113 protein-coding genes, 2 pseudogenes and 2 riboswitches (1 of these 117 running past the window's edge) are annotated in these 112,195 nt (G+C 40.6%); of the genes and pseudogenes, 84 read left to right on the forward strand and 31 right to left on the reverse strand.

The genetic code is table 11. From position 1 onward, the window contains the following. The 5 genes from C509_RS0112145 to C509_RS0112165 form a co-directional block, all read left to right on the forward strand. Positions 1-931 carry the 3' portion of a type III polyketide synthase gene (locus C509_RS0112145; RefSeq protein ID WP_018707206.1) on the forward strand. It extends 152 nt beyond the left edge of the window, so 931 of the gene's 1,083 nt are visible here — the last part of the coding sequence; the start codon falls outside the window, past its left edge; it ends in the stop codon at positions 929-931. Then, positions 931-1,452, forward strand: a complete 522-nt coding sequence (locus tag C509_RS0112150; RefSeq protein ID WP_018707207.1) for an isoprenylcysteine carboxyl methyltransferase family protein — start codon at positions 931-933, stop codon at positions 1,450-1,452. Before C509_RS0112145 ends, C509_RS0112150 begins: the two co-directional genes overlap by 1 nt. Positions 1,453-1,538: 86 nt before the next feature. After that, positions 1,539-5,156, forward strand: a complete 3,618-nt coding sequence (locus tag C509_RS0112155) for a dynamin family protein (RefSeq protein ID WP_018707208.1) — start codon at positions 1,539-1,541, stop codon at positions 5,154-5,156. A 23-nt stretch (positions 5,157-5,179) separates the two neighbouring features. Then, complete coding sequence (locus C509_RS0112160) at positions 5,180-6,010, forward strand: sulfurtransferase (RefSeq protein WP_018707209.1); 831 nt, start codon at positions 5,180-5,182, stop codon at positions 6,008-6,010. Positions 6,011-6,087: 77 nt separating this feature from the next. Further along, a complete protein-coding gene (locus tag C509_RS0112165; protein WP_211214271.1) occupies positions 6,088-7,008 on the forward strand; it encodes a 5'-3' exonuclease in 921 nt (306 codons plus the stop codon). A gap of 34 nt (positions 7,009-7,042) precedes the next feature. Here the strand turns inward: C509_RS0112165 and C509_RS0112170 are convergent, their stop codons facing one another. Beyond that, a complete protein-coding gene (locus C509_RS0112170; RefSeq protein WP_018707211.1) occupies positions 7,043-7,441 on the reverse strand; it encodes a reverse transcriptase-like protein in 399 nt (132 codons plus the stop codon). 124 nt (positions 7,442-7,565) lie between these two features. Here C509_RS0112170 and C509_RS0112175 point away from each other — a divergent pair, with 124 nt between their 5' ends. Continuing rightward, complete coding sequence (locus tag C509_RS0112175; protein ID WP_018707212.1) at positions 7,566-8,225, forward strand: reverse transcriptase-like protein; 660 nt, start codon at positions 7,566-7,568, stop codon at positions 8,223-8,225. A 61-nt stretch (positions 8,226-8,286) separates the two neighbouring features. Beyond that, positions 8,287-8,478, forward strand: coding sequence for a zinc-finger domain-containing protein (locus tag C509_RS0112180; protein ID WP_018707213.1), 192 nt, complete (start codon positions 8,287-8,289; stop codon positions 8,476-8,478). A gap of 24 nt (positions 8,479-8,502) precedes the next feature. On the opposite strand, the gene cspD is transcribed toward C509_RS0112180, so the two are convergent. Then, positions 8,503-8,712 (reverse strand): cold-shock protein CspD, encoded by a 210-nt coding sequence (cspD, locus tag C509_RS0112185; protein WP_018707214.1) that lies wholly within the window; start codon positions 8,710-8,712, stop codon positions 8,503-8,505. Between the two features lie 276 nt (positions 8,713-8,988). On the opposite strand from cspD, the gene mntR reads away from it, so the two are divergent. The 15 genes from mntR (at position 8,989) to C509_RS25580 (ending at position 19,688) form a co-directional block, all read left to right on the forward strand. Continuing rightward, on the forward strand, positions 8,989-9,423 hold the full coding sequence (gene mntR / locus C509_RS0112190) for a transcriptional regulator MntR (RefSeq protein WP_018707215.1): 435 nt from the start codon (positions 8,989-8,991) through the stop codon (positions 9,421-9,423). A gap of 123 nt (positions 9,424-9,546) precedes the next feature. Further along, positions 9,547-11,238 carry a formate--tetrahydrofolate ligase gene (locus C509_RS0112195; protein WP_026319830.1) on the forward strand — a complete coding sequence of 564 codons (1,692 nt, stop codon included), beginning with the start codon at positions 9,547-9,549 and terminating at the stop codon, positions 11,236-11,238. Positions 11,239-11,417: 179 nt separating this feature from the next. After that, positions 11,418-12,554: a conserved virulence factor C family protein gene (locus tag C509_RS0112200; RefSeq protein ID WP_018707217.1), complete on the forward strand. Its 1,137-nt coding sequence runs from the start codon at positions 11,418-11,420 to the stop codon at positions 12,552-12,554. A gap of 19 nt (positions 12,555-12,573) precedes the next feature. Next, positions 12,574-13,011, forward strand: coding sequence for a BrxA/BrxB family bacilliredoxin (locus tag C509_RS0112205; RefSeq protein ID WP_018707218.1), 438 nt, complete (start codon positions 12,574-12,576; stop codon positions 13,009-13,011). 349 nt (positions 13,012-13,360) lie between these two features. Beyond that, positions 13,361-14,050, forward strand: a complete 690-nt coding sequence (locus C509_RS0112210; RefSeq protein WP_018707219.1) for an anthrax toxin lethal factor-related metalloendopeptidase — start codon at positions 13,361-13,363, stop codon at positions 14,048-14,050. Positions 14,051-14,066: 16 nt separating this feature from the next. Next, the gene (locus tag C509_RS0112215; protein WP_018707220.1) at positions 14,067-14,861 is read left to right on the forward strand and encodes a thymidylate synthase; all 795 of its coding nucleotides are present in this window, start codon (positions 14,067-14,069) and stop codon (positions 14,859-14,861) included. Next, the gene (locus C509_RS0112220) at positions 14,858-15,343 is read left to right on the forward strand and encodes a dihydrofolate reductase (protein ID WP_018707221.1); all 486 of its coding nucleotides are present in this window, start codon (positions 14,858-14,860) and stop codon (positions 15,341-15,343) included. The genes C509_RS0112215 and C509_RS0112220 overlap by 4 nt, the downstream gene beginning before the upstream one ends. A 77-nt stretch (positions 15,344-15,420) precedes the next feature. Beyond that, positions 15,421-16,257, forward strand: a complete 837-nt coding sequence (locus tag C509_RS0112225) for a DegV family protein (protein ID WP_018707222.1) — start codon at positions 15,421-15,423, stop codon at positions 16,255-16,257. A gap of 139 nt (positions 16,258-16,396) precedes the next feature. Then, positions 16,397-17,170 (forward strand): GDSL-type esterase/lipase family protein, encoded by a 774-nt coding sequence (locus C509_RS0112230; RefSeq protein ID WP_018707223.1) that lies wholly within the window; start codon positions 16,397-16,399, stop codon positions 17,168-17,170. Between the two features lie 31 nt (positions 17,171-17,201). Continuing rightward, the gene (locus C509_RS0112235) at positions 17,202-17,786 is read left to right on the forward strand and encodes a YpmS family protein (RefSeq protein WP_018707224.1); all 585 of its coding nucleotides are present in this window, start codon (positions 17,202-17,204) and stop codon (positions 17,784-17,786) included. A gap of 26 nt (positions 17,787-17,812) precedes the next feature. Then, on the forward strand, positions 17,813-18,364 hold the full coding sequence (gene msrA / locus C509_RS0112240) for a peptide-methionine (S)-S-oxide reductase MsrA (RefSeq protein WP_018707225.1): 552 nt from the start codon (positions 17,813-17,815) through the stop codon (positions 18,362-18,364). Then, positions 18,351-18,776: a peptide-methionine (R)-S-oxide reductase MsrB gene (msrB, locus tag C509_RS0112245; protein ID WP_018707226.1), complete on the forward strand. Its 426-nt coding sequence runs from the start codon at positions 18,351-18,353 to the stop codon at positions 18,774-18,776. The genes msrA and msrB overlap by 14 nt, the downstream gene beginning before the upstream one ends. A 131-nt stretch (positions 18,777-18,907) precedes the next feature. Then, positions 18,908-19,066: a YjcZ family sporulation protein gene (locus C509_RS25575; protein WP_018707227.1), complete on the forward strand. Its 159-nt coding sequence runs from the start codon at positions 18,908-18,910 to the stop codon at positions 19,064-19,066. 195 nt (positions 19,067-19,261) lie between these two features. Then, positions 19,262-19,489: a YozE family protein gene (locus C509_RS0112255; protein WP_018707228.1), complete on the forward strand. Its 228-nt coding sequence runs from the start codon at positions 19,262-19,264 to the stop codon at positions 19,487-19,489. A 28-nt stretch (positions 19,490-19,517) separates the two neighbouring features. Then, positions 19,518-19,688: a YozD family protein gene (locus C509_RS25580; RefSeq protein WP_018707229.1), complete on the forward strand. Its 171-nt coding sequence runs from the start codon at positions 19,518-19,520 to the stop codon at positions 19,686-19,688. A gap of 69 nt (positions 19,689-19,757) precedes the next feature. Here the strand turns inward: C509_RS25580 and C509_RS0112265 are convergent, their stop codons facing one another. After that, positions 19,758-21,134: an amidase gene (locus C509_RS0112265; protein ID WP_018707230.1), complete on the reverse strand. Its 1,377-nt coding sequence runs from the start codon at positions 21,132-21,134 to the stop codon at positions 19,758-19,760. 153 nt (positions 21,135-21,287) lie between these two features. On the opposite strand from C509_RS0112265, the gene C509_RS0112270 reads away from it, so the two are divergent. Further along, positions 21,288-21,761, forward strand: coding sequence for a PaaI family thioesterase (locus tag C509_RS0112270; protein ID WP_018707231.1), 474 nt, complete (start codon positions 21,288-21,290; stop codon positions 21,759-21,761). Here the strand turns inward: C509_RS0112270 and C509_RS0112275 are convergent. The 5 genes from C509_RS0112275 to C509_RS0112295 form a co-directional block, all read right to left on the reverse strand. Next, positions 21,751-22,488, reverse strand: coding sequence for an ABC transporter ATP-binding protein (locus C509_RS0112275; RefSeq protein ID WP_018707232.1), 738 nt, complete (start codon positions 22,486-22,488; stop codon positions 21,751-21,753). The two genes, C509_RS0112270 and C509_RS0112275, sit on opposite strands and share 11 nt — an antisense overlap. After that, on the reverse strand, positions 22,489-23,268 hold the full coding sequence (locus C509_RS0112280; protein ID WP_026319831.1) for an ABC transporter ATP-binding protein: 780 nt from the start codon (positions 23,266-23,268) through the stop codon (positions 22,489-22,491). It lies immediately after the preceding gene. Then, positions 23,268-24,314 (reverse strand): branched-chain amino acid ABC transporter permease, encoded by a 1,047-nt coding sequence (locus C509_RS0112285; RefSeq protein WP_018707234.1) that lies wholly within the window; start codon positions 24,312-24,314, stop codon positions 23,268-23,270. The genes C509_RS0112280 and C509_RS0112285 overlap by 1 nt, the downstream gene beginning before the upstream one ends. Before the next feature lie 3 nt (positions 24,315-24,317). After that, positions 24,318-25,199, reverse strand: a complete 882-nt coding sequence (locus tag C509_RS0112290) for a branched-chain amino acid ABC transporter permease (RefSeq protein ID WP_018707235.1) — start codon at positions 25,197-25,199, stop codon at positions 24,318-24,320. A gap of 83 nt (positions 25,200-25,282) precedes the next feature. Then, positions 25,283-26,473, reverse strand: coding sequence for an ABC transporter substrate-binding protein (locus C509_RS0112295; RefSeq protein ID WP_026319832.1), 1,191 nt, complete (start codon positions 26,471-26,473; stop codon positions 25,283-25,285). Between the two features lie 472 nt (positions 26,474-26,945). Here C509_RS0112295 and C509_RS0112300 point away from each other — a divergent pair, with 472 nt between their 5' ends. The 10 genes from C509_RS0112300 (at position 26,946) to paaX (ending at position 35,520) form a co-directional block, all read left to right on the forward strand. Further along, on the forward strand, positions 26,946-28,280 hold the full coding sequence (locus tag C509_RS0112300) for a phenylacetate--CoA ligase family protein (protein ID WP_018707237.1): 1,335 nt from the start codon (positions 26,946-26,948) through the stop codon (positions 28,278-28,280). A 36-nt stretch (positions 28,281-28,316) separates the two neighbouring features. Continuing rightward, entirely contained in the window at positions 28,317-29,321 is a 1,005-nt protein-coding gene (locus C509_RS0112305; RefSeq protein WP_018707238.1) for an NAD(P)/FAD-dependent oxidoreductase, read from the forward strand. 19 nt (positions 29,322-29,340) lie between these two features. Beyond that, positions 29,341-29,589, forward strand: a complete 249-nt coding sequence (locus tag C509_RS0112310; protein WP_018707239.1) for a ferredoxin — start codon at positions 29,341-29,343, stop codon at positions 29,587-29,589. Between the two features lie 108 nt (positions 29,590-29,697). Beyond that, positions 29,698-30,657, forward strand: a complete 960-nt coding sequence (gene paaA / locus C509_RS0112315; protein WP_018707240.1) for a 1,2-phenylacetyl-CoA epoxidase subunit PaaA — start codon at positions 29,698-29,700, stop codon at positions 30,655-30,657. A gap of 11 nt (positions 30,658-30,668) precedes the next feature. After that, positions 30,669-31,019, forward strand: coding sequence for a 1,2-phenylacetyl-CoA epoxidase subunit PaaB (gene paaB / locus C509_RS0112320; RefSeq protein ID WP_018707241.1), 351 nt, complete (start codon positions 30,669-30,671; stop codon positions 31,017-31,019). Then, a complete protein-coding gene (paaC, locus tag C509_RS0112325) occupies positions 31,016-31,822 on the forward strand; it encodes a 1,2-phenylacetyl-CoA epoxidase subunit PaaC (protein ID WP_018707242.1) in 807 nt (268 codons plus the stop codon). Before paaB ends, paaC begins: the two co-directional genes overlap by 4 nt. A gap of 22 nt (positions 31,823-31,844) precedes the next feature. Beyond that, positions 31,845-32,342 (forward strand): 1,2-phenylacetyl-CoA epoxidase subunit PaaD, encoded by a 498-nt coding sequence (gene paaD, locus C509_RS0112330; protein WP_018707243.1) that lies wholly within the window; start codon positions 31,845-31,847, stop codon positions 32,340-32,342. A gap of 71 nt (positions 32,343-32,413) precedes the next feature. Next, on the forward strand, positions 32,414-33,289 hold the full coding sequence (locus C509_RS0112335; protein ID WP_018707244.1) for a 3-hydroxyacyl-CoA dehydrogenase: 876 nt from the start codon (positions 32,414-32,416) through the stop codon (positions 33,287-33,289). Beyond that, complete coding sequence (locus C509_RS0112340; RefSeq protein ID WP_018707245.1) at positions 33,286-34,488, forward strand: thiolase family protein; 1,203 nt, start codon at positions 33,286-33,288, stop codon at positions 34,486-34,488. The genes C509_RS0112335 and C509_RS0112340 overlap by 4 nt, the downstream gene beginning before the upstream one ends. A 150-nt stretch (positions 34,489-34,638) precedes the next feature. Beyond that, positions 34,639-35,520 (forward strand): phenylacetic acid degradation operon negative regulatory protein PaaX, encoded by an 882-nt coding sequence (gene paaX, locus C509_RS0112345; protein WP_018707246.1) that lies wholly within the window; start codon positions 34,639-34,641, stop codon positions 35,518-35,520. Positions 35,521-35,569: 49 nt separating this feature from the next. Here the strand turns inward: paaX and C509_RS0112350 are convergent, their stop codons facing one another. Next, complete coding sequence (locus C509_RS0112350) at positions 35,570-36,088, reverse strand: gamma carbonic anhydrase family protein (protein WP_018707247.1); 519 nt, start codon at positions 36,086-36,088, stop codon at positions 35,570-35,572. 79 nt (positions 36,089-36,167) lie between these two features. On the opposite strand from C509_RS0112350, the gene C509_RS0112355 reads away from it, so the two are divergent. The 4 genes from C509_RS0112355 to C509_RS0112375 all read left to right on the forward strand — a co-directional run bounded on the left by C509_RS0112355 (position 36,168) and on the right by C509_RS0112375 (position 42,646). Then, entirely contained in the window at positions 36,168-37,130 is a 963-nt protein-coding gene (locus C509_RS0112355; protein WP_018707248.1) for an NAD(P)H-dependent flavin oxidoreductase, read from the forward strand. A 107-nt stretch (positions 37,131-37,237) separates the two neighbouring features. Beyond that, entirely contained in the window at positions 37,238-37,939 is a 702-nt protein-coding gene (gene deoD, locus C509_RS0112360) for a purine-nucleoside phosphorylase (protein WP_018707249.1), read from the forward strand. Positions 37,940-40,037: 2,098 nt separating this feature from the next. Further along, positions 40,038-40,853: a D-Ala-D-Ala carboxypeptidase VanY gene (locus C509_RS0112370; protein WP_018707251.1), complete on the forward strand. Its 816-nt coding sequence runs from the start codon at positions 40,038-40,040 to the stop codon at positions 40,851-40,853. Between the two features lie 329 nt (positions 40,854-41,182). Then, on the forward strand, positions 41,183-42,646 hold the full coding sequence (locus tag C509_RS0112375; RefSeq protein WP_018707252.1) for a lmo1851 family serine protease: 1,464 nt from the start codon (positions 41,183-41,185) through the stop codon (positions 42,644-42,646). A gap of 352 nt (positions 42,647-42,998) precedes the next feature. Here C509_RS0112375 and C509_RS0112380 read toward each other — a convergent pair whose 3' ends face one another. Next, a complete protein-coding gene (locus C509_RS0112380) occupies positions 42,999-43,241 on the reverse strand; it encodes a hypothetical protein (RefSeq protein WP_018707253.1) in 243 nt (80 codons plus the stop codon). Between the two features lie 356 nt (positions 43,242-43,597). Between C509_RS0112380 and C509_RS0112385 the strand changes: the two genes are divergently transcribed. Then, positions 43,598-44,329 (forward strand): CAP domain-containing protein, encoded by a 732-nt coding sequence (locus tag C509_RS0112385; RefSeq protein ID WP_018707254.1) that lies wholly within the window; start codon positions 43,598-43,600, stop codon positions 44,327-44,329. A gap of 80 nt (positions 44,330-44,409) precedes the next feature. Here C509_RS0112385 and C509_RS0112390 read toward each other — a convergent pair whose 3' ends face one another. Beyond that, complete coding sequence (locus tag C509_RS0112390; RefSeq protein ID WP_018707255.1) at positions 44,410-45,798, reverse strand: MATE family efflux transporter; 1,389 nt, start codon at positions 45,796-45,798, stop codon at positions 44,410-44,412. Positions 45,799-45,914: 116 nt separating this feature from the next. Here C509_RS0112390 and C509_RS25585 point away from each other — a divergent pair, with 116 nt between their 5' ends. Further along, positions 45,915-46,097 (forward strand): DUF2639 domain-containing protein, encoded by a 183-nt coding sequence (locus tag C509_RS25585; protein WP_245542473.1) that lies wholly within the window; start codon positions 45,915-45,917, stop codon positions 46,095-46,097. 64 nt (positions 46,098-46,161) lie between these two features. Here C509_RS25585 and C509_RS0112400 read toward each other — a convergent pair whose 3' ends face one another. Further along, the gene (locus C509_RS0112400) at positions 46,162-46,725 is read right to left on the reverse strand and encodes a GNAT family N-acetyltransferase (protein WP_018707257.1); all 564 of its coding nucleotides are present in this window, start codon (positions 46,723-46,725) and stop codon (positions 46,162-46,164) included. A 241-nt stretch (positions 46,726-46,966) separates the two neighbouring features. Then, entirely contained in the window at positions 46,967-47,578 is a 612-nt protein-coding gene (gene uptA, locus C509_RS0112405) for an undecaprenyl phosphate transporter UptA (protein ID WP_018707258.1), read from the reverse strand. A 139-nt stretch (positions 47,579-47,717) separates the two neighbouring features. Between uptA and C509_RS0112410 the strand changes: the two genes are divergently transcribed. Next, positions 47,718-48,047, forward strand: coding sequence for a DUF4870 domain-containing protein (locus C509_RS0112410; protein ID WP_018707259.1), 330 nt, complete (start codon positions 47,718-47,720; stop codon positions 48,045-48,047). 129 nt (positions 48,048-48,176) lie between these two features. After that, positions 48,177-48,917 (forward strand): hypothetical protein, encoded by a 741-nt coding sequence (locus C509_RS0112415; RefSeq protein ID WP_018707260.1) that lies wholly within the window; start codon positions 48,177-48,179, stop codon positions 48,915-48,917. Here the strand turns inward: C509_RS0112415 and C509_RS0112420 are convergent. Then, on the reverse strand, positions 48,914-50,746 hold the full coding sequence (locus C509_RS0112420; RefSeq protein ID WP_026319834.1) for a DNA ligase D: 1,833 nt from the start codon (positions 50,744-50,746) through the stop codon (positions 48,914-48,916). The two genes, C509_RS0112415 and C509_RS0112420, sit on opposite strands and share 4 nt — an antisense overlap. A 134-nt stretch (positions 50,747-50,880) precedes the next feature. On the opposite strand from C509_RS0112420, the gene ku reads away from it, so the two are divergent. Next, entirely contained in the window at positions 50,881-51,720 is an 840-nt protein-coding gene (ku, locus tag C509_RS0112425) for a non-homologous end joining protein Ku (protein ID WP_018707262.1), read from the forward strand. Between the two features lie 290 nt (positions 51,721-52,010). Further along, entirely contained in the window at positions 52,011-52,211 is a 201-nt protein-coding gene (locus tag C509_RS0112430) for a cold-shock protein (RefSeq protein ID WP_018707263.1), read from the forward strand. Between the two features lie 56 nt (positions 52,212-52,267). Here C509_RS0112430 and C509_RS0112435 read toward each other — a convergent pair whose 3' ends face one another. The 3 genes from C509_RS0112435 to C509_RS0112445 are packed head-to-tail and all read right to left on the reverse strand — an operon-like array spanning position 52,268 to position 55,994. After that, complete coding sequence (locus C509_RS0112435) at positions 52,268-53,308, reverse strand: ribonucleotide-diphosphate reductase subunit beta (RefSeq protein WP_018707264.1); 1,041 nt, start codon at positions 53,306-53,308, stop codon at positions 52,268-52,270. Further along, positions 53,284-53,727 (reverse strand): flavodoxin, encoded by a 444-nt coding sequence (locus tag C509_RS0112440; protein WP_018707265.1) that lies wholly within the window; start codon positions 53,725-53,727, stop codon positions 53,284-53,286. Before C509_RS0112440 ends, C509_RS0112435 begins: the two co-directional genes overlap by 25 nt. Continuing rightward, on the reverse strand, positions 53,712-55,994 hold the full coding sequence (locus C509_RS0112445) for a ribonucleoside-diphosphate reductase subunit alpha (protein WP_018707266.1): 2,283 nt from the start codon (positions 55,992-55,994) through the stop codon (positions 53,712-53,714). The genes C509_RS0112440 and C509_RS0112445 overlap by 16 nt, the downstream gene beginning before the upstream one ends. A 123-nt stretch (positions 55,995-56,117) precedes the next feature. Beyond that, a riboswitch (cobalamin riboswitch) is annotated at positions 56,118-56,296 on the reverse strand. A gap of 185 nt (positions 56,297-56,481) precedes the next feature. Between C509_RS0112445 and C509_RS0112450 the strand changes: the two genes are divergently transcribed. Continuing rightward, positions 56,482-57,297 carry an undecaprenyl-diphosphate phosphatase gene (locus C509_RS0112450; RefSeq protein ID WP_018707267.1) on the forward strand — a complete coding sequence of 272 codons (816 nt, stop codon included), beginning with the start codon at positions 56,482-56,484 and terminating at the stop codon, positions 57,295-57,297. 91 nt (positions 57,298-57,388) lie between these two features. Beyond that, positions 57,389-57,745 carry a hypothetical protein gene (locus C509_RS0112455; protein ID WP_018707268.1) on the forward strand — a complete coding sequence of 119 codons (357 nt, stop codon included), beginning with the start codon at positions 57,389-57,391 and terminating at the stop codon, positions 57,743-57,745. Positions 57,746-57,963: 218 nt separating this feature from the next. Here the strand turns inward: C509_RS0112455 and C509_RS0112460 are convergent, their stop codons facing one another. The 6 genes and pseudogenes from C509_RS0112460 to C509_RS0112480 all read right to left on the reverse strand — a co-directional run bounded on the left by C509_RS0112460 (position 57,964) and on the right by C509_RS0112480 (position 62,733). After that, positions 57,964-58,452, reverse strand: coding sequence for a (2Fe-2S)-binding protein (locus C509_RS0112460; RefSeq protein ID WP_018707269.1), 489 nt, complete (start codon positions 58,450-58,452; stop codon positions 57,964-57,966). Beyond that, the gene (locus tag C509_RS0112465; RefSeq protein ID WP_018707270.1) at positions 58,449-59,264 is read right to left on the reverse strand and encodes an FAD binding domain-containing protein; all 816 of its coding nucleotides are present in this window, start codon (positions 59,262-59,264) and stop codon (positions 58,449-58,451) included. The genes C509_RS0112460 and C509_RS0112465 overlap by 4 nt, the downstream gene beginning before the upstream one ends. Further along, positions 59,261-60,406, reverse strand: a complete 1,146-nt coding sequence (locus C509_RS27350) for a xanthine dehydrogenase family protein molybdopterin-binding subunit (RefSeq protein WP_342664521.1) — start codon at positions 60,404-60,406, stop codon at positions 59,261-59,263. The genes C509_RS0112465 and C509_RS27350 overlap by 4 nt, the downstream gene beginning before the upstream one ends. Positions 60,407-60,409: 3 nt before the next feature. Further along, positions 60,410-61,600: pseudogene (locus tag C509_RS27355) on the reverse strand (xanthine dehydrogenase family protein molybdopterin-binding subunit); the annotation flags it as partial. 32 nt (positions 61,601-61,632) lie between these two features. Then, positions 61,633-61,821 (reverse strand): capping complex subunit for YIEGIA, encoded by a 189-nt coding sequence (locus tag C509_RS0112475; protein ID WP_018707273.1) that lies wholly within the window; start codon positions 61,819-61,821, stop codon positions 61,633-61,635. A gap of 36 nt (positions 61,822-61,857) precedes the next feature. Beyond that, positions 61,858-62,733 (reverse strand): YIEGIA family protein, encoded by an 876-nt coding sequence (locus C509_RS0112480; protein ID WP_018707274.1) that lies wholly within the window; start codon positions 62,731-62,733, stop codon positions 61,858-61,860. Between the two features lie 435 nt (positions 62,734-63,168). Between C509_RS0112480 and C509_RS0112485 the strand changes: the two genes are divergently transcribed. From C509_RS0112485 to C509_RS0112565, 16 genes are all read left to right on the forward strand, one after another. Beyond that, positions 63,169-64,176, forward strand: a complete 1,008-nt coding sequence (locus C509_RS0112485) for an ABC transporter substrate-binding protein (RefSeq protein ID WP_026319836.1) — start codon at positions 63,169-63,171, stop codon at positions 64,174-64,176. Between the two features lie 72 nt (positions 64,177-64,248). After that, positions 64,249-65,109: an ABC transporter permease gene (locus C509_RS0112490; protein WP_018707276.1), complete on the forward strand. Its 861-nt coding sequence runs from the start codon at positions 64,249-64,251 to the stop codon at positions 65,107-65,109. Next, on the forward strand, positions 65,106-66,302 hold the full coding sequence (locus C509_RS0112495; RefSeq protein ID WP_018707277.1) for a quaternary amine ABC transporter ATP-binding protein: 1,197 nt from the start codon (positions 65,106-65,108) through the stop codon (positions 66,300-66,302). The genes C509_RS0112490 and C509_RS0112495 overlap by 4 nt, the downstream gene beginning before the upstream one ends. Before the next feature lie 417 nt (positions 66,303-66,719). Continuing rightward, positions 66,720-67,604 (forward strand): FAD synthetase family protein, encoded by an 885-nt coding sequence (locus tag C509_RS23885; RefSeq protein WP_018707278.1) that lies wholly within the window; start codon positions 66,720-66,722, stop codon positions 67,602-67,604. Positions 67,605-67,893: 289 nt separating this feature from the next. Beyond that, positions 67,894-68,652, forward strand: a complete 759-nt coding sequence (locus C509_RS0112505; RefSeq protein ID WP_018707279.1) for a class I SAM-dependent methyltransferase — start codon at positions 67,894-67,896, stop codon at positions 68,650-68,652. A 326-nt stretch (positions 68,653-68,978) separates the two neighbouring features. Continuing rightward, on the forward strand, positions 68,979-69,464 hold the full coding sequence (locus C509_RS23890) for an immunity protein Imm33 domain-containing protein (RefSeq protein WP_018707281.1): 486 nt from the start codon (positions 68,979-68,981) through the stop codon (positions 69,462-69,464). Positions 69,465-69,982: 518 nt separating this feature from the next. Beyond that, positions 69,983-70,921 carry an AEC family transporter gene (locus C509_RS0112520; protein ID WP_018707282.1) on the forward strand — a complete coding sequence of 313 codons (939 nt, stop codon included), beginning with the start codon at positions 69,983-69,985 and terminating at the stop codon, positions 70,919-70,921. A gap of 91 nt (positions 70,922-71,012) precedes the next feature. Beyond that, positions 71,013-71,113, forward strand: a riboswitch (TPP riboswitch). Positions 71,114-71,212: 99 nt separating this feature from the next. After that, the gene (tenA, locus tag C509_RS0112525) at positions 71,213-71,899 is read left to right on the forward strand and encodes a thiaminase II (protein WP_018707283.1); all 687 of its coding nucleotides are present in this window, start codon (positions 71,213-71,215) and stop codon (positions 71,897-71,899) included. 29 nt (positions 71,900-71,928) lie between these two features. Beyond that, positions 71,929-72,447: an energy coupling factor transporter S component ThiW gene (gene thiW / locus C509_RS0112530; RefSeq protein ID WP_018707284.1), complete on the forward strand. Its 519-nt coding sequence runs from the start codon at positions 71,929-71,931 to the stop codon at positions 72,445-72,447. Then, entirely contained in the window at positions 72,416-73,210 is a 795-nt protein-coding gene (thiD, locus tag C509_RS0112535) for a bifunctional hydroxymethylpyrimidine kinase/phosphomethylpyrimidine kinase (RefSeq protein ID WP_018707285.1), read from the forward strand. Before thiW ends, thiD begins: the two co-directional genes overlap by 32 nt. A 12-nt stretch (positions 73,211-73,222) precedes the next feature. Then, positions 73,223-74,029, forward strand: coding sequence for a hydroxyethylthiazole kinase (gene thiM, locus C509_RS0112540; protein WP_018707286.1), 807 nt, complete (start codon positions 73,223-73,225; stop codon positions 74,027-74,029). After that, the gene (gene thiE, locus C509_RS0112545; protein WP_018707287.1) at positions 74,019-74,645 is read left to right on the forward strand and encodes a thiamine phosphate synthase; all 627 of its coding nucleotides are present in this window, start codon (positions 74,019-74,021) and stop codon (positions 74,643-74,645) included. The genes thiM and thiE overlap by 11 nt, the downstream gene beginning before the upstream one ends. Positions 74,646-74,831: 186 nt before the next feature. Further along, the gene (locus C509_RS0112550) at positions 74,832-76,052 is read left to right on the forward strand and encodes an MFS transporter (RefSeq protein WP_018707288.1); all 1,221 of its coding nucleotides are present in this window, start codon (positions 74,832-74,834) and stop codon (positions 76,050-76,052) included. A 177-nt stretch (positions 76,053-76,229) separates the two neighbouring features. Continuing rightward, on the forward strand, positions 76,230-77,087 hold the full coding sequence (locus C509_RS0112555) for a 3D domain-containing protein (protein ID WP_018707289.1): 858 nt from the start codon (positions 76,230-76,232) through the stop codon (positions 77,085-77,087). Positions 77,088-77,179: 92 nt separating this feature from the next. Beyond that, positions 77,180-77,608, forward strand: coding sequence for a general stress protein (locus C509_RS0112560; RefSeq protein WP_018707290.1), 429 nt, complete (start codon positions 77,180-77,182; stop codon positions 77,606-77,608). 108 nt (positions 77,609-77,716) lie between these two features. Continuing rightward, complete coding sequence (locus C509_RS0112565; RefSeq protein ID WP_018707291.1) at positions 77,717-78,370, forward strand: lytic transglycosylase domain-containing protein; 654 nt, start codon at positions 77,717-77,719, stop codon at positions 78,368-78,370. An 8-nt stretch (positions 78,371-78,378) separates the two neighbouring features. Here the strand turns inward: C509_RS0112565 and C509_RS0112570 are convergent, their stop codons facing one another. Next, entirely contained in the window at positions 78,379-78,639 is a 261-nt protein-coding gene (locus C509_RS0112570) for a GlsB/YeaQ/YmgE family stress response membrane protein (RefSeq protein ID WP_018707292.1), read from the reverse strand. A gap of 341 nt (positions 78,640-78,980) precedes the next feature. Here C509_RS0112570 and acnA point away from each other — a divergent pair, with 341 nt between their 5' ends. The 7 genes from acnA to C509_RS0112605 all read left to right on the forward strand — a co-directional run bounded on the left by acnA (position 78,981) and on the right by C509_RS0112605 (position 84,166). Next, positions 78,981-81,698, forward strand: coding sequence for an aconitate hydratase AcnA (gene acnA / locus C509_RS0112575; RefSeq protein WP_018707293.1), 2,718 nt, complete (start codon positions 78,981-78,983; stop codon positions 81,696-81,698). A gap of 279 nt (positions 81,699-81,977) precedes the next feature. After that, on the forward strand, positions 81,978-82,115 hold the full coding sequence (locus C509_RS25590) for an FbpB family small basic protein (protein WP_018707294.1): 138 nt from the start codon (positions 81,978-81,980) through the stop codon (positions 82,113-82,115). A gap of 54 nt (positions 82,116-82,169) precedes the next feature. Beyond that, positions 82,170-82,313 (forward strand): acid-soluble spore protein N, encoded by a 144-nt coding sequence (locus C509_RS0112585; protein WP_018707295.1) that lies wholly within the window; start codon positions 82,170-82,172, stop codon positions 82,311-82,313. A 30-nt stretch (positions 82,314-82,343) separates the two neighbouring features. Continuing rightward, the gene (tlp, locus tag C509_RS0112590; RefSeq protein ID WP_018707296.1) at positions 82,344-82,577 is read left to right on the forward strand and encodes a small acid-soluble spore protein Tlp; all 234 of its coding nucleotides are present in this window, start codon (positions 82,344-82,346) and stop codon (positions 82,575-82,577) included. 374 nt (positions 82,578-82,951) lie between these two features. Continuing rightward, positions 82,952-83,125 carry a hypothetical protein gene (locus C509_RS26130; RefSeq protein ID WP_154654401.1) on the forward strand — a complete coding sequence of 58 codons (174 nt, stop codon included), beginning with the start codon at positions 82,952-82,954 and terminating at the stop codon, positions 83,123-83,125. Positions 83,126-83,420: 295 nt separating this feature from the next. Next, positions 83,421-83,861, forward strand: coding sequence for an acyl-CoA thioesterase (locus C509_RS0112600; RefSeq protein ID WP_018707298.1), 441 nt, complete (start codon positions 83,421-83,423; stop codon positions 83,859-83,861). 2 nt (positions 83,862-83,863) lie between these two features. Beyond that, the gene (locus C509_RS0112605; protein WP_018707299.1) at positions 83,864-84,166 is read left to right on the forward strand and encodes a hypothetical protein; all 303 of its coding nucleotides are present in this window, start codon (positions 83,864-83,866) and stop codon (positions 84,164-84,166) included. Positions 84,167-84,204: 38 nt separating this feature from the next. On the opposite strand, the gene C509_RS0112610 is transcribed toward C509_RS0112605, so the two are convergent. From C509_RS0112610 to plsY, 3 genes are all read right to left on the reverse strand, one after another. Continuing rightward, positions 84,205-84,498, reverse strand: a complete 294-nt coding sequence (locus C509_RS0112610; protein WP_018707300.1) for a HesB/YadR/YfhF family protein — start codon at positions 84,496-84,498, stop codon at positions 84,205-84,207. Between the two features lie 63 nt (positions 84,499-84,561). Continuing rightward, positions 84,562-85,695, reverse strand: a complete 1,134-nt coding sequence (locus tag C509_RS0112615; protein WP_018707301.1) for a CapA family protein — start codon at positions 85,693-85,695, stop codon at positions 84,562-84,564. Between the two features lie 43 nt (positions 85,696-85,738). Next, positions 85,739-86,320, reverse strand: coding sequence for a glycerol-3-phosphate 1-O-acyltransferase PlsY (plsY, locus tag C509_RS0112620; protein ID WP_018707302.1), 582 nt, complete (start codon positions 86,318-86,320; stop codon positions 85,739-85,741). A gap of 173 nt (positions 86,321-86,493) precedes the next feature. Here plsY and C509_RS0112625 point away from each other — a divergent pair, with 173 nt between their 5' ends. The 10 genes from C509_RS0112625 (at position 86,494) to C509_RS0112670 (ending at position 100,753) form a co-directional block, all read left to right on the forward strand. Further along, entirely contained in the window at positions 86,494-86,907 is a 414-nt protein-coding gene (locus C509_RS0112625; protein ID WP_018707303.1) for a CoA-binding protein, read from the forward strand. Positions 86,908-87,218: 311 nt separating this feature from the next. Then, on the forward strand, positions 87,219-89,198 hold the full coding sequence (gene parE / locus C509_RS0112630) for a DNA topoisomerase IV subunit B (RefSeq protein ID WP_018707304.1): 1,980 nt from the start codon (positions 87,219-87,221) through the stop codon (positions 89,196-89,198). After that, complete coding sequence (parC, locus tag C509_RS0112635; protein ID WP_018707305.1) at positions 89,195-91,627, forward strand: DNA topoisomerase IV subunit A; 2,433 nt, start codon at positions 89,195-89,197, stop codon at positions 91,625-91,627. The genes parE and parC overlap by 4 nt, the downstream gene beginning before the upstream one ends. 448 nt (positions 91,628-92,075) lie before the next feature. Beyond that, positions 92,076-93,110, forward strand: a complete 1,035-nt coding sequence (argC, locus tag C509_RS0112640) for an N-acetyl-gamma-glutamyl-phosphate reductase (RefSeq protein ID WP_018707306.1) — start codon at positions 92,076-92,078, stop codon at positions 93,108-93,110. 20 nt (positions 93,111-93,130) lie between these two features. Then, entirely contained in the window at positions 93,131-93,910 is a 780-nt protein-coding gene (gene argB / locus C509_RS0112645) for an acetylglutamate kinase (protein WP_018707307.1), read from the forward strand. 1 nt (position 93,911) lies between these two features. Further along, positions 93,912-95,039 carry an acetylornithine transaminase gene (locus C509_RS0112650; RefSeq protein WP_018707308.1) on the forward strand — a complete coding sequence of 376 codons (1,128 nt, stop codon included), beginning with the start codon at positions 93,912-93,914 and terminating at the stop codon, positions 95,037-95,039. A gap of 70 nt (positions 95,040-95,109) precedes the next feature. Further along, on the forward strand, positions 95,110-96,165 hold the full coding sequence (locus C509_RS0112655) for a carbamoyl phosphate synthase small subunit (RefSeq protein WP_026319839.1): 1,056 nt from the start codon (positions 95,110-95,112) through the stop codon (positions 96,163-96,165). Further along, on the forward strand, positions 96,158-99,334 hold the full coding sequence (locus C509_RS0112660) for a carbamoyl-phosphate synthase (glutamine-hydrolyzing) large subunit (RefSeq protein ID WP_018707310.1): 3,177 nt from the start codon (positions 96,158-96,160) through the stop codon (positions 99,332-99,334). Before C509_RS0112655 ends, C509_RS0112660 begins: the two co-directional genes overlap by 8 nt. Next, on the forward strand, positions 99,282-100,229 hold the full coding sequence (argF, locus tag C509_RS0112665; RefSeq protein WP_026319840.1) for an ornithine carbamoyltransferase: 948 nt from the start codon (positions 99,282-99,284) through the stop codon (positions 100,227-100,229). The genes C509_RS0112660 and argF overlap by 53 nt, the downstream gene beginning before the upstream one ends. A gap of 71 nt (positions 100,230-100,300) precedes the next feature. Further along, positions 100,301-100,753 carry a staygreen family protein gene (locus tag C509_RS0112670; protein ID WP_018707312.1) on the forward strand — a complete coding sequence of 151 codons (453 nt, stop codon included), beginning with the start codon at positions 100,301-100,303 and terminating at the stop codon, positions 100,751-100,753. A gap of 529 nt (positions 100,754-101,282) precedes the next feature. Here the strand turns inward: C509_RS0112670 and C509_RS0112675 are convergent. The 3 genes from C509_RS0112675 to C509_RS0112685 form a co-directional block, all read right to left on the reverse strand. Beyond that, on the reverse strand, positions 101,283-101,765 hold the full coding sequence (locus C509_RS0112675) for a hypothetical protein (protein ID WP_026319841.1): 483 nt from the start codon (positions 101,763-101,765) through the stop codon (positions 101,283-101,285). A gap of 362 nt (positions 101,766-102,127) precedes the next feature. Beyond that, positions 102,128-103,195 (reverse strand): serine hydrolase domain-containing protein, encoded by a 1,068-nt coding sequence (locus C509_RS0112680; RefSeq protein ID WP_018707314.1) that lies wholly within the window; start codon positions 103,193-103,195, stop codon positions 102,128-102,130. Between the two features lie 884 nt (positions 103,196-104,079). Further along, on the reverse strand, positions 104,080-104,937 hold the full coding sequence (locus C509_RS0112685) for a class I SAM-dependent methyltransferase (protein WP_018707315.1): 858 nt from the start codon (positions 104,935-104,937) through the stop codon (positions 104,080-104,082). A gap of 485 nt (positions 104,938-105,422) precedes the next feature. Here C509_RS0112685 and map point away from each other — a divergent pair. Both map and C509_RS0112695 read left to right on the forward strand, forming a co-directional pair. Beyond that, positions 105,423-106,164: pseudogene (gene map, locus C509_RS27525) on the forward strand (type I methionyl aminopeptidase). Positions 106,165-106,423: 259 nt separating this feature from the next. Next, positions 106,424-106,819, forward strand: coding sequence for a VOC family protein (locus C509_RS0112695; RefSeq protein ID WP_018707318.1), 396 nt, complete (start codon positions 106,424-106,426; stop codon positions 106,817-106,819). A 271-nt stretch (positions 106,820-107,090) separates the two neighbouring features. Here the strand turns inward: C509_RS0112695 and C509_RS0112700 are convergent, their stop codons facing one another. Beyond that, positions 107,091-108,986: an endonuclease MutS2 gene (locus tag C509_RS0112700; protein ID WP_018707319.1), complete on the reverse strand. Its 1,896-nt coding sequence runs from the start codon at positions 108,984-108,986 to the stop codon at positions 107,091-107,093. A gap of 918 nt (positions 108,987-109,904) precedes the next feature. Here C509_RS0112700 and C509_RS0112705 point away from each other — a divergent pair. From C509_RS0112705 to C509_RS25595, 4 genes are all read left to right on the forward strand, one after another. After that, on the forward strand, positions 109,905-110,288 hold the full coding sequence (locus C509_RS0112705; protein WP_018707320.1) for a GntR family transcriptional regulator: 384 nt from the start codon (positions 109,905-109,907) through the stop codon (positions 110,286-110,288). Next, on the forward strand, positions 110,285-111,139 hold the full coding sequence (locus C509_RS0112710) for an ABC transporter ATP-binding protein (RefSeq protein ID WP_018707321.1): 855 nt from the start codon (positions 110,285-110,287) through the stop codon (positions 111,137-111,139). The genes C509_RS0112705 and C509_RS0112710 overlap by 4 nt, the downstream gene beginning before the upstream one ends. Positions 111,140-111,141: 2 nt before the next feature. Next, positions 111,142-111,792 (forward strand): ABC-2 transporter permease, encoded by a 651-nt coding sequence (locus tag C509_RS0112715; RefSeq protein WP_018707322.1) that lies wholly within the window; start codon positions 111,142-111,144, stop codon positions 111,790-111,792. A 266-nt stretch (positions 111,793-112,058) separates the two neighbouring features. Beyond that, on the forward strand, positions 112,059-112,195 hold a 137-nt coding region (locus C509_RS25595; RefSeq protein WP_245542476.1), incomplete at its 3' end, for a helix-turn-helix domain-containing protein.

Consider the following 112,195-nt stretch of genomic DNA (forward strand, 5'->3'; position numbering starts at 1 on the left):
GCATATTGCAAAAGGTATAAAATGGTATCAAAGTGACCATTCCTTCGAAGAGAAGAATGACGCTTTTATTGAGACGGCAGTGGATTTAAGTATCAAGGCCATAGTCAGCTGTTTACATTCCCCGCTTTTAACGGAAAAGGTTGAATATGAGGATATTGATGCCATCTTCATGATCTGTACAACAGGGCTTGCTACACCGAGCTTGGAAGCAAGAATGATGAACGTGCTTCCCTTTTCAAGGCATGTGAAGAGAATTCCTATCTGGGGATTGGGCTGTGCAGGCGGGGCGGCCGGACTTTCAAGGGCATATGAGTATTGCCGGGCATTTCCCTCGGCAAAAGTATTGGTTGTAGCGGTTGAATTATGCAGCTTAACATTCCAGAAAGACGACCTTTCAAAAAGCAACCTGATTGGCACTTCTCTTTTTGCCGATGGAGCTGCGGCTGCACTTGTGGTTGGTACAGAAGTTGATCGTGAAAGACTTACGTATAGTCCGGTACCCAGAGTGATAGATACGAAATCCACACTGCTTAGTGACTCCCTGGATGTGATGGGATGGGACATTAAGGACGAGGGCCTATTTGTTGTATTTTCAAAGAGCATTCCAGCACTCGTGGAAAATTGGCTAGAACCCAATGTTTCGGGATTTTTGGAAGAACATCAATTGAAAATACGGGACATTGGTCCATTCATTGCACATCCGGGCGGCAAAAAAGTGATCTCGGCCTATGAAAAAGCCTTGCATCTCGATGCGGAAAAAACACTGGAATCGTTAAATGTTCTTCGTGATTATGGCAATATGTCATCAGCCTCCGTTTTATATGTACTAAAGAATTTTTTAAACAAAAACATACGAAGCGGTGAATATGGAATCATTACCGCATTGGGTCCCGGATTCAGTTCCGAGCTTCTTTTGGTCAGGTGGGAATGATGTTTTTCACTGTATTTTTGATGGTTGTTATCATCCAGCGTTTGTCAGAACTTGCATTGGCCAAGAGGAATGAGCGATGGATGAAAGAGCGTGGTGGCAAAGAATTTGGAAAGAGTCATTATTGGGCCATGGTGCTCATGCATCTTGTTTTTTTCATTTCTCTGGTTTTGGAAGTTACTGTTCTTCAAAGAACACTCAACCCCTATTGGGGAGCACTGATCATTATATTTCTATTGACGCAGGCAGCGAGAATATGGATTATTGGAACTTTGGGGAAATATTGGAATACAAAGATCATTGTCCTTCCAGGGGCAAAGTCCGTTAAAAAGGGACCATTCAAATATATCAAGCACCCCAACTATTTGATCGTCACTATCGAATTGATTATCATTCCTCTTATTTTTCAGGCCTACTTGACTGCAGCAGTATTTTTCGTCTTAAATCAGTTCGTATTGGCTGTCAGAATACCTGTGGAGGAAAAAGCCCTCCGAAAATATACAGATTATCCTTCGCGTTTGTAATTATAGGACTATAGGATATGAAAATGACAAAAAGTTAGGTAAAATGGATGATAGAAAAGAAAAAGTGTAAGGGGATTGTCAACAGCATGGTACAGGTATTGGAAAGATCCATAAATAACATGCAGCTTCAAAAAGCACTCACTCTGCTTTTGAGATTTCAGCAAAATGGAGATTCGGTTCGTGCTGAAAAAGCTGCCAAGCTACTTAAAAAAATGCATGAAAATGAATTTATCACAGCATTCAGTGGCCATTTCTCGGCGGGTAAATCTACAATGATCAATGCATTGATTGGTGAACAGATTCTTCCGTCCAGCCCGATTCCGACAAGCGCAAATCTCGTAAAGGTACATGAAGCACAGGAAGAATTTGCCAAAGTATATTATAAGAATGAAAAGCCGCTGTTATTTAGAGCCCCGTATGATTTTGACACAGTGAAGGAGTTTTGTAAGAGCGGAGAAGTAATAGAGGTAGAAATAGGGAAGTCCGGTTCAAAGCTTCCCCCGGGAATCACTGTTATGGACACACCTGGTGTCGACTCGACGGATGATGCACATAGGATTTCAACAGAATCAGCTCTTCATTTGGCTGATATCGTTTTTTATGTAATGGACTACAATCATGTACAGTCCGAACTGAACTTTTTATATACCAGAAATCTCCTTCAGCATGGGGTAAAGCTATATTTGATCGTCAATCAGATCGACAAACATAATGAAGAGGAGCTTCCTTTTGAAGGATTTAGAAAATCGGTCAGAGAATCCTTTGCAGCATGGAATGTGTACCCGGAAGAGATTTTTTTTACTACATTGAAAAATCCTGATAACAGATTTAATGAATTTCACTCTGTAAAAGCATTGATTCAAGATGCCATCACCAATCATGAAGATTGGATGAATAACACCATTTTATCTGCTTTTCACCAAATGATGAAAGAACATGAGGAATGGCTGCAAGAGGAAAAAATACAGGAAGGTTTGCCATATAAGGATGTTATTGATGACCTTGAAGATACAAACCTTGCCGGCATTTTCAGTGAACAGGAAAATCTGCAAATCAAAGAGAGAAATTTGCTTAATAAGGCGGATGATTGGATTCGTGATTTTGAAGAGGAAAGGGCAAATTTGCTAAAAAATGCCTACTTGATGCCTTATGAAATAAGAGAACTCGCCGAACGTTTTTTGGAATCTGCACAGCCAGATTTCAAAGTCGGCTTTTTTATGAGCAGAAAGAAAACAGAAGAAGAGAAAGCGTCCCGCCTCAATGAATTTGCAGATAGCATCCGCCGCCAGGTGGAATTGCAGCTTGAGTGGCATTTGCGTGAACTGTTCGCCCGTAAGCTCCAAGCAAGCTCAATCTCAAGTGGTGACCTCGAAGCCGAAGCTCAAAGCTTAAAAGTTGATTTTGAAAATGATATGCTAGTGAACGCCATCAATAAGGGTGCACAAGTAACAGGCGAATATGTGCTGAACTATACGGAAGAACTCGCCAATCAATTGAAGAGGGCTGCAATCAACCAGTCCGACAAATTAAAAGAAAAAATCGTTGCTGTATTTGAGGAAAAAGCAAAAAGTGAACTGCTTTTAATCAGGGCAGATGCAGCTGAAGTTGAAAAAGTGACTACTGCTATCAGACAGCTTGAAAAACTCGACGAGGACTACAGGTTGAAACTGGAGTGCGTAGAAACACCGACTGGTAAAGAAGAGGTGATTTTTGAAAAACTCCAAGTGGAATGGGCGCAATTAGATAAAGACGTAAATATTTTCCAAGACAATATTGTAAAACATGGTAACAGTACATCTGTGAAAGAGGATGTTCAGCCAAGTGCTCCGGTTGAGACATATGAAGACAACGCTCCTCCTCAAAAGGATGTCATCCATAAGCTGGATCTCGCTATCTCTCATTTATCAAAAGAAGCAGGTTTCGAGAGAATAACCGAACATCTTCGGCAGAAGGCTTACAATCTGAAAAACAATAACTATACAATTGCTCTTTTTGGTGCTTTCAGTGCAGGAAAATCATCCTTTGCCAATGCCATGCTCGGTGAAAAGGTACTGCCTGTTTCACCAAATCCGACAACGGCAGCCATAAACAGGATATGTCCACCAAACCAGGATTATGAGCATGGCACTGCAGTTGTCCGTTTAAAAGAGCCAAAAGATATGCTTGATGATGTAAAACAGTCATTGCAGCTTTTCGGGAAAGATTGCAATACACTTGAAGAAGCCTACCACCTCATCCCATCTGTCCTTTCACAAAAAGAAGGAGAAGGGAAAGAGAAGGTGCATTTATCTTTCCTGAGCGCATTTCAGACAGGGTATGATGAATTTTCCGATAAACTTGGACAATCCATCATTACAGGCATTGATGATTTCCAAGGATTTGTTGCGAACGAATCCCAATCATGTTTTGTCGAATTGATCGATCTGTATTATGACTGTCCTTTTACTAGAAAAGGCGTCACACTGGTGGACACACCCGGAGCAGATTCTATCAATGCACGTCATACAGGGGTTGCGTTCAATTACATTAAAAATTCAGATGCTATACTATTTGTCACATATTACAACCATGCGTTCTCCAAAGCGGACAGGGAATTCCTGATCCAACTGGGCCGGGTGAAAGATGCTTTTGAATTGGATAAAATGTTTTTTATTGTTAATGCCATCGACCTTGCGTCTTCAGATGAAGAAGTAAACGACGTGCTGGGATATGTCAAGAATCAATTGACTGAGTACGGGATTCGTTTCCCAAGAATTTTTGGATTGTCAAGCAAGCTTGCACAGATACCGGAAACAATAGAAATCTCTAATATTGAAGAATTTACAAAGGCATTTTCTTATTTTCTTGAACGTGATTTGGCAAAAATGGCCATTCAATCCGCTGATGCTGAATATCAACGTGCTGTAAAGATGCTCGATCAGATGATCAACTCTGCGAATGAGGATGAATCGGAGAGGGCTGCACATAAGAGCAGACTTATTGAGACGAGAGATCAATTGAATGAGTGGCTAGGAGACATTGGGGTGGCAACCATGCCTGACAGGCTTTCACAAGAGGCCCAGGAACTGGTCCATTACGTCAAACAGAGGGCCTTTTACAGACTTCCGGACTTTTTCAAGGAAGCTTTCAATCCTGCTGCATTGCAAGATAATAATAAAAACTCATTAAATAGGGCATTGGATGATTATTTGGAGGCTTCTGGTTTCGATTTTGCGCAGGAACTTCGTGCCACCTCTATAAGAGTCGAGCAATTTGCAGGAAAACTCCTCAAGGAACGCTTTGATCAAATTAATCGTGAGATAATGTCAATGGATAAAAACTTGATGATATCATCGCCTGAGTTTGGCAAGGCAGAAACACTTGATTTTTCACCGGCATTTAAAGACAATGACAGAAAATATTTTGCTGGGTCATTCAAGTATTTCAAAAATCCAAAGTCCTTTTTTGAAAAAAACGAGAAAAAGCTAATGGAGGAAGCACTGGAAGATTTGCTTTCCCCGCTTGCAGATTCATATTTAGAACAAGGCCTCGCCAAATTGAATCAGCATTATCAAGGAATGTTGAAAGCCGAATTTGAAAGAATGATAAAAAACATAAAAGATGATATAAACGGTCAATATTCAGCATGGCTGCTTGCATTTGAGGATACCGGCAAGATCGATCATTGGAAGGAGATTCGCCAGGCAATAGTCCCGGCTGACTGAACTTCTGAAGGGGGAAGTTGATCATGTACTTTAAATCGATCGAATGGCTGAAAGAGAGGCTGGAAGATGAAAATATCCGAATTGTTGACGCCACTTACTCATTGAATGACCATTCATATGGCAGAAGGACTTACGAACAGAAACACATTCCCGGTGCCGTTCATTTTGACTTGGCCCATGATCTTTCTGATAAAGTTCAGAAGCATGGGGGCCGGCACCCACTACCGGATTTCCAAAAGCTGAAACAGAAATTGGGACAAGCCGGCATCAATGAAAAAATGACAGTGATTACTTATGACCGCGGGGAAAATTGCTTTGCGTCCCGCTTTTGGTGGCTATTAAAATATATGGGGCATCCTGATGTCTATGTATTGGATGGCGGCATGGAATCATGGGAGGAATCTGATTTTCCTATTACGGATACAATACCGGATTATAAACCTGTCCATTTTACTATTAGGATGAATCATGACATGCTTGCAGATATAGCAGATGTTAGAGCCGCGTTGGATAAACAATCGGCAGTACTGATTGATTCAAGGGCGCGGGAAAGGTATCTGGGCCTTATTGAACCGCTTGACCGCAAACCGGGGCATATTCCGGGTGCCATTAACCATGAATGGACAGACGGGTTTAAAGATGGAAAATGGAAGAGCCGTGAAGAACAGATTAGTAGATTTTCTGAATTGGATAAAGACAGTAAAATCATTGTTTATTGCGGTTCGGGAGTGTCAGCCACTCCGAATATCATCGCACTGCTGGAAGCGGGATATAAGCATGTCAAATTGTATGCAGGCAGTTATTCCGATTGGATTTCCTATCCGGAAAATCCAGTCTCAAAAGAAGGGAATTAAGCAGGGCTAACAGAAAGCCCTGTTTTTCATGCTATAATGACGTTAAACGAAAAATGGTTGAAAGGTGTTATCCAATGATGACTAAAAACAGGTTATTACTAGTTGACGGCATGGCTCTGCTTTTCCGTGCATTTTTTGCTACTTCCATCAGAAAGCAATTTATGACTAACAGCAAGGGGATACCGACTAACGCTGTTCAGGGTTTTTTACGGCATTTCCTATCAGCGCTGGAATCCTCTCAACCCTCACATGTTGCCGTGTGTTGGGATATGGGGAGCAAAACATTCAGAAACGATATATTCCAAGATTATAAGTCCAATCGGGAGGCTCCTCCCTTGGAGCTTCTTCCGCAATTCGATCTGGTAAAAGAAGTAACATCAGCTTTTTCCATTCCGAATGTAGGGCTTGCCGGTTATGAAGCAGATGATTGCATTGGCACTATTTGTGAACAAATGAAAAAGGATATTGATATCACCGTTTTAACAGGTGACCGCGATCTGCTGCAAATTTTGGATGATCAAGTACACGTGTGGATTTTGCAAAAAGGGATTGGTAATTATGCCAAGTATACAAAAAAAGAGTTTACGGAAAAATTCAATCTGGCCCCTAAACAGCTTGTGGATGTAAAAGCTTTAATGGGTGATACCAGTGACGGGTATCCGGGTGTTAAAGGTATTGGTGAAAAGACGGCAATGAAACTGATACAGGATCACGGGGATATCGAGTCATTGCTAGCGAACTTATCAGCTCTAACACCATCGCAGCAAAAAAAGATAGAACAGGATAAGGAAATGATGTTTCTTTCACGGGAGTTAGCTGAAATTCATTGTGAGGTCCCGGTTAAAATCAATCTTGAAGAAGCTGATTGGAGAGGCGTTCCGAAAAGTGCCTTTGAAATCGTTCAAGAACATGAATTAAACACTGTCCGCCGGCAGCTATATCAATTAGAAAAAGAAATTGTGGAAGATCCTTTTGCAGAATGGGAAATGACACGTTGACGGAAATGAAGTCTATATTAACAATACGAATATGTTACATTTCTTTATGGTTCATTCGGATGGCTTTTCTTGCGAGTTCATCCGCTTTTTTGTTTTCCTTTGAAGGTATCCACTTGATAAAGAAAAGCTCGAATGAATTTGAAAGTCGAAGGGCTTCCTCTAGAAGCGGCGCATATTTTTTATTACGTACGAATTCATTCTCGATGGCATCGACTACAAGGGAAGAATCAGATCTTACAGAAATAATGGTATATGAGTGATCCAAGCAAATTTCCAGTGCTTTGATCAAAGCTATAAATTCGGCTTCATGATTAGTTAAATGTCCAAGCGGAATCGAATGGTTCTCAACGTGACCATGATTTTTTATAAAAATGCCAATGCCGCTCAGGCCCGGGTTTCCTGCACTAGCACCGTCGATGTATACTTCAATCATTTGACCGGCATCTCCATTCGGTTATTTTCCCGCAACTTGGGAAATATCATAATTAAAGAAGGTCACTTAAATTATATCTGATAGGAAGATCTGAACCAACAAATTTACATTGAGGGATCGTTGAATGTATATAAAGCTGAAATTTCATTATAAAGGCCCTAAGACCAAAGGACTTCAATTGGAGTCGGAGTGGTTTGAGGATAAGACAATTAGTATGTTGGTGAACGATATGCTGAAGACAGGCCGGATCAAAGATATTATGGTAATGGATGAAATGGGAAGGGAATGGACATTAAAGGAATTTAATAAGCTGATGGAAAAGCTAGAAGAAGAACCGACCAATCCTACTATATTCTTTGACGGTGGATATGACCGCCAGAATACAGAGTCCGGGATCGGCATTGTCATTTATTATGATAAAGGCAGGGAGAGATTTCGCATGAGGTATAACGCGAAATTACTTGAGCTGTCAAACAACAATGAAGCCGAATACGCAGCATTGTACAATGCTATGGAGTTACTCCAGCAAATCGGAGTCAAGCATTCCCCATGTGTAATCAAAGGTGATGCTCAGGGAGTACTTAAGCAGCTTTCCGGGGAATGGCCATGTTTCGAAGAAACGCTGAATCAGTGGCTGGACAGGATTGAAGCTAAAATCGAAGCCATGGCTCTACAGCCGTCATTTCAAGTCATTCCTAGAAATGAAAATAAAGAAGCAGATAAACTGGCCAGCCAAGCCCTTCAAAATATATTGATTGACAGCCATCAGAAGATCGAAACATAAAAAATTAAGGTGTTAATGTGTCTGGGGTCACAAGAATAAGTGTCAAGGGAAGGTTGGTCACATGAACCGTTCAAAAGTGATGAAAGAAATAAATGATCTATTAGAGAAATACTGTGAAGACTGCTTTTTAAAAAAACATTTCAGAAAAGAATTCAGTAAGTCGTACGCTCACCACTTTTGCATTAAACAATGTACGGTTGGTGATATCCTTCAAAAGAAAGGCGAATTACTAATAAAAACAATAAAAGGCTGACAAAATATGTCAGCCTTTGGGTTTTTATATAGAAGAAACTTTATTTACGTTAGCAGCCTGAGGCCCACGGTTTCCTTCAACAATCTCGAAAGAAACTTCTTCGCCTTCTTCCAATGTTTTAAAGCCTTCTCCTTGAATTGCGGTAAAATGTACGAAAACATCGTCCCCGCCCTCAACTTCAATAAAACCATAACCTTTTTCATTGTTAAACCATTTTACTTTTCCATTTTGCATGCACTTAATCCTCCTAAAATCTTCGGCAATAAATGCCTATAAAAAATATTATCAATAAGCAAAACTACTGAAAAATCTGTAGATTCCCTATATTTTTGCTTAAAGATAAATCAACTATACACCACGCAAAAAAAAGAGTCAAGAAAACGCTGTAAATTAACTTGATTTATTTGAAAATTTGAATAACAAAAAGCTGAAAGGCATACATTACTTGTTAAAACTTCTTTCTTATAGTACACTTTTATTTGCTTATTACAGGAAAGAGGAGGGATAAAGATGCCGACCCCAAGCATGGAGGATTATATTGAACAGATTTATTTACTGATCACCAACAAAGGATATGCAAGAGTTTCAGATATAGCTGAAGCACTCGAAGTCCATCCCTCCTCGGTTACCAAAATGGTTCAAAAACTTGATCGGGAAAGCTACCTTCATTATGAACGATACAGAGGTCTCGTGTTAACTGCCAAAGGAAAAAAAATTGGTAAGCGACTAGTTGACCGTCATGACTTGCTTGAAAGGTTTCTTATGATCATCGGAGTGGATGAGGATAATATATACGATGATGTAGAGGGAATTGAACATCATTTGAGCTGGAATTCCATTGACCGCATTGGTGATCTTGTGCAATATTTTGAAGAGTACCCGGAAAGAATATCGGAATTGAAGCTTATTCAAGAAAAAAATGAGGAAGAAGCTGCAAATCAATAGATATTGTATCTTTAAAAAACGCTTTGATATAAATTCAAAGCGTTTTTTCTTTTTCTTTGTATTCAGGAAAATAAAAGGAAAAGATGGTGCTATATGGTACAATTGATTTAAAAATGGGGAGGAATGCAAGTGAGCGGACAACAGCCAATGAGTGATATCGCAATCGCACAAAACGCCGAGTTATGGCCAATCCAACAAGTGGCAGAAAAGATCGGTCTGTATGAAGATGATATTGAATATTACGGGAAGTACAAAGCGAAGATTTCATATGAAAAAATTAAAGAAATTCAGAAAAACAAAGATGGAAAGCTCATCCTTGTCACATCCATCAATCCGACTCCGGCAGGGGAAGGCAAATCAACAGTGACTGTAGGTCTCGGCGATGCATTATCAAGGCTAGGTAAAAAGACGGTAATCGCACTCAGGGAACCGTCACTCGGCCCAACCATGGGAATCAAAGGGGGGGCAACAGGTGGGGGCCGTGCCCAGGTACTTCCAATGGAAGACATCAATTTGCATTTCACAGGAGATTTGCATGCCATCACGACAGCAAATAATGCACTTGCTGCATTGCTGGACAACCACATGCAACAGGGGAACAAGCTGAGAATCGATCAGCGCAGAGTCGTTTGGAAGCGGGCCGTAGATTTAAATGACCGTGCCTTGCGTGAAGTAGTCGTAGGCCTTGGAGGAGCTGCACAAGGTATACCTCGTGAGGATGGCTTTGATATAACTGTGGCTTCGGAAATAATGGCTGTGCTATGCCTGTCAACAGATTTGGAGGATTTAAAACGGAGACTTTCCCGCATGGTTATTGCATATGATTTAGACAAGAAGCCTGTCACCGTAAAAGATCTCGGAGTTCAAGGGGCGCTTGCACTACTATTAAAAGATGCACTCAAGCCAAATCTCGTCCAGACAATCGAGCATACACCCGCTATCATTCACGGAGGGCCGTTTGCTAATATTGCCCACGGGTGCAACAGTATCGTAGCGACGAAAACGGCAGCGAAAATGGGTGATTATGTAGTGACGGAAGCGGGATTCGGAGCAGATCTTGGCGCGGAAAAATTTCTTCATATAAAATCCAGAAATGCCGGTCTGCAGCCGGATGCAGTTGTTATTGTAGCAACAATCAGGGCTTTAAAGATGCATGGAGGGGTTTCAAAAAATGAGCTGACCCATGAAAATATAATGGCCCTTGAAAAAGGTTTGGAAAACCTTAAGAAACATACGGAAACGATTGCAAAATTTGGGCTGCCTTTCGTTGTAGCGATCAATAAGTTTTCTGCTGATACGGAGTCTGAGGTATCCGTTCTTGAAAAATGGTGTGATAAACATTCAATCCCTGTTGCATTGACAGAGGTTTGGGAAAAAGGCGGAGCGGGCGGAATAAGCCTGGCTGAAAAGGTATTGAATGAAATAGAATCAAGCAATCGCCAGTTCAATTATTTATACGATCTATCGGACTCTCTTGAAAAAAAAATCAAGGCTATCGTCCACGAGGTTTACGGTGGAAAAGAAGTAGAGTTTTCAGTTGCAGCATTAAAGCAATTGAAGGAATTCGAAGAACTGGGATGGGACAACTTGCCTGTCTGTATGGCGAAAACTCAATACTCCCTTTCAGACGACCCTGCCAAACTCGGTCGTCCAGAAGATTTCATCATCCATGTCCGAGAACTCAAGCCGAAACTCGGAGCTGGTTTTATTGTTGCTTTAACCGGAGAAATGATGACCATGCCGGGACTTCCAAAAGAGCCGGCGGCCTATCATATGGATGTTGATGAAAAAGGGCGGGCAATAGGGTTATTTTAAATATTAAAGGCGCAAACCGTTCTGTGTTTGTGCCTTTTTTATCCGACAGTAATGAAAAGTTGCACCGCCGAAATCGCTCACGGGCAAGGCCCCACCTTTGATATTAGTGTATAGATAAAGGCTGTGTTACAATTACCATAGACAATTTCAATGACTATTTTCGGGAAAGGTGGATTGTCATGAAAATAAAAACAATTGAACCGACACCGAGTCCAAATACGATGAAGGTCATCTTAAGCGAGGAACTTGAATCCGGTGTCAGCAATAATTATAAAAAGGAACAAATGGATTCAGCCCCGCCGTATATAAAACAGATTCTCGAAATAGATGGAGTCAAGGGAGTCTATCATGTAGCCGACTTTTTGGCAGTAGAAAGAAATGGAAAATTTCATTGGGAAGAAATATTACCAAAAGTCAGGGAAGTGTTTGGCGAGGATGGAGAAAGCTCGAATGAAGGAAAAATAGAAGCCGACGAACATTTTGGCGAAGTGGAAGTACAAGTTCAAATGTTTAAGGGCATCCCATTACAGGTAAAGCTGTCAACCGGAACAGAAGAAAGAAGATTCGGATTGCCTAAGCGGTTTACAGATGCCATGTCTGCAGTACAATCGGAAGGTGATAATTATGTGCTCTTACGAAAGTGGAAGGACATGGGAGTCAGATACGGTGATTTGGATACGATTGGCCAACAGGTAACGGACGAGCTGGGGGCTGCCTATCCTGATGAAAGATTGCAACAGATTATTGAAAATGCGAATAAGCCTGAGGGCCAACAGTCTGTTCAATCAAGAAAATTAATCAAGCTCACTCCGGAGATGCTCGATGAGGATGATTGGAGAAAAAGATATCAGCTTTTGGAGCAAATGGATACACCTGAGCTTGAAGATCTTCCGGTACTAGAAAAAGCCTTACACGATGAAAAGTCATCTATAAGAAGACTTGCTGTCGTTTATCTTGGAATGATAGAAGATAAAAGGGTTCTTCCTTTTTTATATAAAGGGCTGCATGATAAAACGGTCACTGTAAGAAGAACAGCAGGTGATTGTCTATCAGATCTTGGATTTTCCGAAGCCATGGAAGAAATGAGCCAAGCATTGAAAGATAAAAGCAGAATTGTACGTTGGCGGGCTGCGATGTTCCTATATGAAGTAGGGGATGAACGGGTTTTGCCTGCCCTTAAAGAAGCCGAAAACGATCCGGAATTTGAAGTGCGTTTACAGATAAGAATGGCTATCGAACGCATTGAAGGCGGGGAAGAGGCCAAAGGTTCCGTTTGGAAGCAAATGACGGAGGCAAGGAGACAAACAACGAAGTAAAGAAATGGAGGAATCATGAATGTCGATGGCATATGAAGAATATATGAAACAAGTGGTCAAGCCAATGAGGGAGGAGCTTGTGAATGCAAAATTCAAGGAGCTTTTGACCCCTGAAGAAGTTGAAGATTTCATGAATAATGTAAAAGGAACTACACTTGTTGTTGTCAACTCGGTCTGTGGCTGCGCTGCCGGACTGGCAAGACCTGCAGCCATCAGGGCAATTGAGGAAAGCGCCGTTAAGCCTGATCATCTTGTAACGGTTTTTGCCGGACAGGAGAGAGAAGCAACCGCAAAAATGCGGGAGTATTTTACCGGATATGAACCGTCATCGCCTTCCATTGCACTGATGCAAGAAAAAGAAGTTGTCCATTTCATTCCAAGGGAAAATATCGAGGATAATGATGTGGATTATATCGTTGCCAGTTTGAAAGCCGCTTTTGATAAAAATTGCAAATAAAGGATAGAGAGCTTTGGGCCGCTCTTATGCCCAAAGCTCTTAATCCGCAATCGTCATATAAACAAAATAACCCAACAAAACTATAAGTCCGATTGTTATTAGTGCAGTCGTCATCTATAAAACCCTCCTTATTCCAAACGAATACTCATATTATACCTCAACATAAAAATTTTACCATTATTTCAGAAAATCTTTCTAGGTAAGTAATCTAATCTCGTTCTATTCATTTATTTAAAGCAGCATACACAATGAAAATCTTCTTCTGGAAGTCTCTATATCTCTCATTAAGTATGATATAATGTAATCTATCTTCAGAGTAAAAACATAAGAAGAGAAGAGGCAGTCCAGGATGCGCAAAATATTATTAATTCTTCTTATTTTCCCTGTCCTATTTCTTATTTCCGACTTTTCCAAGGCAACAAATATTGGGATCCCGCTCGGAGAAAGTGAGCTTCATAGCATATTATCATTAAAGTCAGGCAATCTGCTGAAAAATACAGTCATATTACCAGACAAGGAGTTTGATGAAGCGGAAGCGGCTAAAATTGTCAAGAGGCTGGATCATCTGCCGGAATCCATATTATCAGATATTAGAGAGAGTGGCGTTAAAATAATTCTCTTTGAAGGGAAACTGACGGACCAGCCATACGCAGAGCATCTGAAAGGGAAGGTGCCAAGGGGTTACCCGGAAACTGTGTCATGGGATGATTTGCCGGGGGCTGGCGGCTCGCAGTATGTCTTTGTTAAAATCGGGTCAAGTGAAAAAGGAAAAGGCCATAGTTCTGTAAATCTTGAATATCATGAACTGGCACATTCCCTTCAGCGATTTTCCTATAGTAATGAAAAAATGGATAAAGAAATAACACAAATATGGAAACAGGAGGCTAGCTCACTATTCCCTAAAAGAGATTATTTTCTCGATTATAAGGAAGAGTATTTTGCTGAATGTTTCGCTTATTACTTTTACTCTGAAAGTACACGGCAGCAATTGAAAAAGAAAGCACCGAAGATGTATACTTTTTTAAACAGCCTACAATAAAGCGAGGGTGTCTTTTATGGAACAGTATCTGAAATTATGCAGGCATGTGCTTGAGAAAGGAACAGTGAAGGAGGATCGGACCGGAACAGGAACGATCAGCACTTTCGGATATCAAATGAGGTTTGATTTACAGGAAGGGTTTCCGCTGTTGACCACAAAAAAACTGCATGTGAAATCAATTATTTATGAGCTCCTTTGGTTTTTGGCCGGAGATACGAATGTGAAGTATCTGCAGGAGCATGGAGTCAGAATTTGGAATGAATGGGCAGACGAGAATGGTGACCTCGGTCCTGTTTACGGAAAGCAATGGCGGTCATGGCAGACTGCTGATGGGGAAACAGTGGATCAAATCAAAGATGTTCTGCATCAGCTCAAGACAAACCCGGATTCCCGCCGGATGATTGTCAATGCCTGGAACGTTGGGGACATAGAGAAGATGGCATTGCCGCCATGCCATTGTCTATTTCAGTTCTATGTTGCTGATGGAAAACTTTCCTGCCAGCTCTATCAGCGTTCTGCCGATATTTTTCTGGGTGTACCCTTTAACATTGCGTCTTATGCATTGCTGACAATGATGATGGCTCATGTATCGGGCCTTAAGCCTGGAGAGTTCGTCCATACATTGGGCGATGCTCACATATATAAAAATCATGTGGAACAGGTAAAATTGCAGTTGACGAGAAAACCGGGCCCGCTTCCAAAAATGAAGATCAATAAGAATGTGAAGGACTTGTTCTCTTTCACTTATGATGATTTTTCATTGGAAGATTATCATGCCCAACCGCATATTAAAGGAGCAGTGAGTGTATGATTTCTTATTTGTGGGCCCAAGATGAGAATGGGTTAATCGGGAAAAAAAATGAACTTCCATGGCGACTCCCGGCAGATTTGAAATATTTTAAAGAAACGACAATGGGCCACCCAATTGTAATGGGAAGAAAAACTTTTGAATCTATCGGCAGGCCATTGCCGGGACGTACAAATATCATACTGACAAGAGATCCGGATTATCAGGCAAAAGGCTGTCTTGTTTTTCATTCCAAAGATGAGCTTCTTGGATGGATTGAAGAAAACGGCACGGAAGTGTTTATTACTGGCGGTTCCGAAGTATTCAAACTTTTTCTGGATGCCGTCAATCGACTGTATGTAACGAGGATCAGAGCTACTTTTGAGGGTGATACATATTTTCCGGAGCTGGATTGGAAAAAATGGCGCTTGATATCAGCTAAAAAAGGCCCTAAAGATGACCAAAATCCGTATGATTATGAATTCCAAGTATACGAACGGGACTAATAAAGCGAACCGGTGTGTTCGCTTTTTCATTTGTCAGTCCGGAAAGATTATTAGCTCTAAGGATGTGCAGCACGAATATGATTAAAATAGTGACTGATTCAAGCAGTGATTTAACGATGCAAGAAGCGAAGGAGTTGGATGTCCAAATAATCCCCCTTACTATATCCATAGGTGAGGACTCTTATTTGGATGGGGTTGATATAACTCCAGAAGAATTCATTGAGAAAATGAAAGAATCCAATAATTTTCCAAAAAGTTCCCAGCCGGCAATTGGGGAATTGCTCAAGTTATATAATCAATTGGCTGAAGATGGAAGTGAAGTGTTATCAATCCATCTCTCAGGAAAATTGAGTGGTACTTCGGAATCCGCAAAGACTGCCGCAACGATGTCTGGAAGAAAAGTGACTGTAGTAGATTCATTGTTTATCTCCAAAGCCTTAGGTTTTCAGGTGAGAGAAGCAGCAAGAATGGCGAAGAAAGGCTGCGTTATGGATGAAATTTTGGAGAAATTAGACCATATTAGAAAAAACACTCATTTATTTGTGGTTGTGGATACATTGGAAAATCTTGTTAAAGGCGGACGGATTGGAAAAGGGACAGCGATGATTGGCTCCTTCCTGAATATCAAACCGATCGCGATCTTGGAAAACGGAGAATATTCCCCAGTTGCCAAAGCTAGAAGCCAATCACAGGCAATTAAATATATAGTGAAACAGTTTATGAATGATGTGAAAGGGAAAACAATCAAATATGCAAGTATTGCACATGCGAATGGACTGGAATTTGCCATGAAATTGAAAGAACAAATAGAGGAAAAGTCAGGTTTCCATTCTGTTGAGATACTTTGGACGAGCCCGGTCATCAGTACTCATACCGGACAAGGAGCAATAGGCTTTTCTTATTTTGCGGAATAACAGGGGGCGGTCATTTACGATCGCTTTTATTTTGGTGGTAATGGACAGGTGCTTTCTCTAATAGTTCAATATCTTTTTATCTTATACTGCATATGATGTTATAATGAAAGCACTTAAATAAAGTGAGTGGGCAAGCCAGATGAAAAAAATTGTATTAGCGTTGTGTTTCGTTTTATTTCTTTCCGGATGTGTAAGCCATACAAGGCAATTGAGTAAGAATGAAACGGCTATTGAAGAAAAACAAACTCCTCCTGCGGATTTTATACCACAGGATGTAAAAGTTGTTTCCGTCGGGGATTCTTTGACGCAGGGGGTAGGATCTGATGACCAGCATGGAGGCTATATTCCCTTCTTGCAGTCGGAACTTGAAAAATTAAAAGGCATCAAAAAAGCAGAATTTATTAATCACGGCAAAAAAGGAAACAGAACTGACCAATTGTTGAAGCGCCTGCAACAGCCGAAAGTAATATCAGACATCATGGACGCTGATATGGTTATCATTACAATCGGCGGCAATGATATCATGCAGGTTTTTAGAGAAAACCTCTTGGGCCTCAAGCTTAATAAATTCATTGCGGCAGAGGATGAATATCAAAAGAGGCTCGATGACATATTAGCCCTGATAAGGAGTTATAATAGTGATGCCGGAATTATTCTTGTCGGTATTTATAATCCTTTTATCAAATGGTTTTCAGATATAAAAGAAATGGATCAAGTGGTTGAAAACTGGAACAATGTGAGTTCTGAGACAATTGCAAAATATAATCATGCGCTCTTTGTTCCCGTTGCAGACATTTTTGAAAATAATGAGGAGAGTCTGCTTTATACGGATTATTTCCACCCTAACACCCGAGGGTATGAGTTGATAGCAGAGCGCATTTATAATTATTTGACTGCCGAAAACTATATTTGAAAAAGGAACTTTGCAGCGCGGGGGAAAGGTAATGGGTAACAAAAACTATTGGAAGATCAGTTTTTTGGTGTTAGCGGCCGTTAACTTGGTATTCGTATTGGGAATTGGGCTGCTCATTTTTTTGTCATCTGATCAAAAAGAGATCCCAAAAGATACAACGGATACAGGTACTTATTCAGAATTTACTATAAATACCCATAAAGAGGATTTGAATGATCTTATCAATTACTATATAGAAAAGGAAGGCTTGAATGGGCCAATTAATTATAATGTCTTTTTGACAGATGAGGTCGAACTTTATGGGGAGGTATCAGTATTTTCCCAGGTACTGCAGCTAAAAATGACATTTGAACCAAAAGCCTTAGACAATGGTGATCTGGTGTTGGAGCAGAAGGATGTTTATTTAGGCGATGTAAAATTGCCTGTATCTTATATACTGAAGTTTATACGAGATGCCTATAAATTGCCCCCTTGGGTAATTATTCAGCCAAACGACCAGCAGGTATATGTGGCACTCAGGGAAATGAGACTGAACAATGGGATTCAGGTACGAGTGCAGGAGTTTGACCTTGCAGAAGATCGGATATCGATGAAAATGCTGGTCCCTACAGAATAATAGAAACTGTACAAGGAGGAATATCAATGACAGTAAACGATCGATTGCAGCTGGCAACATTTGCAGGAGGCTGTTTTTGGTGTATGGTCAAACCGTTTGATGAGATACCTGGAATTAAGAAAGTCGTATCTGGGTATACTGGGGGAACAACCAAAAATCCCACCTATGAGCAGGTTTGTTCAGGGGTAACAGGCCATACTGAGGCAGTTCAAATCACTTTTGATTCAACAGTCATACCATATGTCAATCTTCTTGACCTATACTGGATGCAAATCGATCCGACTGATGCGGGTGGGCAATTTTATGATCGAGGCGACTCTTATCGCCCTGCCATCTTTTATCATAATGAAGAACAGCGGGTGCTTGCGGAAAAATCTAAGCAAAACCTGGATGAAAGTGGAAAGTTCACCAGGCCTATCGTTGTAACGATTGAGCCGGCTCAGCCTTTTTACGAAGCTGAGGAATACCATCAAGAATTCTATCGGAAAAATCCTGAACGTTATAACGCATATCAACACGGCTCAGGGAGAGCACAATTCATTGATCGACATTGGGGTGATCAACATGAACAAAAATGAACTTAGAAAAAAATTAACGCCAATGCAATATGAAGTGACACAGAATAATGGAACCGAGCCGCCTTTTCGCAATGAATATTGGAATAACAATGCGGAAGGTATATATGTAGATATTATTTCAGGAAAACCCTTATTTAGTTCAAAAGACCAGTATGATGCCGGATGTGGTTGGCCAAGCTTTACAAAGCCGATAGAAGAAAGCGAAGTATTGGAGAAGCAGGATTTCAGCCATGGCATGATACGAACTGAAGTAAGAAGTAAGACGGCCGATTCCCATTTGGGGCATGTTTTTCCGGATGGTCCCGGACCAACGGGGTTGAGATACTGTATTAATTCTGCAGCACTGCGATTTATACCAAAAGAGAAACTGGAAGAAGAAGGTTACAGTGAATTTAAACAAATGTTCGAATAGATCACATGCCGTCGACGTCCAACAAATATCCCTCTTTTGAGAAAAAATGGGCATAAGCACATGCGGTCCGCGAAACTCCTACATAGTATATGGATGAAGAGACTATAAGAAATCAATTGAGGAGTGATGACATGTACTATGGCGGATACGGCGGATGCGGTTGCGATGGATTTGCATCCCCGGCATATGGCTATGGAGGGTGTGGAGTAGGCGGATTCGGCGGCGGTTTTGCCCTGATTGTTGTACTGTTTATCCTGTTGATTATCATCGGGGCATGCTGGTGTTTCTAGAACATTATTAAATTAGAATTCTCTTGTGAAATAGCGAGCCTCCTAAAAACTGGGGGCTTTTTGATGGTGGCTGTGCATATATTTAAAGAAAGACAACCTATTTCCTTTACCTTGTAAGAGGTTTTTATTTACATGTACCGGACAATCAGCTAAGCTATATTGAAAGAATAACAAAGCTGAAAGGCGTACAAAGTTATGAAGAAACCTTTTTACCATTTTTTACTGAAATACCGGCAGCCGGAATCAAAAGATGATATAAGCTATTTTGCGACAGAAGTTTATAAGGATCATGGTTTTCCAAAAGATTCAATGGATTACTATGAAATCAGCGATTACCTTGAATTGAGCGGAAGTTATCAAACGACACTGTCCGTTTTCGATAGGGCTTGGGAATTGTATTTGGAAGCAGAGAACAAAAGATAGAAAAATGAATAAAAAGGGGCGGAATGAAATGCGTGAAATCGATGTGTTTATTGACACAGAAGAAATTGCAGAATTTTTTTATCAAGAACTCATCAAAAGGGGTTTCATTCCAACAGAAGAAAATACCAGGGAGCTTGCGGATATCACGTTCGAGTACTTATTAAAAAAAGATATCATAACTGAAGAATGGGATGAGTGATCTTTCTTGAAAGAGATAAAAAGGGGAAGCCGGCGACCCCTTTATGATACTCATTATGTTTCATTTCAGCTATTGATAGCTTACGGCTGTTGCTGAACATACACTTTCTCTCATTTTATAAAAATTCCCTAAATAGTGTTTCTCAAAAGCGGCTGCAGCGGAAATAAGTCCCTGTTCGCTCATTTTTTTCCCCACGAGCTGAACACCGACCGGAAGTCTTTCTTCACTAAGCCCGGCCGGTATGGATAGGGCGGGGTGCCCGGTTAAATTGAAATAAGAAGTATATCGTATCATACAGTTAAAAATAGATTCAGTTTCACCGTTGAATTGGACCCCTCCCTCTCCAATAGCTTTTGGAAGAGCAGGGAGGGTGGGGGTGACAATCAGGTCAATGTCTTTAAATAAAATATCGAATTCTTCGGTTATTTGTTCTTTGCGTCTCAGCGCGTTGATATAGTCAATTGCCTGTATCGAAGAGCTGGATTCCATTATTTGTTTTACATCTTCTCCATACTTGCCAAGATTACGTGCAATCCGATCCTTATGAACATAGCCAGCCTCTGCAATTGCCAAGGTGAAAGTTAATGAGGATGTTTCTTCAACATGTGGTATTTCTACATAAACGAGTGACGCACCCAGTTCTTCAAATCTCTTTAATGTACTTTCGTATACTTCCAATACCTCAGGTTCAATCCGATCAGTAAAAAAGTTGGAAGGGATGCCCATTCTCCATCCTTTTATAGAAGTATTTTCGTATGAATAGTTCGAATTTGTCAATGCTCCCATTACCAATGCCAGGTCAGCAGTATTTTGGACGATAGGGCCGTTATGGTCCAGTGACCAGGATAGGGGGGTGATACCGGAATTGTTGAGTAGCCCGTATGTCGGTTTCAATCCGATTAAACCGCAGCAGGAAGCGGGAATTCTGATGGATCCGCCAGTATCTGTCCCTATGGAAGCCGCGCATAGATTGGCAGCGACAGACACAGCTGAGCCTCCGCTTGAGCCTCCGGAAATATAGCCGGGATTCCAAGGGTTTCTCGCTGGACCGTAAAAAGGATTATTATTCGTTATTCCGAAAGCAAATTCATGCATATTCGTTTTTCCTATCATAATGGCGCCATCCTTCTGTAGGGTCTGAATGATGGGAGCATTGTTAGTTGGTACAAAGTCGCGATCGATGATGGATCCGCTCGTGGCAGGGACCCCCTTTACATGAATGTTGTCTTTATAAGATAAGGGTATTCCTTCAAGCTTTCCAGCTTGCCCCATGGACCAGCGAATTTCAGCCAATTTCGCCTGATTCAATGCTGTTTCTTCTGTTAATTGAATAAAAGCGTTCAGAGATTCTGCCTGTTTCGCCCTTTTCAAGTATTCCCTCGTCACTTCTACAGGCGACAGCTCTTTCTTCCTGAAACCCTCTAGCATATCTTTAATTGATAGCATATTTTAACCTCCATCATTTTAATCCACTACTATTGAAACTAATTTTATCATATAGGTAATCATTTTTATAAAAATTTCTAAATATTTTGTTGATTAAATATAACATAAATTGTATAATTCGTATATTATTTGATACTAAAGGAAGATGTTGCTATGAAAAAAATTAATGAACGAATGGTACATGAGTCATTCTATGACGAGATCTTTTCCATCATGGAAAAAGAGCCGTATGCACAGCATTTGGGGATAAAACTCGAAGCATTGGGGGAAGGAAGCGCAGTTGCATCATTGGAAGTGAAGAAGTACATGTTGAATTCTCATAATACAGTACATGGGGCCGTCCTTTTTGCACTGGCGGACTATGTGTTTGCATCTGCCAGCAATTCTTATGGGAAGACAGCGGTAGGCCTGACAACTACAATGAATTTCATGTCACCTGCAAGTGAAGGGGATACGCTAAGGGCGGAAGCAGTCGAAGAGAAGAAGGGCAACAGGCTTGCCTGGTATAAGATTAAAGTATTTTGTGATGATGAACTTCTTGCCACAATGGATGCAACGGTTTACCGTAAGAATGATTTTTTTGTCCCTATCGAAAAAATGGAAAAAGAGACAGGCTTCATGAAATGAAGTTAGTCTCTTTTTTTCCTCCCATATAAGCGTCCCTGACGCGCTGATCCTTCATTAGATCTTTCGCATTTCCTGTCATGACAATTTCACCCCGCTCTATGACGCAGGCACGATCGGCTATCTTTAGAGCCGCTTTAATATTTTGTTCTACTAGGATGATTGTCGTATTGAAATCCTCCCGTAGATGATCAAGTATGTTCATGATGTCTTTCACTATTAATGGTGCCAGTCCCAATGAAGGTTCATCAAGCATCATGAGCTTCGGATTGGACATTAATCCGCGGGCAATGGCAAGCATCTGCTGTTCACCTCCGCTTAATAGCCCGCCAGGGCGGTTTTCCATTGTTTTTAACTTTGGAAACAGCTCATAACAGCGGTCGATGTCTTTTTGTAGAGTTTTTTTACTTTCTTTAATACGGTGATAGGCTCCAAGCATTAAGTTGTCTTTTACTGTAAGAGCATCAAATATTTGCCTGCGTTCAGGAACGAGGCAAATTCCCTGTCTGACTATTTCTTCCACCTTCTTTTTGCTGATATCGCGCCCTTCGTAAATGATGTTTCCTTCTTTTTGAAGGTATACCCCTGCTATAGTCCCGAGCAATGTGCTTTTTCCTGCACCGTTGGAGCCGACAATAGCAAAGATTTCCCCCTTTTCCAATTCAAAAGATATTCCTTTTAACACATGGAGGTATCCATGGAACGTATGAATGTTATCGACTTTAAGCATTTAAATCGCCTCCTCTTCATCAGTTCCCAAATAGGCAGCAATAACTTTTTCATTTTCATAGATTTCCGCGGGAGTCCCTTCGGCAATTTTTTTGCCGTAATCTATGACTACAATCCGATCGGAGATGCCCATCACTGTCTCCATATCATGCTCTACAAAAAGGAATGACATGCCTTCAGATCTCATTTGCTGTATGACCTGGACGAGTTGAGAAGATTCTTGGGGATTTAAGCCCGCCATCGGTTCATCCAACAGGATCAATTTGGGAGAGGAAGCTGCTGCTCTTGCGATTTCCAATAGACGTTGGTTACCGTAGGGGAGAACTTTGGCATCCTCATGTGCCAGATCGGAGATTCCCACTTTTTCCAAGTAATGCATGGCAATCTCATATGCTTGTTTTTCTTCTCTTTTTACGAGCGGCAAGCGAAATCCAGATGTTAAAAAACCGGTTTTCAAGCGGCAATGAACACCGGACATCACGTTCTCTACGACAGTCATATTTTCAAACACCTGTAAGTTTTGAAAGGTCCTTGTAATACCTGCTTCTGCTATTTGAAAAGGCCGTTTTCCTGTTATTTCCTTTTTATTGAAATTAACCGTGCCTGATGATGGAGACATTACGCCTGTAATCATGTTGAACAAGGTAGTCTTACCAGCACCGTTTGGTCCGATTACTGCCACGATTTCACCAGGATAAAGAAGAAAATCAACGTCACAAACCGCCATAACGCCCCCAAATGACTTTGTCAGACTTTTCACTTCCAGCAAGGGATTACTCATCATTTACTACCTCCTGCCGATACTTTAGGTTCATTCTTTTTCTTAATGGGTGGATGTTCTTTCTTCCCGGGGATAGGAATCATCTTCCAAAAATTTCTCAATACCGGCGCAAGCCCTTGTGGCATATATATCAAGATGATCACCAGCAACACTCCGAAAAAGATGATTTGAAATTCACCGCCGACACTTGGGAGAATCATAGGGACAAAGTCTTTCAACCCTTCATTAAGCAGAACGTAAACAATTGCACCGATCATTCCGCCCCAAATACTTGAGGAGCCGCCTATCACAACCATAATTAATAGGCTTATCGACTCCATTGCTGTAAATAATTCCGGATTGATGAAGGAAACGTAATGTGCATACAAGCTCCCGGCAATGGATGCATAGATTGCACTTAACACGAACACCTTCAATTTATACAGCTGAATATTAACTCCAATAGAGTTGGCAGCAATGTCGCTTCCATGGATTGATCTTAAAGCTCTTCCGACTCTGGAGTGAATAATATTGCTGGAAAACAGGATGCTTAAAAGCAGGATAAGCCAAACCAAATAAAAGAACTTTGTATCTGTATTGAATGAAAAGCCTAAAAACTCGAATGAAGGGATTCCAAAAAATCCGTTCAACCCGCCTGTAAGCGTTTTAAACTCTTTGAAGAAAACAAAAATGATGATACCGAATCCCAGAGTGGCAAGTGCCAAATAGTTTTCTTTAAGTTTCAAAGTCGGGATTCCAATAATAATGGCAATCACAGTAGCAATAACAACTCCGGTCAAAATGCCCAATACACTGGGTAATCCGTACGTACCTGTGACAATGGCTGCCGAATAGGCACCGATGCCATAGAACGCTGCGTGCCCCAATGAAATTTGACCTGCATAACCCATAAGCATCGTCAGACCGGAGGTCACAATAGCGTATAAACCTATCATGATCATGACGCTCAGCATGAAAGAATTTGCAAAAAACGGAATGACAGCTAGGGCGACAACTAAAATGGCGATTCCAATCAATTGTTTTTGCTGGCTGTTTTTATCAATCATATGTTATACCCGCTTTCCGCTTGCTTTAGCAAATAGTCCACTAGGCTTAATAAATAATACCAATAATAGTAAAGCAAAAATGATTGCATCCTTATAACCTGAGGTCCATAGTCCTTCAGTGAACGATTCTAAGATCCCGATCATGAAAGCGCCGATAATCGCTGCAGGAGCATTTGTCAATCCTCCTATGACAGCAGCAACAAAAGCCTTGACTCCAAGCATAAGACCCATCTCATAGGAGGCGCCTGAAATCGGGGCGATGATAATTCCGGCTACCGCTCCCAATCCAGCACTAACGGAAATGGAAAGAAAGGACATCCATTCCGGTTTGATACCCATCAATCGTGCAGCATCGCGATTGATAACACAAGCCGTAACAGCTTTCCCTATAAATGTTTTATTGAAAAAGTAGAACATCATAATCAGACTGATTAGCGATATGCCAATGGCCCACATGCTCTGAGGAAGCAAAACAGCGTTCATAACAGTAATGGGATCGTTTTTAGTGAACGGAGCCAGAGATTTTGGTTGCGTTCCCCAAAGTAAAATGGCCAGTCCGCGCATCGCAATGGCTACTCCAATTGTAATGATAATGAGAGTGGGCAACGAGGAGTTCCTTGCAGGATAAATCGCAGTCCGCTCAAAAATTCCCCCTATCAGAACAACAATCAAAATGCTCAGAATAATTCCGAGTGACATTGGCATATTCAAGGAAACAAAGGTGATGGCCAACATGGCACCAAGCATGGCAAATTCTCCCTGGGCAAAATTGAGAACACCGGTGATATTGTATGTTATGACAAAGCCGATAGCGATAAGAGCATAAATACTCCCAATCGTTAAGCCTGAAAAAATCAATTGTAGAATTTGGGTTAAAAGCTCCATCATTTAACTCCTTTCAGTATATTTGCAAAGAAGATTGTCACTAAGGAGAAAGCAGGGAATAGACCATATTCCCTGCCAAAAAATCAATCTCCCTTTGTCCATTCGCCATCATTGATTTCAATCATTGTCAAGCTATCGGATTTAAGCCCGTTATGATCATCGGATGACATATTGAAAACACCGGAAATGCCAACAAAACCTTCGGTATTCTCCAATGCCTCCCGCAGCTTTTCTTTATCAGTTCCAACTTCTTCCAATGCATTGACCAAAATGTGAACCGCATCATAGGCATGCCCGCCAAAAGTGCTTGCAGCTTTGTCAAATTTGCCTTCATAACTCTCTTTAAATTGGTTTAACACTTCCTTTTGTGGATCGCTATCCTCCAGCTCATCGACAACAAGAAGCTTGCCGGCAGGGAAGATGACCCCATTAGCGGCATTCCCTGCAAGTTCAATAAATTCTTTCGTACCGATACCGTGACTTTCAATAATCGGTACATCCAAACCGATCTCGCGGATATTTTTTGTAACAACTGCAGATTCTTGGGCAGTCCCCCATACAATAATTGCTTGTGGATCAGCTTTTTTGACTCGTGTAAGCATTGATTTTGCATCGTTTACAGTAGCTTCGAATTCTTCTTCAATCACTGCTTCAATATCGTATTCTCCCTTAAGCTTTTCAAATTCCTCATGGCCGCTTGTACCGTAGGAATTCGCCACTCCCAGCCAGGCAACTTTAGTTAATTTTTCATCTTTTAAATATTCCAACAATTTAGGGATGACAACATCATCACCCTGGGCGGTTTTGTAAGTCCATTCACGCGGCGAATTATCGTCCGGTTTATTTACCTGTTTGCTCGCAGCAAGAGAGATGTATGGAACCTGGGCTTTTTCAGCAAGAGGAATCATTGCCAGGCTGTTCCCGCTTATCGTTCCACCGATGATGGCTGTAACTTTTTCTTGTTCAATCAATTTTTTCATACCCAAAACCGCTTCGTTTTGATCGGATTTGGAATCAATTGAAATCAGTTTAATTTTCTTTCCGTCGATACCGCCTTGTTCATTTACTTCATCAATGATCATTTTGATGGTTTCTTCTTCCGGTTTTCCAAGAGGAGCTGCGCTGCCTGATGCGTCTATGATACTTCCGATTTTAATTTCTCCGGAATCATCACCGCTGTCTGAACTTCCGCCCGAGGCCTCTTCTTTATTGCCACATGCCGCCAATGTGGCAGCCAGAATAAAAACAAGCATGCCGAAAAACCATTTTTTCATGTTTTTCATATACTTTCCCCCTGAACTAGTTAATAAGTGTGAGTTGACCAATCCATCTGATTCGTCAATGCTGCATGTTTTTACGTTTCTTTTTAGGAGTTTTAATATTTAATGGAAAGGGTACAGGTTTGCCTAGTGGAATCACCTCCATAATTGCTTATTGTTACAAAAGGAAAACGGATAGTAAGAAAGCCCTTACAACTTTGAGACAAAGATACCATATTAAAATTTCATTGTAAACATAATAATTAGAAAAATTGAAAGTATATGACAACTGTTAAGCTGGAAGAATGCTATTATAGGTGTCGGTTTTAAGTGGTAAAACGGAATTGTCCCAAACACACCAATTTTCCGAAAAAACAGTTGACTTTTTTGATTAGACGGATTAAATTACACATATAACATATAATTTATGAATCGGACCATCTTTGTTACATTAAAGTTAAAAAGAATGTAAATGGAGGTAGATGCAATGATTTATAACCTTGAAATGGAAACGCTGCCAACGCTAAAAATGGAAAAGCTGCAAATTGTACGGTTACAAGAAACATTGGACAGGGTTTATAACAAAGTGAAATTTTATAAAGAGAAGTTTAATGAAAAAGGAATAAAGATAGAGGACATTAAAAATATTGCGGACATATCGAAACTGCCTTTTACAAGAAAGCAAGATTTAAGGGATCATTATCCATTTGGATTATTTGCAGAACCCATAGAAAATATTGTCCGTCTGCACGGTTCATCCGGAACCAGCGGAAAGCCGACGGTCGTAAGTTATACAAAGAATGATATTAAAGTTTGGTCTGAACTTATTGCAAGAGCCATTGTGGCTGCAGGTGGAAGCAAAGGAGATTTATTTCATAATGCTTACGGATATGGACTGTTTACCGGGGGTTTAGGTTTGCATTTTGGTGCTGAGGAATTGGGGGCTGCGGTGGTGCCGATTTCCGGGGGAAATACTGAGAGACAAATTTTGGCTATCCAAGACTTTAAGCCGAAAGGACTCGCCTGTACGCCGTCCTATGCCTTGAATATTGGAGAAAAAATGAGGGATATGGGTCTTGATTCACGGGAAAACAGCCTAAAATATGGGATCTTTGGGGCGGAACCCTGGTCTGAAGAGATGCGGGCAACCATTGAAGACATGCTTGGAATCAAAGCGGTCGACATTTACGGTTTGAGCGAAATTATGGGACCAGGAGTATCAATTGAATGCCATGTAGCACAGGATGGACTTCATATTGCTGACGACCACTTCCTTGTTGAAGTGATAGATCCAAAAACTCTTGAGCCTGTGGAAGACGGTAAAGATGGAGAGCTGGTTTTTACCACTCTTACAAAAGAAGCGTTTCCCCTGGTCAGATATCGTACAGGAGACATTGCATCTATTACTCGAAGGAAATGCCAATGTGGTAGGACGACAACAAGGATGTCGAGGGTAAAGGGAAGAACAGATGACATGATTATTATTCGTGGAGTGAATGTATTCCCTTCTGAAATAGAGCGCGTCCTTTTGAAGATTGAGGGCTTGTCCCCGCACTATCAAATCAGGCTTTTCAAAGACGGCCCGTTGGATTGTGCAGAGCTGCATGTTGAAATGAGTGATGAATTATACTTGGGGATAAATGAGGATCTCGAACATGAAAAAGTGCAGATGCTAGAAAGAAAAATAAAGCATGAAATTAAATCGGCATGCCTCGTTTCGGTAAAAACTGTGATGGGTATGCCCAAAAGCATCCCTAGGTCAGAAGGGAAAGCAGTAAGAATAGTGGACCAGAGAAACTCAAGCCCAGTCATGCTTTCTTAATCGGATGATACTGAAAAGGAGTGCATTCAAACATAAATGGGTAATGAAAAATTTGATTTAACAATTATTGGAGGCGGACCTGCCGGAATGTTTACAGCTTTTTATGCGGGTCTAAGGCAAATGTCGGTCAAGTTGATTGAGAGCTTGCCCCAACTGGGCGGTCAGCTCTCTGCCTTGTATCCTGAAAAATATATCTATGATGTGGCTGGATTTCCAAAGGTCCGTGGACAGGAGCTTGTGGACAGCTTGAAGAACCAGATGCAAATGTTCGATCAGGAAATCTGCCTTGGGGAATCTGTGGAGTCTTTGGTAAAGGAAAATGACGGTACTTTCATTCTGACTACGAATAAAGGGACACATTTTTCGCGAACGGTGATCATCACTGCAGGAAACGGAGCATTTCAGCCGAGGAAACTTCCTTTGGAAAAGGCAGCAAAATATGAACAAGGAAATCTTCATTACTTTGTTGATGATATGTCAAAGTTTTCAGGGAAAAGAGTGGCAGTTTTCGGTGGTGGAGATTCGGCGGTGGATTGGTCTCTCATGCTTGAACCGATTGCCAAAGAAGTAAGCATAGTACACCGAAGGGATAAATTCAGGGCCCATGAGCACAGTGTCGATACACTTTATAAATCTTCTGTAAATGTTCTTACCCCTTATATCCCGATAGATCTGACAGGAGACTGTCAAATAGAAAAAGTGACTTTACAGCACGTCAAAACAAAAGAGGAAATTGAAATTGAAGTTGATGCTGTGTTATGTAATTACGGATTTGTTGCATCACTGGGCCCTATCAAAGAATGGGGATTAGATATTGAAAAAAATTCAATTTCGGTTGATTCAAAAATGGAGACAAACATCAAAGGTGTTTATGCTGTAGGGGATATCAATACCTATGAAGGTAAGGTGAAATTAATTGCGACTGGGTTTGGAGAAGCCCCTGTTGCGGTAAGCAATGCAAAAGTCTTGATTGATCCTACCTCAAGAGTCCAGCCTGTTCACAGTACAACAGTCATGGAAAACAAAAAGATAAAGGTTTAACCAAAAGGAGGATACGATTGTGCCAAAGTATACAATTGTTGATCAGGATACGTGTATTGCCTGCGGCTCCTGCGGAGCCTGTGCACCTGACATTTTTGATTACGATGAAGAAGGGCTTTCTTATGTCATTCTTGATGACAATACGGGAACGGAGCAGGTTCCGGAAGAATTGTACGACGATTTGGAAGATGCTAGTGATGGATGCCCTACAGACTCCATTAAAGTTGCAAATGAGCCGTTTGAAGGACAGGAAGAAAAAGCAGGATAAGGGAAGGTCTTTGAGCCATGTTCGTATAAGGGAGAATGATTGGTTTTGACATAACAGTAAATTAAAATAACGTAAAAACAATGTTATATAAATGGGGAGGTACTTTACATGGCGGGATTAATGTATGCCGAAGAAGCGACGGAAGCTGAAAAACTGCAAGGCTTTATTGAAAGAATCAAAGCGGGCGATAAAATCGAAACCGATGACTGGATGCCTGAAGAATATCGGATTGCACTCATCAAATTAATCTCAATGCATGGAATAAGCGAAATTATGGGGGCGCTTCCTGAGAAAGAGTGGGTGCCAAAAGCGCCCTCCCTAAGAAGAAAACTTGGTATTATGGCAAAGGTTCAGGACGAAATGGGGCATGGTCAATTATTGTTAAGGGTAGCAGAGGACTTGCTGAAGCCTTATGGAAAAAACAGGGATGACCTGATGCAAGATTTATTTAATGGGGATTTGAAATTTCATAATGTGTTTCATATGAAAACGGTAACATGGGCGGATGCAGGTTTAATCGGCTGGCTGGTGGATGGAGCGGCCATCATAACCCAAACGAACATGCTCGGCGCTTCGTATGGCCCTTATGCCAGAGCGTTGCAGCGCATCTGTGCAGAGGAAGTATTCCACGCCCAGCATGGCGAAGCAATTATCATGGCACTTGCCGAAGGAACGAAAGAGCAGAAACAAATGATTCAGGAAGCCCTCAACCGCTGGTGGGATGCACTGTTAATGTTCTTCGGTCCGGCTGGCAGCGATACGACTGGGCGATCCAAGCAGGATGTTACCATCAAATACAAAATCAGGACAAAAACAAATGAGCAATTAAGACAGGATTTTTTCAGCAAGTATGTTCCCCGCATTCTTTCACTGGGATTAACCATACCGGATCCGACGCTTAAATATAATGAAGAGGAAAAGAGATGGGAATACAGACAGCCTGACTGGAATGAATTTAAGAAGATCATCAGAAATGAAGGCCCCAGGTCCCAGGAACGCTTGAATTTAAGGAGAGTTTCTTATGAAAATAATGCGTGGGTACGTGATGCACTTAGCAGCCGTGCATAGGAGGGAAAGTCATGACTACCAAAAAAAATTTTTACCATGAATATGAAGTATTCAGCAAACGCAGTGCGACATCGCCGTTCCAGCACCAATTTTGCCTATTGGCCCCAAATGAGGATATAGCTCTGGTCATGGCACAAGAAAACTTCATGCGACGTGAACCCGTAGAGGATATTTGGGTTGTGAAACGGGAAAATATCCGTTCGCTTGATCCTGAAGAAAAAAGAAGTCTTGCCCGGTTGGATAATAAGGACTACCGGACAGCCAAAGGCTACGGTTACCTAAAGAAGAAATGGCGACAGTATGAACAGAAAATGCTGGATGAAAAAGAAATTCTTTCTTGGGGAGGGGACGGTAAGAAATGACAGATATAAAAACCGATACAAAATACAAAGAGGCAGTCGCAGATTTGCTATTTCAGTTTGCGGATGATGATTTTTTGATTGCGTTTCGAGGCTCTGAGTGGCTAGGATTGGCACCTCATATTGAGGAAGATGTGGCGTTCTCCTCCATCAGCCAGGATTGTATGGGCCACTCTGCAATGTTTTACAGTTTACTTGAGGATCTGGGGTACGGAACCTCAGATGAACTTGCACATCTGCGCTCTTCCGAGGAGCGGCGAAACAGCATTCTATCAGAAAGGCCGAACGGAGAAGGTTATTACATGGATACGCCCAAATATGATTGGGCCTATGCCGTTGTAAGAAACTATTTTTATACAACTGCCAAAAAAGCAAAGATAGATTCATTGAAAAACAGTTCATATAAACCTGCTGCCGAGATAGCGGCAAAGGTCAGCATGGAACTCTTTTATCATACGCTTCATTGGAAAACTTGGTTTGTGCAGTTGCTGAGTTCCTCCGTTGAGGCAATTGAGAGAATGAAAAATGCAATCGATGAAGTTGCCAAAGATTTTGGGGATATGTTTATATTCGGCAAATTAACAAAAGACATCCATGAATATGGTTTGATTGAAGAAGGAGTAACACTTCAGAAAAGGTGGTTTGCCGAGCTGGAAAAAGCATACACATCCCTTGATTTGGAGCTTCCTGAAATCCCGGAAAAACCGCAAATGAATGGGCGGATCGGGGAGCATTCAAAGGATTTGGATTCTGCTCTTAAAACCCTTTCGGAGGTATACCGTCTGGATACTGCCGCTTCATGGTAATATGCAAGAGGAGTGATCAATAATGATGACCGCCATGCCCATTTCCCAAAAGGTCATTCTGGAAATCTTGGATACTGTCAAAGATCCGGAGATAGATACAGTCAGCGTCATCGATTTGGGAATGATCGAAAATATCCATATTGACGGCAGGAAAGTAACAGTGGATATACTGCCGACGTTTTTAGGTTGCCCCGCATTGGAAATTATTGAACGAAATATTGTAAGAGCCATTGAGACTTCCACGCCGGTGGAATCAGCGAAAGTACGTTTCGTATATCATCCGCCATGGACATCTGATCGAATTACTCAGAAAGGGCACGATGGCCTGAGGGAGTTTGGTATTGCACCTCCGCCTCGACATATGGAAGAAGATGGTACATGGCACGTTGATTGTCCATACTGTGATTCCACTTATGTAACAATGGAGAATATTTTCGGTCCGACTGCCTGTAGGAGCATCTTATACTGTAAATCTTGCAAAAATCCATTTGAAGCGATGAAACCGATTTCGAATATTTGAATAAATGTTTACACACTGTACGAATAGAGGAGGACATTTTTTCTATTCGTACTTTTTTAGGAGGGAAATGTATGATCCAAAACATTACAGTTGTCGGTTCTGGAGTTATGGGAAGAGGCATAGCTTATGTGGCAGCAGCTGCAGAATTTTCAGTGAGTCTCATAGATGTAAGTGAGGATGCTCTGAATAATGCCAAAGAAGAAATAATGAAAATTGCAGAGAAAGGATTAGCCATAGGGAAGCTGACTAATGAAAGCTTTGCACGTTTAAAGGAAAGGTTAAAGTTCCAGACGGACTTGGCAGAAGCGGCTTCCATGGCGGATTTAATCATTGAGGCGGTCCCGGAAAAAACAGAGATTAAAAAGCAGGTTTTTGTAGCAGCGGAGAAATTTGCACCGGAACACTGCCTTTTTGCAACGAATACATCAACGATGAGTCCGACAGAAATAGCCTCTTTTACCAAACGGCCGGACAAAACAATCGCCATGCATTTTTTCAACCCGGTCCATAAAATGCCTTTGGTCGAAATCATCAGGGGGCTGGAAACAAATGAAGAGACTGTCGAAATTATCAAAAAAACAGCGGAAAAAATGGACAAACAAACTGTTGTCATCAAAGAGTTTCCAGGTTTCGTAACAAGCAGGATCAGTGCCCTTGTGGGGAATGAAGCTTTCTATATGCTTCAAGAAGGCCTCGGCACTCCAGAAGATATAGACAAGGCCATTAAACTAGGCCTGAATTATCCTATGGGACCTTTTGAACTGGCTGATCTTGTTGGGCTGGATGCTCGGTTGAACAACCTGAAATACCTTCATGAAAAGCTCGGAGAGAAATACAGGCCAGCGCCGCTGCTCGAGCAGTATGTAAAAGCGGGGAGACTGGGACGCAAGACTGGAAAAGGCGTGTATGACTATACAAACAAAGAAAAAGAGTTGATAGATAAATGAGAGAAGTTGTTATTGTCGATGCTGTCAGAACCCCTTTTGGGAAGTATAAAGGAGCATTGAAAAGCATACGTCCGGATGATTTAGGAGCAATAGTCATCGAAGCCTTGGTTAATCGAAATCCAGCTCTTCCGAAAAATGAAATCGAGGAGGTCGTTCTTGGAAATGCAAACCAGGCAGGGGAAGATAATAGAAACGTTGCCCGTATGTCCGCTCTATTATCAGGACTTCCCATAAATGTTGCAGGTACAACTGTCAACAGACTGTGCGGTTCAGGGTTGGATGCGGTTATGTACGCTGCCAGGGCAATTGCCGTTGGTGACGGGGACATCTATATCGCAGGGGGAACAGAGAGCATGACAAGGGCACCATTTGTCATGGCAAAGCCCGACAAAGAGTTTCCACGCGGCTCGATGGAACTTCAGGATACGACGATTGGCTGGCGTTTTACCAACCAAAAGCTGAAGGAAATGTACGGGGCGGACACCATGCCGGAAACGGCGGAAAATGTTGCGAAACGATTCGAGATTTCAAGGGAAGAACAAGACCAATTTGCTTTTGAAAGCCAGATGAAGGCAAAAAGGGCAATGGAAAAAAATCTTTTTAATGAAGAGATTATTCCTGTTATTTATACGGACAGAAAAGGGAATGAACACATCGTGGATCGCGACGAACATCCTCGACCGGATACAACACTTGAGAAATTATCCAAACTGAAGCCTATATTTCCTAGAGGAACGGTCACTGCAGGAAACGCTTCAGGTGTGAATGACGGTGCATCAGCGCTTTTACTGATGAGCAAAGAAAAAGCGGAAGAATTGGGATTCAAACCGTTAGTGACATATAAGGTTGGAGCTGTATCAGGTGTTGAACCGGCGGTCATGGGACTTGGGCCAATCTATTCGAGTAAAAAAGCCTTGGAACGTGCAGGTTTAACTATGGGTGATATCGATTTGGTGGAGTTGAATGAAGCCTTCGCATCTCAATCTTTACAGTGTATTAAAGAGCTTTGCCTCGACAAGGAGAAAGTGAATGTTAATGGAGGAGCTATTGCTTTTGGGCACCCTCTTGGTGCCAGCGGTGCCAGGATCTTAACGACCTTAATTTATGAAATGAAGAGAAGGGATTCAAAATACGGACTTGCAACCATGTGTATTGGGGTTGGTCAGGGAGTTTCAGTCATCGTTGAAAATGATGGTTGACACTAAAAACCCTTGCTATTTGAAGTGAGGGTTTTTTGTTTAAAATTGTTTTGGCAAAAAACATCCAGAATCAAGTTTTGCTTATTCTTTATGCTAAGCATGGTATAATTCACTTAAAAAATATTCTGTAAAGAAATGAGTGACGGATGTATGGGCCTTAACACACAATCTATGATCTTTACAATATATGGTGATTATATTCGCCATTATGGGAACAAAATTTGGATCGGCAGCCTTATCCGGTTGCTGAAAGAGTTCGGCCACAACGAACAGGCTGTGCGGGTGGCTGTGTCAAGAATGGTCAAACAAGGGTGGCTGCAGTCAGAGAGGCAGGGTAATAAGAGCTTTTACTTTTTAACACAGCGTGGAGTCAGCCGTATAGATGAAGCGGGCCGAAGAATATTTAAGCTGGACCCCCACGAATGGGATGGAAAGTGGAGAATGCTTATGTATTCGATCCCAGAAGAAAAAAGACAAATCAGGGATGATTTAAGGAAAGAACTGCTTTGGAGCGGTTTTGGCAGCTTTACGCACAGCTGCTGGATTTCTCCAAATAATTTGGAGAAAGAAGTGGAATGGCTGATTGAAAAGTACGAAATTCAGGAGTTTGTTGATTTTTTTGTATCTGAATATATTGGGCCGAAAGATAATGTCCAATTGGTCAAGAAAAGCTGGCCATTGGAAGAAATTGAAGAAAGGTACGAAGAGTTTGTTTCAGCTTATGGCAAACAGTACATTATCCATCAAAGCTTGCTCAATGAAGGGAAAATGAGTGATGCCGACTGTTTTGTGGAGAGGACCAAATTGGTGCATGAATATCGAAAGTTCCTATTTGTAGATCCTGGATTACCAAGAGAGCTGCTACCTCCGATGTGGAGCGGCAACCATGCGGCATTGCTCTTCAGGCAATATTATCAGCTTCTGGCAAAACCCGCGAGTGATTTTTTCGAAGCCGTTTTTGAAAAAGGTAATGACTTGCGGAAAAAAGACAAGGCCTACGATGCAAATGATCATCCTTATATAGTCAAGTGAAATAGCCTGCCCCGATGTATATGGAGACAGGCATAAAATTAGGGTGTTTTTAACTTTTGGATAGTATCGAGTTATACTCTTTCCCTTTTTGAACATATGTATCTATGGATGATTGAATAAGTTCAAAGTCCTTTGCATTTAATTCCCGGACGACTTTTCCCGGAGAACCGATGACAAGTGATCTCGGCGGTATTTTCTTCCCTGAGGGGATTAATGTGTTCGCTCCAATAATACATTCTTCCCCTATTTCTACATGATCCAGAATCGTGGAGCCCATGCCGATAATGGATCTTCTTCCGATTGTGCATCCATGTAGAATGACATTGTGGCCGACAGTTACTTCGTCCTCTATGATCACCGGATATCCTTCATACATGTGGATTGTTGAGTTATCCTGAATACTGCATCTTTGCCCGATTTTGACAGGCCCTTCATCTCCGCGCAGGACCGCATTGAACCAAATGGTCGATTCCATTCCAACTTTGACGTCACCGATCAAATACGCTCCCGGGGCAACAAAAACTGACGGATGCACTTCTGGAGCTGTCTGGTTATACGTTATTTTCATTTCCTGACCTCCATTGAAATAATATTGGAAATTTATTGTCTCTTTTACTATAACATTATTTTAAAGGATGGTGAAAAAATTGAAAGATGGACATGCTATATTAGGCTTGAAATATCCAATCATACAAGGCGGGATGGGCAATATAAGCAATGCTCAATTAACTTCTGCCGTATCAAAAGCAGGGGGATTGGGAACGGTGGGAGCCGGGACAATGCATCCTGATGAGGTAGAGAAGATAATTGTTGATACAAAAGAAAGGACAAACAAGCCTTTTTCATTGAATATACCGATTACCGTTACAGAATATACGGAAGAATTGCTAGACTTGGCCATCAGACACAAAATTGCAGCCGTAACTTTGTCTGCAGGCAACCCATCACCTTTTATACCTGTCTTACAAAAAAATGGCATCAAAGTAATAGTGATTGTTGCATCAGTCAGACATGCAGTAAAAGCGGCAGAAGCTGGTGCTGATTTGCTTGTTGCTGAAGGGTTTGAAGCCGCAGGCATCAATTCCAGTCTTGAATTGACTACTTTCTCACTCATTCCCCAGATTGTTGATAAAGTTGAAATTCCGGTATATGCAGCCGGAGGCATTGCTGACGGAAGGGGATTGGCCGCTGCCTTAATGCTTGGAGCAAGCGGGGTCCAGATGGGAACAAGATTTATCGCTGTTAAGGAAGCTCCATTCCATGAATCCTATAAACAGAAGCTTCTAAAAGCCGATGATCTTGGGACAGTGATTTTGGGACGCTCATTGGGTAGGGTCAGAAGAGTTCTTAAAGGGAAGTATGTGGAATCAATAATGGATTTAGAGCAGAAAGGCATGACAGTAGGGGATTTTGCAGAAAAAACATCAGAGCAGCATCATATACAAGGGGCCGTACATGGTGATTTTGAGAACGGCTATGTAAATGGAGGGCAGGCATCGGGACTGATTGTCAACATTCCATCCGTTGAACAGTTAATGGAAGGTATGATGGAACAAGCACTCAGACAGATAAAACAAGTATCTGGCTACTTGCAGAAATCGATTGACTGATCATAGTGATTAACTTAATGCCAAGTGTATCTTAGTTTAAAGAAAATTTGCATGAATCGGGGCAAACAATTAATATAGTAGTTGGATTATGGAAGGGAGAGCGAAAAATGAGTATACATATAAATGCACCTGAATCGGCCATTGCAGAAACGGTCCTCCTGCCTGGCGACCCGTTACGTGCCAAATATATAGCCGAAACATTCTTGGAAAAGGCGCAAGAATATAATTCTGTTCGAAATATGCTTGGTTATACAGGTGAATACAAAGGAAAAAGAATTTCTGTCCAAGGAACTGGAATGGGTGTTCCGTCGATCTCCATCTATATAAATGAATTAATGGAAAGCTATAATGTACAAAATTTAATTCGAGTAGGAACGTGCGGTGCGATTCAAAAGGACGTAAAAGTCCGGGACGTCATTCTTGCTATGTCAGCTTCAACCGACTCTCAAATGAACCGCTTAACATTCAACGGCATTGATTATGCTCCAACTGCATCATTTGACTTACTGAAAAGAGCATACGATGAAGGTGTAAATAAGGGACTGCAACTAAAAGTAGGGAACGTTTTCACTGCAGATATGTTTTATAATGATAATGCCGAACATGAGAAATGGGCTCAATATGGTATTTTGGCCATTGAAATGGAGACTGCCGCACTTTATACATTGGCAGCAAAATACGGGCGACAAGCCCTGTCAATTTTAACAGTGAGCGACCATATATTGACTGGTGAATTGACAACAGCTGAAGAAAGGCAGACAACCTTCAACGAAATGATCGAAGTGGCCTTGGAATCTGCAATCGGATAAACCTTACCATACCAATGGTGAATCGTTTTACATAAGTGCTCAATTTTAAGCAAGTGACCCAAAAGTGACCAATCATAAGATTGCGTTTAAGTTGTCGCTTGCTTTTTGTATTTCTGTCTCTTTAGCGGCTTATTTGTTTAACATTTTTTTAGTATCAACATGGCAAAACTGCTAATCATTTATCCCATTACTCAATGCTCAAGAAACCCAATGGCGCCAAAATATGTCATCTTGCATTCGTACTGTACAATTGTCACTTTAGACAGCAAGAGTGATGCATAAGCATCGCTTCTTTTTATATTCAGAAAGAGAAAAATGATGTTGAAGATCAACAGCTATAACGTGATCAATTAACGAACACAGGGTTCTGTTCATTTTTGTAAAATTATGAACATTCTCCGAACTGTTAACATAAACAAAGAGTTTAAGCAAACATCGAATCAAGTTTCCATCCACGACATGGCAAGCTGTAAAACCCTGTTGTTTCACTTAACAACCAAGCAAGCACCTGACCTCTACACTAGAACAGCAATATTACCTAACTTACCATTATAATTGCTGATTTATCTTTCGATAATCGGAAAAGTTTGTTGCCAGTATGAATGAAAGGTGAATGGACACTATATCGTTATCTCTATATGTAGTAGCTTTTTTTAGATTTGTAAAAAACCACGTTTCTACCAGACGGACTGTCCAAACGAATCCGGCAACTTTTAATATATTAATATCGAAGCCGGCTTTAAGAGACATCAAGGAGGTGTAAAGCATGGGTTTTGAATTTGAGGATGATTTTGTAGGAGGAGAAAGAGAAAGACGTAGAAGACGCAGAGTTCGATTAATTTGTCGATGCCGTGAAGTATGGGATGATGACTGCCACCACCACCATCATCACCATCGGAACCGCGAAAGATTCATTTGCCGCTGTAGAGAAATTGATGACTAATTGAAACAGGCCCGGCATGCCGGGCTTGCCTACTTATGAACTATTATCTTTCTTTATTTTCGCTCATTCGGCTTTTGTGCCAGATGACCGATATAAACGCATTCATTTTCCAGTGCATCTTTTTGATTCATGCCCACAACAATACATATTGCGGATAACATAGAATATGAGTTTTATCAATTGAAATAAGATTATTCATTCCTTCTATAATATCTGAATCTATATTGATTTATATCCGCCTGATTCATTAACACTTTAACAATACTTGACGAATGTTCGTTGCGTTGATGCAGAAAGTCTGTTAAAACGTCAAATAAATCAAAGTATGGGTTGGGAAATGATATACATAGACAAAAACAATCAGTGGTCACAACTCATCATCAAAATTAAAGTGAGGGATATAACTGAGTCAACAACCATAAAAGCCAATTCCACACTTTATATAGCGTTAAGCATTTTACAATGAGACACGTAACACAAAGAACAGGATCTCGATGGATCAAGGAACACGGTACAAGACATGGACTTGTATGATACTGCTGGGACATGTTGTAATGTTGTGTAAAGTTGAAAGAAGCTTAATTCGATTATTATCAAGAGAAGGCACCATTACTGGACGAGCCGGTATGGTAACAGATCTAGGTGATATTATTTATTGCAGGGAAATTAACACCATCTGGAATGATATCTTATATAGAAAAATTGAGAATGCTTCCACTTTCCGATTAATGAATATGCTTCTCCATCTAGAGATATAGCCTCCAGGCCCATTAAATAGATATCGATTTTATATTGCCAGTGTTGAATGGCGGAGTAGCCCTAATGCATGATGGTCCCTAATATGAGTACAGCAAGTGTTTACCTTGTAGCGGCTGGTCGCCAGTTATAGAATAAATCTATTAGAACGTGTTGTTCTCTTTTTCTTCATGACCAACAAAAAGTGACTAATGAATGACAAAACGTTCACTGTAAAGATTGTTTTTGACAGTGATAGATATAATGAGCGATAATAAAGATTGTAAAATCAACGTTTTTACATCTATTGATTTTTAATAACAGCTCCTAGTCATCAATAATAACGTGGCTTTGGAACCTGCAATTAAAAATCCAGGGTAAAATCTTTTTGAAAGTGAATTGGAGTAGTGAACATTCTTTATGAAGAAAATAACAGGTATCACCATGACTGTACTCTTTCTTACTGGATGTCAGTGGAATCATTTTACTGGTGAAAGCGGGCATCTGCACAAGCCGAACGATGAAGTTACTGAACAGTCCTCATTGGAAAAAGGACAAGATCTTTCAAATCAGAAAAAAGAGAATCCAGAATTAATGTTGGAATCCACTTATTTCAATGAAGTGGTTGAAGTGGATGGGAAAAAGGAAATTGCAAACGCAGGAAATAAACTGGCTCTGGTCAATAAGTCATTTTCGTTACCTAGTGACTATATACCTAAGGATTTAGTCCGGCCCCAAGTGACTTTTTCCTTTGGGAATCAGGATATTGAAAAAAGTTATTTGCGGAAAGAAGCGGCAAAGGCGTTGGAAACAATGTTTGATGCAGCAGAAAAAGAAGGTATACAACTTTATGCTTCATCCGGATATCGTTCTTATGAACGGCAAAGGGAAGTTTTTCAGGTTGAATCTGACAGGTCTGGAGAGAAAAAAGCCTCAGAAGCCGTTGCTGCTCCCGGGAGCAGTGAACACCAGACAGGTCTAGCCATGGATATTACCAGTGAGTCTGTCCAATTTCTGTTAGTTGAAGAGTTTGAACAGGAACCTGAAGGCAAATGGTTAAAGGACAATGCCCATAATTATGGGTACATTTTGCGATACCCGAGAGGCAAGGAAGATATAACGGGATATCAGTTTGAGCCGTGGCATTTTCGTTATGTGGGAAAAAAAGCTGCAAAAACCATCTATGAACGGAATTGGACTTTAGAAGAGTATTTTGAGCACGTATCAAAATTTTAAAGACTTTGCCTTTTTGCAAGGCAAAGTCTTTTTGTCAAAAAGTAATGAAAGTAAAATATTAAATCCTGTTCAAAGTATATGTAAAGTTCAAATCAAAACGTTATTGGAGTAAGTTTGCGATTCGCTGAGTTGACTAAAGACATTATCAACGAAATTGTCTTGTACTTATGTACTAAGACCATACGGGATAGTCTCACTTGATGTAAACACATAAAACTCCATTATCCTTTCGTTGGTTGTGTAAAACTGGTAGAATAAAGAGGTTGGATAGAGTCCTTAAGATGATTACGTATGCGCAAATGGCTAACGTGTTGAAAGTGGTGAAATAGATGGAAGAAGATCAAAATTATAGGGAAGAAAGTCCGCAACACGCGGGATTTATAAAAATGAAAAAATTCAGGTTCGTCATGTTAATCTTTCTTATCGTATTTTTAACAGCGGGTGTGACTATTTTGGCTCTCTCGTTTGGCGATGAAAAAGCAGTCAATGTTGGAGTGCAGGAAAGGGCCGAGTTTAATAAATTATATAATACATACGATAAGTTGAAGAAAAGTTATTTTCAAGATGTTGATGAAGAAAAACTCGTTGATGGTGCTATCGACGGAATGGTTAAGTCGCTCGATGATCCATATTCCGACTACATGACAAAAGAAGAAAGCAAGGTCTTTGAAGAAAGCATTACTTCATCGTTTGAAGGAATTGGTGCTGAAATTCAGGAAAAGAATGGCGCAATTGTTGTTGTTTCCCCAATTAAGGGATCCCCAGCTGAAAAAGCTGGAATCGAACCGAATGATAAAATAACCGAAGTCGACGAGAAAAGTGTCAGGGGCATGAGCGCCAATGAAGCAGTCCTGTTAATCAGAGGAGAAAAAGGCACGAAAGTGACGTTGACCATTGAGCGCAAAGAAGGAGAAGAACCGAAGAAGTTCACTATTACACGCGATGAAATCCCAATCAATACAGTATATCCTGAAATGCTGGACGATGGGGTAGCTAAAATTCAGATTACAAGCTTTTCCAGCCATACGGATAAAGATCTGAGCGAAGCACTGAAAGAGATGGAAGACAAAGGGATGAAGTCCTTGATCTTAGATCTCCGTAAAAATCCGGGAGGTTTGCTTGACCAGGCAATAAATATTTCAAATCTATTCGTCCCAAAAGGGGAAAAGTTGTTCCAAGTGGCCTATAAAGATGGAAAAGTGGAAGAGTATGTTGCAAAAGAAGGTAAAAAAATTACCGTTCCGACTGTTGTATTAGTTGATGGGGGCAGCGCCAGTGCTTCTGAAATACTTGCTGCGGCTGTAAGTGAATCCGCTGGGATTCCTCTTGTTGGTGAAAAAACCTTCGGAAAGGGAACAGTTCAAACAACCGACGAGTTCCAGGACGGTTCTAATATTAAATACACAATGGCTAAATGGCTGACACCTGATGGTAATTGGATTAACGAGAAAGGCATCGAACCGGATAAAAAGGTTGCATTGCCAAAATACGCATCCTTGTCCTATATCGATCCTGATCAAAAGTTGAAGGAGGGAACAGCATCCTCCGATGTGAAAGCAGCCGAGCAGATATTGAAAGAGCTTGGTTATAATCCTGGCAAGGTGGACTCCTATTTTGACGAAGATACAAAAGAAGCAGTCATGGAGTTTCAGAAAGACGAAAAGCTGGAAACATCCGGTGTTTTAACCGGCGACACAACCATTTCCCTCATGAATAAAATTCGTGAGCACCTCCAGGATAATGATCCACAAGTGAAGGAAGCGGTCAAGATGTTATCAAAAAAGAAAAAATAGCTTAAAAAGAACTCCTTGAAAATTTGAATTGCATCCGAAATGTTATGAAGTGCTCCCCAATAGGTAGACAGATGAAAAAATAAAATCTGTTTGCCCATTGGGGAGATTTTTATGAGAAAGAAATAATAATGGAGATTTTAAATTTTTATGTCAATGCCACTTTATTCTTAGTGAAGAGACAGAATTATATATTGTTGATTCTGAATGATCAAAGTTTGCAAAATAATAATCGATTTTTTGGAGAAGAAGGTTACCAGAAGTAAAAATCCCGGCGGCTGAGGAACTGCCTCTTCGGAAACATCTTAATTTACCAAAGCTGATCAAGACGTTTCCGGACTGTTTCTTGAGGCAGCTATTGTTCACCGTATTTTGCAAATGTTTTTTCATCTTCTATGAGTCCACACGAAGCGCATTGAATTCTTCTATCAGGACCATTATAATGCGCGTGGAATGGGCCAGCCTGCTCCATCGTGTCATATCTTTCCACAATTTCACCTGTATCCGGATTCAATTTCACCGCTGAAACGACCTGTTCCACAATATTGAAACGTGTTCGATTTGTCTTGCAGTTGGGACAGCGATATCTTGTGTTCATGATGACCTCCTTTTTAATCAGGATAACCAACCAAGGCCTTATTTATTAAAAAAGTTAAGCTTCTTACAATACCATCACAATTGATACAGCGCTGTAATATATGTAATAAACCGCGGTTTTTTCAACACTTGTCAACTATTAATATATAGAAGTTTTTAACTGTGAATAATGTATTTTGGAAGGATTGGCAATGAAAGTAATTTCCCTTTTCTTTAAAAATCCCGCATGATATCAATCATCTTTTCTATTAATTTATGTAAGGAACATCATGCTATTAAACTGGAATTCCCTCCCAAAAATATTACAAAAATCCTATGATACTATGAAAACAGAAAAAGACAGGGAGGAAAAATGAAATGAAAAAATCAATTGTTTCAACAGCAGCTGCTTTAACAATACTGGCAGCGCCAATTGCAGGACAGGCAAGTGCTGCTCAACCGGATCAACCACAATCAAATAATGCAAAGGTATATTATTATCAATCCGGCGATTACCAAAAAATAAACGACTGGTGCAAAGAGTTTTCCATTAATTTATACCCTTATTGGAAAAACGAAAATTCCGACTACGATAATAAAAAGCCAGTTCAAAAGCCTGCACCGGACCAAGTTCAAAAGCCAGCCGAAAAACCAGCTGAAAAACCAGCTCCTAATAAACCGCAACAACCTCAAAAAGAGCAGCAGAAACCTGCTGAAGAGCAAAACAGCCAGTTGAGTGCGTATGAACAAAAAGTTGTTGAGCTGACAAACGCGGAAAGGTCTAAAAATGGTCTAGCACCACTTAAAGTTGATGCTGAATTAAGCAAAGTCGCTCGCGAAAAATCAAGAGACATGTCTGCAAACAACTACTTTGATCACAATAGCCCGACATACGGTTCACCATTTGACATGATGAAAAAATTTGGTATCAGCTACAGCTCCGCGGGTGAGAACATTGCAATGGGTCAACGTTCTCCAGAAGAAGTAGTAAACTCATGGATGAACAGCTCCGGCCACCGTGCAAACATCCTAAGCAAGGACTATACACATATCGGTGTAGGGCATGTTGCTGACGGCAATTACTGGACACAACAATTCATTGGAAAATAAGAAAAAACAATAAGAACGAAAAGTTTTCTTTCTGATATGCTCCCCTTTAAGTAGACAGGTAAAAAAATAAACCTGGGTGCTTAAAAGGGGGCATTTTTATGTCTTAATGAAGCCTGTTCGTTCTTTTTTATATTTATTTTTTGGATATGGAGGAGGCGGAATGATAGAGTGGCTGCACCTGCTGCAAGACCTATGATCAATCCGAACCAATAACTGAATGGGCCAAAATCTGTAAATTTTGAAAGAAGTAAGCCAAAAGGCAGTCCGATAACCCAAAACGAAATCAATGCCATGATAAATGTTACATTTACATCTTTATATCCCCGAAGGGCTCCTTGGATCGGCGCTTGGACAGCATCTGACAGTTGGAAGAAAACTGCATATAACATAAATTGCGCTGCCCATGAAATGACTTCAGGGCTCTCGCTGTATAAGCCGGCAACTTGGGAGCGATAAAATAATAAAAACACACCTGTTATTGAAGAAACAATAACAGCTTGAAAGATGCCAAGAAAACTATATATGCGGGCATCATGAAATCGTTTTGCGCCAAATTCATATCCGACCAAAATGGTCAAGGCCATTGAAATGCTCATCGGAACCATGTATAAGAGGGAAGAAAAGTTCAGTGCAGCTTGGTGTGCCGCAATCACTACTGTGCCAAATTCACTCATAAACAAAGTTACAGCCGCAAAAATACTAGTTTCCACAAAAATCGACAATCCCATTGGGATGCCCAGAATGAAAATCTCTTTTAATTTATTGATAGATGCCCTTTGTACATTCAAAAATATACCATAATCTGCAAATGGCTTCTTAGTATGAATAATCCATGCTGCAGAAGCAGTAATGATCCAGTATGTTAGTGTTGAAGCTACTCCCGCACCTATTCCTCCTAACTTTGGAAGCCCCAATTTTCCAAAAATAAGCAAATAGTTGAAAAGAATGTTCAATGGTAGGGATGCCAGAGTAATAAACATAGTAACTCTAGTTTTTCCCAATGCATCTATAAAAGAGCGCAAAACATTATATGCAAAAACGGGAATGATTCCGAAAGCTAGGCTTATAATATAGTGCTTTGCAACATGCCTGACTTCCTCTTCCAAATTCATCCTATTCAGGATCGGCTCGAGAATGAAAAAACCTATTGTTAGAATGACAGCTGCCAAAATGAAAGAAGCATATATCCCCTGTATGACTGAAGAAGGGACATCTTTATGCCTTTTTGCTCCTATAAGCTGGGCAATAATGGGTGTCACGGACAACAGAATCCCGCTCAATCCGGTAAAGACAGGGAACCATAAGGAAGAACCTATAGCCACTCCTGCTAGATGGCTGGGCGAGTAATTTCCGGTCATCATGATATCGAAAAAAGTCATTGAAAACATGGCGATCTGGGTGATCAATATTGGGACCAAAATAATATTCAGCTGTTTTAGCTTCTCTTTTGTGGTAAAGGTTTGTTTCATGGCAATCCTCTTTCGGTTTTTGGTCTTTTAAGACAAATTATAGTATGCCGTTTTTATTGAATTTTGAGCATATTGGACAAGCAACTTAGATTAATCCCTTTCATATTATAAGGGGCATGGAAGAAAGGGGAGATGTATCAATGCACATTTATTCCAAGGGCTGGTATATTGCCAAATTAAAAGAAAAAGGAATGCGTTTTCATCCAGAAAAGAAAAAGAAGTTGGAATTATATAAAATATACGTTGTAAGAAATCTATATAATGAATTGATAGAAGCAGATGAAAAAGGAAAGATATAAAAATCAGCCGGAAACATGACTTTCCGGCTGATTTTTTGAATGTGGTGATATTTTAATGCGGAAGTTATGCCTCCATTGGCTGTGACTCTTCTTCAACTGCAATATTACGAATAAATGACATAGTATATAGATCTTTGGACACTTCATAAAGATCGTACACATATCCGCTGTTGTTCAACTGATTAAAAAGATCTTGTCTTGTTTCATAGGCCAATATGGTGTAAGGAAGCTTTTCCGCTGCCTTTTTCGACCGGATGTTCTCTTTTCGGATACGCATAAAAACAGTTTCAATGTCATTCTCGAAAAATAGTTCCTGGAAGAAATTTTCCTTGGCCATATGATTATATCCTTTTCCATGAAACTGTTTACCGATCCATGTTCCCAAGAATCCACTTTTGGAGTCGATATCAAAAAGATTGATTGTACCGATCGGATTTTCCCATTCGTCAAATATAGTCCTTGAAATTAATTCACCGCGTTCTTCAGCTTCAATCGTCTGTTTCGTTAAAAAAACAAACTCGTCGTACGAAGAGGCTTTCTGACGTACATAAGGGAAGACATCGGGGTGCGTCATCAAATCAAACAAAATCCGGCATTCATGCCCATTTACCTCACGTTTCTTGAGCATTCTCTGGATCCCTCCTGCGCAGGGCAGGTCGGTGTTCGATCCTGCCCTCGAAATTTTTTAAGTTTGCATAAAAAATTTCGGGGTGGGAATCGAACCCACTAATACCAGTCAGAAACAGGACTGGTGGCGCACCATTTGCCTTCCCTCAATTATGAGATGTATTCTTTTTTTTGAATATCTACCCATATAATACAAAAATTTATTTTGTTTGCAAATAGATAAAATATATTTTTATAAAATATTATTTTTCGTTTTTCGACATGCGTTTAAGGGGCCATTTTTTAAGCAAGAAGTATAACAGGAGAACTGCCAGGGCTGCTCCGATTAACGGTTTCAAATATGCCGAGGCATGCTTCCCGATTTCGTCCCAATGATTTTCAAGCTCTATACCGATTAATAGGAATAAGACCGTCCACGGAATCATCGCCGCAACAGTAAGAGTGGTAAATTGGTAAAAGGGCATTCTCGCTATTCCAGCCGGGATGGAAATGGCATGCCTAATAACTGGTATGAACCGCGCTGTAAATATGACAACCGTTCCGTGCCGCATAAACCAGCTTTCCGCTGCATTTAAATGTTTTGATTGGATAAAAAGAAATTTTCCGTATCGGTCAAAGAAAGGCCGGCCCCCATACATTCCGAGCCAGTACAAAAAAAGCTGTGCCATCGTTCCGCCAAAAATGCCGGCAATCAATGCCTGGAAAAATGTTATTTTTCCGCCCGCTATTAAATATCCACCGTAACCCAGGACAATTTCACTCGGGATGACTTCTATCATGAGGCCGACAGCAATTCCTATAAATCCGTATTCACCAAGCATTTGCAGCAATTCGACAGCCCATTCCTGAAGCATGAAATTTTACCACCCCATTAATTCAAATCCTTTCAAAGAATGAATATGCCTGTACGAAAAAAAATATCATTTTTTTTGAAACTTTCCTGGGAGCTTTTCGTAATAAATAATAGATAGATTTTCGATAGGAGGGAATTTAATGGATGCTGTTTCCAGCAATGACAGAATGCTTGCTTTGGCCATATATGTGACGAGTTTCTTTACAACTTTGATCGGCCCGCTACTCATTTGGCTTTTGAAAAAAGATGAGTCGGCTTTTATAGACTTTCACGGCAAGGAATATTTGAATTTTATTATCTCTTACACGGTTTACAGTCTGGTGGCTTCCTTATTAATGCTCGTACTGATTGGCTTTATCCTTTTGCCGATTATTGGGATTATGGCATTTGTATTCACCATTATTGCGGCAATTAAGGCTTATAACGGGGAAATTTATCACTTTCCACTCGTATTCAGAATCATTAAATAGGTTACCTAATAAATATGCCTCCGATTTTCTATATCGGGGCATTTTTCTTTTTCTTGAAAAAAAGATTAGTCATGTTCTGGTAGCTTGTCTCGTATAATGAACTGAAACTCCTGAAACAGGGGGAAGAGGATGAACATAAAAGAACATTATACATTCATGTCCCGATTATATTTTCATCAAAGCATCCTGTTTACGGTCGTCTTTATGGTTGTCATCTTGCCGAATCTGAAGAAAGCGGATCTTTTTCTGAGCAACTTGGCAGGGCTGGCTGTGTTTCTTTGTATGGTTTATTTTGTTTTGAGGTTTCTGTATTTTTCATATAAAAGCAATGCGGTATCGATCATGCTCAGCACTGGGCCAATGGCAGAGAATAACGAAACTTTTCTTCTTATTTCTTCACACAATGCGAATTGCCTGATGGAAGCCTACTCTTCGGACGGAATCAGGCGTTTTTCCATTTTCAATGTAAAGGGGAAGGAGAGGAGGAGCAGCCTGAAAAATTATGAACTGGGAAAGAGGGGCCGGTTGTTTAAAATCAATGAGCATGGGATAGGGACGACAGGATACTTACATATCGAGCAAAGCGGTACCAGTTTCATCACTTCGAAGAATAAAATTCCTGTGATTATCAATTCAAAAGGCGGCAAAAGCCTCTGCTTTATTGTCGGCCCCGATCAATTTGAGATAAAAAAGCCATACTCAAACCGGCTGTTATTGAAAAATGGACGGCCGGTCATGTCAATTAAAAAAGGGTTGATGCCCATTAAATGGCAACAATATTTTTCTCCGAATACTCCTTTGTTGAAAATGGATACAAGCCTCTCAAAGGAAGAGAGGAGTCTTTGTTTATGTTTGCTGACTTTGTTTTAAATTTGATGGCCCAAACGTTCAAGAACCTGCCCAAAGGGCTGCTTATTTTTGCATTGAAAGTACCGGGCAAACGGGTCTTTCATCTTGGACAACCTTTCCAGGACTGATTCCATAGTAAATTGTACAGGGGATAAATCTTCGGTCAGTTCATCCCAATGGATGGGTGCGGCTACCAGTCCGTCTTCATTGTTCCTCACTGAATATGGAGCAATGATCGTCTTGCCTTCAGCATGCTGTACAAAATCGACATAGAGTCTTCCGCCGCGATTTTTTTTCAATCTTTCCGTCGTGAACGAACTCGGATCATATCGAACCAGAAATTCAGCTATAAATGAGGTGAACCGTCGGGTATCCTCCCATGTGAACCTGCCTTCGGGCAGTGGGATGTATACTTGAAGCCCCTTATTTCCGGACAGCTTTACAAATGAAAAGAGGGCAAGTTCATCTAAAACTTGTTTAAGGATTGTAGCGGCGTATACTGCCAAATGGAAGTGGGACCGGTCCGGGGGATCCAAGTCAAAGACAATCTCACTTACATAGTTGCTTCCCACCTTATGGAAAGGAATGTGGAACTCGATTGCAAGCTGATTCCCAAGCCAAATGAGTGATTTCAAATCATTGCAGACAATATAGTCGATGTCATCTATCACATATGATTCAATGTAACCAGGGGAGGTTTCCGGCTTGTTTTTTTGATAAAAGGACTCTCCGAATACACCGTGTGGGGACCTGATCACAGTCAAGGAACGGTTTTTCAGAAAAGGAAGCATAAAATGGGCAGCTTTTCTGAGATAGCGGGCATAATCAAGCTTTGTTGCATAATTTTTTGTCCAAAGTACCTTTTCCGGATGAGTGATCTCAATTTCAGCAGGAAACATTGCCTCATTGAATAAAAATTTTTCAAATGTACAGTCATCAGGATGGAGATCGAACCTCAAACATTTGAAATGAGGTTCCCTTAACTGGTTGTCCGTCCATTCAAGATAATGGATGTCAACACAGATGCCGGGATTCACTATATACTTTGAACCATTTCTTCCGATGTGGTTTTCACGTATGGTTGTCTTAAGGGCGTTTTTTGTGTCGGAATCAAGGCTGAATAAAAATTGCCCCAGCGGGAAAATGTTGCCATCCTTCCAGACCCCAACGTAAAAATAGCCATTTTCTCCATCCATGGCAGTAATGAAGCAGGAAACGGTTTTCCAATTTTTAATTTTTTGCCACTCAGCAGACCTTTTACCTTCCAGCCATTGACTTCCGGCTTGTTTGGCGACAATTCCTTCACTGTCAAATTCCTTCGCGGTATGCAGGCTCTCTTCAAAGGATCTTGAAAAAGGAATATACTGGAATAATAGGTCATCTCCTTGGGCAGGTGATTCAGGCAGCCCAAAGGACTGGACCAAATTGAATAATAAGCTTTTCCGTTGAAGGTAGCTAGAAGAGGACAGGCTCTTTCCTTTACAGGATAATAAATCAAATATGAGGTATTTGCATGGCCATTTTCTGGATTCCAATAATATTTTTTCTTTGGATCGCATCCTTCCCCGTTGCTGCAGTTTTGAAAAATTAGCTTTGAACGGATTCTCCAACATGACGAGTTCGCCATCCAATAAAAGGGGAAGATGCTCTTTCACCTTGTGTGAAATGGCGTCCAAAAAAGAGATCAATTCCGGGAATTGAGGGAGCATATCTTTACCGTTCCTGCTCCAAAGATGCACTTCTTGTTCAGTCCATTCCAATATTCCGCGATAACCATCATATTTTATCTCATAAAGCCAGTTGCCTGATTGCGGTGGGGCAAAGGTTAAAGTGGGAAGCATGGGTCTCATCATAAATCACACCTCGTCTGAATTTTTCATGTGTAGTTTTTCCTAACCTGTTTTTTTTACCAAAAGTTTATATGTTTATTTATGGGGACAATGGGCAAAAGCTAAGGAAAAATATAAAGACGAAGGGTGACCATATGCATACGATGTGGAAAGGAAGCATCAGTTTCGGTCTTGTGAACATTCCGATCAAGCTGCATGCCGCTACAGAGGATAAAGACGTAAAATTTCGGTCATTGCACAATGAATGCCATACACCTATCAAATATGAAAAGGTTTGTCCCACATGTGAAAAAGAAATAGGCGTTAAAGACATTGTCAAAGGATATGAAGTCACAAAAGGAAAATTTGTTGTTGTCGAAGAGGATGAACTAAATGGACTAAAGGAGGCTGTCGAGGAGAAAGCGGTGGAGATCATCGATTTTATCAAGTTAGAAGAAATCGATCCCATCTATTTCAACCGAAGCTACTACATGTCCCCTGATGGGGGAAATAAAGCATACGGGCTGCTTAGGAAAGCTTTGACCGATTCGGAAAAAGTAGGACTCGCCAAAATCATCATCCGTTCAAAGGAACAACTGGCTGTCATTCGGGTTTATCAAGATACTCTCATAATGGAAACAATCCACTATCCGGATGAAGTTCGAAACGCTGCCGATGTACCCAATGTCCCTTCCGAGGATAATGTGACAAAGAAGGAGATCGATACGGCGATCCTGCTTATCGATCAGTTGACAACAACATTTGATCCGGAAAAATATAAAGACGAATACCGTACAAAGGTTCTAGAACTGATCGAAGCGAAACGGACAGGAAAAGACCTGGTCACTGTGAAAGAGAAAGAACCTGCTGTCCAAATGACTGATCTGATGGCAGCACTTCAGGCTTCCATAGACAGGACCAAGCCAAAAACAAAGCGGCCGGCAAAAGGAAAAAAACCTGCATCCAAAACTTCTGCAGCAGGGGGAAAGAAATAAAGAAAAAATCCCATTTACCCGAATAAAAAATATAAGAAACGGGAAAGACAATACTAGCTCAATAAAATAAATAAAAGTTTGCCCGTTTCTTGCTTTTTTCTTTATATTCATGTATGATAAATGAGAAGTAAAGATACGTTAATTTTATTTACCAGTAATTGGAGTTACCATTATTCACATGTTATAATGAATATCTACTCCAGGAAGTGGGTATTGATTATAATATGTGAATTTTTATTTACCCGGTAAATATTAGGAACATATTAATAAATTTTTGGAGGTTTTTGTGCATGACAACTGGTACAGTTAAATGGTTTAACAGTGAAAAAGGTTTTGGATTCATCGAAGTGGAAGGCGGAAATGATGTATTCGTACATTTCAGCGCTATTCAAGGTGAAGGATTCAAGACACTTGATGAAGGTCAACAAGTAGAATTTGAAATTGTTGAAGGCCAACGTGGACCACAAGCGGAAAACGTTGTTAAACTATAATTTTCCTTTGAAAAAGAACTGCCTTTTTGGCAGTTCTTTTCTTTTTATAGTTCGTCTTATAGTTCGTCAAATCCGTTCAAGTCACTTGTTTTTGTGTATTGGCGGGATTTTTGTTCGAAAAAGTCGGTTTTCGTATCATCGAAATTGTCTACATACGCCCGAATCCATTTCATCGGATTATCAATATAATCTTCATAAATTTCGCTCAATCCCAGCATTCTGAGCATTTTATTTGCTCTATATTTAATATAGCCCTCCATTTCCATAAGATCAATTCCATCGATTCCATTCAACACATAGCGGCTCCATTTCATTTCCTGCTCGACCGAGTGGCGGAACTGGTCATAAACCCAATCCGTAAATTCGACCGTATTATACTCATGATTTTCAGCTAAAGTGGCGCGGAATAAATCGCTTATAAAGCGGCCATGCTGAAGCTCGTCGCGGTTAATATAAGATATCATCGTCGATGTTCCAACCATTTTTTGATTCCTTGCCATGTTATAGAAAAAGGCAAATCCCGAATAAAAGAATAACCCTTCAAGCAAAGCGGTATAGACCATTGCCTTTAAGACATTTAAAATGGAAGGGTTCAATGCAAATTCATTATATACCTGCATGATTCTTTCATTTCTTTTCATTAGTACTTCATCTTTTCTTCCGGTTTCAAACGACTCGTTTTGTCTGTCGAATGACGTGACTGAAGAGAGGACATATGCATAGCTGTGGTTATGCTCACTTTCCTGGTCAGCGATCGTTGCCATAATTGATTTAACGGACGGGTCGGTCGAATAATGGCCGATTCTGGCTGCAACATCAGTCTGCGGGCCATCAAGTGTCGCAAGCAATCCGATGATTTTTAAAAAAGCATCCTGTTCTTTTTCCGGCAATGTTGGAAATTGTTTGATATCCTGGGTCATATCCACCTCACTTGCTCGCCAGAATAAGGCCCTTATCTGTTCACGGTGATTGTAAAAGTGAGGGTAGGCAAGATCGTTCCAATTCAAAATTCCGCTTGCTTTTCCTCCGAACAGCGCTGTTGATTTATTAGGATTTAATGGTTCCAATACGGCTACTTTATCAAGTGTTTTAGGCATTGATTTAATACTCCTTCCGTCCATTTCTTAACTGTTTTTTCCTGAGACCCTCTCGGACTTTGCTCTATTTTTAAAGGATCATATGCTGAATAATAAAACGCGGCAAGTTTCTCAGCTGCATGGCAAAACAGGGCATCGCCCCCGAATTGCGTATCTCCTGTTCCAAATACAAAAACGTTGGGCGGTTTATACCCGATTTCATAGACAAAGTCTTTGACAAGGTCCGGAGTCTGACCTTTTCCCCATGTAAATGTTCCGACTAACATAGCGTCAAAGAGGGAGGGATCAGGTGCAGGACCTGATCCAATCCGATGTAACTGAGTGGTGTGACCGTGTGCATTAAGAACTTCATCAATGATTTCGGCGGTCTCTTTCGTATTCCCGCTAAAACTTGCATAGGATATCAGGACTCGCACCATACACAGTCCTCTATATCTGATGCCGTCGACCTAACATAGTATGTTGTTTTCAATCCGGAGTCCCAAGCCTGCAAATGCAGATCAAGCATAACCTGCGCCTTGATGTGATTAGGGACGTAAAAATTGAATGAGATTGCCTGATCGATATGACGCTGCCTGGCTGCATTTTGCTGGATGGACCAGCGCTGGTCTACAATATAGGCCGATTTCCGGTACACATTGTATGTACGGTGGTCAAGATCCGGTGCAACGACTGGAAGTTTATAATTTTTCTTTTCTTCGTGGTAAAACGGTTTGAAGATAGGGTCTATACTTGCCGTCGATCCTGCTATGACAGATGTGCTTGAATTTGGAGCAACAGCCATCAAGTATCCGTTTCTAATTCCGTATGCTTTTACATCTTCCATGATTTCTATCCATCCATTTGTGCCATCTTCGTCCAAATAGCCGCGGACTTCAAAGTAACGGCCTGTCTGCCAGTCGCTCCCTTCAAACAACGGATAAGCTCCTTTTTCTTTTGCCAGCTGTACACTAGCTTTGATGGTCAATTGTGAAATTTTCTCATAAAGGCTATCCGCCAACTGAACAGCCTCTTCGGATTCCCAGGCAATGCCTTTTAAGGCAAGCAAATGATGCCATCCAAAAGTCCCGAGGCCGATCGCTCGGTATTTTTGATTAGTAATGGCTGCCTGCTTAACATCGATGGTATTCAAGTCGATGACATTATCCAGCATTCTTACCTGGATTGGAATCAGCCTCTCCAAGATGTCATCATTGCCATCTTCGGGGTCAACGGATTTGCCAAGATTAATGGAGGAAAGGTTGCATACAACAAAATCACCGGCTTTTTTGTATGTAATGATTGTATCTCCATCGACCGTTTCCTCGTAATGGACGGTAGGCGACATATTTTGCATGATTTCTGTACACAAATTGCTGGAATAAACCATGCCTGCATGCTTGTTCGGATTCATTCTATTCACTTGGTCTCTGTAAAACATGAATGGTGTACCTGTTTCAAGCTGAGACTTCATGATTCTGATCATGATTTGGATGGCAGGCACCGTAGTTTTCGTCAATTGCTCACATCGGACACATTCTTCATATTTTTCTCGGAAAGAGCCTGCTCCTTTTACCTCATCATAATAATCTTCCAATGAATAGCCCATCACTTGTTTCACTTCATGAGGATCAAATAAATGCCAATCCCCGCGCCTTTCAACCTGTTCCATGAACAGGTCAGGCAAGCAGACCCCAGTAAAAATATCATGTGCCCGCTGCCTTTCGTCTCCGTTGTTCAGCTTCAAGTCGAGAAAGGACAGAATATCGGCATGCCACACATCTAGATAGACGGCGATGGCTCCTTTGCGTCTCCCGAGCTGGTCTACACTGACAGCGGTATTGTTCAACTGTTTAATCCACGGGACAACGCCTGAGGAAGCACCCTTAAATCCTTTGATAGAGCTGCCTCGTGCCCTTACCTTGCCCATATAGACACCGATTCCTCCACCGTCTTTAGATAACCTGGCAACGTCTGTATTACTGTTGTAGATGCCGATCAGTGAATCATCGACTGTATCGATGAAGCAGCTGGACAGTTGGCCATGGGCGAGCCCGGCATTGGCCAGTGTCGGGGTCGCCACAGTCATATATAGATTTGAAAGCGCCCAGTAGCTTTCTGCCACAAGATCCAGGCGCTTATCAGCCAGTTCATTCTGCATAAGATGCATCGCAATGATAAGCCATCTTTCTTGTGGGAGCTCGAATGTATTTTTTTCATGGTCAACAGCCAAATATCTTGTAGCAAGAGTATGCAGACCTGTATAATCGAATAGGAAATCACGCTCAGGATCGATCAGTTTGGATAATTGAACAATTTCCTGTTTGCTGTATTTTTCCAAAAGAGTGGTAGAATAAATACCTTTTTCAGTCAATACTCTGATTAGGCTGTAAAAATCGCCGTATTTCCTGGTTTTATCATATGAACGGTTTTCAGCGGCTCTTCTATATAAATCATGCAAATATATTTTTGCCGCATCAAATGACCAATGTGTATTTAATTCATCAACATTTTCCAATGCCGATTGAATAAGGAGGTCCGTGATATGCTCAGCTTTCAGTTCCTCCTTTGATTCGATGCTTCTAAAAACTTTATCACGGTATTCGCTAGAATCTATCAAAGTGACTCTCTGAAGGAAGCTGTCAAGCCGCTCCCTGTCAAATCGTTTTTGTCTGTTCCCGTCGTCTTTTACGATGATTGTTGTCATTTCTAAACAAACCTCCTGTTTTTTCCAATAAAAATATCCGCTCCGAGGAATAGAGCGGATCAAACGATAGGAAATTGGAAACAGTTTCACTATCGTTTCATCTTCTCAATCCCCGAAGAATTGAAACTCGGACAAGGAAAGGCAGGTCTCCTGACTCATGCATCAACCTACTGGGGAAACCTTCCCGTCAAGGACAGTGGTTAAATCCCGGTCGTTCGCATTTACAGTTGCGGGGACAGTTCCGGCTTTTCACCGGATTCCCTTTTAAGTCCTAAATGGACACCTTCTCTTGTGAATTATCAATATATTGTGTTATGTATTTTTTTTGTCACCAAATATAGTGTCGAATGTGATTTTAACATGAGTAAAATTGAAATACAAGCAGAAACATTTTTCTTTTAAAAGAATGATAGACAACCTTGAAAAGAAGAGAGAGAAACGGTAATCTTTACAATTGGGGTTATATTGAGCGAAAAGGAGATTGGATATGGAGTTTGATATTTTAGAAATTTTGAAGTATATCTTTTTAGGGCTCGTTCAAGGTATTACAGAACCGATTCCGATTTCGTCCAGCGGCCACCTTGTACTTGCACAGCATTTTTTAGGAATAGAGACAAAGAAGCTGACTTTTGAGCTTCTTGTTAACGCTGGGTCACTTATAGCAGTTCTGATCATCTATAAGAATGATATTGTCCGCCTGGCGAAAAACGGCATTACATATTTGACAACCCGGGATATAAATGCAAAACCGGATTTCATGTTCATCGTTTACTTGATTGTTGCTACGATACCGGCTGGTGTGATTGGCGTTCTTTTTAATGATGTGATATCTGAAACATTAAAAGGGGTCCGCATCACAGCCATCACGCTGCTTATTACAGGTGCTGCTCTATTTTTAATAAGAAATATGAGAGGACGTAAGAGGGACGGAGATTTGACCCTCAAAGATGCGATTGTTGTCGGGCTTGCGCAGACTGTTGCACTGATACCGGGAATAAGCAGATCAGGCGCAACAATCGTAGCAGCCATGGGTATGAAAATGAGGCCGGAAACCGCATTGCGATTCTCGTTTTTATTGTATATTCCTGTGAGCCTCGGCGGAACGCTCCTCAGTATCACGGATATAGCGAACGATCCGGATATAGCAACGCTTTTCATTCCATATTTTTCAGCATTCGTCGTATCAATTATCGCATCCTATTTTGCATTGAGATGGTTCATGAATATCATGGCAAAGGGCAACCTTATATATTTTAGCATATACTGCTTTGTTGTCGGAACACTCGTCTTGATCTTCGCATGATTGGAAAGCTATTTTCAAATTAAATATGGATAAAACCGCCTTGATATAAGAAGAATAGAAAAAGAGCGATCGTATCAGGGAGGAGTTCGAATTGAACGGCAAACAAAACAATCAACAGGCTGAACTTCAGGAGCTTGCTCGGAAGTTGAACCAGCAGGAAGCGCAAAAAAACAAACAGCAGTTGGAGCAGCAATTTCAATTGCAAAAAAAACAAGCACTTCAAGCTATGCAGCAGGCGGAAATGACAATCCACCAAAATAATAACATGGCGGATTTGCAATCGCTGCAGCAGGCTCAACAGCAGCTGCAGCAGGCGACACAACAGTTGAGCCAAATGCAAGGGATCTCAGTTATACACTCAACGAGCGCCCAGCAGCAGCAACTGGAGCAGGTACAGCAGCAGATTGAACAGGCTTCACAAACTTTGCAGCTGATTAAACAGTGGTGACAGCAGTTTTAAGAAAGGATAAAAGGGTAACGACCCTTAGATCCAGAACTGTTCCCCAATTGTTAGACACAAATCTAATCATTGGAGGTACAGTTTTTTTATGGTCAAAATTCACCAGTGTTGAAAAAAACAAGCAGTTATACGAAAAGGTCTGAGTCCGGTGCAACACTGAACTCAGTCCTTAATAGCTACTTAGTTTCTAACAATATGGAGGCACTTTAATCAGTGTGATTTTCTTCTGCATTAAGGACAGATTTAATCGCTTCCTTTATCTCGGCGTACCCGGTACATCTGCATAGATTTGATTCCAGCCATTCTTCAATCCTCTCGTCTGATGCATTCGGGTGATTTTGCAATAGAGCGTGGCATTTTAAAACAAACCCAGGCGTGCAATATCCGCATTGAATTGCCCATTTTTCAACAAATGCCTTCTGTATAGGCGAATCTTTCAGCCCCTCAATGGTTAAAAGAGGTTTATTCAAAGCCTCGATAGATAAAATGAGGCAGGAATGCATGGGCTTCCCGTCAACCAATACTGTGCAGGCCCCACAATCCCCATTTTCACAGGCAGGCTTCGCTCCACTCAATCCCATCTGCCCTCGCAGAGTCTGAAGTAGGGTATCTCCGGATCTGATGATGGCTTCCCGTGTTTCCCCGTTGACATGAAACTGTTTGACCGACTTTCCCTTTCCGTGAAACAATATCAATTTGCCTCCTCAAAATCCTTTATTATCTGCAGCAAGCCATTACTCAAAATGAATTTCCGATATCCAGCGGAACCCTGAAAATCGTCAATAATCGGGGCAGGCAAGAGTTCAATGGCCTTTTCAACACGTTCTGGCGGTGACAGCGAATCATCGTTCAAAACGGATTCCATATCTTCAGATCGAAACGGATTGGAGGAGATACCTGAAAATGCAAATGCCATTTTGTCTTCTTTTTGGATAGCTGCAATGGTTAGGAGAGGATATCCAACCTTTGAAAACCTCGTTTTCTTATAATGGACAAAAGGAAGGGAAGCGTATTTTTTATCTATCATGATTTGTATCAGCACTTCACCAGGATTAAGCTGAAGTTGGTTGGAGTGATCCAACTGAATTATTCTTTCCCCATTTATACCTGCGACTTTTAGTTTAGTGTCAGATAATAACAGTGGAAGCATGCCTTCCCGGTATATCAGGCGGCTGTTCAGATGTCCGCCAATCGTGATTTTGTTTCTGGAAGAATGGTCGGCAACCCGTCTGACTGTTTCGCCGAGAAGAGGAAAGCGGCCTGCTTCTATGATTTCATTTAAGGTAAGGGCCGCCCCTAAAATGATTTGGCCGCCTTCGTCTTTAAATTCCTGGCACTCAGGCAATCCTTTGATATCAATGATTGCGTCTAGGTGTAAGTGATTATTTCTGGCAAAAGTGGTGAATTCAGTGCCACCGCAAAAGACGGCAGCCTTATGATCCTCTAATAATTGTATCGCATCATCCAAAGTATTGGGTCGGTGGTATTCAAAGTCGAAGGGAATCATTTTAATGCCCCCACCTTTTTCCAAATGATTTCGGGAATGAGAGGCAGTTGGTTCAAGTCTGTCTGGACTGCTGTCGAAAGGCTGTTGGCAAGTGCAGCGGGCATTCCGATGACACCATATTCCCCGATTCCCCTGGCGCCGAAAGGACCATCAACCGATGGAGTTTCTACGAAATCAACGAGATATTCATCAGGCTCTTCACCAAATCTAAGCATTTGATAAGTTCTTAGTTGAGGATTTTGTACAATTCCATTTTCATCAAAAACGAACGTTTCACTTCTCGCAAAACTGAGTCCCAAATACATGCCGCCCCTCATTTGCTGGGAAGCCGTCGCCGGGTTGATAATGGTACCGCCGTCCAATACAGTTACGGTTTTTAAAATTTTGTATGAATAATCGATAGGATCAAGTTCTACCTCCACGGCTTGCGCGCCAATTGACCACCACGGACCCGGTTTACCAAATCCTGTATCTTTATCCATAGGCGTCAAATGTCTCTGGATGTACCTTCCATAGCCTACGATTTGCCCTTCCACCGCATGCCCGTTAGGGAACTTATATCCGAGCGCCAAGTCCTTAAATTCAACTCCGTATTCGGGACTCGGTTTCAGATAAACGCGGCCACCGCCGACTTCAAGATCCTCTTCCGCACACTTCAGGACAATGGAAGCCGTCCTTTTCAGTTTGGTTTTGGCATCTTTTGCAGCGGCAAGGACTGCTCTGCCGGCAAGAAATGTCGTACTGCTCGCAACGGTTCTCCATTGATGTGGGTCATTCTGGGTATTCACTTCCATCGTCACATGAATTTTATTTGTCTCTAATCCAAGTTCTTCCGCCGCAATCTGCGCCAAAATTGTTTTTGTTCCCTGCCCAAGCTCAATAGCCGCACAGTTCAAGTTGACGCTACCGTCGGCTTCGAAGGTCAAAAAGGCACCTGCTTGAGCGTTTGTTGCTGTAGTCGATGTTTTCCAAAACAGGCTGATGCCTTTAGATTTGATTTTTCCGTTTGTTTCGGTTCTTTTGCCTTCATCCCAATTGATTAATTCCTTGGTTCTTTCAAGGCATTTAGCAGCATCGCCAATATTACTCGCATTCAGTGCAGTTAGAGTAGGAGAGGTTGCCCCCGGTTTAATGTAATTCATAAGACGGAGTTCTACCGGGTCGATTTTGACTTTTTCTGCAAGCTGATCCATTGTTCTTTCAACTACAAAAGTGAGCTCGGGGTGGGCATACCCTCGAAAGGACGTGGCGTAAGGGTGGTTCGTATACATGCAATAAGAATCACACCACACGTTCGGTACATCATAAGGACCGGTACAATCAAGCGCAGCCGCCCTTGTAATGCCTGCCGCTTGATCCGTATAGGCTCCCGAATCAATTAAATAAGTGTATTGCCCGGTCTTCAGCTTTCCTTCTTTAGTGGCTCCCAATCTGATTGTGGCATGAAGTCCAATATGGCATGGTGCTGTTATCAAGTCTTCTTCACGCTCATATTTTAGATGAACAAGCTTCCCGCCGACCATTTTAGAGGCCAAATAGGCAAGGGGCTCCAATTGAACGGTTCCTTTTCCTCCAAAAGCCCCGCCAATAAGGGGGACATGAACGACTATATTTCCAACCTCTATATTAAAAAATTGGTTCAGTACCTTTTTGATTGTATACGGAGATTAAGTGCAAGAATGCACGATGACTTTTCCTGAAGGGTTGATCTCAACGCTGCATGCCCTTGTTTCCAAAGCGGCATGGTCGGAAAGATTAAACTCATATTCTGCTGTCACTTTCACTTCGGACTGTGCCCATGCTTGGCCGAAGTCACCCTTGCGTATTTTGATGTGGTTTCCAATATTTGTCCCATTCACAGGATACACGTTACTGATAATTTTCTGATATTGGCCGGAATTCTCATGGATCAAAGGAGCACTTTTGCTAAAGGCCTCTTTGACGGAATTAACGACCGGGAGCGGTTCATAATCGACTTTTATTGATAATGCGGCCTGTTTTGCCTGGTATTCATTATCGGCAACAATCAAGGCAACCGGCTCCCCATAGTAGCGGACTTTATCAATCGCCAAAGGAGGCCGATCTGCCAAAATAGGACCAATATGAAAGGGGAACATCTTTCCTGTGATAACAGCCCGGACACCGGGCACTGTCCATGCGTCTTCCGTATGGACATCTTTGATTTTTGCGTGGGCATATGTACTTGTCGCCAATTTTGCATGAAGCGTATCCTGAAAACTTAAGTCTGCTATATATTTAAGGGTTCCTGCCGCTTTTTCTAAGGCGTCTATTCTTTGGTGCGGCTGGCCTACCTTTGTTGAAATCTTATGGAACAATGAAATGCCTCCCTCTTTGAAACGGATTATTACTATCTTGCCACGATAATGACAGTTTCATCATTAATTTCATGTGAAGAAGCATCTAAAATTCTTTCCAGACTTTCACAAAGAGCCTGAAGATGTTCCAGGTTTTTGGATAAGAAGACGGGGACACCGCTGTTGATGACCAGGTCTTTGTCTGTTGTAATGATCGCTTTTATATCTGGGTTTTCTGCCATGATTCATTCTTCCTTTCAAGCATGAGGGGAAACCTCCTATTTGCCTCTGTCGCCTTCGCTCGGCAGCCTTATCGCGCTGTCAAGTACAGGGACATGCTCCAAGACCGACTTAATTTGATGGAACTCCTTTTCTTGAGGCATCAAAAACAAGGCGACCCTCCCATCGTCCATATTTCTTTTTGAGAGAGGAACAATATCCGGTTCACCTGTATCCAGATAGGCCCCAAGTATATTCGCGACGTGATGCAGCATCGCCTGCCTTTGTCCAAGATTTGAGATAGTCACAACACTATTTTTATTTCTGGGAGTAATGATGGCTCCAACCCCACGTTCCAAAATCAACTTTCGGCTGGATTTCAACCCGACATTTTTTATATGTATATCACTGACGTAAAGATTAGGACCTTCAAAACGAATTCCTCCCTCGGAGACATCCGCGATATCTGCTAAAACGTTCCCTGTCATATTTCGCTTAACGAAGAAAAGCATTATAATCCCGGCGATAATCCCTGCCACTGTTGAAAATACGGCAAACAGGGTGGTAACAAGACCAGTAAACATGACAAGATAGTTTCTGCTTTCAAAAGCTTGGGCCATCCCTTCTATGAAAGGAGTACCGCGCTTTACCAGTTCACTTGAATCTATATTTGTCAACGTTTCACGCTCCATTTTTCTGACTTCCCGGAACTGTGTTGCTGCAAGTCCCAAAAAAGTAACCGCGGTCCAATTCGATTCAAGTACTGCCGGAATGGCAACTGCTCCGATAAAAGACGCTATAAATCCCAGTGAGAGGTGGATGATCCGTCCCTGAGGATATGTCGGGTACTGCCTGAAGTCAGTCCGAAGCAAGAACACCCTGGCTAAACAGCCAAAAAAAATTCCAATTAGTACAGATAACAAATGTTGTTCCATATAAATCTCCTTTAAACCTGAAAGCCGTTCCTAATAAATTAGGTTAACCACCCGCAAAGATTATATTCTAAGACGAAGGTAAACAGGCGATGGGCGGATAAAGGATAGGTAAAGATAGAGTGAAATAGAGTATATAAAATCTGAAAGTGGGTATCGGTACTTAACTAAAAATCTATTGAACAGGGGAGGTAAACAGAGCATTTAGTAAGATAAGGCAACGATAACAAATAATATGCAGGCTAACTCTGTGTCAGCCGGATTAATCACTAAAATCAGCGTTTATCTCCATTTGATATCGCCAAGTTTGTTCGATAACCTTAATAGTGGCACGTGTTTTGAATAACTTTGTTCAATATTTCACTCATTTTGTTACGTAATAAAATGGCGGGACTTCAAAACTGGAACATTTATAAAAAAGAAAAAGGAGAAGACAACGTGAAAAAAATCGGCAGCATTTTAGCTGCAGCAATGCTTCTATTGTTGGCAGCATGCGGGGGAAGCGAGAACAATGCAGCAAAATCGAAAAAAGGAACGGATAAAATAATATTTGCTGATGCAGGCTGGGACAGCATCAGAGTTCATAATGAAATTGCACAAAAAATCCTGGAAGAAGGATATGGATATAAAACCGATGCGACAGCGGGATCAACTTCAGCCACACTTCAAGGGCTGAGAAAAGGCGATATAGACGTATACATGGAAGTTTGGACTGACAATGTCAAAGATGTATATGAAGACGCTGTTAAATCAGGGGATATCATTAAAACTTCGGTGAATTTCAATGACAATGACCAAGGCCTTTATGTTCCTTCTTACGTCATTCATGGGGATAAAGAGCGCGGGATCAAGCCATTAGCACCGGACTTAAAAACAGTAGAAGATTTAAAGAAATATCCCGAGGTTTTTGCTGATCCCGAGGATCCAGAAAGAGGAAGAGTGATCAATGCACCGAGCGGGTGGGTAGTGGCTGATCATATTGATGCTAAATTTGAGGCGTACGGATTGGATGAAACACTCAACAATTTCATGCCGGGATCAGATTCAGCTATCGTTGCGTCACTTGTTGATGCTTATAAATCAGGCAAAGGCTGGGTCGGTTATTACTGGTCTCCGACAGCGATCACTGCCAAGTATGATCTAGTTCTGCTAGAAGAACCGGAATATGATGAGAAAATCTGGGAAGAAACTAAAAAGACACAATTCCCTCCAAATGATGTCGTCACGGCAGTGAACAAAAATATGCCGGAACGGGCCCCGGAAGCTGTAGAATTTCTTAAAAATTATGAAACTAGCAGTGCATTGACGGAAGCTGCCTTAAAATACATGGAGGACGAAGGAGCCTCCGCTGAAGAAACTGCCATTTGGTGGTTGAAAGAGCATGAGGATGTTTGGACGAAATGGATTCCTGAAGATAAAGCACAAAAAGTAAAGGAAGCTCTTTAAGTATATAGCAGCTGGCCGGTTGTGCTGGCTGCTTTTTCTCAATAGAAATTTGAAATAGGTGAGGTTAATAGAATGATGGAATTTCCTGATATAAGGACAAATTTAGGCAGTTATGTCAACGATCTAGTCGATTTTCTTGACAGGACCCTGGAAGGGTTCTTTGATTTTATCTTTTTGATTACTTCTCAGGCCATCAATGGGATACAGGACTTTTTATTATTGATGCCCTGGTGGTTCTTTATCATTGTCATCTTTTTGCTCGGGTGGTACTTCCGAACTGTTTTTTCGGGTGTTTTATATGCGGGATTTATATTTTTGATCGGTACATTTGGCTTGTGGGAAGATATGATGACCACTATCGCCATTATTTTAACCGCAGTTCTCATATGCCTGATGATCGGAATTCCATTGGGAATATGGATGTCTTACAGCAACGGTTTTTCGACTGTCATGCGACCGATATTGGATGCCATGCAAACAATGCCGAGCTTTGTTTATTTAATTCCAGCCATCTTTTTCTTCGGTTTAGGTAACGTCTCCGCGATTTTCGCTACACTTATTTACGCTTTGCCGCCCGTAATCAGATTAACTGAACTTGCTATCCGCGGTGTAGATAAAGAAGTCATTGAGTCGGCTCAATCATTCGGATCTTCAAGATGGCAAATGCTGCGAAAAGTCCAGCTTCCCCAAGCGCTGCCTACCATCATGGCAGGTGTAAACCAGACAACGATGATGGCGCTAGCGATGGTTGTTATTGCTTCCATGGTCGGTGCTTCCGGGCTGGGAGAGCAAGTTCTTGTAGCAATCAACCGCATTGATATTGCATTGGGTTTCGAGGCTGGGATAAGCATCGTTTTTTTAGCTGTTATTATTGATCGAATTACAAATGGTGTTGCTGATAAGTTTCAAAAACACAGGAGGGTAGGGCAATGACGACACAAATCAAGCTTGAGCATGTTTCAAAAATTTTCGGTCCCAAACCGAAGTCTGTCATCCCTTTGATTAAAAAAGGCATGTCCAAGGCGGAAATACTGGAAAAGACCGGGCATACAGTAGGCGTTTACGATGCCTCGCTTAAAATAAAAAAGGGTGAAATATTTGTGATCATGGGGTTGTCCGGCAGTGGGAAATCCACTTTGATCCGTTGTTTCAATTTACTAAATAAACCGACTGACGGTGCAATTTATATAGACGATGAAAATATAATAAAGTGCAGTAATGTTGGATTAAAGAAAGTAAGGCAAGAGAAGATCGCCATGGTTTTTCAGCATTTCGGGCTGTTTAGCCATAGGACAGTTCTTGCGAATGTGGAATACGGTCTGGAAATCCGCCAAATCCCGAAAAAAGAGCGGAGAGAGATTGCATTGAAAAATATTGAAATTGTAGGACTGAAAGGTTATGAGGATAAATATCCCGATGAATTGTCTGGAGGAATGCAGCAACGGGTCGGCTTGGCCCGGGCATTGTCAAATGATCCTGACATCCTGTTGATGGATGAGCCGTTCAGTGCATTGGACCCCCTGATTCGTAGAGAAATGCAGATTGAACTGCTCGATATACAGAACAGGTTGCAAAAAACGATCATTTTTATTACCCATGATGTGAATGAGGCATTTAAATTGGGTGACCGGGTAGCAGTTATGAAAGACGGGCATGTTGTCCAAGTCGGGACACCGGAAGAAATCATCGAAAATCCTGCTAATGAATATATCTCCGAGTTTATCAAAGATATCGACCGATCCAAAGTTCTTCAGGCAAATCATGTGATGATCAAGCCAAATGCTCTTGTTTCATTGAAAGACGGCCTGAATGTGGCGATCAAGGAAATGAAAACGAACGGAATTTCAAGTGTCTTTGTCGTTGATCGCCAACGCTGCGTAAAGGGAATAGTCACGATTGATGACGCGATCAAGGGGCTTAAGGAGAAGAAGCCCATGGAAGAAGTAATGCGCCATGATTTTACGATTGTAGAAGAAGATGAATATGTAAATGATTTGATTCCGAAAGTATTGGAGTCGAGATTTCCTCTTGCCGTCGTAAACGAAGAGAAAAAGCTCACTGGTTTTATTTTACGTGTTCACGTTCTGGCAAGTTTGACACCAGAAAACGGGATTGAAATCAACTAGTAATCAGAAGAGGAGCAGTTCATTTCTGCTCCTCTTTTTAATGACCTTGTAAACAGTGACCTGAGTGCTTTTATAATAAGAACTACCGAAAAAAGAACGATGACGATCACAGAAACTATCTCAATGATTGTTAAAAATCTGCGAGGGCCAGGAAGAAGAACCGTCAAAAACAAAAGGGCATAGCCGGCAATAATGGTTTCCAGATAAAGCTTAGAGATGGATTTTCAATGCACGACATAGGAAAGCCCCCCTTTACCACCATACTATGTACAACCCAAGATAATGGTGAGAATGATTGATTAACGGAAATAAGGGAAGCAGTATTGAATTTTCTTATAGTAATTGAAATCATATATGAAGTAGTATATGATATTAACAAGAACAACTCATTCTTAAAAAACGACGGTGGTGTGAAGAGTGGAAACAGTTTATATAAAAGGACCACTTAAAGAGAAAGCGCTGACAATTGAACCTTGTGTCATGGCTCTTGGTTTTTTTGATGGCGTTCATTTAGGGCATCGCAAGTTGATTGAAACCGCTAGGGAAATTGCAGAACAGAAAAACCTCACATTGACTGTGATGACTTTCTTTCCTCATCCGAGCAATGTACTGCCAGCTAAACAAAAAATTAACCGATATTTATCACCTTTAGATGTCAAAAAAGAAATTTTTAAAGAGTTAGGTGTTAAAAAGTTATTTATTGTGACTTTTAACCATGAATTCGCTAAACTCGAACCGGCAGATTTTGTTCAAAAGTACATTTGTGGTCTAAACTGCAAACATGTGGTGGCCGGGTTTGATTTTACATACGGGAACCAAGGCCTGGGAAACATGGAGACGATAAAGGAAGACGGATGTGGAGAATTTGATGTCACAGTTGTTTCAAAGGAAATGTATAAAGATATTAAGATCAGCTCCACTAAAATCAGGGAACTATTAAATGGTGGAGCAGTTGAGGCGGTCCCTCATTTTCTGGGAAACTTCTACTCTACTTATGGACAAATTGAAGGTGAGTCGTACGATTTAAAAAATCAAAAGACAGTAGTGAATATATCTTTCAAGGATGATTTTATGCTCCCTCAAAAAGGAACATATTTGGTCGGTTTGAAGACGGAACAATACATGTTTGAAGGAATCTGTATACTTTCTGAAAACGCTTCAGGCATTCATACAATCCATGTACATTCGAGAGAGAGGCTGAATCTAAATTCCACTCTAATGATACAATGGTTTTCGGAATTGGAAACGCTCTCTAAAGCAGAAGAAGATAAAACGGCAAAAAAAGATCAAATGGTTGTTTAAGTACCGTAATGGCTTATTCTCATCCTTCTTACCTCTCTTGAGAGAGGTTTTTAAAATTGTAATACCCTATAACGGGTAAGAAGTACAAGGAAGATTGGAACTCAAAAATGATTGTATAATAGAAATGATTGAATGTATTCAAAAAATAATGTATCCTACAATTTAATTTTATAGAAAGAGAGTGATTCATAATGATAGTCAGTTCTTTATATTCAGCTAACAAAAACAAGGTGCGGAAGTATTAATAAATCCAGTGAATTCTTCCGCATACAAAAACGGAGGAATTGAAATGTTTACTTATTATGGTGAATTAAGTACTGAGCTTTATAATTTTACAAAGCCTATTGGGCATTCAATCGGTGGAGATATTGAATACTATCTTGAAAGATTAAAGGGCACGAATGGGAAAATACTTGAAGCAGCAGTGGGTTCAGGACGTTTTTTAATACCTTTGCTTGAGAAAGGATATCTTGTTGACGGCATTGATTATTCACCGGCAATGTTAGATTCTTGTCGAAAACGTTGCAAAGAAAGAGGATTAAACCCGAATCTATATGAAGGTAACTTATGCAGTTTTACATTGCCTTCAAAATATGAAGTGATCGTCATACCGACGGGTTCCTTTTGTCTGATTGAGAAATTGGAGGATGCCAAAGATGCCCTGAAATGCTTTTATAAACATCTAAAACCTGAAGGTCGTGTAATAATTGACCTTCTAATACCTATTCATTGGCGTACAGGAGAAATCTCTACCTCAACTTATCCTTTTTCTGATGAGGACGGTATTTTAATAGAAAGCAAATCCGTTGAAATGAATTGGATAGACCAATATACTTTAACGCACTTAAAATATGAGAAATGGAAAAAAGGTAAGCTAGTGGACACTGAATTACAAAGATTTGCGCTCCGCTGGTATGGCGTAGAGGAATTCAAACTCATATTGGAGAGTATTGGTTTTTCTGAAATAACTTGCTCTGCCGACTATTGTTATAGGAAACAACCAACCAAAGAAACTGAATTGATTACATTTGAAGCAGTACGAAAATGATTCGTTATGATCTTATATATTGAGAAGAAAAACAGGCCCGGCGAAGACCGGGCTTAAATTTTCATGCCGTATGATAAAGTTATTTAATTCCTTGGATACCTCCACAATTGTGCTCTTTTCTGGAACAAGTTCATTGGCATTATACCTCTTATTTCTGATTTTGATTTTATTTTCCATAATGGCCCCTGAAATCCAGCATCGTTTCCAACCCCCTATTAGAACTAACCTTCTTTTTGCTTGATAATGTAATATAATCATTATTAAATGCAGGATATATATAAACATGATTAAATTATATAAACATAAACGAATTTTGGAGGTAAAGTATGGAATGGTCACTAGAGGATATTGAGAAAGCTAGTCAAATAAACTCTTCTTTTTATATACCAACTTTAAAAGAAAGAAAAAGTCAAAAAAAGGGGGATCTTGTTAGATTGCATTTCCTAATCACAAGTCCCTCTGAAGATAGCCCCCGTGCTGAAAGAATGTGGGTTGAAATAACGGATAAAAAGTTTTTAGGAAATAAATTTGTTGGAGTATTGACTAATCAACCTGTATATATAAATTCCTTAAATGCTGGAGACATAATTGAATTTGAGCCAAAACATATTGCAAGGATAATGATTAAACGAAATGACCCTCGCCGGTTAGAGATTGGTGAGAAAGTGGCATTAGTCTCAAAAAAGTGTTTAGAGAAAGATGGGGTAGTTCGCTGGATGTACCGAGAACAACCGGAAGGTGAGGAAGACAGTGGCTGGAGGCTGTTTAATGGAGATGAAAGTGAGGATTATAATAGTAATACCACAATATAAAAATCATTAATATTTATTATTTGGTTGATAAAGATCCGAGCTTATTTGTACCCTTTAAAGGAGAAATAGGGTCTGCATTTGAACGTGAAAACAAAGACGCTTCTTGGGAAGAAGTAAAAGATTGGTGAAAGTTGAATTAACGAATTAATTTATACAGCATGAAACTATAATTTAGTGAGCAGGCTGGATTTTTTTATAGGACTTATATTTGACAGCCGGATATACAACGTTAAGGAGATTACAATATTAAAAAGCCCAATTTCTCAATATAGTGTCCCCTATAGAGTATAGACACAAAAAAAGTCTATCTATAGGGCACTTATTTGTATAATTTAAGAAACACAACTAGAGTACGTCTAAATAAATATATCTGTTGTAATACAAAAAACTTTATGTATAATTAGACGAGTGAAGAATGATGTATCGGCTGTAGTGTTTTTCCAAAACACTGATCGGTCCATCAGTTTCTTCGCTTTTTTCTGTTAATGTCAGTTTTCAGTGCGGAAATGGGGAGAAAAATGGAATTTACAATTGTTTTTCAATCAATAATGATTATTACGATGATGATCATCATCGGTGCTATATTGGCAAGAACTTCGCCGTTAAATAATGAAACACGGACCTTGTTCATCAAGATGATTGTTAATGTGGCCATGCCGTGCATCATTCTATCAAGTATTTTCCACGTTGATATGAATGGAGATATGTTTAAGAAGATTGTATTGGTATTTGCTTTATCCATCATCATAAATGTTGTCGGTATTGCAATTGGCTGGATTTTTGCAGTCCTTTTTCAAAAGGACTCGAATCGGACCAGGGAAATTGCATTGCTGTCTGGACTCGGAAATACCGGTTTCATCGGCATCCCGCTGTGCGCTGCATTATTGGGGCCTGAAGGTGCCTTGTATGCGGCTATTTTTGATGCAGGGGTCGATGTTACAATCTGGACAGTCGGTGTTGTAATGCTGCAAAAAAATCGGAAATTTGCATTACAAACATTAAAATCCATGATTAACATTCCGACAGTTGCCATTGTTGTTGGCCTGTTTGCTGCTTTTTTCAATATGAAGCCTCCGGAAATCATCATAGGATTGACTGATAGGCTTGCTGCACTGGCAGCTCCGCTCGCTATGTTTTATATTGGGATGATGATTATGGGGCTGCAGCGAGGAAATGTTCGCCAGTCAGTGCCTAAAACATGGGTTCCAATTACAGTAAAGCTCATATTGCTTCCGGTTGCCACCATCTTTATGATTCATTTCTTTAATTTTGATTCAGTGTTGATACAAACGGTTCTCATACAATCAATGATGCCTACCATTACATTGGCCTCCATTTTATTTGCCAGGTATTCAGCGGATGAACAGATGGGAGCTGTTACGACCGTACTTTCGACACTTCTTGGATTGATTACCATCCCGTTCATGGTCTATATCATGAGCGCCTTCATCAACTAGACTTGCTTTTTGAATAATTCATGCTATAGTGAAGATTGAACGCATCTCTTATCTCTTCACCGATCTTCTATTAAACTGAAAACTGAATACGATTGTCTGCTAGGGGAGCATTTTGCTGAGAGAAATCATTGATTGACACCCTTTGAACCTGATCTGGTTTATACCAGCGTAGGGAAGCAGGCTGAGTATACGATTTTGTATAGTTGTACAGCCGCTTCCTTTTTTGGGGCGGTTTTTTGTGTTTGTAAGCAGGGGATAGAGATGCAATAAACATAAGGGAGCTGCGAATAAATGCCAGTTGAGAAGATGTTATTTACAGACAGACTTTATGAAAGTGCCAAAGGGATTTGGGAAAAGAGCTATCACCATCCATTTGTTCAAGGAATTGGGAAGGGGACGCTTGCTGAAGATACATTCATCTATTATATGAAACAGGATTATGCCTATCTGATCGATTATGTGAAACTGTTTGCCATTGGCGTGCAAAAGGCTCAGAATCTCGAAACGATGGAGCGATTTGCCCATTTGCTTCATGAACATCTTCATTTTGAGATGGAGCTGCATCGGCAATATGCAGCTGAATTTGGAATAACAAGAGAGGAATTGGAAGCAACTGAACCTACACCTGTCAATCTCGCCTATACCCGCTATATGTTAAACGTTGCGCATAATGGAACTCTTGCCGAATTGATTGCCGCTTTGCTCCCATGTGCCTGGCATTATGCCGAAACCGGAAAGCGATTGAAAGAGCAATATAAAGACGGTCTGGAAAGCAACCCTTACAAAAAATGGATCGAGACCTACTCTTCGGATCAATTTGGAGCATTGGGCCAATGGCTGATTGAATTACTAAATGAGTTGACAGACGGTAAACCTGAAAGAGAGTTAACGGCACTTGAAAAACACTTCTTGATTACATCCAAATACGAATACCTCTTTTGGGATATGAATTACCTCAAACAAGATTGGCAAATTTGATTGAAGCTTCACCTCTAGGAGGGTGCATCATGAAGGTAAAGAAAATTGCAGCAACTGCAATGATTGCGGCTTTTACAACAATAACGAGCCATATTATATTCGTTCCAGTTGGTTTGGCAAAAATTTTTCCTGTGCAGCATTTTGCCAATATTGTTACGGCAGTGTTATTTGGTCCTACGTATGCATTGGCCCAAGCATTTGTCGTTTCAGTCATTAGAAACTTAGCAGGAACAGGATCATTTCTTGCTTTTCCAGGCAGTATGATAGGGGCATTTTTGGCGGGTTGGCTTTATACCAAGACAAAGAGGATGGAATTTGCTTTTTTAGGAGAGGTAATCGGAACAGGAGTGCTAGGAGCTCTCGCTGCTTACCCTATAGCCGAATTACTATTCGGGCAAGAGGCAGCCATTTTCGGATTGGTTCCTGCATTTGCCCTCAGTTCGATTGCCGGAGCGGTAATGGGATACAGTTTACTGAAAGTCATCATGAAAAATAGAGCGATTGGGGGTTTGCTTCATGAGAACAGCACTAACCATCGCCGGCTCTGATTCAGGAGGTGGAGCCGGGATACAAGCGGATTTAAAAACGTTTTCTGCCTTGGGAGTATTCGGGATGTCAGCTATTACTGCCATCACTGCCCAAAATACGGTTGAAGTAAGGTCCGTACAAAATATTGATTTGGATATTATCAATGATCAGATTTCAGCCGTTTTTGAAGATATCGGGGTAAATGCGGTAAAAATTGGTATGCTGGGTACTTCGGGAATTATCAAAACAGTTGCAAAAAGCCTGAAAAAATACAAGCCGGAACATATTATACTGGACCCTGTCATGGTTTCAAAAGGGGGACACCATTTATTGGAGCGTAATGCTGTAGCTGATCTCAATGAAATTCTATTGCCATTGTCTTCGTTGGTCACCCCGAATATTCCCGAAGCCGAAATATTGTCTGGTATGAAGATTCATTCTGAGCCCGACATGTATTTGGCTTGTAGAGAAATCATCGATAAGGGACCCGGAGCGGTCTTGATAAAAGGCGGTCATCTGGATGGAGATCCCAATGATCTCTTTTACGATGGCAAACAGTTTCATTTAATTAAAGGCGAACGGGTTGAAACAAAAAATGTCCACGGAACGGGATGTACGCTTTCTTCAGCCATTGCTGCCAACTTGGCGAAAGGTGAGAATATGTTAACGGCCATTGAAAATGCGAAGGATTATATTACGACTGCCATCGCTGAAAGCCTGGATATTGGCCAAGGTCATGGGCCTGCCCATCATTTTCACCAATTTTATGGACATGTCCATTGAGAGGGATAAAACGTGGAACAAGACATTGCAAAATTATTTGGTGAAATGAATAAAAAAAATCCATTGATCCATCAAATTACAAACCTTGTAACGATGAATGATTGTGCAAATGTGACATTGGCGGTGGGCGCATCACCTGTCATGGCTTTAAGTCCTTATGAGGCAGGAGACATGGCAATGTTGGCAAATGCGCTTGTCTTGAATATTGGGACGATGCAGGAGGACACTCTTAAAGGGATGAAAGTTGCAGGAAAAGCCGCCAATACCAAAGGAATACCTGTCGTATTTGATCCTGTAGGGGCAGGAGCCACTTTGTATCGTACAAATTGTGCAATGGAGATTCTCAAGGAAATCAGACCATCTGTCATTCGCGGCAACGCAAGCGAAATTAGCAAGCTGATTGGCGGTCCTTCAGTGACAAAAGGTGTTGATACAGGGTGTATTACAGTTCCAAACTGGGAAATAGCGAAGAAAACCGCCGCTTCCTTTAATTGTATTGCAGTCGTAAGTGGGGAAAAGGATGCGGTAAGTGATGGAAAAGATACATACATCATACAAAATGGACATCCGATGTTAACCAAAATCACTGGAACCGGATGTATGTCTTCCGTATTGATTGCATGTTTTGCAGCAATTGGCCATAATCTTTTACATTCTGCAGTGGCCGGCATCTCTCTTATGGGAATCGCCGGCGAAATGGCTGCCGCAAGTTTATCTGCGCAGGATGGCACCGGAACGTTCAAAGTAAAACTGATGGATTTCATTTCTCGTATAGATGGTGAAATGTGGATTAAAGGAGTACGGGTAAGTGCAGCGTGATATCGAATATAAACTTTACTTAGTGACAGAAGAAGATATGCCTCTCGAACAGCTTTTACCGATGATCAAACAGGCAGTAAATGGAGGAGCCAGCCTTGTTCAATTGAGGGAAAAAAGTTCCGGAGGAAAGATTTTTTATGAAAAAGCGCTTCAATTAAAAAACTTCCTCGATTCATTATCCATTCCATTAATCATTAATGACCGAGTTGATATTGCTTTGGCAGTGGAAGCGGCTGGAGTACATCTCGGACAATCAGATCTTCCGATGGAAGCGGTCAAAAAAATCATACCAGATTCCATGGTAGTCGGCATATCCGCTCATACTGTGGAGGAAGCTATTCTTGCCGAGGAAACGGGGGCGGATTATATTGGCGTAGGTTCCATCTTCCCAACATCTTCAAAATCTGATGCGAATCTTCTTCCGCAAGGGATGCTGGAAAAAATAATTGATTCGGTATCCATTCCAGTTGTCGCTATCGGTGGAATTACGGAAGAAAATGCAATACTGTTACAGAGCCATGAGTTGGACGGGATTGCCGTTATATCATCTATTACTAGAGCTGATGATCCAAAATCCGCTGCGGAACGGTTATTGAAAAATGCATTTAGGGTATAAAATTTAATAATGGAAGCCGGACCTATTGTAAGGGCCGGCTTTTTCAATTGGCAAGGGTATGGTTGCAAAATTCTGTTTGTTTTATTAAAAATTTCGCACAACGAAATATTATTCTTGTATTATTGCCCTATTCACTTTATGTTTAAGAGAGTAATGTTTCAAGTTTTGTAGCGAAAGGTGAATAATATGAAAAAAGAAAACCGGTCAACCAAGAATAAATTATGGACTAAATCCTTTACATTGCTGGTACTGGCAAATCTATTTATATTCATGAGTTTTCAGATGCTTATCCCAACAGTACCGCCTTATGTTAAGTCGTTGGGTGCCTCAGGCATTGAGATAGGAATGGTCACCATGGTGTTTTCTATCGGTGCTGTACTTATCAGGCCCTTTATTGGTTATTTACTGGAATTTTGCCAGCGTCGTTGGCTTATTTTAATTGGAGCTGCAGGCCTTTTGCTTGTTACGATCCTTTATCCCTTGACACAAATCGTCTTCATCTTGTTGGCATGCCGATTTCTGCATGGGTTTATGTGGGGATGGTCTTCAACCGTTAACGGAACGGCTGCAGTGGATATCGTACCCAATGACCGTATTGGTGAAGGAATGGGGTATTTTGGGCTTTCCATTACAGTTGGCATGATCATCGCTCCCAGTATTGGTATATTTTTGTATCAACATTATTCTTTTGATATCATGATCCTATTTTCTGCGGTTCTTGGTGTTATCGCTCTCCTTTTATTTTCAATCATAAAATATCAAACACCTGAAAGTGTAAAAATGATGAATAAAGAGGATGTTCGTTTTTCATTTTCGGACTCGCTTATCGAAACGTCCAGCTGGTTCCCTGCTTTTATCACTCTGCTCGCCACATTTGGGTACGGTACGATTGTCACGTTTATCGTTATATTTTCAGAAGAGCGCGGAATTGACCAAATATTTCTGTTCTATATTTTGAATGCTGTAACTGCAACCCTCGTCCGTCCGGTAACAGGAAGGTGGTTCGACAGGAACGGTCCAAAGTTTTTAGTCATCGTTTGTTCAGGTCTGACTTTCGTATCCATGTGGATTTTATCCTTTTCAACCGGCTGGGAAGGAATTGCGATTTCAGGCTGCTTATTCGGAGCCGGATATGGATCATTGATACCGGCCCTCCAGGCATGGGTACTGGCAAAAACGCCAAAAACACGAAGAGGGGTAGCGAATGGGATGTTTTATTCAGCGATCGATGTAGGCATTGGAATGAGTGGATTGGTTTTTGGAATGGTTGCGCTATTTATAGATACAGCTAAATTGTTCCAAATATCAAGTTTCTTCTTTATTGCTGTTATAGTTTTCACATTTTTTGCCGGAGAAAAAACGTTTCATCAGTTCGCTAACCGGGTGGGTAAGGATGTCGACATTTGAAAACCTCCTTGTCTCTATTTGAATTCATTTATCTAATACTATCGTAATGTGCCGGATGTAACAGGATGCAATATATTTGTAATAGAACATAAATAATCCTGTTATTCGTTTGATATGTTCCTCTGTTAGCATAGTCATCGTTAGCGATCTTCGACTAACAAAAAAGGAGGAGCAAAAATGAGAAAGAAGATTATCGCATTTTTCACAGGAGCCATTATTGTAGGGGTCTTGGCAGGTGGGCAGGCATCAGCTTCAGCCGAGGCATATAAGGTGCAGCAGGGCGATTCCTTATGGAGCATCTCGCAGAAGCACGGGACCTCAGTACAACAGTTAAAGTCCTGGAATGATCTTTCCAGCGATCTCATTTTTCCGAACCAACAGCTACATATTTCTGCTGATAAGGCTGTTAATAAAGAAAATAACATAGATGATATATATGTTGTTAAATCGGGAGATTCCTTATGGAAAATCTCACAAAAATTTGGAGTCCAAGTCAATGAGTTAATAGCTTGGAATAAATTATCATCTGATTTGATTCATCCTGGCCAAAAGCTCGCAGTGAAGGGTAATCCGGTACCGGTTCAAACTGAAACGGTAAATACAGTTTCACAACAACCGGCGCCTGAACAAAAAGAAGCAGTTGCACAGCAATCTGCCCCTAAGGAAACTCAAGCACCTGCGCAGCAACCTGCTCCTGAACAAGCTCAAGCACCTGCTGAAAAAAATGAGTCCGCAAGCCCGCAAGGCAACGAAATGACCGTAACAGCAACTGCTTATACTGCGTATTGCAATGGTTGCTCCGGTGTGACGGCTACAGGTATCGACCTTCGTTCAAATCCTGGCCAGAAAGTTATAGCTGTTGATCCATCTGTCATCCCACTCGGTTCAAAAGTTCATGTGGAGGGATATGGAACAGCAATTGCCGGTGATACAGGCGGAGCCATCAAGGGAAACAAAATTGATGTTTTTGTTCCTTCGAAATCGGAAGCAATGAAATTTGGAGTCAAAACAGTAAAAATTAAAGTGCTAAATTAATCAGACCCCTCTGAGAGACCTAACCATGAATGGTTAGGTCTTGTTTTATATAAGCAGGAATAAGGGTACGATAATGGAAAGGAGGAATGGATATGAATTTTAGCGTTGTAGGGATATATGATACAGAAAAAGAAGTCATAGGTGTCATTAAAACATTTCTTCTCGAAGGATTTAAAGAAGAGAATTTCTCCGTTTTAGCAGTAGATGAATCAAAAATAGGATTAATTGAAAAAGAAACAAATGTTCATGACAAGCATGTGTCCAGTGAAGAGGCATATGGAATTATAAGCGGTTTTCTGACAGGGATCAGCGGAGGTTTCATCGTACCGGGATTGACGGTTCCGGGATTGGGTCCTATTATTGCTGCTGGCCCCTTGGCATCACTCATTGAGGGAAAAAGTCATAAGGATGTCAAGGATCTGTTGATTACATCGGGATTAAAAGAAGAAGATGCAAATAGGTATGCTGATCAGTTGAATGAAGGAAAAATCATCCTGTTTTATGAACACGGTTCATCATAAGAATGCCGCTTTCCTTGCCAAAAATGGAAAACTTTCCGATAATGGGTAAGGGAGTAGCCGTGCTTACCCAATCATGACAGGGTATTGTTTATGAAGGGGAGAATACCAATGAATAAAATAAGCAAAAAAAGACCTGCGGTTCAAAGTAAGCCAGCCAAAAGGAAGCGCAGGGTTTTGCTTATGCTCATATTGCCTTTTGCAGCATTCATGCTGTTGCTTACATATCTGGAAAAACAAAATACAGAGATTCAAGATACACAGCCGAATGGGGAAATTCCAAGTGAATTCATGCCAATATATAAAGCTGCTGAAACAGAGTACGGCGTCCCATGGTATCTGTTGGCGGCGCATCATCGTGTGGAAACAATATTTTCCACAATGGATCCCATGATTTCACCTGTCGGTGCCGAGGGACACATGCAGTTCATGCCATGTACATTTGTAGGGTGGGCGCATCCCAGTTGTGAGGGACTTGGTGAAGGTGATATTCCGGAGGATGAAAAAACTGATCCTGCCGTGATAAAAAAATATGGCGGATATGGCGTTGATGCAAACGGTGATGGAAAAGCAGACCCATGGGACATCGAAGACTCGATATTCACGGCAGCGAATTATTTGGCTCAAAACGGAGCAGCCGCAGGCGACTTTGAGAAAGCTGTTTTTGCCTATAATCACAGCGACGAATACGTCGAAGAAGTTTTATATTATGCTGAAAAATTTCAAAGAGAATACAAAACGGGAGCATTAAGCTCCCGAGAATAAGGCAATGTTTAAGATTTGCGTCCTCTGGCCATAGCTCCCATGATAAGGCTGAGAACCAACACCAATATGATGGCTCCGATCAATGCAGGAACAATGGCGATCCCTGCCATCGTTGGCCCCCAATCTCCGAATAATGCTCCGCCAATCCAAGCTCCAATTATCCCTGCAATGATATTACCAATAATTCCACCGGGTACATCCTTACCCAAAATCAATCCAGCAAGCCAACCGATAATACCGCCAACAATCAGATATAATAGAAAGCCCATGTAAAATCATCTCCTTCTAAGAATTTTCTTTATTGCCTTGGTTTTATTATTGCCTGTTCAAATATAGGATAAACATTTTTTTACCTTCGTACTCATCGTTCCCATCTACAGTTCAATCTTCAAAGGCAAATCCAATTATTTTTATAATCCCGATGATTTTGTTATCATAAAAATTGGATTCGATTTTTAATAAGATTAACTTATTGTTTTCAATAACTTTCTTATTATTTACTTATGTCCCAACATGTAATATGATTAAATTGTGAACAAAGCCAATTCCTTTTCGGGATTGGCAAAATTGTTGTTCGGAAAAGAAACTATGATCAAAAGGGGTAATTGAAATGGCAAAAACTAAAAACGACATTTTTAACGCCCGCTCATCTTTTGAGATTGATGGCAAACGGTATCACTTTTATCGCTTGTCTGCCTTGGAAGATGAGGGAGTGGCATCGATCTCTCGTTTGCCATATTCCATTAAAGTACTGTTGGAATCTGTCCTAAGACAATATGACGGACGCGTAATTACAAAAGAGCACGTAGAGAATTTGGCAAAATGGGCAACTGGAGAGGTCCAGAACGGGGAAGTTCCATTTAAGCCTTCACGCGTCATTTTGCAGGACTTCACAGGTGTACCGGCAGTTGTTGATTTGGCAGCATTAAGGAAAGCCATGTCAGACCTCGGTGGGGATGCAGAAAAAATCAACCCTGAAATTCCTGTTGATTTGGTAATCGACCACTCTGTACAAGTTGATACGTATGGTTCTCCACAAGCACTTCAAGTGAACATGGACTATGAGTTTGAACGTAATGCTGAGCGCTATGAATTTTTAAGCTGGGCTCAAAAAGCATTTAAAAATTACCGTGCGGTTCCACCTGCAACTGGAATTGTCCACCAGGTTAACTTAGAATACCTTGCGAATGTTGTTCATTCCATTGAAACTCCGGACGGAGATTATGAGGCGTTTCCCGATACACTTGTCGGAACAGACTCCCATACTACAATGATCAATGGTATAGGTGTTCTCGGATGGGGTGTAGGCGGAATTGAAGCCGAAGCCGGTATGCTGGGGCAACCATCTTATTTCCCGATTCCGGAAGTTGTTGGGGTAAAATTGACAGGGGAGCTACCTAATGGAGCTACTGCGACGGATTTGGCATTAAAGGTGACAAATGTTCTTCGGGCACATGGCGTCGTAGGAAAATTTGTTGAGTTCTTCGGAGACGGAGTTTCTACATTACCGCTTGCAGATCGTGCGACAGTTGCAAACATGGCTCCTGAATACGGCGCAACATGTGGATTCTTCCCTGTAGATGAGGAAACATTGAATTACCTCCGTTTGACAGGACGCCCAGAAGAACAAGTGAAACTCGTTGAAAAATATTTGCGTGAAAATGATATGTTCTTCACAGTCGACAAAGAGGAGCCTGTTTATAAAGACATCGTGGAAATCAATCTTTCCGAGATTGAGGCAAATCTTTCAGGGCCAAAACGTCCGCAAGACCTGATCCCACTTTCTCAAATGCAGAACACATTCAAGGAAGCATTGAGCGCTCCTGTCAGCAACCAAAGCTTTGGTCTTGAACCTGCTGAAATTACAAAAGAAGCGTCAGTCAAGTTTGATGACGGCTCTGAAGAAAAAATGAAAACTGGTGCAGTTGTTATTGCAGCCATCACAAGCTGCACAAACACTTCAAACCCGTATGTAATGCTTGGAGCCGGGTTGCTTGCTAAAAAAGCCGTTGAAAAAGGGCTGCAAGTACCAAAATATGTGAAAACATCTCTTGCGCCGGGTTCCAAAGTTGTTACAGGATATTTGCGTGATGCGGGCTTAATGCCTTATTTGTCCAAGCTTGGATTCGACTTGGTCGGTTACGGCTGTACGACATGCATCGGAAACTCCGGTCCACTAAAGGACGAAATTGAAAAGTCAATCATAGAGAATGATCTTCTTGTCACATCTGTTCTTTCCGGAAATCGTAACTTTGAAGGTCGTATCCATCCGCTTGTAAAAGGGAACTATCTCGCATCACCTCCGCTTGTAGTTGCCTACGCACTTGCCGGAACTGTAGATATCGATTTAACAAAAGAGCCGCTTGGAAAAGATGCCGACGGCAATGACATTTACATGAAAGATATCTGGCCAAGCAAGGAAGAGGTTGCCGAAACTGTCAAAAAGACAGTTACACCGGAATTATTCCGTAAAGAATATGAACATGTATTCAGCGATAACAAGCGTTGGAATGAAATCAAAACAAGCAACGAACCTCTTTACAATTGGAATGCAGATTCAACATATATCCAAAATCCGCCGTTCTTTGAAAACTTATCCAAAGAATTGGCAACCATCGAACCTCTGAAAGACTTGCGTGTTGTTGGGAAATTCGGAGATTCGGTCACCACTGACCATATCTCTCCGGCTGGCGCAATTGGAAAAGATACGCCTGCAGGTAAATATTTACTTGACAATGGTGTCCAGCCTCGTGAGTTTAACTCTTACGGTTCACGAAGAGGAAACCACGAAGTCATGATGCGTGGTACATTCGCCAATATCCGTATCCGTAACCAGGTTGCTCCAGGTACGGAGGGCGGTTATTCCACATACTGGCCTACTGGCGAAGTCGGCTCCATGTATGATACATGCATGAGATACAAGGAAGATGGTACTGGTCTTGTCGTACTTGCAGGTAAAGACTATGGAATGGGGTCATCACGTGACTGGGCTGCTAAAGGAACTTACCTTCTTGGAATCAAAACGGTCATTGCTGAGAGCTATGAACGTATTCACCGTTCAAACCTCGCGATGATGGGCGTGCTTCCTTTACAGTTCAAAAAAGGCGAAAATGCGGATGTACTCGGGTTGACAGGAAAAGAAGTTATCAACGTTCAAATTGATGAAAATGTCAAACCGCGTGACATCGTTAAAGTTACCGCAGTAGCAGAAGATGGAAGCAAAACAGAATTTGAAGCTCTAGTCCGCTTTGATTCTGTCGTGGAAATCGACTATTACCGTAATGGCGGTATCCTGCCAATGGTTCTACGTGGGAAAGTCGCTGAATAAGAATTTACCTTACTTTCAGTAGATTTGACTTAACTATTGCAACCCAACATAAGGCTACTGTGTTTGTTGCACGAGTAGGATGTCCAGCAGCTTTGCTATCATTGTTGCCTAAAGTCCTTGAATAAGCTGGAGCACAGGAGCTTATAACGGTTATAACACTTTTTAAACAGAAACATCCTGCCATAAAGGCAGGATGTTTCTAATTGTTTTAAAAAGAGTTAGAAAATTGGTTTAACTTCCCTTTGTAATGACAATAATATAGTGAAGGAGTGATGGAAGATGAGAAGATATAAAAGAAAAACATTTTTGGATTTAGTAGCAGAAAATAGAGAAGCGCTGCTCAAAGATTTGGATGCACTGGAGAGAATTGAAAATCGATTGGAAGAAAAGCATTTGAAACGAGGGAAAATCAGTTAAGCTGCTCATATTTTTTCTCCTTCAGGAAACAATGATTATAGAAGGGGGAGAAAAATGGGGAATCCAAAAAGAGGCCAAGAGAACTTTACACCGGACCATCTTGGGGAGAAGTCAGTTGCTGTTGACGCAAACAAAGGAAAGAAGATGGCTGATAAAACGGGTCGTCATCCTCATATCATCCAGACAAAAGGGGAATAACACTATTGATTTTTTGAGGGGGAAAACGCTATGGCAGACTACAGGCCGAAACCGGATGACCGCAGTGATAATGTAGAAAAGCTACAAGAAATGGTTCATAATACGATTGAAAACATGGAAAAAGCTGAGGAAACAATGCAATTTTCCAATGAGGAACAAAAATCGCAAATTGAACAAAAAAATGAACGGAGAAGAGAAAGTATCCGGGGCATGCGTGAGGAAATAAAAGATGAAGCTGCTGCCCATCAAAATAATGAACATTAATCATATAGGCCGGCGAATGCCGGCTTTTAATGATTGAAAATCGAAAGGCAAACAGAAAACACCAAGCATCGTTGATAATCTCAAATGATTAACTTAGATTCTTCATTAGCCAATCAGAAGAGATTGGGAGCCAATAAACCGGTACGGCTGCTGAACATCCAAATTTGCTTTAAATGTAAAGGGTTAAATGAAATTAAATAGTCATTGTTGTATACCTTTATGGAACCCTCTCAGTAGAGAGGGTTTTTTGCTTTGGTAAAATAATTGCTCGCTTTTATCAGACTCTTTGTCCAATCATTTACAGCAATATCCAATATATTAATATCGAGCCGGCATTAATAGCATAAAGGAGGTGCAACATATGAGCTTTGAATTTGAAGATGATTTTGTTGGAGGAGAAAGAGAAAGACGTAGAAGGCGCCGAGTTCGATTACTTTGTAGATGCCGAGAAGTATGGGACTGGGATGATTGTGAACACCACCACCATCACCATCATCGCGACCGCGAGCGGTTCATTTGCCGTTGTAGGGAGCGAGACTAAAGTATGAAATAAGATAGGCCCGACCTCCGGTTAACTGAGAAATCCCTCTGAGGTGACAGTCGTAGGGATTTCTCTTATATAATAAGGGAACCTTTACGAAGGTCCGGAAATTAAATTTATTACGATCTCATACTCTGTCAGCATTCAGCCACTTGTTAATGTTTTAGCCAGTTGCCAATATATACAGTCGACTGGTTATTTAAGTTTTTCGCTCCCTCTTCTGACTACTTTCTTCTATAATATAGTAATACTATAATAAAGTATGTAAATCGATTTTATTTTGGAAAGGTTGGATCTACAAAATGAGCCATGTTGTAGCACATACAAATATTGAAGTACGATATGCAGAAACAGACCAGATGGGCGTAGTGCATCATTCCAATTACATCGTTTGGATGGAACTTGGAAGGACACAACTTATTAAAGAATTGGGATTTTCCTATGCGGAAATGGAGAAGAGCGGTATCCTGGCACCGGTATTGGATGTTCAGGTCTCATATAAAAAGCCGCTTACATATGGTGATAACGCTATTATCAAAACCTGGATCGATTCGTACGACGGGTTTAAAGTGACTTATGGATACACCGTACTGAGTGAGAGCGGCGAACTGGCTGTAACAGGGCTCACTAGTCATGTTTGCGTAAGAAAAGAGGATTTCCGACCGGTCCGACTGAAAAAGATGTTTCCGGATTGGCATGAAGCATACGAAAAAGCAAAGAAAAAAGAGAATGAGGGCTATTAAGAATGGCTTTCGGCATTACAAGAGATGAATTGCGAAAATGGAAGACTTCAATAGATGAAGGGAATATCGCCTTTATCACCCACTTCTGGTTGGATGACAGGTTTCCCAATATGAAAACAGTTACGAAGGTTGGGTGTAAGGACTTGGACCGGCTGGCAAAATGGGGTGCCGAATACGGTTTGACAAAAGAATGGATCCACATTAGGATAGACGGCTACTCACATTACGATCTTTTGGGAAGCAAGCAGTTGCACATACTTCAGAAAGAGGGAAAGCTACATCAGTTATACCAATTGATGCCATGAATAAACCAGGCAGGACTTAAAAGCCTTGCCTGGTTATTTTATTTCTTTTCATAGCTGTAAATGGGGCCGTCGCTTTTTTCATCAACATCAACAATCAGGTCATGATCCTGAAAATACCATATATCGCTAGCTTCGATGAAAAATAGAATCCCATTCTTTGTATATTCAACACCGGGATCCATCGGCTCTTCCTTGTTCATTCCAAGAGAAAAGCCTTCCTGAAGAGGGCTCGTCCCCCCATATCTGACAAAAAATCTTACAGAATCTCCTGTTTTTAATAACATTTCATCTTTAAACCATTCCGCTGCATGATCAGTTAACTTGATTTGCATATTCGGTATCACCTCTTTTGAAAAAGCCGTATGAGTCCACAATAAGGAACAATAAGTCTAATATCAAGGGATTTGCATAAACTGATTGATATGTTTGATGGTTTTCCCTGTCAATCCATTTTCTCTTGCTTCATCCAGTGGATAGACGTGATAATTCTTTGTTCCTTGGCTCGCTGTAAACGTTGGATAAAAACTGATATCTTTCAAATTGATCTTTCTATTACCATCTATGAATTCTTTTTCAACCAATATTTGGGCCATACCGCCTATGTCTTTATCATCCCATTTCTGGCCTGATAAGAAATTCCCGAGCGAGTATATAACCAGCCCTGAACTCCCATCGCTTTTATCTATTAGCTCCATCTGTTGAAGAACGTGAGGATGATGTCCAAATATAATATCAGCACCATTTTCAATAAACTCTTGCGCCAATTCCCTCTGAACTTTGTTAGGGTTCCTGACGTACTCGTCTCCCCAGTGGAGGGCCAGTACAATAACATCCGACTTTGCTTTTGCTTTTTCTATATCAGACAGAACCTGGTTTTTATCCAGTTTGCTGACTAAGTATGGCTTGTCAGCGGGAATAGAGATTCCATTAAAATGCTCGGCATAGGACAGAACGGCAAATTTAATTCCGTTTTTTGTAATAATCCGGATATCCGCTTTATCTTCGCGGCTTTTAAATATTCCCGTGTAACTCAATCCCTTTGTTTCATAATAGTCGATTGCACTTAATATTCCCATCTCTCCTTTGTCAAGGGAGTGGTTGTTTGCACACGTGACCATGTCGACACCGGCATCCATAATCGCATCAATTATCTCATGAGGACTGTTAAAAGTTGGATAGCTGGATATCCCGAGTTTTTCGCCTCCGGGAATAGACTCCTGATTGGCTATAAGCAAGTCAGGCTTTTGAAGCATCGGTTTTACAGAAGACAGCATAGCAGTAAAATCGTATCCGTTTTTTGTTTTGGCATCCTCATATAGGCGGTCGTGAATGAGAATATCTCCAATTCCTGCTATCACGGCTTCTGTTTTATAACTTTTTTTCTGCAATCCATGCTCCCTGGATGCTTGATATGAAATGGTCATTGGTTTATCCGGTTTATTATCATTGATTTTAGATAAATACATGATATAACAAATCACTGTCAAGATGACAAGTACGATTGCTATGGTACCCGGTCTATTTTTCAAAGAAATTCCCGTCCTCAGATCAAATTTTTAAGTTTGATTATTCCTATATCCATGTCACTTTCGGCTCACTTTTGTCCCGTATCCTTTTTAAATTTGCCCTGTGCCGGTAAACGACAAATGTTTCAAATGCTGCAACAACTATAACCAATGGCCAATCTTGAAGAATCAGACTGTAAATAATACCAAATACCCCTGCAACCATGGATGAAAGAGAGACGTACTTTGAAATTTTCAAAGTGATTAAAAAGGCAGCGACCAATACAATAAAAAGAACAAAGTTATAACCTAGCAAAACCCCGGCAGAAGTAGCAACTGCTTTTCCTCCGCGAAAGTTGGCGAATAGTGGAAACATATGGCCAATTACAGCAAAAAGCCCGACTAACAACGGATGTATATGAAGGTCGAATAACAAAGGCAGAAAAACAGTCAATGTCCCTTTTAAAATATCGGCAATCGTGACGGCTGCTCCCGCTTTTTTTCCGAGTGTCCGAAATGTATTTGTGGCTCCGAGATTTCCGCTGCCATGTTCTCTGATGTCGATCCCATAGAAAAGTTTTCCCACAATTAATCCTGATGGAATGGACCCTATCAAGTATGATAATAATATAACAACTAAGTAAAACATGAATAATTGCTCCTTTTCTTCAAGTAAAAGAAAATAATGTATTTACTTTTTCATTGTACCATGATACCGAAGAAATTTATCAAAGAATTCCAGTAAAACCTATGATGGCGCTTGCATGAAAGGAAATAGTGGCATACGATAATAGAAAGAAAAACAACACAAGGAGGCTAATCATGACAATCGAGAATCCAAGCAGGGAAGAAATAGGTAAAATTTTAAAAAAGGCAAAGAGGATTGCTGTTGTCGGTCTTAGTGACAATCCCGAGAGGACCTCTTACAGCGTGTCAGAGGCAATGAAACAAGCCGGGTATGAAATCATCCCTGTCAATCCGAAAGTGGATGAGGTTTTTGGAGTTAAGGCTGTCTCCTCTATTAAGGATATTGACGGACATGTCGATATAGTGAATATATTCAGGCGCTCCGAGTATCTTCCTGAACATGCCAAAGAGTTTGCGGAAATTGATGCGGACGTATTTTGGGCCCAGCTTGGTGTGGAAAATGAGGAAGCATACCAATTTTTGAAGGAAAAGGGGTATACAGTCATCATGAACCGCTGTATCAAAGTTGAACATTCATTGACACGTTAAAAGACAAGCGCAGCTGACGCTTGTTTTTTTTCGAGAAAAGAGGTGTTACATTCAATTGGGCATATGCAAGCTGAAGGTTAAGTACGATTAGGCGCAAGGGACATGGTCGAATTGCTGTAGGGACTGAGGGATTACTACCTCGAAATTGCCCAAGTGCTTTTCTTAACTATATCATTCATTTTTCTCTATTTGCCAAAAGCATTGCTGTAGATATACAATAAGACTTGCTTTAATAAATATGGTATAGTGGTATTGCGAACAAATGTTTTTGTTTTAGTGGCAGTTAAGAGCCCTATGAAGGGAGAGCAATTATGGCTGAAAATATGACGATGACCGACTACAATGATGATTCCATCCAGATCTTGGAGGGACTTGAAGCTGTTAGGAAGCGTCCAGGGATGTATATAGGATCAACGGATGCTCGCGGCCTGCATCATCTTGTCTACGAAATTGTTGACAATTCGGTGGATGAAGCCCTCGCTGGATTTGGCGATCGAATCACCGTCAAAATTCATAAAGATAATAGTATAAGTGTTGAAGACAAGGGGAGAGGCATGCCTACAGGTATGCACCAATCCGGAAAACCTACAACCGAAGTCATCCTGACGGTACTGCATGCAGGGGGAAAGTTCGGACAAGGAGGCTATAAAACGAGCGGCGGACTCCATGGAGTCGGTGCCTCTGTTGTAAACGCACTTTCCGAATGGCTAGTGGTGACGATTAAAAGAGATGGATATATATATGAACAAAGATTCCGCGATGGCGGAAAGACGGAAACGACACTTGAACGATTGGGAACCACCAGACAGACAGGAACCACTATCCATTTCAAACCGGATCCAACAATTTTCAGTGTCACTGCTTTCAATTACGAGGTATTGAGCAGCCGCTTAATGGAATCAGCTTTTTTATTAAAAGGCCTTACTATCGAACTCATTGATTTGAGGAACGATCAGAAGGAGGTTTTCCATTATGAAAATGGTATCGAAGCCTTTGTAGAATATTTGAACGGAGAAAAAGATGTCCTTCATCCGGTTGTACCGATAGAAGGAAAGTCCGGTGGCATAGAAGTGGAATTTGCCTTCCAATTTAATGACGGCTTTTCAGAAAACATCCTGTCTTTTGTAAACAATGTCAGGACTAAAGACGGGGGTACCCACGAAGTGGGTGCAAAAACGGCCATTACAAGGGTATTCAATGAATTTGCCCGTAAAAATGGCATGCTGAAGGAAAAAGATAAGAACCTTGAAGGAACCGATATCAGGGAAGGCCTTGCCGCCATTGTTTCGGTGCGTGTTCCGGAGGATATGCTTCAATTTGAGGGTCAGACAAAAGGAAAACTCGGAACCGCAGAAGCAAGATCGGCAGTTGATACGACTGTTTCGGAACATTTATCTTATTTTCTTGCCGAAAACCCCAGCATCAGTTCCCTTCTTGTAAAAAAGGCGATCAAAGCTGCTCAGGCTAGAGAAGCAGCCAGAAAGGCACGGGAAGATGCGAGGAGTGGAAAACGCAGAAAACGATCGGATGCCTTATTATCGGGTAAGCTCACGCCAGCTCAATCAAAAAATCCGAATAAAAATGAACTTTATCTTGTCGAAGGGGATTCAGCAGGAGGATCCGCCAAACAGGGGCGTGACCGTCGATTCCAGGCTGTTCTTCCTCTGCGGGGAAAGGTCATAAATACGGAGAAGGCAAAGCTCGAAGATATCTTTAAAAACGAAGAAATCAATACAATCATCCACACAATTGGTGCTGGTGTGGGGTCAGATTTTAATCTTGATGATGTTAATTATGATAAGGTGATCATCATGACAGATGCTGATACTGACGGGGCACATATCCAAGTATTGTTGCTGACATTTTTCTATCGGTATATGAAGCCTCTGATAGAAGCAGGTAAAGTATTCATTGCACTTCCTCCGCTCTATAAAGTGAGCAAAGTTAAAGGGAAAAAAGAAGTGATTGAATATGCTTGGACTGATGAAGAGCTGGACGGTGTGACAAAGAAAGTCGGCAAAGGATTCATGCTTCAACGTTATAAAGGTCTTGGCGAGATGAATCCGGACCAATTGTGGGAAACGACAATGAATCCTGAAACCAGAACACTAATCCGGGTCCTTATTGATGATGCAGCCAGTGCCGAGAAGCGGGTGACGACTTTAATGGGTGATAAAGTTGAACCGCGCAGGAAATGGATTGAAAAAAATGTCCAATTCGGCCTCCAGGAAGATACAAATATATTAGAGAATGAAAATATCACATCAGAAGGGGGAACTGCAATTTCATGACGACAGCAGAAAGATTTCAAGAATTGCCCCTTGAAGAAGTGCTTGGCGACCGTTTTGGCCGCTACAGTAAATACATTATACAAGACCGAGCTCTTCCGGATGCACGCGATGGATTAAAACCTGTGCAAAGAAGAATTTTATATGCGATGCATACTGACGGGAATACGGCCGACAAAGGCTTTAGGAAATCGGCAAAAACAGTGGGAAATGTAATCGGAAATTATCATCCGCACGGAGACTCCTCCGTTTATGAAGCAATGGTCAGAATGAGCCAGAACTGGAAAGTGCGCAATATTCTTGTTGAAATGCACGGAAACAATGGCAGTATTGATGGAGATCCACCGGCTGCCATGAGGTATACGGAGGCACGACTTTCCGAGTTGTCTGCGGAGCTTCTTAGGGATATCGACAAAAGAACCGTAGATTTCATTCCGAACTTTGATGATACTTCCTCTGAACCGACCGTCCTTCCAGCAAGATTCCCCAACCTGCTTGTCAATGGATCTACTGGGATTTCCGCTGGCTATGCGACTGACATTCCTCCCCATCATTTAGGAGAGGTCATAGATGCCGTCATCATGATGATTGATAACCCGACCTGTTCCGTGGAAGAAGTAATGACTGTGGTCAAAGGTCCGGATTTTCCGACGGGTGGTATCATCCAAGGGATAGACGGTATAAAAAAAGCTTATGAAACAGGAAAAGGAAGAATTGTTGTAAGAGGTAAGACAGGCATTGAACCGATTAGGGGAGGAAGGCAGCAAATTGTTATCAATGAGCTCCCTTATGACGTCAATAAAGCGAACCTCGTGAAAAAAATTGACGAATTTCGTCTGGACAGGAAACTGGAAGGAATTACGGAAGTCCGTGATGAAACAGACCGGACAGGGCTTCGTATCGTAATTGAATTGAAGCGGGAAGCTGACGCGGAAGGAATACTGAATTACTTATTTAAAAACAGCGACCTTCAGGTCACATATAATTTTAATATGGTGGCCATTCAGGATCAAAGGCCCAAGCTCATGGGTATCCTGGATTTGCTTGATTCATATATTCAGCACCAAAAAGAAGTTGTCACAAACCGTTCTCGGTATGATTTGGAAAAAGCCCTTGAACGCCAGCATATCGTTGAAGGGCTGATGAAAGCTCTCTCCATCCTTGATGAAGTGATTGCAACGATTCGGGCTTCAAAGGATAAACGGGATGCAAAAGACAATCTGATGAAGAACTTTCAGTTTTCGGAAAAACAGGCGGAAGCTATTGTTTCCTTACAATTGTATCGTTTGACGAATACAGATATTACCGCCCTACAAAAGGAAGCTGAGCAGTTGAACGCTTTGATCCAACAGCTGACCGCCATTTTGGAAAGCGAGAAGAAATTATTAAGCGTCATTAAGAAAGAATTAAAAGAAGTCAAGAAAAAATACGCTGATGAACGCCGGACCATCATAGAACACGAGATAGAGGAAATCAAAATCAATCTGGAAGTCACAATACCGAATGAAGATGTGATGGTTACAGTGACAAAGGATGGTTATGTGAAAAGGACCAGTATCCGGTCATATTCCGCCTCCAATGGACAGGACCTGGCCATAAAAGACATGGATCGCCTTCTGCTCCTGGAAGAATTGAACATGGCAGATACTCTTCTTCTATTCACAGATAAAGGAAATTATATTTATTTGCCTGTCCATGAGTTATCGGACATCCGCTGGAAAGATCTCGGGCAGCATATTTCCGGCATTGTGCCGATCAACCAGGATGAAGAAATCATCAAAGCAATATCGGTCAAAGAGTTTAAAGAGGAACAATACCTGTTTTTTGTCACAAAAAACGGCATGGTGAAAAAAAGCTCCCTCCGGCTTTATCAGGTGCAGAGGTATTCCCGGCCGCTCGTCGCCATCAACTTGCGGGCTGATGACGCTGTCGTCGATGTACATATTACCGATGGCAATTGCAGTATATTTATGGCAACACATCTCGGCTATGGGGTCTATTTTGATGAATCAGAGGTAAACCCTATAGGTGTACGTGCACTTGGTGTCATCGGGATGAATTTGTTGGACGGAGATTTCGTCATTGGCGGAGAAGTCTTCTATGAAGAGGACAGCCCGGCAGTATTCATTGCAACAAACCGGGGCGCTGTCAAGAAGATGAAGCTTTCTGAATTTGAAAAGAGTGGACGTGCCAAACGGGGCGTAGTCATGCTGAGAGAATTGAAAAGCAACCCTCACAGGGTCTCAGGGTTTAAATTAACAAATGATGACCGGCCTATAAATATACAGACCGACCGCGGCAATATCGAAAAAATTCTTCCGTCCCAATTAAGGTTCAATGATCGTTATTCAAACGGCTCATTTATCATTGACGAAAAAGAAAGCGGCCATATCATTGAAATATGGATCGACCCTGAAATCGAAACTTTATAATGGTGAAAGACAGTCCTTTAGCTTGGGACTGTCTTTTTTATGCTTTTATGTTTTTGAACCGATGGCCGAAAGAAGAACCCTATGGTTCAACGCTTCGCGTGTTTCCTTTATCTCGTCGGAGCCGCTCCAATCTTTACGTCGATGGACACACGCTTCCACTTTTCTATTGTCCAGTTCCAGCGCCTATCGACTAGCAGATTTCGCGGACTCCTCCTACGATAAGTCAACATCGCTCCACTACGTTTCGCGTATTTCCTTTATCTCGTCGGAGCCACTACAATCTGTACGTCGATGGACAGGCGCTTCCACTTTTCTATTAATCATTTTGCCTTTTTTCTCACAAGTTATAAATATACTATTGAATTAATTTTTATACATAGTATAATAAATAACATCTCAAATTAAAAACAAATTTGCGAGTCCAGAATAATGCAAGGAGTGGTTGTAAGTGAAAGCAGGGGTTATTGGAGCAACGGGATATGGAGGAGCTGAACTGCTCAGAATCTTGCAATCTCACCCAGAGTTTCAAATTGAATCGATCTATTCGTCTTCACAGCAGGGGAAAAGCATTGTCGATCATTATCCGCATTTAACAAATATTGTACCAATGACCTTGGAAGATATTGATCCGGCAGCTATTTCAAGAAATACGGACATCGTCTTCCTGGCTACTCCTTCAGGGGTTTCGGCAGAAATTGCACCACTGCTTTTAAAAGAAGGCTGTACAGTCGTTGATTTATCCGGAGATTTCAGGTTGAAAAAAATCACCGACTACGAAAAATGGTATAAAAAAACAGCAGCACCGCAAGAGTGGCTTAACCGGGCTGTGTATGCTCTACCCGAGCTTAATCGATCATCGATCAAAGATACGAAATTCATTTCTAACCCGGGATGTTATCCCACTGCCACGCTTCTTGGATTGGCACCGCTTGTACGCAATGGGCTTATTGAAGAAGGATCAGTTATCATAGATGCCAAATCAGGAGTATCCGGAGCTGGTCAAACAGCATCTTTTCATACCATTTACAACGAACTTAATGAAAATTTTAAAATTTATAAGGTAAATGCCCACCAGCATATTCCGGAGATTGAGCAGATGCTTTCAGGCTGGGGCTATGAATCTCCAATTACATTTAATACTCATCTGGTTCCTATGACGAGGGGAATAATGGCTACAATCTACGCTACATTGAAATCCGACATCAGCCAAGTAGAAATAAATAAGGTGTATAACGATTTTTACAAAGATGAGCCGTTCATAAGAGTTCGAAAAAATGGCACTTTTCCAGCTACAAAAGAAGTTTACGGTTCCAATTTTTGTGATATGGGTATTGGAGTGGATACACGGACAGGGAGGGTGACCGTCGTATCGGTCATCGATAATTTAATGAAAGGCGCTGCAGGCCAGGCTATTCAAAATGCAAATATTCTTTGTGGTCTTGATGAAACTGCAGGGCTGCATTTCACACCTGTTTATCCATAAATTATGGAGGATGACACATAATGAAGGACATTATTGTAATCAAATGCGGAGGAAGCATGATCGATTCGCTTTCCGATGAATTTTATAAAAGCATCAAAGCTTTAAAAGACAGCGGTCTTCATCCTGTCATTGTGCATGGCGGGGGACCGGCGATCAATCAAATGTTGGATGAACTAAAGATTGAAAGTGAATTTCACAACGGATTAAGAAAAACAACTTCTAAAGTTATGGATGTAGTTGAGATGGTTTTATCGGGTTCCATGACCAATACACTTGTTAGAAACTTGGCAAAATATCAGCTTCCTGCCCTTGGGATGACAGGTTTCGATGGCTCTCTGTTAAAAGCCAAAGCAAAGGATTTCGAGAACCTGGGGTTTGTCGGGGAAGTTAAAGAAGTGAACAGTGACTTTCTGTTCAATATCATCTCCATGGGAGTCATTCCAGTCATCTCTCCATTGGCAGAAGGAATAGATGGAGCTTCCTGCTACAATATTAATGCCGATACGGCCGCAGGAAGCATTGCAGTGGCACTGAAAGCCAGCAAACTATTATTTGTCACGGATGTTCCAGGAGTTTTAAAAGAAAGTACTCTTATAGAAAATGCAACAGTTCCAGATATTTTAAGTCTTATAGATGACGGCACTATTACGGGGGGGATGGTTCCAAAAGTAATGGCTGCTATCAACAGTTTGGATGGCGGTATGTCCAATGTGATGATCGTCAGCGGAAAAAACAGTCTGTTGAACGGAGAAAAACTCGTTGGCACAACGATATACAAAGAATTGGAGGCCGTTTATTAACATGTCACACGTATTCAACACATATGCGAGATGGGATGTCGAACTCGTTTCAGGAAACGGAACGAAGGTAATCGATATAAATGGTAAGGAGTACTTAGATTTCACTTCGGGAATTGGGGTATGTAACTTGGGGCATTGTCACCCTGACCTTGTAAAGCCCGTCCAGGAACAAGTGTCAAAGCTTTGGCATACATCCAACCTTTTTCAAAGCTCGCTTCAAGAGCAGGTGGCCAAACAGCTTACAGATCATTCTTCCGGGGACGCCGTTTTCTTTGCAAACAGCGGAGCAGAAGCAAACGAAGCTGCTATCAAGTTAGCAAGAAAATTTACAGGGAAATCAAAGATCATCACCTTTTTGCAATCTTTCCACGGTCGTACTCTTGGAACGATAGCTGCCACAGGGCAGCAAAAAGTGAAAACTGGTTTTGGTCCGATGTTGGAAACTTTTGTTCACATTCCTTTCAATGATATTAAAGCATTAAAGAATGAAGTAGATGACGAAACAGCGGCCATTATGCTTGAAGTCGTTCAAGGTGAAGGAGGAGTCCTTCCGGCGGAAAAGGGGTTTCTGAAGGAAGTCGAAAAAATCTGTGAAGAAAATGGTGTGCTCCTCATCATTGATGAAGTACAGACGGGGATTGGTAGAACAGGGAAGCCTTTTGCCTACCAGCATTTTAATCTCTCACCGGATATCGTCTCTACAGCCAAGGGGCTTGGCAATGGTATTCCTATAGGGGCCATGATCGGTAAAGAAAAATTGAAATCTGCGTTTACCCCAGGCAGCCATGCAACAACCTTTGGGGGTGGGCCGATCGCCATGACAGCAGCCAATACTGTTCTAAAAATCATTTTTAACGAAGAGTTCCTTTCTGATGTAGAGAAGAAGAGTGAATATCTGGTCCATAAACTTTCAACGAGTAAGCTGGAAGGCATGGTTGAGATCCGCCATAAAGGACTCATGGTAGGAATTGAATTTTCGGATGACGTCAGCGAACAGTTGACGGCGTTGAGAAAAGAGGGGCTGCTTCTTTTAAATGCCGGCCCGAAAGTGATGCGGATGCTTCCGCCATTAACAGTTTCGATTGAAGAGATTGATGAAGCGGTTAATATTTTACAAAAGAACATCTAAATTTTTTTATAGATTATTGCATAAAAATGCAACAAATAAAATAAAAATACGAAAGCGGGGAGAGGAAGATATGAAAGGATCCTTAATACTCGCTAATGGTGAAAAGTTCACCGGACAGTGGCAAGGTAAACCAAAAGATCATATCGGTGAGGTGATATATTTTACTGGAATGGGACGATTCCAGGAATTCATCACAGATCCGGCTAATCATGGGAAAATTGTCATCTCCACTTTTCCTGGGATTTTAAATAGCGACTTGGATCATGCAAAGTTTGAAAGCGACGAAATTCAAATTGGGGGGCTCATCACCCAGCAGGATGCCTCCATGACTATAAATGAAAAGGGCCTAAAAATTTTGGATTTATTTTATGACCAAAATATACCTATCCTGACAGAGATGGATACAAGGGCCTTAATAAAAAGGATAAAAAAAGAGGGCGAAATGCCTGCTCTCCTTTCATCGAAGCATACGGTAAACCGTTTATCTGGTCAAATGGAAGAAGTACATCATGATTTCGGAACAGAATTTATAAACACAAATGGAAAAAAACACATCGTTGTGATCAATTTTGGATATAAAAAATCACTAATTCAGACACTCTCCGATTCTGGAAATAAGGTGACAGTTGTTTCAAGCATCATCGATTTAAATTTGATGAATTCTTTGAAACCTGATGGACTTATCTTTTCCGGAGGACCGGGAAATCCATCACAATGGCAAAAATTCTTTCCGGTATATAAGATGCTGGCAATGAAATATCCGACTATTGGGTTTGGACTCGGACATCAGATACTTGCTCTCGCATTCGGGGCAAATGTGGAGAAATTGCCTACAGGCCATCGGAATTTTAAAGAAGCCGTCATTCATACTTCTTCGAACAAAGTCTTTTTGTCCAGCCAAAATCATGGCTATACAGTTGATGGGAAAGATCTGAACGAAATCGGCTTTCGTATTTCTTTTAAAAATGTACATGATGGAACTGTAGAAGGGCTCATACATGAACATTATCCTGTGGCAACTTATCAATTCCACCCTGAACAGGCGAATAATCATATAAATGAACTGATTTTTAAAGACTTCTTTACAACAGTATATGATAGCAAAGGAGCAAGCGTTTATGCCTAAGGGAAAAGACATCAAGAAGGTTCTAGTGATCGGTTCCGGGCCTATTGTCATCGGTCAGGCGGCTGAATTTGATTATGCAGGTACACAGGCTTGCCTGGCTCTTCAAGAAGAAGGTTGCGAGGTGGTCCTTGTCAATAACAACCCTGCAACCATTATGACTGATGAACAATTCGCCCAAACCGTATACTTTGAACCGCTGACAGTGAAAAGCCTTGTCGAGATTATCAAAAAAGAAAAACCGGATAGCATTCTTGGGACACTCGGCGGACAGACGGGCCTAAATTTGACCGTCGATTTATATAAACAGGGTTATTTGGATAAATTTAATATCCGGGTCCTTGGAACAACGCCGGAATCAATCATACAAGGGGAAGACAGAGAAGCCTTTCGTGCTCTTATGCATGAGTTGGATGAACCCGTCCCAAATAGTGAAATTATCCACTCCGTTGAGGAAGCATTATCGTTTGCAAATACGCAGGGTTACCCCATCATCATCCGCCCAGCCTATACATTGGGAGGCGGAGGAGGAGGCATTGTCAACAACGAAGAAGAATTGCTGGATGTAGTTAAAAAGGGGCTTGAATCCAGCCCGATTACCCAATGTCTGATTGAAAAGAGCATAGCCGGCTTTAAAGAGATTGAATTTGAAATGATCCGGGATGCCAATGATACTTGCATTGCTATCTGCAGTATGGAGAATTTCGATCCTGTTGGAGTCCATACAGGCGATTCTATTGTATTTGCTCCGCAGCAGACCCTGACCGATGACCAATTCAATGCTTTGTATCAATCGGCTGTAAAGATCATTCGTGCTTTAAAAATCGTCGGTGGTTGCAACATTCAGTTTGCACAAGATCCAAAAACGAATCAGTACTATTTAATAGAGGTCAATCCAAGATTGAGCAGGTCTTCAGCCTTAGCGTCCAAAGCGACGGGCTATCCAATTGCAAGGATTGCAGCAAAACTGGGACTTGGCTATCATCTTCACGAAATTATAAATCCTGTAACAGGCACTACTTTTGCAAGTTCGGAACCGGTTGTCGACTATACGGTCGTAAAGATGCCTCGATGGGCTTTTGATAAATTTCCTGAAGCCAAAAGGGAACTTGGAACGACAATGAAAGCCACAGGAGAAATCATGGCGATTGATCGACTTCTTCCATCGGCACTGCAAAAAGCTGTAAGGTCCCTTGAATTGAAAACGAATGGACTGGAATTAAAAGGGATTTCCGATAAAAGTGATGAGGAGCTTTGGAAGTCTGTCATTCATGCTGATGATACCCGCTTTTTCGCCATACTGGAACTTTTCAGAAGAGGTGAAGTAAGCGAAAAAATACATGAAAAAACGGAAATAAATCCATTTTTCCTTGATGTTTTATCAAAACTTATCCAAATCGAAAACAAAGCCAAAAAAGAAAACATCGACAAAGCAAGCCCTGAATTTTTACGGCAGCTAAAAGAAAATGGTTTTTCCGATGCGTGGCTGTCTTCTATATGGGATACACCGATAAGCCAGATCAGAAAAAAACGGAAAGACCATGATATCGTACCTGTATTCCAGATGGTTGACTCATGTGCCGGCGAATTCATGGCATCTGCCCCATACTTCTATTCAACTTGGAAGGGGGAAGGCGATCAGATTGTGCCTGACAAAAACAAGAAAAAAATTGCGATTATCGGGTCAGGCCCTGTCCGGATCGGCCAAGGAATAGAATTTGATTATTGTACAGTGCGTGCAGCTTTAGCTTTGAAAAAATCTGGTTTCGAAACTATTTTAATCAATAATAATCCAGGTACAGTCAGCACCGATTTCCAAATCGCAGACCGGCTATATTTTGAACCTCTCCATATTGAGGATGTACTGAACATACTAGAATATGAAAAACCGGATGGAGTCATTGTTCAACTTGGAGGGCAAACAGCCATTAACCTGGCAAATGACCTGGAAAAAAACGGCATTCCTCTTCTATCCATTACTCAAGACCAAATTGATGAAGTCGAAGACCGCGAAAAATTCTACTCTATGTTAAAAGAACTTGAGATTCCTCATATTCCAGGTGTTACTGCTTATGATGAGGATGATTTGAAATCAAAAACGGCTGAAATCGGTTTTCCTGTTTTATTAAGGCCCTCCTATGTGATCGGTGGCCAGGGAATGCTGATCATTGAAAGCCAAGATGAAATGGATAACTGCATCGATAATATTGAATATCCTGTTTTGATTGATGCTTATTACAAAGGGATGGAACTTGAAGTTGATGTTCTGACTGACGGTCAGGATATTCTTATCCCTGCTTATTTCGAGCATATTGAAAAAGCGGGGGTCCATTCAGGTGACAGCATGACAATTACACCGCCGATCCACGTTACTGAAAGAATGAAAGAAACAGTTTATGAGTATTCCAGAAGGGTTGCTCAAAAGCTGCAGTTCAAAGGGCTGTTCAATGTTCAATTCGTTGTTTACAACAACACAGTTTATATGTTGGAAGTTAATCCTAGGGCTTCGCGTACTGTGCCGATTGTAAGTAAAATAACAGGTATTCAATTAATTGATGAGTGTGTAAAAATTTTGACCGGATCTGATTTAACAGTAGAGGTACAAGAAGAACAAACTTTTTATACAGTTAAGAACCCCATTTTTTCCACTGGAAAGCTTGATGGGGTAGACCCTAAGCTTACACCGGAAATGAAATCCACCGGGGAACTGATCGGAATGGGAAAAACGGTGGAAGAGGCGCTCGCAAAAGCGATGCTCTGGAATGAAAGACTGGCGGTAAAACAGCAAAATACCATCCAGGAAATATTTGTAGATGCAGATAGTCAGGATGAAAAAACCATTGAGAATTTAATCCTCGAATCTGATGCCGTAATGGTGACGGAAAAAAGGGGAGTTCCTTTTGTAGACTGGGTAAAAAATGGCCAGGGTTCTGTCTTGCTGAGTCTCGGGAATAAACCGGACTCCATTCTAAAAAGGCAATTAGCTTCTGCATCTCAGCTGCAAGTAATGACTGAAATGGAAACATTTAAAACTTATTTGACTGCCATAAAACAAAAAATCAGCGAGCCAAAATCGCTTCAAAGCTGGCTTGAAATAAAAGAAAGGACGTGCTGGCAACATGACAGCAACATCTGTTTCACTCAAGGGGAAACATTTACTTACATTGGCTGACATTGCAAAAGAAGATATCATGCAAATCATCCTGGATGCAATCAAGCTTAAAGACATGCAAAAAAAGGGGATCACCCACCATTATCTAAAAGGCAAGACTTTGGCAATGATTTTTGAAAAATTATCAACAAGAACCCGTGTTTCGTTTGAAGTGGGAATGTTTCAATTGGGTGGGCATGCATTGTTTTTAGGTAAAGACGACCTCCAAATGGGACGTGGGGAGACAGTGGAGGACACTGCTAAAGTACTATCCCGTTTCGTTGACGGCATTATGATCAGAGCTTACAGCCATGAAGCTGTAGAGCAGCTTGCACATAATTCAAGTGTACCCGTTATCAATGGTTTGACGGATGACTATCACCCTTGCCAGGTACTGGCTGATTTAATGACTTTGTATGAAGTAAAAGGGAACTTGGAAGGTAAAAAGCTAGCTTATGTAGGTGATGGAAACAATATGGCACACTCCTTGATGATCGGTTGTGCCAAACTGGGGGTAAGCTGCTCGATAGCTGCTCCAAAAGGCTACGAGCCAAAACAATCCATTGTTAAAAAGGCGCAGGAATTTGCCAAGGAGACAGATGCTGTCATCGAAGTAACTAACGATCCAAAAGCCGCGGTAAAAGGGGCAGATGCCGTCTATACAGATGTATGGACCAGCATGGGATGGGAAGATGAACAGGAAGAAAGATTAAAATCTTTTGCAGATTTTCAGGTAAATAGTGAGTTAATGTCAGAAGCAGATCCAAAAGCAGTTTTCTTGCACTGCCTGCCTGCACATCGTGGTGAAGAAGTCAGTACAGAAGTCATTGATGGTCCACAATCGATTGTATTTGAAGAAGCGGAAAATCGTCTTCATGTCCAAAAAGCATTAATGGTCGCGTTGATGGCTGACTGATCAACGGCATCACCCCTTGTAGGCCTTTGTCATATAATAGGGCAAAGGAACCGGAAGGGGGAGATGTTCGTATGGAAAAAATAGAGTATGACCAATTTTCAGTAACCATCTTGCCTCCTGCAACAACTTATCATCCAGTAGATGGAAGAAAGTACACACTAGTTATGTCAACTAAAGATTCAAATTACCATTTGGCAATAGGTTTTAAATATGAAATGGAGCTGCTGAATGAGGAAACCGAAAAAATTCTAACGGCAGAATGGCAGCCACGGCTTGGCGAATACATTTTGACCGGACGAATTGATTTCGGCAGTAAGCGAAACGGCGAAATCGTTTGGAACAATTCTCATAAAATCCAGGGAAATCTGACTGAGGCCATATCTCTGATGGTGAAAGCAGATAAAGATTTATATGCGCACGTTCCTTGGTTGCTGGACGCACCCATTTATATAGAAATTGATTCGAACACTCATAAATATAAAACCATCCAGTATTATGGAACTCCAAGGCAGCATTTAATTTAGTTAACGCATAAATGATGCACAGGTTGTTGAAACCTGTGTTTTTATTTTATCTCACTATTAGGAGTATACTTGTGTTATAAGACAAATACGCTATAACTTCCTATAATTTATATTATGTAAACTAGAAAAAATGAACCGCCTACTGCTACCTTCCAAAACTGATAATTTCATTTCTCGGAACTGTATTATCTACAAAATAGGTAATGAACTACATGTAATTCAACTATAAAACATTACCTTACGTAAGGTTCAAGAGCATGATTTGAATTTATGTTTAGAAATATATCCCATCTTATTCCTGCAACTTCACACTTTCACTTATGTAGATAATAAAGTCATTTAATTATGTTCTAAGAAAGACAATAACCTCCTTTCTAATAATCGATCAGGGAGGTTATTAAAGTTATTTAAGAATTTGTTTAAACTTTCAAAGAAAGACATTTTAAGGATAATAAAGTTGTTTAATTTTCTAAACCCCTTCTCAAACTTATTCCAACTCACCCCGTTTTAGACTTAATAAAATCAGAAACTAATCCTCCCAATAAAAAATAGCATCGATGACTAAATACTCTCCAGGTTCACAATAGATCGTTGGAATTTTCGTTTTAAAAGACAAAGGTTGATTCATCTTTTCAGCTTCTAACAGTTCATAATCAAACTCTTTTAAAGCTTGTTTCAATTTTTCTTCGCTGGTTCGGAATTTCTCGCTTAAATTTAATTGATTTGTACTCCCCAGTAAAGAACCGTATGCCCCACCAACTATTTCGTGCGTTTCAATTCGAATTGTTTTATATCTGTCATCTTGCCCCATGATTGCTACAGGTGCTAAACGACAAATATCTATAATAATTCCCTCTGTCTTTATCTCTCGACGACCATATTTCTCTTCAACGGTCACCGCATCATCTTTTTGATAACAAAAAAATTCAACAAAGGAGGCGTAGCCACTGCCAAAATGATCCCACTCTACTTCACATACTAAATTACGAATACGGTTTATTCGATAAAACAATCGTCGGATATGCGCTTCAATTTCTTGCTCATTATTTGTATCATAAGGGAACTTGTTCCCAACAATTTTTCCTTCAATTAAGCAATTAAGTCTTGTAAATGTTCATTAGAAAACATCACGAAACACCCCTCCTTTTTTCTTCATATACGAATATCGAAATCTTCTTTCTCTTACTATACAGAGAAACAAGTAAAGATAGTATAAAAAACCCATTCCACACCATCTTCTTAAATATCATAAATATTTTTTAAATGACTTTATGTTAAACAACTTTATTATACATGAACAATTATACGGCCCTATAATACCTAAAGGACGCAAAGATAAGCGCCCTTTAGGTGAATAAGAAATCGAATTTTCTTTCATTTGGTTTTTGTCAATTGGTTTATTACTTTTATTAACATAAATCTGACACCTTTTCTTTCATAAGAAAAGTCATTAAAAGTTCCAATTAAATGGGTATCCATCTTAGGGTGATAAAATAAATAGGCTCCTGTGGCACCTGCATGTCCCCAGACATTAAATATTTTTGGCATTAGTAGTGGAACTGTTTTAAACTGCATAATGCCATAACCATACTCAATTCCTACACCATACTTCGCTTTATCGTTCATCATTTTCTCAAGCGTTTCCTTTTTTACTAATTGATAGGATGCTAACGCCTTCATAAATTTCAACATATCTTCTCCAGTAGATACTACTCCACCGCCTGCATAGTCGAGACCTGCATATCCTTTGTGATTAGTTATGTTCTTTTTATTAATATAAAAGTCTGCTAAATGTTGGGTATCTTTGTCTAATGGATTGGAATAGTGTAGCACAGATGAATTCATCATACCGAGGGGCTGATAAATAAATTGTTCCATAGCTACATGAAAAGGTACTCCCGTTATTTTTTCTACGATTAATCCTAATAGATGATAATTTGTATCGGTATATTTAAAGCCGTTACCTGGAGGAAAATGAGGTTTTTGATGGTTTTTTGCCCAAATAATTGCCTCTTGTGGGCTTATGGTAAAGTTTGGATCATCCAGAAGTTTTTCTAATAATGGACGGAAATTATCATACAAACCGGACGTTTGATTTAGTAGATGTTTAATTTTAATGTCATTCGTATAATCTTTATCTTTATACACATGAAGGTGTTTGACTAATTCTTGATCTAAATATTTGGTAATACCGTCTTCGTAAGATAATTGACCGTTTTCATATAAAATACTAATCAAAACTGACGTGAATATTTTTCCTACGCTCGCCATATATGCTGGCTGTTTTGGATTCATTGCCCCTTCTGCGATATTTAAATGGATACCATTCTTTTCAGAATGAACAAGTAAAAATGCGCTCTTTAAATTTTTGTCTTTTTGTACTTGTTTTTTAAATGATTTTTCAATTGAACCGATTACTTTTTCACTTTGTTTTGTTTGCACAGACATCCCCCCATTATTTGATACTACATTAACCTGCCTCGTTATTTTAAGTACAAAAATACACAATCTCAGTATTAACTTTAACATAATTATAATTATTCTGTAATTTAATCTTTAAATATTATTGCAAAGATCTTCTCAACAATCTGGCCCGATTCTAGCATATCTGTATTGAATAATCGCGGATTAAGATCTCGTATAACAAGCGAAGCTATGACACTACAGGAAGGGTTAGGGTACCTTTAATTATTTTTGAAAGAGGAATTTGAATACATCCAGTCATTTGTCTGGATGCAGCAAAAAGTGAAAGCTAAGTTCAAGCATACCTGGATAAAAAGAATCCCTATAAAAAGAGTTTTAGAGTGCAACATAATCTGAAAGTTTTAGCTAGTTTATTTGACTTTATTAAAGGATTAGAGATGCGGCCGGTGAACGACCTCCGATTATACTAGAATCAACCGGCCACTATCACAAACCGGTTGTTCAATATTTCGAGGACAAGGGATATTTAATTATTATCGTGAATACACTCATATCTTATAAGGTAAAAAACTCTAGTTTACGTAATTTTATACTATATCCAAAGTGACTAAAATAAAGATTCTAGGGTTCATGAGTAGTTTGAACTTTCCCTGATACTCGTGAAAGTGCCCTTTCCACAATGTCCCTTCCTGATTCAGAAATTTTGGCAAGATCCCTAAAATAAAGTGAAACAGCCGAAGTTTCCTTAACTTAAACTTAGGAAGAACCGGCTGATTTCATTTCGATATTTGCTTAGGATACATTTTGCATTTTTTGTTTGTGAACCTCTTTTGGTGTTTCTCCAGATTTCGGCCCTATTCGAAAGAGGAGCACACTCATTTAAGGAGTATGCCCTTTAACCTCTAGGTAGTCGCTATCAGGAACTCCTCTCCTCTTGGTAGCGAAAGACCATCGGTTCGTCCGGTAAAGTAACGCTGGCTAAGATCGGTTGAGGATACATGCCGGACTTCTTGGAAATCTAACTTGCGTGCCATCGCCAGCATCTCAGGCGGTCTGAAAAAGCTAATGAAAGGCGTACCGCTTGCCCGCGCTCCCTCCTCCGCTGCATCAACACTAGTACGTTTCTCGGGTTCGGTAAGTTCAAACGGCAGCAAAAATGTCATGGCCAGCGTGGATCCGGGTGCAAGAGCTGCAACTTGCTGCAGTGTCGCCTCGATTGCGTCTTTGGAGAGATACTGGGTAACTCCGGTAGAGGCTACCACTGCTGGACGGCTCATGTCGAAGCCAGCCGTCTTAAGCTGTTCCAACCAGGACGAGCCTCTCTCGAAATCAACCGGAACAAGTCGTAGCCACTCGGGGATACCGAAGCCGAGTTCGTTCAGACGTTGTCTCTTCCAGGCCTGTGTGCCAGGCTGATCGACTTCGAATATCCTCATTCGGGAGGCTACTTCCGGTCGGCGCTGAGCAAAGGTGTCGAGACCGGCACCGAGGATGACGTACTGGGTGACGCCTTTTGCAAGCTGTTCAGTGATCAGGTCCTCAATGAAGCGAGCACGGGCCACGATGGATGCTCGGAAGCCACTGGTGCCTTCCGGATCCATGTCGGAGCGTTGTCGCCATCCGTTTTCCGGATCGGCCAGTTGCAAACCGACTTCATCTTCAAATATGTACGGTGGTGAATCGATCTGAACATGCAAAGCTCGCCAGAGCGCGACTCGTACTGCTGTGTGATCTGGTTCCGAATTTTGCTTATTATGCATGATATTCTCTCTCCTTCCGAGTGAAACACTTGATTCTTTTATTTATCTTGGATAACTATCTATAAATAATTCCATCATGGTCTAGATTACCGAAGTCAGCCTCTATTGGCAATTAATGGGTTCTAAAAAATTCATATTACTATGGACTAGTGGTCTTACTGAGACCCGTTACTCCCTTCAATCGTTCGATGCCGTATACTATACTGTCATACAGCTTATATACCGTTTCAACTTTATCTATTTTTTTGTGTTCTTCCCCCCTTCTCTTCTTGATCTAGGAATTTCTAATCTGGACTTGGTTAGCTCACGGATAATACCTCGTTTCGATTAGATAGAAATGGTCGTTTTTGTTACGTCGACTGCATAACTCCTACCTTATAAAAAAGTCCAGATACTCCAGTGTGCAAACGGGTCGGATAATAGAATAAGGCCACTTTTTTTATGTGGTAAAATATACATATCAAAAAGATTGGAGTGTTCCGTATATGACAGTTGGAGGTAAGAACGATATTGATGGGCTAAAGGAAATTGGCAAAATTGTTGCGTTGACAATTAGTGAGATGAAACGTCAGACGCGTGTCGGAATGACGACTAAAGAATTAGATGACATTGGGGGGCGATTTCTAAAAAATTATGGAGCGGTGTCTGCACCGAAGGCGACTTATAACTTTCCTGGTAATACATGCATTAGTGTTAATCATGAGATTGCTCATGGAATACCGGGGGATCGGAAGATCAAAGCAGGTGACTTAATAAATATTGATGTTTGAGCTGGGGGGTTATTTTGCCGATGCAGGACATTCCTTCCAGGTGCCTTTGTATACCCCTTCTTTAACGCGACTTTACCAGCATACACACAATACAATGATGAAGGTTATTTCTTCGCTTAGACATGGTGTGAAATTGAATGAAATTGGGAGAATTATTCAAAGTGAAGCCCGAAAAAGCGGGTACAAAGTAATAATGAATCTGTGTAGTCATGGTATTGGGAGATCTCTACATGAGACACCTAACGATATTTTGCCTTTCTATAACAAAGATGATAAACGTGTACTTAAAGAAGGTATGGTCATTACTATTGAGCCCTTTTTGACAACTGGAGCAGAGTATGCAGTTGAAAGTCCTGATGGTTGGACTTTATGTGTCCCTGATAATAGCTTTTGTGCTCAACATGAACACACAATAATTATTACAAGAGATCAACCTATCATTACAACTGTAGCTTAGATATTATTATCTGCTGGTTAGTTTTCTTCCACAATTGGGCGTACTTATTGAATAAGTCAGTCTGCCTTTTCTTTAATCGGGCCATTGAAGGGAATGAAGGATTTAATACGGGTGAGTTATGACTAAAATATTTTCAAAAGAAAGGCTTACACACACAAAGCTTTTCCTTCATACTATAATAGCTGCAATAGGGCTTTTAAATTACATGGCATAGAACTTGATAAAAAATAACATTGATTTATGTAATGGAGGGAAATACTTGACAAAGGGGTTACTTCATCATATTGAAATATATGTATCGAACTTGAGTAAGTCAATCGATTTTTGGGGCTGGTTTCTCAAAGAACTGAACTATAGTTCTTTTCAGGAATGGGAAAATGGACAAAGCTGGAAATTGGGAGATACATACATAGTATTTGTGCAAACGGAAGAACGGTTTTTGGATGTTCCATATCATAGATGCCGAGTAGGTCTTAATCATTTAGCATTTTACGCAGAATCACGACAACATGTAGATGATATTACTAAGAAATTAGAAGAAAAAGGAATTGCTATTCTTTATAAAGACCAACATCCTTTTGCAGGTGGGAATGATCATTATGCAGTTTACTTTGAGGATCCAGACAGAATAAAAGTTGAACTTACAGCACCTTAATTATTCATTAATCGGGCGCCATATTAAGTAATGAATTACTTTATGATTGGACTTTGTATTAAGGAAACCTTCTCAAGTGATTATTGTGGGGTGACGTTTACGCTGATACTCCCCATTATGATTTAAAGCGTTTAATTAACTATCCTTTTGATCCTCCGTACATACAGGAGCATACCCAAATTTCATCCTCCATCATTTACTCATTCAACACATTGATAGTACCTAAAAAACTCCCACTTTTTGAACGAACGTGGGAGTTTATTCTAACTATTCACTTGTTTCTCCGTATTTCCTTATTAATTTTACGAAGCGCTTTTTTTGAGCCTCGTTGAAGATCATGGTTCTGTTTTCTGGTTTTATAATCAATGAATAAAGTGTCTAAGTCATAGTCTTTTGGATACAACTCTGAAGCTTTTAACTCTAAATCCAATCGTTTTTCATTGACCTCAATAAATTGATTTTGATAGAACACGGTAACGTTATGATACTCATCTTTTCCCTTGTACACGATCCCAATGTCGTTGTGTTCCAGCAGCTTTACACGGTCACCTTTATAATAATCGTGTGTTTTTGCTTTTTCTGCAACTTGTTTTGGTTTTCGGATTTTGTTTTCATTCAATCGTTCTAAGCGGTATTCTTTATTTTTCATGTAATCTTCCGCTCTTTTAAGAACATTTCCCGGTACATCCATCTTTCTGGAAATCCATAAAGCATTACTGTTTCCTGATTGTCCGATGAGAAGCTTATACAATGGTTCAAGTGTTTCTTGATTAAATTGCATGGCTGCGTTCATAAAGTCACTATGCAATTCGGAAAAACGTTTTATTTCTCCATAATGCGTTGTTGCAACGGTTATACACCCTTTAAGATAAAATTCTTCCAAGAGGGAGATTGCTAAAGCGGCTCCCTCATTTGGCTCGGTCCCACTGCCAATCTCGTCGAAAAGTAACAGTGTATTGTTGTTTACAGAACGAAGGATTTCAGACAAGTTCTTCATGTGAGAAGAGAACGTACTAAGGGCATTTTCTAAACTTTGATTGTCACCAATATCTACAAAAATACGGTCAAATATTGCAATTTCAGTTTCTTTCGATGCTGTGATATGAAACCCGGACATCGTTGCCAAAGTGACAAGACCAATTGTTTTTAGCACAATTGTTTTTCCTCCAGCATTGGGACCGGTTATGATCAAACTACGATAACTATTTCCAATCTGAAATTGAAGCGGAACTACATCACCTGATAATAATGGGTGTTTGCAATGAACCAATTTAATATTTCCATATTCATTAATGTTTGGCTCAATTCCGTCCAGATGTTTGCTATATTTAGCTTTGGCAAAAATCATATCGTACTGGGATATAAGATCAATATTCACTTTTATAGGCTGGAGATTTTCTGCCACTAACCCAGTTAAAGTGGCTAGAATTTGATATTCCAACATGGCTTCTTCGGATTTTAAGGCTGTTAACTCATCACTTAATTTTCCTACCGCGCTAGGTTCCATAAAGACTGTCGAACCTTTAGCAGATATTTCAATCACTGTTCCATGTATATGATTTTTGTATGATGCTTTGATAGGTATTGTATATCGGTCATCTTTCATACTAATAATGAATTCTTGGATATATTTTTTATTCGCACTGCTGTTTAAAAATTTATTTAATCGGTCTTTGATCTTTTGTTCGGTGGATTGAATCTGAGAACGGACACGTTTGAGTTCTTTACTGGCTGCCGAGTCAACCTGATTGTTTTTAATTGAAAAAGTAATTTCCTCTTCTACTCCCACGAATTCTGTCATGGTATTAGCATAAGAAGCTAACAATGGTGCAAACCATTCTTTGTTGGACATGAATATTTTAATTTTCCGGCTGCCCCTTAAGAAATCGGAGATACGTAAAAGCTCCGATGGGTCTAAAATAATTCCTTTCTCTAACTTCTCGATAATATGTTCAATGTTGGAAACTCCGATGAAAGGAACGTTTCCTCCTGCATCCAGAACGGCACGTGCTTCAGTAGTTTCCGTTAAACGATGTTTTACTACTTTTAGATTAGTACTGGGTGTTAATTTATCGATTAATTTTTTACCGAGTTCGCTAACGCAATACGACTTTACTATCTCTTTTAGTTCATTGTATTGTAATTTTTCAAATGTATTTTCATTCATTTTTTATCATTCTCCTCATTGTGAATAATTTATCAGCAATGAAGATACCTGCAAGCAGGATTTCAATGAGTTATTTATATATAAAAAAGCTGCGGCAGATACCGCAGCTTACACTTACAAGGCAAAAGTGAATTACATAAATAAAACCATCCATAACGATAGTTCTAATCATGAAATAATGCGCTTGTTTGTAAAGTATGGTAGGTATCTTCATAGGTGGAAATAAGTCCATAGCAAAATAAGGGGTCGAAATGACTAAAATCCCCTGTTGTTGAAACTTTCCTTATTTCCAATCATGTTTTCCTATTTAGAAGCTACCGCACTCACAAAAAGCACCTCTCATTATAATTAATATGCTCATTGAAATCGACTTTACAGGATTTATTATACTTTGTAACTCGGTAGATGTAAAGAATGTAAACATCTTGCTTCTCAAAAATACAACCATTTAGCTTTTTACTGAGAATTTTCCTTTCCAAGTTGGGATGAATTATTGTCCATTTAATCAGGTTTTCTTCGATAATATAAACAATATTGAGCAAATAAATTTATGATTGAGCCATATTGTGGAATAAGAATAAGCCTTTCCATTGTACTAACTTTAGTGAACCTCCTTGTTTGCAACCAATTAATCGCCTTCATCGAATCCTCCCCATCAAGTGAATAGTTACAGGCAGTCGTTTATTTGCAAATCACTTAAATCTTCAAATCCTCCTTTCACACTTCTTTTTTATTCATCTCATCCAGGATTTTGATACCTAAAAAATATTTTCGGTTGCCCTTAAATGAACTTGTTCAATGATGAAACATTATTTTCTTGATATTAAGTATATCTTGAATTAAAATTTAAGTGTAATTACTGTTTATTGTGTAGATACTGTATATGGGAGACGTATACAGTATGAAGATGGGGTGCTTATGAAGATTATAATTAAAAATGGTACTGATCAACCGTTATATCAACAAATCAAGGATCAAATTAAGGCGGGTATTCTCCGTCAAGAATTAAAAGAAGGTGAAAAGCTCCCTTCCATCCGTTCATTGGCTAATGATTTACACGTTAGTGTTCTTACAACTAAAAGAGTGTATGACGAGTTGGAAAAAGAAGGTTTTATCGTTACCACAGTCGGAAAAGGCAGTTTTGTAGCATCCGAAAACTTTGAGCTGTTATCGGAATCCAAAAAAAGAGTGATTGAAGAAAAGTTATCAAGTGTTTGGAGTATGGCTAAAACACTGGGAATAAGTAAAGAAGAGATTTACTTAATGATGGATATTATTTTTTCAGAGGAAGATGAACAATGAAAAAAATTTTGGAAGTAAATAACTTGAAGAAAGAATTGGAAAATTTCCGTTTGGACAAATTAGATTTTTCACTGGAAGAAGGATGTATAACAGGCTTCATCGGGACAAATGGATCTGGAAAAACCACTGCTATTAAGACCATCCTTGGACTATACCCAAAAGATGATGGAAAAATTTCTTTTTTCGGTAAAGACATGGAGAAAAATGAATCTTTTATAAAAAATCGAGTCGGGATTGTACTGGATGAAGGATATTTTTATGAGGAAATGACTTTGAAGGAAATGAAAAGCGTGATTGCCCCTGCTTATACAGACTGGGATGAATCTATATTTCTAAAATATATCAAACGTTTTGATTTGAATATAAACCAGAAGATTGCAACATTATCCAAAGGTATGAGGATGAAATTTGCTATAACTTTAGCTCTTTCACACCATGCTGATTTATTGATTATGGATGAACCAACAAGTGGGCTAGATCCATTAATTCGTAATGAATTAATGGAAATACTATTAAACTTTATGGAGGAAGAAGGAAAAAGTGTCTTCTTCTCTACTCATATCACTTCCGACCTGGAGAAAGTAGCAGACAGACTGATATTGATTGATAAAGGAAGAATTATTTTTAACGAAGGTAAAGATGAACTGTTAGACAGACACTTTTTAGTTAAAGGAGATAGTCGTTTAATAAACGAACACACTAGACCGCTATTTTTAAGATTAAATGAAACAGCTTTTGGTTTTGAAGGAATCACCGATAAAAGACTGATAGTACAAGAACAGATGAAAGATATAGTTTTCGAAAGACCATCTATAGAGCAGGTAATGCTGGCCTACGTAAGGGAGGAATAAACATGTTGTTTCATCTAGTTAAGAAAGATCTGATCTTGGCAAAAAAATATATATTGTTTATGCTTGTTTTTGCAGTCGCCGGACCTATCTTTATCTATACAAAATTAGGGTTTAGTAACGGCAGCTTTGTGAGCTTCCTTATTACCCTTTTATTTATCGAATATATACTGTTCAATACCATTTCTTTGCAAGAAGATAAATATAAAGGGCTGGCGCTCCTTTGCACAACACCACATAAGCGAGAGGGTGTCATTAAAGCAAAATATCTGCTCCTCCTTGTGATTTTTATTGTAAGTTTTCTTTTGTATAATCTTGCAGCCGCTATTGGTGCATCTTCAGGATTAACAGGGTTGGATGCCTTTAGTGTAGGCATAGCCCTTCTTGTCATCTCGATATTTTTCGGTATATTAATTCCTGTTCAAACGAAATTTGGCTATGAAAAAACAAAGTATATCTTTTTCATTATCATTTTTCTAACTCCGTTTATGATGCCCTCTGTCATTGAATGGTATCATTCCAAAAACTTTAGTCTCAGCCTACCCCTTCAACTGCCTAATGCAGTAAAGTTATGGGTGCCTTTCATTGTATCTTTACTGATTGGATTCATTTCAATGATTATATCAATCCGAATCTTTTCTAAGAAAAACTTATAGCCCTTGAGTTGAGTATGTTAGCGACTAATTTTAACTACTGAAAAGTGTAGTGTATTAGAAACCTTGTAAAATCAAAGATTCGGGGCTTTTTTCTTCTGTATGACAATGCTGTGACTGCTAGAATAAAGTGTACAGTTTTTGCTTGATAAGATGAAACGCTTATTTACCCAAATATACCAGCAAAAAATATCAACCTATCACTGTAAAATGATCATAGTTCATACTTGCAGTGGAGGTTAGCGAAGGTGGATAAGTGGGAAATGTACATGGAGATAAAGCAATTATTAAAGCAAGGATTTAGTCAGACAAAGATAGCTGAAAAGTTAGGGGTTTCTCGAACAACTGTTTACAGGCACTTAAAGAGATCTCCTTCGGAGATGGCGGAATGGGTTGATTCTCTTCA

The sequence above is a fragment of the Siminovitchia fordii DSM 16014 = CIP 108821 genome (assembly GCF_000374565.1).
GTDB classification, from domain to species: domain Bacteria; phylum Bacillota; class Bacilli; order Bacillales; family Bacillaceae_C; genus Siminovitchia; species Siminovitchia fordii.

What these genes read in the sequence shown, in the direction of transcription:
- C509_RS0112710 (WP_018707321.1), top strand. Translation starts at nt 110,285, where the DNA reads ATGAAAAAAATTTTGGAAGTAAATAACTTGAAGAAAGAATTGGAAAAT.
- C509_RS0112670 (WP_018707312.1), top strand. Translation starts at nt 100,301, where the DNA reads ATGGAAAAAATAGAGTATGACCAATTTTCAGTAACCATCTTGCCTCCT.
- argB (WP_018707307.1), top strand. Translation starts at nt 93,131, where the DNA reads ATGAAGGACATTATTGTAATCAAATGCGGAGGAAGCATGATCGATTCG.
- C509_RS0112385 (WP_018707254.1), top strand. Translation starts at nt 43,598, where the DNA reads ATGAAAAAATCAATTGTTTCAACAGCAGCTGCTTTAACAATACTGGCA.
- C509_RS0112235 (WP_018707224.1), top strand. Translation starts at nt 17,202, where the DNA reads ATGGGTAACAAAAACTATTGGAAGATCAGTTTTTTGGTGTTAGCGGCC.
- paaX (WP_018707246.1), top strand. Translation starts at nt 34,639, where the DNA reads ATGGGCCTTAACACACAATCTATGATCTTTACAATATATGGTGATTAT.
- C509_RS0112410 (WP_018707259.1), top strand. Translation starts at nt 47,718, where the DNA reads ATGGATGCTGTTTCCAGCAATGACAGAATGCTTGCTTTGGCCATATAT.
- C509_RS0112715 (WP_018707322.1), top strand. Translation starts at nt 111,142, where the DNA reads ATGTTGTTTCATCTAGTTAAGAAAGATCTGATCTTGGCAAAAAAATAT.
- C509_RS0112705 (WP_018707320.1), top strand. Translation starts at nt 109,905, where the DNA reads ATGAAGATTATAATTAAAAATGGTACTGATCAACCGTTATATCAACAA.
- C509_RS0112150 (WP_018707207.1), top strand. Translation starts at nt 931, where the DNA reads ATGTTTTTCACTGTATTTTTGATGGTTGTTATCATCCAGCGTTTGTCA.
- C509_RS25580 (WP_018707229.1), top strand. Translation starts at nt 19,518, where the DNA reads ATGCGTGAAATCGATGTGTTTATTGACACAGAAGAAATTGCAGAATTT.
- C509_RS0112380 (WP_018707253.1), bottom strand. Translation starts at nt 43,241, where the DNA reads ATGAACACAAGATATCGCTGTCCCAACTGCAAGACAAATCGAACACGT.
- C509_RS0112490 (WP_018707276.1), top strand. Translation starts at nt 64,249, where the DNA reads ATGATGGAATTTCCTGATATAAGGACAAATTTAGGCAGTTATGTCAAC.
- C509_RS0112225 (WP_018707222.1), top strand. Translation starts at nt 15,421, where the DNA reads ATGATTAAAATAGTGACTGATTCAAGCAGTGATTTAACGATGCAAGAA.
- C509_RS0112335 (WP_018707244.1), top strand. Translation starts at nt 32,414, where the DNA reads ATGATCCAAAACATTACAGTTGTCGGTTCTGGAGTTATGGGAAGAGGC.
- C509_RS0112560 (WP_018707290.1), top strand. Translation starts at nt 77,180, where the DNA reads ATGAATTTTAGCGTTGTAGGGATATATGATACAGAAAAAGAAGTCATA.
- paaC (WP_018707242.1), top strand. Translation starts at nt 31,016, where the DNA reads ATGACAGATATAAAAACCGATACAAAATACAAAGAGGCAGTCGCAGAT.
- parE (WP_018707304.1), top strand. Translation starts at nt 87,219, where the DNA reads ATGGCTGAAAATATGACGATGACCGACTACAATGATGATTCCATCCAG.
- C509_RS0112230 (WP_018707223.1), top strand. Translation starts at nt 16,397, where the DNA reads ATGAAAAAAATTGTATTAGCGTTGTGTTTCGTTTTATTTCTTTCCGGA.
- C509_RS27350 (WP_342664521.1), bottom strand. Translation starts at nt 60,406, where the DNA reads ATGAATTACATTAAACCGGGGGCAACCTCTCCTACTCTAACTGCACTG.
- parC (WP_018707305.1), top strand. Translation starts at nt 89,195, where the DNA reads ATGACGACAGCAGAAAGATTTCAAGAATTGCCCCTTGAAGAAGTGCTT.
- C509_RS0112605 (WP_018707299.1), top strand. Translation starts at nt 83,864, where the DNA reads ATGGCTTTCGGCATTACAAGAGATGAATTGCGAAAATGGAAGACTTCA.
- C509_RS0112290 (WP_018707235.1), bottom strand. Translation starts at nt 25,199, where the DNA reads ATGGAGCTTTTAACCCAAATTCTACAATTGATTTTTTCAGGCTTAACG.
- C509_RS0112505 (WP_018707279.1), top strand. Translation starts at nt 67,894, where the DNA reads ATGTTTACTTATTATGGTGAATTAAGTACTGAGCTTTATAATTTTACA.
- paaB (WP_018707241.1), top strand. Translation starts at nt 30,669, where the DNA reads ATGACTACCAAAAAAAATTTTTACCATGAATATGAAGTATTCAGCAAA.
- C509_RS0112420 (WP_026319834.1), bottom strand. Translation starts at nt 50,746, where the DNA reads ATGAGACCCATGCTTCCCACTTTAACCTTTGCCCCACCGCAATCAGGC.
- C509_RS0112570 (WP_018707292.1), bottom strand. Translation starts at nt 78,639, where the DNA reads ATGGGCTTTCTATTATATCTGATTGTTGGCGGTATTATCGGTTGGCTT.
- uptA (WP_018707258.1), bottom strand. Translation starts at nt 47,578, where the DNA reads ATGCTTCAGGAATGGGCTGTCGAATTGCTGCAAATGCTTGGTGAATAC.
- C509_RS23890 (WP_018707281.1), top strand. Translation starts at nt 68,979, where the DNA reads ATGGAATGGTCACTAGAGGATATTGAGAAAGCTAGTCAAATAAACTCT.
- C509_RS0112170 (WP_018707211.1), bottom strand. Translation starts at nt 7,441, where the DNA reads ATGATTGAAGTATACATCGACGGTGCTAGTGCAGGAAACCCGGGCCTG.
- mntR (WP_018707215.1), top strand. Translation starts at nt 8,989, where the DNA reads ATGCCGACCCCAAGCATGGAGGATTATATTGAACAGATTTATTTACTG.
- C509_RS0112165 (WP_211214271.1), top strand. Translation starts at nt 6,088, where the DNA reads ATGACTAAAAACAGGTTATTACTAGTTGACGGCATGGCTCTGCTTTTC.
- ku (WP_018707262.1), top strand. Translation starts at nt 50,881, where the DNA reads ATGCATACGATGTGGAAAGGAAGCATCAGTTTCGGTCTTGTGAACATT.
- C509_RS0112175 (WP_018707212.1), top strand. Translation starts at nt 7,566, where the DNA reads ATGTATATAAAGCTGAAATTTCATTATAAAGGCCCTAAGACCAAAGGA.
- C509_RS0112600 (WP_018707298.1), top strand. Translation starts at nt 83,421, where the DNA reads ATGAGCCATGTTGTAGCACATACAAATATTGAAGTACGATATGCAGAA.
- C509_RS0112375 (WP_018707252.1), top strand. Translation starts at nt 41,183, where the DNA reads ATGGAAGAAGATCAAAATTATAGGGAAGAAAGTCCGCAACACGCGGGA.
- C509_RS0112180 (WP_018707213.1), top strand. Translation starts at nt 8,287, where the DNA reads ATGAACCGTTCAAAAGTGATGAAAGAAATAAATGATCTATTAGAGAAA.
- C509_RS0112475 (WP_018707273.1), bottom strand. Translation starts at nt 61,821, where the DNA reads ATGGCAGAAAACCCAGATATAAAAGCGATCATTACAACAGACAAAGAC.
- cspD (WP_018707214.1), bottom strand. Translation starts at nt 8,712, where the DNA reads ATGCAAAATGGAAAAGTAAAATGGTTTAACAATGAAAAAGGTTATGGT.
- C509_RS0112495 (WP_018707277.1), top strand. Translation starts at nt 65,106, where the DNA reads ATGACGACACAAATCAAGCTTGAGCATGTTTCAAAAATTTTCGGTCCC.
- tenA (WP_018707283.1), top strand. Translation starts at nt 71,213, where the DNA reads ATGCCAGTTGAGAAGATGTTATTTACAGACAGACTTTATGAAAGTGCC.
- C509_RS0112415 (WP_018707260.1), top strand. Translation starts at nt 48,177, where the DNA reads ATGAACATAAAAGAACATTATACATTCATGTCCCGATTATATTTTCAT.
- C509_RS0112655 (WP_026319839.1), top strand. Translation starts at nt 95,110, where the DNA reads ATGAAAGGATCCTTAATACTCGCTAATGGTGAAAAGTTCACCGGACAG.
- C509_RS0112585 (WP_018707295.1), top strand. Translation starts at nt 82,170, where the DNA reads ATGGGGAATCCAAAAAGAGGCCAAGAGAACTTTACACCGGACCATCTT.
- thiD (WP_018707285.1), top strand. Translation starts at nt 72,416, where the DNA reads ATGAGAACAGCACTAACCATCGCCGGCTCTGATTCAGGAGGTGGAGCC.
- C509_RS0112215 (WP_018707220.1), top strand. Translation starts at nt 14,067, where the DNA reads ATGGAACAGTATCTGAAATTATGCAGGCATGTGCTTGAGAAAGGAACA.
- C509_RS0112435 (WP_018707264.1), bottom strand. Translation starts at nt 53,308, where the DNA reads ATGCCTAAAACACTTGATAAAGTAGCCGTATTGGAACCATTAAATCCT.
- C509_RS0112370 (WP_018707251.1), top strand. Translation starts at nt 40,038, where the DNA reads ATGAAGAAAATAACAGGTATCACCATGACTGTACTCTTTCTTACTGGA.
- C509_RS0112270 (WP_018707231.1), top strand. Translation starts at nt 21,288, where the DNA reads ATGAAAAAAATTAATGAACGAATGGTACATGAGTCATTCTATGACGAG.
- C509_RS0112650 (WP_018707308.1), top strand. Translation starts at nt 93,912, where the DNA reads ATGTCACACGTATTCAACACATATGCGAGATGGGATGTCGAACTCGTT.
- C509_RS0112285 (WP_018707234.1), bottom strand. Translation starts at nt 24,314, where the DNA reads ATGATTGATAAAAACAGCCAGCAAAAACAATTGATTGGAATCGCCATT.
- C509_RS0112700 (WP_018707319.1), bottom strand. Translation starts at nt 108,986, where the DNA reads ATGAATGAAAATACATTTGAAAAATTACAATACAATGAACTAAAAGAG.
- C509_RS0112220 (WP_018707221.1), top strand. Translation starts at nt 14,858, where the DNA reads ATGATTTCTTATTTGTGGGCCCAAGATGAGAATGGGTTAATCGGGAAA.
- C509_RS0112555 (WP_018707289.1), top strand. Translation starts at nt 76,230, where the DNA reads ATGAGAAAGAAGATTATCGCATTTTTCACAGGAGCCATTATTGTAGGG.
- C509_RS0112660 (WP_018707310.1), top strand. Translation starts at nt 96,158, where the DNA reads ATGCCTAAGGGAAAAGACATCAAGAAGGTTCTAGTGATCGGTTCCGGG.
- C509_RS0112480 (WP_018707274.1), bottom strand. Translation starts at nt 62,733, where the DNA reads ATGGAACAACATTTGTTATCTGTACTAATTGGAATTTTTTTTGGCTGT.
- C509_RS0112520 (WP_018707282.1), top strand. Translation starts at nt 69,983, where the DNA reads ATGGAATTTACAATTGTTTTTCAATCAATAATGATTATTACGATGATG.
- C509_RS0112200 (WP_018707217.1), top strand. Translation starts at nt 11,418, where the DNA reads ATGAAAATAAAAACAATTGAACCGACACCGAGTCCAAATACGATGAAG.
- C509_RS0112445 (WP_018707266.1), bottom strand. Translation starts at nt 55,994, where the DNA reads ATGACAACAATCATCGTAAAAGACGACGGGAACAGACAAAAACGATTT.
- msrB (WP_018707226.1), top strand. Translation starts at nt 18,351, where the DNA reads ATGAACAAAAATGAACTTAGAAAAAAATTAACGCCAATGCAATATGAA.
- deoD (WP_018707249.1), top strand. Translation starts at nt 37,238, where the DNA reads ATGAGTATACATATAAATGCACCTGAATCGGCCATTGCAGAAACGGTC.
- C509_RS0112465 (WP_018707270.1), bottom strand. Translation starts at nt 59,264, where the DNA reads ATGATTCCCTTCGACTTTGAATACCACCGACCCAATACTTTGGATGAT.
- acnA (WP_018707293.1), top strand. Translation starts at nt 78,981, where the DNA reads ATGGCAAAAACTAAAAACGACATTTTTAACGCCCGCTCATCTTTTGAG.
- C509_RS0112265 (WP_018707230.1), bottom strand. Translation starts at nt 21,134, where the DNA reads ATGCTATCAATTAAAGATATGCTAGAGGGTTTCAGGAAGAAAGAGCTG.
- C509_RS0112565 (WP_018707291.1), top strand. Translation starts at nt 77,717, where the DNA reads ATGAATAAAATAAGCAAAAAAAGACCTGCGGTTCAAAGTAAGCCAGCC.
- paaD (WP_018707243.1), top strand. Translation starts at nt 31,845, where the DNA reads ATGATGACCGCCATGCCCATTTCCCAAAAGGTCATTCTGGAAATCTTG.
- C509_RS0112685 (WP_018707315.1), bottom strand. Translation starts at nt 104,937, where the DNA reads ATGCATAATAAGCAAAATTCGGAACCAGATCACACAGCAGTACGAGTC.
- C509_RS0112160 (WP_018707209.1), top strand. Translation starts at nt 5,180, where the DNA reads ATGTACTTTAAATCGATCGAATGGCTGAAAGAGAGGCTGGAAGATGAA.
- thiW (WP_018707284.1), top strand. Translation starts at nt 71,929, where the DNA reads ATGAAGGTAAAGAAAATTGCAGCAACTGCAATGATTGCGGCTTTTACA.
- C509_RS0112295 (WP_026319832.1), bottom strand. Translation starts at nt 26,473, where the DNA reads ATGAAAAAATGGTTTTTCGGCATGCTTGTTTTTATTCTGGCTGCCACA.
- C509_RS0112550 (WP_018707288.1), top strand. Translation starts at nt 74,832, where the DNA reads ATGAAAAAAGAAAACCGGTCAACCAAGAATAAATTATGGACTAAATCC.
- C509_RS0112155 (WP_018707208.1), top strand. Translation starts at nt 1,539, where the DNA reads ATGGTACAGGTATTGGAAAGATCCATAAATAACATGCAGCTTCAAAAA.
- C509_RS0112440 (WP_018707265.1), bottom strand. Translation starts at nt 53,727, where the DNA reads ATGGTGCGAGTCCTGATATCCTATGCAAGTTTTAGCGGGAATACGAAA.
- C509_RS0112275 (WP_018707232.1), bottom strand. Translation starts at nt 22,488, where the DNA reads ATGCTTAAAGTCGATAACATTCATACGTTCCATGGATACCTCCATGTG.
- C509_RS25585 (WP_245542473.1), top strand. Translation starts at nt 45,915, where the DNA reads ATGGAAGAAAGGGGAGATGTATCAATGCACATTTATTCCAAGGGCTGG.
- plsY (WP_018707302.1), bottom strand. Translation starts at nt 86,320, where the DNA reads ATGTTTTACTTAGTTGTTATATTATTATCATACTTGATAGGGTCCATT.
- msrA (WP_018707225.1), top strand. Translation starts at nt 17,813, where the DNA reads ATGACAGTAAACGATCGATTGCAGCTGGCAACATTTGCAGGAGGCTGT.
- C509_RS0112210 (WP_018707219.1), top strand. Translation starts at nt 13,361, where the DNA reads ATGCGCAAAATATTATTAATTCTTCTTATTTTCCCTGTCCTATTTCTT.
- C509_RS0112205 (WP_018707218.1), top strand. Translation starts at nt 12,574, where the DNA reads ATGTCGATGGCATATGAAGAATATATGAAACAAGTGGTCAAGCCAATG.
- C509_RS0112300 (WP_018707237.1), top strand. Translation starts at nt 26,946, where the DNA reads ATGATTTATAACCTTGAAATGGAAACGCTGCCAACGCTAAAAATGGAA.
- C509_RS25575 (WP_018707227.1), top strand. Translation starts at nt 18,908, where the DNA reads ATGTACTATGGCGGATACGGCGGATGCGGTTGCGATGGATTTGCATCC.
- C509_RS0112280 (WP_026319831.1), bottom strand. Translation starts at nt 23,268, where the DNA reads ATGAGTAATCCCTTGCTGGAAGTGAAAAGTCTGACAAAGTCATTTGGG.
- C509_RS0112430 (WP_018707263.1), top strand. Translation starts at nt 52,011, where the DNA reads ATGACAACTGGTACAGTTAAATGGTTTAACAGTGAAAAAGGTTTTGGA.
- paaA (WP_018707240.1), top strand. Translation starts at nt 29,698, where the DNA reads ATGGCGGGATTAATGTATGCCGAAGAAGCGACGGAAGCTGAAAAACTG.
- C509_RS0112450 (WP_018707267.1), top strand. Translation starts at nt 56,482, where the DNA reads ATGGAGTTTGATATTTTAGAAATTTTGAAGTATATCTTTTTAGGGCTC.
- C509_RS0112340 (WP_018707245.1), top strand. Translation starts at nt 33,286, where the DNA reads ATGAGAGAAGTTGTTATTGTCGATGCTGTCAGAACCCCTTTTGGGAAG.
- C509_RS0112390 (WP_018707255.1), bottom strand. Translation starts at nt 45,798, where the DNA reads ATGAAACAAACCTTTACCACAAAAGAGAAGCTAAAACAGCTGAATATT.
- tlp (WP_018707296.1), top strand. Translation starts at nt 82,344, where the DNA reads ATGGCAGACTACAGGCCGAAACCGGATGACCGCAGTGATAATGTAGAA.
- C509_RS25590 (WP_018707294.1), top strand. Translation starts at nt 81,978, where the DNA reads ATGAGAAGATATAAAAGAAAAACATTTTTGGATTTAGTAGCAGAAAAT.
- C509_RS0112350 (WP_018707247.1), bottom strand. Translation starts at nt 36,088, where the DNA reads ATGAAAATAACGTATAACCAGACAGCTCCAGAAGTGCATCCGTCAGTT.
- C509_RS0112255 (WP_018707228.1), top strand. Translation starts at nt 19,262, where the DNA reads ATGAAGAAACCTTTTTACCATTTTTTACTGAAATACCGGCAGCCGGAA.
- C509_RS0112195 (WP_026319830.1), top strand. Translation starts at nt 9,547, where the DNA reads ATGCAAGTGAGCGGACAACAGCCAATGAGTGATATCGCAATCGCACAA.
- argF (WP_026319840.1), top strand. Translation starts at nt 99,282, where the DNA reads ATGACAGCAACATCTGTTTCACTCAAGGGGAAACATTTACTTACATTG.
- C509_RS0112610 (WP_018707300.1), bottom strand. Translation starts at nt 84,498, where the DNA reads ATGCAAATCAAGTTAACTGATCATGCAGCGGAATGGTTTAAAGATGAA.
- C509_RS0112400 (WP_018707257.1), bottom strand. Translation starts at nt 46,725, where the DNA reads ATGCTCAAGAAACGTGAGGTAAATGGGCATGAATGCCGGATTTTGTTT.
- C509_RS0112305 (WP_018707238.1), top strand. Translation starts at nt 28,317, where the DNA reads ATGGGTAATGAAAAATTTGATTTAACAATTATTGGAGGCGGACCTGCC.
- C509_RS0112625 (WP_018707303.1), top strand. Translation starts at nt 86,494, where the DNA reads ATGACAATCGAGAATCCAAGCAGGGAAGAAATAGGTAAAATTTTAAAA.